Annotated in this window: 102 protein-coding genes (1 of these 102 only partly in view); 62 read left to right on the forward strand and 40 right to left on the reverse strand. The window is 72.1% G+C overall.

The annotated features are described in order from the left end of the window. Together IH45_RS0100970 and IH45_RS0100975 are read right to left on the reverse strand one after the other, a co-directional pair. The coding region (locus IH45_RS0100970) for an NAD(P)-binding domain-containing protein (protein WP_030659831.1) at window positions 1-426 on the reverse strand (426 nt) is incomplete at its 3' end. 28 nt (window positions 427-454) lie between these two features. Continuing rightward, window positions 455-1294 (reverse strand): TIM barrel protein, encoded by an 840-nt coding sequence (locus IH45_RS0100975; RefSeq protein ID WP_030659832.1) that lies wholly within the window; start codon window positions 1292-1294, stop codon window positions 455-457. 71 nt (window positions 1295-1365) lie between these two features. Here IH45_RS0100975 and IH45_RS0100980 point away from each other — a divergent pair, with 71 nt between their 5' ends. The 8 genes from IH45_RS0100980 (at window position 1366) to IH45_RS0101015 (ending at window position 8765) form a co-directional block, all read left to right on the forward strand. Then, the gene (locus IH45_RS0100980; RefSeq protein WP_078897125.1) at window positions 1366-1626 is read left to right on the forward strand and encodes a YkoF family thiamine-binding protein; all 261 of its coding nucleotides are present in this window, start codon (window positions 1366-1368) and stop codon (window positions 1624-1626) included. After that, window positions 1623-2003 (forward strand): helix-turn-helix domain-containing protein, encoded by a 381-nt coding sequence (locus tag IH45_RS0100985; RefSeq protein WP_030659835.1) that lies wholly within the window; start codon window positions 1623-1625, stop codon window positions 2001-2003. The genes IH45_RS0100980 and IH45_RS0100985 overlap by 4 nt, the downstream gene beginning before the upstream one ends. Before the next feature lie 171 nt (window positions 2004-2174). Beyond that, a complete protein-coding gene (gene uraD / locus IH45_RS0100990) occupies window positions 2175-2717 on the forward strand; it encodes a 2-oxo-4-hydroxy-4-carboxy-5-ureidoimidazoline decarboxylase (RefSeq protein WP_030659837.1) in 543 nt (180 codons plus the stop codon). Then, the gene (uraH, locus tag IH45_RS0100995) at window positions 2714-3130 is read left to right on the forward strand and encodes a hydroxyisourate hydrolase (protein WP_030659838.1); all 417 of its coding nucleotides are present in this window, start codon (window positions 2714-2716) and stop codon (window positions 3128-3130) included. The genes uraD and uraH overlap by 4 nt, the downstream gene beginning before the upstream one ends. 8 nt (window positions 3131-3138) lie before the next feature. Beyond that, complete coding sequence (pucL, locus tag IH45_RS0101000) at window positions 3139-4101, forward strand: factor-independent urate hydroxylase (RefSeq protein ID WP_032916592.1); 963 nt, start codon at window positions 3139-3141, stop codon at window positions 4099-4101. A gap of 85 nt (window positions 4102-4186) precedes the next feature. Beyond that, a complete protein-coding gene (locus tag IH45_RS0101005) occupies window positions 4187-5659 on the forward strand; it encodes a nucleobase:cation symporter-2 family protein (protein WP_234440384.1) in 1473 nt (490 codons plus the stop codon). Next, entirely contained in the window at window positions 5637-7040 is a 1404-nt protein-coding gene (locus IH45_RS0101010; protein ID WP_050514422.1) for an 8-oxoguanine deaminase, read from the forward strand. Before IH45_RS0101005 ends, IH45_RS0101010 begins: the two co-directional genes overlap by 23 nt. 309 nt (window positions 7041-7349) lie before the next feature. Then, a complete protein-coding gene (locus IH45_RS0101015; protein ID WP_030659842.1) occupies window positions 7350-8765 on the forward strand; it encodes a nucleobase:cation symporter-2 family protein in 1416 nt (471 codons plus the stop codon). Window positions 8766-8855: 90 nt separating this feature from the next. Here the strand turns inward: IH45_RS0101015 and IH45_RS0101020 are convergent, their stop codons facing one another. The 3 genes from IH45_RS0101020 to IH45_RS0101030 form a co-directional block, all read right to left on the reverse strand. After that, complete coding sequence (locus IH45_RS0101020; protein WP_030659843.1) at window positions 8856-9722, reverse strand: chitosanase; 867 nt, start codon at window positions 9720-9722, stop codon at window positions 8856-8858. Between the two features lie 100 nt (window positions 9723-9822). Then, the gene (locus IH45_RS0101025) at window positions 9823-10683 is read right to left on the reverse strand and encodes a GNAT family N-acetyltransferase (protein ID WP_032916593.1); all 861 of its coding nucleotides are present in this window, start codon (window positions 10681-10683) and stop codon (window positions 9823-9825) included. 67 nt (window positions 10684-10750) lie between these two features. After that, a complete protein-coding gene (locus tag IH45_RS0101030; protein WP_030659845.1) occupies window positions 10751-11329 on the reverse strand; it encodes a TetR/AcrR family transcriptional regulator in 579 nt (192 codons plus the stop codon). A 246-nt stretch (window positions 11330-11575) separates the two neighbouring features. Here IH45_RS0101030 and IH45_RS0101035 point away from each other — a divergent pair, with 246 nt between their 5' ends. Then, complete coding sequence (locus IH45_RS0101035; protein ID WP_030659846.1) at window positions 11576-13195, forward strand: YfcC family protein; 1620 nt, start codon at window positions 11576-11578, stop codon at window positions 13193-13195. Window positions 13196-13208: 13 nt separating this feature from the next. On the opposite strand, the gene IH45_RS0101040 is transcribed toward IH45_RS0101035, so the two are convergent. From IH45_RS0101040 to IH45_RS0101055, 4 genes are all read right to left on the reverse strand, one after another. Next, a complete protein-coding gene (locus IH45_RS0101040) occupies window positions 13209-13985 on the reverse strand; it encodes a VOC family protein (protein WP_032916594.1) in 777 nt (258 codons plus the stop codon). Window positions 13986-14117: 132 nt separating this feature from the next. Beyond that, window positions 14118-14435 carry a hypothetical protein gene (locus IH45_RS0101045; protein WP_158812834.1) on the reverse strand — a complete coding sequence of 106 codons (318 nt, stop codon included), beginning with the start codon at window positions 14433-14435 and terminating at the stop codon, window positions 14118-14120. Window positions 14436-14632: 197 nt separating this feature from the next. Further along, window positions 14633-16261 carry a malate synthase A gene (aceB, locus tag IH45_RS0101050; RefSeq protein WP_030659853.1) on the reverse strand — a complete coding sequence of 543 codons (1629 nt, stop codon included), beginning with the start codon at window positions 16259-16261 and terminating at the stop codon, window positions 14633-14635. Between the two features lie 226 nt (window positions 16262-16487). After that, window positions 16488-17150, reverse strand: a complete 663-nt coding sequence (locus IH45_RS0101055; RefSeq protein ID WP_050514423.1) for a nucleotidyltransferase family protein — start codon at window positions 17148-17150, stop codon at window positions 16488-16490. A gap of 225 nt (window positions 17151-17375) precedes the next feature. On the opposite strand from IH45_RS0101055, the gene IH45_RS0101060 reads away from it, so the two are divergent. Then, window positions 17376-17693, forward strand: a complete 318-nt coding sequence (locus tag IH45_RS0101060) for a DUF5955 family protein (RefSeq protein WP_050514424.1) — start codon at window positions 17376-17378, stop codon at window positions 17691-17693. Window positions 17694-17744: 51 nt separating this feature from the next. Here IH45_RS0101060 and IH45_RS0101065 read toward each other — a convergent pair whose 3' ends face one another. Then, window positions 17745-18548: an IclR family transcriptional regulator gene (locus tag IH45_RS0101065; RefSeq protein ID WP_030659859.1), complete on the reverse strand. Its 804-nt coding sequence runs from the start codon at window positions 18546-18548 to the stop codon at window positions 17745-17747. Between the two features lie 434 nt (window positions 18549-18982). On the opposite strand from IH45_RS0101065, the gene allB reads away from it, so the two are divergent. Beyond that, window positions 18983-20341 (forward strand): allantoinase AllB, encoded by a 1359-nt coding sequence (gene allB / locus IH45_RS0101070; protein WP_394298649.1) that lies wholly within the window; start codon window positions 18983-18985, stop codon window positions 20339-20341. A 6-nt stretch (window positions 20342-20347) separates the two neighbouring features. Here allB and IH45_RS1000000149670 read toward each other — a convergent pair whose 3' ends face one another. Next, entirely contained in the window at window positions 20348-21748 is a 1401-nt protein-coding gene (locus IH45_RS1000000149670) for an inositol monophosphatase family protein (RefSeq protein WP_234440385.1), read from the reverse strand. 110 nt (window positions 21749-21858) lie between these two features. On the opposite strand from IH45_RS1000000149670, the gene IH45_RS0101085 reads away from it, so the two are divergent. Further along, complete coding sequence (locus IH45_RS0101085; protein ID WP_030659864.1) at window positions 21859-22566, forward strand: RraA family protein; 708 nt, start codon at window positions 21859-21861, stop codon at window positions 22564-22566. Between the two features lie 53 nt (window positions 22567-22619). On the opposite strand, the gene IH45_RS0101090 is transcribed toward IH45_RS0101085, so the two are convergent. The 3 genes from IH45_RS0101090 to IH45_RS0101100 all read right to left on the reverse strand — a co-directional run bounded on the left by IH45_RS0101090 (window position 22620) and on the right by IH45_RS0101100 (window position 25899). After that, window positions 22620-23060, reverse strand: a complete 441-nt coding sequence (locus IH45_RS0101090; RefSeq protein ID WP_030659866.1) for a DUF732 domain-containing protein — start codon at window positions 23058-23060, stop codon at window positions 22620-22622. Between the two features lie 174 nt (window positions 23061-23234). Continuing rightward, window positions 23235-23930 (reverse strand): thiaminase II/PqqC family protein, encoded by a 696-nt coding sequence (locus IH45_RS0101095; RefSeq protein WP_030659868.1) that lies wholly within the window; start codon window positions 23928-23930, stop codon window positions 23235-23237. A 64-nt stretch (window positions 23931-23994) separates the two neighbouring features. After that, window positions 23995-25899 carry a beta-N-acetylhexosaminidase family protein gene (locus tag IH45_RS0101100; protein ID WP_030659869.1) on the reverse strand — a complete coding sequence of 635 codons (1905 nt, stop codon included), beginning with the start codon at window positions 25897-25899 and terminating at the stop codon, window positions 23995-23997. 632 nt (window positions 25900-26531) lie between these two features. On the opposite strand from IH45_RS0101100, the gene IH45_RS0101105 reads away from it, so the two are divergent. From IH45_RS0101105 to IH45_RS0101115, 3 genes are all read left to right on the forward strand, one after another. Then, complete coding sequence (locus IH45_RS0101105; protein ID WP_030659871.1) at window positions 26532-26948, forward strand: effector-associated constant component EACC1; 417 nt, start codon at window positions 26532-26534, stop codon at window positions 26946-26948. A 62-nt stretch (window positions 26949-27010) separates the two neighbouring features. Then, the gene (locus IH45_RS0101110; protein WP_030659873.1) at window positions 27011-29125 is read left to right on the forward strand and encodes a caspase family protein; all 2115 of its coding nucleotides are present in this window, start codon (window positions 27011-27013) and stop codon (window positions 29123-29125) included. Window positions 29126-29241: 116 nt separating this feature from the next. Then, on the forward strand, window positions 29242-29874 hold the full coding sequence (locus IH45_RS0101115; protein WP_030659875.1) for a hypothetical protein: 633 nt from the start codon (window positions 29242-29244) through the stop codon (window positions 29872-29874). 72 nt (window positions 29875-29946) lie between these two features. Here the strand turns inward: IH45_RS0101115 and IH45_RS0101120 are convergent, their stop codons facing one another. Together IH45_RS0101120 and IH45_RS0101125 are read right to left on the reverse strand one after the other, a co-directional pair. Next, window positions 29947-30126 (reverse strand): DUF6126 family protein, encoded by a 180-nt coding sequence (locus IH45_RS0101120; protein ID WP_050514425.1) that lies wholly within the window; start codon window positions 30124-30126, stop codon window positions 29947-29949. A gap of 20 nt (window positions 30127-30146) precedes the next feature. Then, window positions 30147-30776, reverse strand: a complete 630-nt coding sequence (locus tag IH45_RS0101125; protein ID WP_030659879.1) for a helix-turn-helix domain-containing protein — start codon at window positions 30774-30776, stop codon at window positions 30147-30149. Window positions 30777-30955: 179 nt separating this feature from the next. On the opposite strand from IH45_RS0101125, the gene IH45_RS0101130 reads away from it, so the two are divergent. The 4 genes from IH45_RS0101130 to IH45_RS0101145 all read left to right on the forward strand — a co-directional run bounded on the left by IH45_RS0101130 (window position 30956) and on the right by IH45_RS0101145 (window position 34769). Continuing rightward, window positions 30956-31408 carry a ribonuclease gene (locus IH45_RS0101130; RefSeq protein WP_030659881.1) on the forward strand — a complete coding sequence of 151 codons (453 nt, stop codon included), beginning with the start codon at window positions 30956-30958 and terminating at the stop codon, window positions 31406-31408. A 334-nt stretch (window positions 31409-31742) separates the two neighbouring features. Then, complete coding sequence (locus tag IH45_RS0101135; protein WP_030659883.1) at window positions 31743-32411, forward strand: bifunctional 4-hydroxy-2-oxoglutarate aldolase/2-dehydro-3-deoxy-phosphogluconate aldolase; 669 nt, start codon at window positions 31743-31745, stop codon at window positions 32409-32411. Window positions 32412-32550: 139 nt separating this feature from the next. Beyond that, on the forward strand, window positions 32551-33759 hold the full coding sequence (locus IH45_RS0101140; RefSeq protein ID WP_030659885.1) for a cytochrome P450 family protein: 1209 nt from the start codon (window positions 32551-32553) through the stop codon (window positions 33757-33759). Between the two features lie 164 nt (window positions 33760-33923). Beyond that, window positions 33924-34769: a transporter substrate-binding domain-containing protein gene (locus tag IH45_RS0101145; protein ID WP_030659887.1), complete on the forward strand. Its 846-nt coding sequence runs from the start codon at window positions 33924-33926 to the stop codon at window positions 34767-34769. Between the two features lie 40 nt (window positions 34770-34809). Here IH45_RS0101145 and IH45_RS0101150 read toward each other — a convergent pair whose 3' ends face one another. Further along, window positions 34810-35943 carry an alkene reductase gene (locus IH45_RS0101150; RefSeq protein ID WP_030659889.1) on the reverse strand — a complete coding sequence of 378 codons (1134 nt, stop codon included), beginning with the start codon at window positions 35941-35943 and terminating at the stop codon, window positions 34810-34812. Window positions 35944-36035: 92 nt separating this feature from the next. On the opposite strand from IH45_RS0101150, the gene IH45_RS0101155 reads away from it, so the two are divergent. From IH45_RS0101155 to IH45_RS1000000148465, 9 genes are all read left to right on the forward strand, one after another. Beyond that, the gene (locus IH45_RS0101155) at window positions 36036-36404 is read left to right on the forward strand and encodes a MerR family transcriptional regulator (RefSeq protein ID WP_030659891.1); all 369 of its coding nucleotides are present in this window, start codon (window positions 36036-36038) and stop codon (window positions 36402-36404) included. Window positions 36405-36487: 83 nt separating this feature from the next. Further along, window positions 36488-37261: a GntR family transcriptional regulator gene (locus IH45_RS0101160; protein ID WP_078897097.1), complete on the forward strand. Its 774-nt coding sequence runs from the start codon at window positions 36488-36490 to the stop codon at window positions 37259-37261. Between the two features lie 137 nt (window positions 37262-37398). Next, entirely contained in the window at window positions 37399-38472 is a 1074-nt protein-coding gene (locus IH45_RS0101165; RefSeq protein ID WP_394298650.1) for a sugar ABC transporter substrate-binding protein, read from the forward strand. A 124-nt stretch (window positions 38473-38596) separates the two neighbouring features. Then, window positions 38597-39610, forward strand: coding sequence for a sugar ABC transporter substrate-binding protein (locus IH45_RS0101170; RefSeq protein WP_030659897.1), 1014 nt, complete (start codon window positions 38597-38599; stop codon window positions 39608-39610). Further along, window positions 39607-40674: an ABC transporter permease gene (locus IH45_RS0101175; protein WP_030659899.1), complete on the forward strand. Its 1068-nt coding sequence runs from the start codon at window positions 39607-39609 to the stop codon at window positions 40672-40674. Before IH45_RS0101170 ends, IH45_RS0101175 begins: the two co-directional genes overlap by 4 nt. Next, window positions 40671-41630, forward strand: coding sequence for an ATP-binding cassette domain-containing protein (locus IH45_RS0101180; protein WP_234440386.1), 960 nt, complete (start codon window positions 40671-40673; stop codon window positions 41628-41630). Before IH45_RS0101175 ends, IH45_RS0101180 begins: the two co-directional genes overlap by 4 nt. A gap of 271 nt (window positions 41631-41901) precedes the next feature. Continuing rightward, the gene (locus IH45_RS0101185; RefSeq protein ID WP_030659903.1) at window positions 41902-43023 is read left to right on the forward strand and encodes an ROK family glucokinase; all 1122 of its coding nucleotides are present in this window, start codon (window positions 41902-41904) and stop codon (window positions 43021-43023) included. 20 nt (window positions 43024-43043) lie between these two features. Further along, the gene (locus tag IH45_RS0101190) at window positions 43044-43676 is read left to right on the forward strand and encodes a hypothetical protein (protein WP_234440387.1); all 633 of its coding nucleotides are present in this window, start codon (window positions 43044-43046) and stop codon (window positions 43674-43676) included. Window positions 43677-43792: 116 nt separating this feature from the next. After that, window positions 43793-44305, forward strand: coding sequence for a hypothetical protein (locus tag IH45_RS1000000148465; RefSeq protein ID WP_158812836.1), 513 nt, complete (start codon window positions 43793-43795; stop codon window positions 44303-44305). Window positions 44306-44342: 37 nt separating this feature from the next. Here IH45_RS1000000148465 and IH45_RS0101200 read toward each other — a convergent pair whose 3' ends face one another. Continuing rightward, window positions 44343-47564 carry a BTAD domain-containing putative transcriptional regulator gene (locus IH45_RS0101200; protein ID WP_030659907.1) on the reverse strand — a complete coding sequence of 1074 codons (3222 nt, stop codon included), beginning with the start codon at window positions 47562-47564 and terminating at the stop codon, window positions 44343-44345. Window positions 47565-47758: 194 nt separating this feature from the next. On the opposite strand from IH45_RS0101200, the gene IH45_RS0101205 reads away from it, so the two are divergent. From IH45_RS0101205 to IH45_RS0101235, 7 genes are all read left to right on the forward strand, one after another. Further along, window positions 47759-49279 carry an FAD-dependent oxidoreductase gene (locus IH45_RS0101205; protein WP_030659908.1) on the forward strand — a complete coding sequence of 507 codons (1521 nt, stop codon included), beginning with the start codon at window positions 47759-47761 and terminating at the stop codon, window positions 49277-49279. A 63-nt stretch (window positions 49280-49342) separates the two neighbouring features. Next, window positions 49343-50005: an SGNH/GDSL hydrolase family protein gene (locus IH45_RS0101210; RefSeq protein ID WP_030659909.1), complete on the forward strand. Its 663-nt coding sequence runs from the start codon at window positions 49343-49345 to the stop codon at window positions 50003-50005. A 367-nt stretch (window positions 50006-50372) separates the two neighbouring features. Continuing rightward, window positions 50373-50870 carry a hypothetical protein gene (locus IH45_RS0101215; protein ID WP_234440388.1) on the forward strand — a complete coding sequence of 166 codons (498 nt, stop codon included), beginning with the start codon at window positions 50373-50375 and terminating at the stop codon, window positions 50868-50870. Window positions 50871-51136: 266 nt separating this feature from the next. Beyond that, window positions 51137-52684 (forward strand): hypothetical protein, encoded by a 1548-nt coding sequence (locus IH45_RS0101220; protein ID WP_158812838.1) that lies wholly within the window; start codon window positions 51137-51139, stop codon window positions 52682-52684. Then, window positions 52681-53430 carry an ABC transporter ATP-binding protein gene (locus IH45_RS0101225; protein WP_234440389.1) on the forward strand — a complete coding sequence of 250 codons (750 nt, stop codon included), beginning with the start codon at window positions 52681-52683 and terminating at the stop codon, window positions 53428-53430. The genes IH45_RS0101220 and IH45_RS0101225 overlap by 4 nt, the downstream gene beginning before the upstream one ends. Continuing rightward, entirely contained in the window at window positions 53427-54644 is a 1218-nt protein-coding gene (locus IH45_RS0101230; protein ID WP_030659922.1) for an ABC transporter permease, read from the forward strand. The genes IH45_RS0101225 and IH45_RS0101230 overlap by 4 nt, the downstream gene beginning before the upstream one ends. A 7-nt stretch (window positions 54645-54651) precedes the next feature. Continuing rightward, window positions 54652-55734 carry a hypothetical protein gene (locus IH45_RS0101235; RefSeq protein ID WP_050514427.1) on the forward strand — a complete coding sequence of 361 codons (1083 nt, stop codon included), beginning with the start codon at window positions 54652-54654 and terminating at the stop codon, window positions 55732-55734. Window positions 55735-55741: 7 nt separating this feature from the next. Here IH45_RS0101235 and IH45_RS0101240 read toward each other — a convergent pair whose 3' ends face one another. Beyond that, on the reverse strand, window positions 55742-56647 hold the full coding sequence (locus IH45_RS0101240; RefSeq protein ID WP_030659927.1) for a LysR family transcriptional regulator: 906 nt from the start codon (window positions 56645-56647) through the stop codon (window positions 55742-55744). A gap of 72 nt (window positions 56648-56719) precedes the next feature. Here IH45_RS0101240 and IH45_RS0101245 point away from each other — a divergent pair, with 72 nt between their 5' ends. From IH45_RS0101245 to IH45_RS0101255, 3 genes are all read left to right on the forward strand, one after another. Beyond that, window positions 56720-57109: a RidA family protein gene (locus tag IH45_RS0101245; protein WP_030659929.1), complete on the forward strand. Its 390-nt coding sequence runs from the start codon at window positions 56720-56722 to the stop codon at window positions 57107-57109. 82 nt (window positions 57110-57191) lie between these two features. Further along, the gene (locus IH45_RS0101250; RefSeq protein WP_050514428.1) at window positions 57192-58106 is read left to right on the forward strand and encodes a LysR family transcriptional regulator; all 915 of its coding nucleotides are present in this window, start codon (window positions 57192-57194) and stop codon (window positions 58104-58106) included. A 210-nt stretch (window positions 58107-58316) separates the two neighbouring features. Continuing rightward, window positions 58317-59456 (forward strand): epoxide hydrolase family protein, encoded by a 1140-nt coding sequence (locus tag IH45_RS0101255; protein ID WP_030659932.1) that lies wholly within the window; start codon window positions 58317-58319, stop codon window positions 59454-59456. A gap of 36 nt (window positions 59457-59492) precedes the next feature. Here IH45_RS0101255 and IH45_RS0101260 read toward each other — a convergent pair whose 3' ends face one another. Genes IH45_RS0101260 through IH45_RS1000000149675 form a run of 4 tightly spaced genes read right to left on the reverse strand, consistent with a single transcriptional unit; the run spans window position 59493 to window position 62636 of the window. Beyond that, window positions 59493-59828, reverse strand: a complete 336-nt coding sequence (locus IH45_RS0101260) for a DUF6092 family protein (protein ID WP_030659934.1) — start codon at window positions 59826-59828, stop codon at window positions 59493-59495. Continuing rightward, window positions 59785-60375, reverse strand: a complete 591-nt coding sequence (locus tag IH45_RS0101265; RefSeq protein WP_050514429.1) for a nitroreductase family protein — start codon at window positions 60373-60375, stop codon at window positions 59785-59787. The genes IH45_RS0101260 and IH45_RS0101265 overlap by 44 nt, the downstream gene beginning before the upstream one ends. Window position 60376: 1 nt before the next feature. After that, on the reverse strand, window positions 60377-61744 hold the full coding sequence (locus IH45_RS0101270; protein WP_234440390.1) for a cytochrome P450: 1368 nt from the start codon (window positions 61742-61744) through the stop codon (window positions 60377-60379). A gap of 1 nt (window position 61745) precedes the next feature. After that, window positions 61746-62636: a tRNA-dependent cyclodipeptide synthase gene (locus IH45_RS1000000149675; protein ID WP_050514430.1), complete on the reverse strand. Its 891-nt coding sequence runs from the start codon at window positions 62634-62636 to the stop codon at window positions 61746-61748. A gap of 319 nt (window positions 62637-62955) precedes the next feature. Here IH45_RS1000000149675 and IH45_RS1000000144925 point away from each other — a divergent pair, with 319 nt between their 5' ends. Then, entirely contained in the window at window positions 62956-63630 is a 675-nt protein-coding gene (locus IH45_RS1000000144925; protein ID WP_158812841.1) for a class I SAM-dependent methyltransferase, read from the forward strand. 416 nt (window positions 63631-64046) lie between these two features. On the opposite strand, the gene IH45_RS0101285 is transcribed toward IH45_RS1000000144925, so the two are convergent. The 3 genes from IH45_RS0101285 to IH45_RS1000000146085 form a co-directional block, all read right to left on the reverse strand. Next, window positions 64047-65174, reverse strand: coding sequence for a glycosyltransferase (locus IH45_RS0101285; RefSeq protein WP_078897105.1), 1128 nt, complete (start codon window positions 65172-65174; stop codon window positions 64047-64049). 83 nt (window positions 65175-65257) lie between these two features. After that, window positions 65258-66610 carry a hypothetical protein gene (locus IH45_RS0101290; protein ID WP_030659946.1) on the reverse strand — a complete coding sequence of 451 codons (1353 nt, stop codon included), beginning with the start codon at window positions 66608-66610 and terminating at the stop codon, window positions 65258-65260. A gap of 79 nt (window positions 66611-66689) precedes the next feature. Next, window positions 66690-68999 carry an NHL repeat-containing protein gene (locus IH45_RS1000000146085; RefSeq protein WP_078897107.1) on the reverse strand — a complete coding sequence of 770 codons (2310 nt, stop codon included), beginning with the start codon at window positions 68997-68999 and terminating at the stop codon, window positions 66690-66692. Window positions 69000-69640: 641 nt separating this feature from the next. Between IH45_RS1000000146085 and IH45_RS0101300 the strand changes: the two genes are divergently transcribed. Beyond that, on the forward strand, window positions 69641-70297 hold the full coding sequence (locus IH45_RS0101300; RefSeq protein ID WP_030659950.1) for a hypothetical protein: 657 nt from the start codon (window positions 69641-69643) through the stop codon (window positions 70295-70297). Here IH45_RS0101300 and IH45_RS01000000142950 read toward each other — a convergent pair. The 3 genes from IH45_RS01000000142950 to IH45_RS0101315 are packed head-to-tail and all read right to left on the reverse strand — an operon-like array spanning window position 70240 to window position 75163. Then, a complete protein-coding gene (locus IH45_RS01000000142950) occupies window positions 70240-71676 on the reverse strand; it encodes an MFS transporter (RefSeq protein WP_030659952.1) in 1437 nt (478 codons plus the stop codon). The two genes, IH45_RS0101300 and IH45_RS01000000142950, sit on opposite strands and share 58 nt — an antisense overlap. Next, on the reverse strand, window positions 71673-73694 hold the full coding sequence (locus tag IH45_RS0101310; RefSeq protein ID WP_030659954.1) for a PEP/pyruvate-binding domain-containing protein: 2022 nt from the start codon (window positions 73692-73694) through the stop codon (window positions 71673-71675). Before IH45_RS0101310 ends, IH45_RS01000000142950 begins: the two co-directional genes overlap by 4 nt. Continuing rightward, entirely contained in the window at window positions 73691-75163 is a 1473-nt protein-coding gene (locus IH45_RS0101315; RefSeq protein WP_030659956.1) for an ATP-grasp domain-containing protein, read from the reverse strand. Before IH45_RS0101315 ends, IH45_RS0101310 begins: the two co-directional genes overlap by 4 nt. 391 nt (window positions 75164-75554) lie before the next feature. On the opposite strand from IH45_RS0101315, the gene IH45_RS0101320 reads away from it, so the two are divergent. From IH45_RS0101320 to IH45_RS0101345, 5 genes are all read left to right on the forward strand, one after another. After that, window positions 75555-76829, forward strand: a complete 1275-nt coding sequence (locus tag IH45_RS0101320) for a PAS domain S-box protein (RefSeq protein ID WP_032916617.1) — start codon at window positions 75555-75557, stop codon at window positions 76827-76829. 465 nt (window positions 76830-77294) lie between these two features. Further along, entirely contained in the window at window positions 77295-78860 is a 1566-nt protein-coding gene (locus IH45_RS0101325; RefSeq protein WP_030659959.1) for a sigma-70 family RNA polymerase sigma factor, read from the forward strand. A 499-nt stretch (window positions 78861-79359) separates the two neighbouring features. Then, window positions 79360-81726 carry a non-reducing end alpha-L-arabinofuranosidase family hydrolase gene (locus IH45_RS0101330; RefSeq protein WP_030659960.1) on the forward strand — a complete coding sequence of 789 codons (2367 nt, stop codon included), beginning with the start codon at window positions 79360-79362 and terminating at the stop codon, window positions 81724-81726. Window positions 81727-81767: 41 nt separating this feature from the next. After that, window positions 81768-84395, forward strand: a complete 2628-nt coding sequence (locus IH45_RS0101335; RefSeq protein ID WP_030659961.1) for an RICIN domain-containing protein — start codon at window positions 81768-81770, stop codon at window positions 84393-84395. Between the two features lie 350 nt (window positions 84396-84745). Then, a complete protein-coding gene (locus IH45_RS0101345) occupies window positions 84746-87247 on the forward strand; it encodes an ATP-dependent Clp protease ATP-binding subunit (protein ID WP_032916596.1) in 2502 nt (833 codons plus the stop codon). Here the strand turns inward: IH45_RS0101345 and IH45_RS0101350 are convergent. Then, window positions 87198-88169 carry a LysR family transcriptional regulator gene (locus IH45_RS0101350; protein ID WP_234440391.1) on the reverse strand — a complete coding sequence of 324 codons (972 nt, stop codon included), beginning with the start codon at window positions 88167-88169 and terminating at the stop codon, window positions 87198-87200. The genes IH45_RS0101345 and IH45_RS0101350 overlap by 50 nt on opposite strands. 136 nt (window positions 88170-88305) lie before the next feature. Between IH45_RS0101350 and IH45_RS0101355 the strand changes: the two genes are divergently transcribed. The 5 genes from IH45_RS0101355 to IH45_RS0101375 all read left to right on the forward strand — a co-directional run bounded on the left by IH45_RS0101355 (window position 88306) and on the right by IH45_RS0101375 (window position 92826). Then, window positions 88306-89139, forward strand: coding sequence for an inositol monophosphatase family protein (locus IH45_RS0101355; RefSeq protein ID WP_030659964.1), 834 nt, complete (start codon window positions 88306-88308; stop codon window positions 89137-89139). Window positions 89140-89179: 40 nt separating this feature from the next. Then, complete coding sequence (locus IH45_RS0101360) at window positions 89180-89776, forward strand: NADPH-dependent F420 reductase (protein ID WP_030659965.1); 597 nt, start codon at window positions 89180-89182, stop codon at window positions 89774-89776. Window positions 89777-89965: 189 nt separating this feature from the next. Next, complete coding sequence (gene pcaDC, locus IH45_RS0101365; protein ID WP_030659967.1) at window positions 89966-91261, forward strand: bifunctional 3-oxoadipate enol-lactonase/4-carboxymuconolactone decarboxylase PcaDC; 1296 nt, start codon at window positions 89966-89968, stop codon at window positions 91259-91261. Window positions 91262-91321: 60 nt separating this feature from the next. After that, entirely contained in the window at window positions 91322-91975 is a 654-nt protein-coding gene (locus IH45_RS0101370; RefSeq protein WP_030659969.1) for an MBL fold metallo-hydrolase, read from the forward strand. Between the two features lie 71 nt (window positions 91976-92046). After that, entirely contained in the window at window positions 92047-92826 is a 780-nt protein-coding gene (locus tag IH45_RS0101375; RefSeq protein ID WP_030659971.1) for an exodeoxyribonuclease III, read from the forward strand. 28 nt (window positions 92827-92854) lie between these two features. Here IH45_RS0101375 and IH45_RS0101380 read toward each other — a convergent pair whose 3' ends face one another. Then, entirely contained in the window at window positions 92855-94660 is a 1806-nt protein-coding gene (locus IH45_RS0101380) for an SGNH/GDSL hydrolase family protein (RefSeq protein ID WP_030659972.1), read from the reverse strand. Window positions 94661-94828: 168 nt separating this feature from the next. On the opposite strand from IH45_RS0101380, the gene IH45_RS0101385 reads away from it, so the two are divergent. Then, window positions 94829-95251: a DUF6278 family protein gene (locus tag IH45_RS0101385; RefSeq protein ID WP_030659974.1), complete on the forward strand. Its 423-nt coding sequence runs from the start codon at window positions 94829-94831 to the stop codon at window positions 95249-95251. A 43-nt stretch (window positions 95252-95294) separates the two neighbouring features. Here IH45_RS0101385 and IH45_RS0101390 read toward each other — a convergent pair whose 3' ends face one another. Further along, a complete protein-coding gene (locus IH45_RS0101390; RefSeq protein ID WP_030659975.1) occupies window positions 95295-96050 on the reverse strand; it encodes a GntR family transcriptional regulator in 756 nt (251 codons plus the stop codon). A gap of 230 nt (window positions 96051-96280) precedes the next feature. Between IH45_RS0101390 and IH45_RS0101395 the strand changes: the two genes are divergently transcribed. The 4 genes from IH45_RS0101395 to IH45_RS0101410 are packed head-to-tail and all read left to right on the forward strand — an operon-like array spanning window position 96281 to window position 99471. After that, on the forward strand, window positions 96281-97024 hold the full coding sequence (locus IH45_RS0101395) for an amino acid ABC transporter ATP-binding protein (protein ID WP_030659978.1): 744 nt from the start codon (window positions 96281-96283) through the stop codon (window positions 97022-97024). Between the two features lie 14 nt (window positions 97025-97038). Continuing rightward, a complete protein-coding gene (locus tag IH45_RS0101400; RefSeq protein ID WP_030659980.1) occupies window positions 97039-97953 on the forward strand; it encodes a glutamate ABC transporter substrate-binding protein in 915 nt (304 codons plus the stop codon). A 13-nt stretch (window positions 97954-97966) separates the two neighbouring features. Further along, window positions 97967-98611: an amino acid ABC transporter permease gene (locus IH45_RS0101405; RefSeq protein WP_030659982.1), complete on the forward strand. Its 645-nt coding sequence runs from the start codon at window positions 97967-97969 to the stop codon at window positions 98609-98611. Continuing rightward, on the forward strand, window positions 98608-99471 hold the full coding sequence (locus IH45_RS0101410) for an amino acid ABC transporter permease (protein ID WP_030659984.1): 864 nt from the start codon (window positions 98608-98610) through the stop codon (window positions 99469-99471). The genes IH45_RS0101405 and IH45_RS0101410 overlap by 4 nt, the downstream gene beginning before the upstream one ends. 17 nt (window positions 99472-99488) lie before the next feature. Here the strand turns inward: IH45_RS0101410 and IH45_RS0101415 are convergent, their stop codons facing one another. The 3 genes from IH45_RS0101415 to IH45_RS0101425 all read right to left on the reverse strand — a co-directional run bounded on the left by IH45_RS0101415 (window position 99489) and on the right by IH45_RS0101425 (window position 103108). Further along, a complete protein-coding gene (locus IH45_RS0101415) occupies window positions 99489-101114 on the reverse strand; it encodes an alpha/beta fold hydrolase (protein WP_030659986.1) in 1626 nt (541 codons plus the stop codon). A 166-nt stretch (window positions 101115-101280) separates the two neighbouring features. After that, window positions 101281-102495 (reverse strand): globin domain-containing protein, encoded by a 1215-nt coding sequence (locus tag IH45_RS0101420; protein ID WP_030659988.1) that lies wholly within the window; start codon window positions 102493-102495, stop codon window positions 101281-101283. A 166-nt stretch (window positions 102496-102661) separates the two neighbouring features. Beyond that, window positions 102662-103108, reverse strand: a complete 447-nt coding sequence (locus tag IH45_RS0101425; RefSeq protein ID WP_030659991.1) for an RrF2 family transcriptional regulator — start codon at window positions 103106-103108, stop codon at window positions 102662-102664. Between the two features lie 220 nt (window positions 103109-103328). Here IH45_RS0101425 and IH45_RS0101430 point away from each other — a divergent pair, with 220 nt between their 5' ends. Both IH45_RS0101430 and IH45_RS0101435 read left to right on the forward strand, forming a co-directional pair. Continuing rightward, on the forward strand, window positions 103329-103736 hold the full coding sequence (locus tag IH45_RS0101430; protein ID WP_030659992.1) for a hypothetical protein: 408 nt from the start codon (window positions 103329-103331) through the stop codon (window positions 103734-103736). Window positions 103737-103800: 64 nt separating this feature from the next. Continuing rightward, window positions 103801-104454 (forward strand): LysE family translocator, encoded by a 654-nt coding sequence (locus tag IH45_RS0101435; protein ID WP_030659995.1) that lies wholly within the window; start codon window positions 103801-103803, stop codon window positions 104452-104454. Between the two features lie 33 nt (window positions 104455-104487). Here the strand turns inward: IH45_RS0101435 and IH45_RS0101440 are convergent, their stop codons facing one another. Beyond that, window positions 104488-104889 (reverse strand): DnaJ family domain-containing protein, encoded by a 402-nt coding sequence (locus tag IH45_RS0101440; protein WP_030659997.1) that lies wholly within the window; start codon window positions 104887-104889, stop codon window positions 104488-104490. A gap of 210 nt (window positions 104890-105099) precedes the next feature. Here IH45_RS0101440 and IH45_RS0101445 point away from each other — a divergent pair, with 210 nt between their 5' ends. Next, window positions 105100-106644 carry a carboxylesterase/lipase family protein gene (locus tag IH45_RS0101445; RefSeq protein WP_030659999.1) on the forward strand — a complete coding sequence of 515 codons (1545 nt, stop codon included), beginning with the start codon at window positions 105100-105102 and terminating at the stop codon, window positions 106642-106644. Between the two features lie 19 nt (window positions 106645-106663). Here IH45_RS0101445 and IH45_RS0101450 read toward each other — a convergent pair whose 3' ends face one another. Further along, window positions 106664-107407 carry a hypothetical protein gene (locus IH45_RS0101450; protein ID WP_030660001.1) on the reverse strand — a complete coding sequence of 248 codons (744 nt, stop codon included), beginning with the start codon at window positions 107405-107407 and terminating at the stop codon, window positions 106664-106666. A 294-nt stretch (window positions 107408-107701) separates the two neighbouring features. Here IH45_RS0101450 and ggt point away from each other — a divergent pair, with 294 nt between their 5' ends. The 4 genes from ggt (at window position 107702) to IH45_RS01000000142955 (ending at window position 112385) form a co-directional block, all read left to right on the forward strand. Next, on the forward strand, window positions 107702-109531 hold the full coding sequence (ggt, locus tag IH45_RS0101455) for a gamma-glutamyltransferase (RefSeq protein WP_030660003.1): 1830 nt from the start codon (window positions 107702-107704) through the stop codon (window positions 109529-109531). A gap of 79 nt (window positions 109532-109610) precedes the next feature. Next, window positions 109611-110072: a MarR family winged helix-turn-helix transcriptional regulator gene (locus tag IH45_RS0101460; protein WP_030660005.1), complete on the forward strand. Its 462-nt coding sequence runs from the start codon at window positions 109611-109613 to the stop codon at window positions 110070-110072. A 73-nt stretch (window positions 110073-110145) separates the two neighbouring features. Further along, window positions 110146-111717, forward strand: coding sequence for an amidase (locus IH45_RS0101465; RefSeq protein ID WP_394298651.1), 1572 nt, complete (start codon window positions 110146-110148; stop codon window positions 111715-111717). Next, the gene (locus IH45_RS01000000142955) at window positions 111714-112385 is read left to right on the forward strand and encodes a TetR/AcrR family transcriptional regulator (protein WP_030660009.1); all 672 of its coding nucleotides are present in this window, start codon (window positions 111714-111716) and stop codon (window positions 112383-112385) included. Before IH45_RS0101465 ends, IH45_RS01000000142955 begins: the two co-directional genes overlap by 4 nt. Here IH45_RS01000000142955 and IH45_RS0101475 read toward each other — a convergent pair. The 3 genes in view from IH45_RS0101475 to IH45_RS0101485 are tightly spaced (at most 8 nt apart) and all read right to left on the reverse strand, a layout consistent with a single transcriptional unit that may run on beyond the window. Continuing rightward, on the reverse strand, window positions 112366-112917 hold the full coding sequence (locus IH45_RS0101475) for an isochorismatase family protein (protein ID WP_030660010.1): 552 nt from the start codon (window positions 112915-112917) through the stop codon (window positions 112366-112368). The two genes, IH45_RS01000000142955 and IH45_RS0101475, sit on opposite strands and share 20 nt — an antisense overlap. 8 nt (window positions 112918-112925) lie before the next feature. Beyond that, the gene (locus IH45_RS0101480) at window positions 112926-114482 is read right to left on the reverse strand and encodes an MFS transporter (protein WP_234440392.1); all 1557 of its coding nucleotides are present in this window, start codon (window positions 114480-114482) and stop codon (window positions 112926-112928) included. Next, window positions 114479-114519 carry the final stretch of a MarR family winged helix-turn-helix transcriptional regulator gene (locus tag IH45_RS0101485; RefSeq protein ID WP_030660015.1) on the reverse strand. 391 nt of this gene lie beyond the right edge of the window, so only the last 41 of its 432 coding nucleotides appear in the window; the start codon falls outside the window, past its right edge; it ends in the stop codon at window positions 114479-114481. Before IH45_RS0101485 ends, IH45_RS0101480 begins: the two co-directional genes overlap by 4 nt.

Here is a 114519-nt window from a genome sequence, read left to right on the forward strand (position 1 = left end):
GCCGCCGACCATGATGGACAGCACGGCCTCGATGGCGCCGGCCTCGCCGCCGGAGACCGGCGCGTCCAGCACCCGGATGCCCTTGTCGGCCGCGGCGGCGGCCAGGTCGATGGAGGTCTGCGGGGTGATCGAGGACATGTCGATCAGCAGCGTGCCGGGGCGGGCGTTTGCCAGGATGCCGTCGGGTCCGTAGGCGATGGCTTCGACCTGCGGGGAGGCCGGGACCATGGTGATGACGATGTCGGCGTCGGCCACCGCGGCGGCGATCGAGGCGGCCGGGGTACCGCCGGCGGCGGCCAGCCGGTCCAGCTTGTCCTGTTCGAGGGTGTGGCCGGTGACCTGGTAGCCGGCCTTGAGCAGGTTCTCGGCCATGGGCGCGCCCATGATGCCCAGCCCGATCCAGGCGATCTGCGGAAGTGTGCTCATAGCTATGGCCTTTCGTGTTGTGCTCGGGTCAGTGGGCGGCGCGGTGGGGGCGCGGCAGCCAGGTGAAGGCGTCGGTGCTGGGGCGGTCGCCGGGCTGGTACTCCAGGCCGGTCCAGCCGTCGTAGCCGTTGGTGTGCAGGCGGTCCAGGAGGGCTTCGAGGGGCAGGGTGCCGGTGCCGGGGGCGCCGCGGCCGGGGCTGTCGGCGATCTGGACGTGTCCGGTCAGGGGGGTGTAGCGGTCGATGGCCTGCTCCAGGTCCTCGCCGTTCATCGCCAGGTGGTACAGGTCCAGCAGGAAGCGGGCGTTGTCCAGGCCGGTGGCGGCGTTGACCGCCTCGACGACCTCGATGGCTTGTGGTGCGGAGACGATCGGGCAGTGCGGCGATTCGGGGGCGTTGAGCGCCTCGATCAGCAGGGTGGCGCCGATCCGGTGGGCCGCTCGCGCGGCCAGGGTGAGGTTCTCCAGGGCCAGGGCGTCCTGGGTGGCCGGGTCGATGCCGTCGACGCGGTTGCCGTACAGGGCGTTCAAAGCGGTGCAGCCCAGCGACTGCGCGAAGTCGGCCGCCACGTCGAGGTTGGCGCGGAAGCGCTCGGACTCCTCGCCCGGAATCGACAGGGCGCCGCGGTCGGGGCCGGGCAGCTGCCCGGCGTAGAAGTTCAAGCCGACCAGCTGGGTGCCCGCCGTGCGGAGGGCCGCGCGCAGGCCGTCCAGCTGCCGCTTCTCGGGTACCGGGGCGTCGGTCCACGGCCACCACAGCTCGACCGCGGTGAATCCGGCCGCGGCGGCCGCCGCCGGACGCTCCAGCAGCGGCAGCTCGGTGAACAGGATCGACAGGTTGCGGAACTGTCTTTCTGCTTGCTGGAACACTGCCCGTGGATCTCGTGACCTGTCAAGGGCCGGGACGGGGCGCGGTCCGGCGGCGATACTTTGGTGTCATGGTGCGATTGCGAGTGGAATTCACGACGGAACCGTTCGATCTGGACGAAGCGCCCGCCCACGCGGTCGTGGGGCGCGAGATCATCACGGGGGCCGGGCTGGACGCCGTCGATGTCGGGCCGTTCGGCAATACGGCCGAGGGGGAGGGGGAGAAGGTGCTGTCAGCAGTGGACGCGCTGTTGCGCAAGTCCCTGGAGGCCGGTGCCACCCGGGTCTCCCTCCAGGTCAACGTGATCGCACCGGCCGAGGGGGACGCGACGTGACCGAGCCCGCCGATCACCCGTTCGTCCGGGCGGTCAAGCCGCTGGTGGACGCCATGGGTGCGGAGATGGTCGCGCCGGATCAGGCACAGGGTGACGATGTGGTCCTGGCCTGGGAGGGGCGGGACCGGGTGGCCGTACGGCTGCCGCATCTGTCCGACTCGCTCGATCACCTGCTCGCCGAGCTCCAGCGGCGGCACGGCATGCCGCTGTCGGACCTGGACCGCCGGACCAAGCAGTCGGTGGTGCGGGTTCTGGAGGCGCGCGGCGCTTTTTCCGTACGGCACGGGGTCGAGACGGTGGCCGGCGCGCTCGGCGTCAGCCGCTTCACCATTTACAACTACCTGAACAGGAACAACGCCGCGAAGGGCGCCGACTGACCCGCAGTCGGAGCCAGTTGGGCGAACCCGCGCATGCCGCCGTCCGGGCGATCCGGACGGCGGCTTTCTTGTTGCCGAGTTTTCAACAAAGTGTTGACGTGATGTTGCCGGAGGTCTTAGCTGTTTCCAGCCAAGCAGAGCCCGCACCGCACCAGGCCACGGAGGCTACCCGTGTCTTCGAATCCGACGCCGGGCCTCGCCCGGTTCAACGCCGCAGCCGACAGTGCGGCCCGTGCCGCACTGCGCGAGGCGTGCGCCAGCCGGACGTGGGGAAGCCGGATCCTCGCCCGGCGCCCGTACGCCACCGCCGACGCCCTGTTCGCCGCCAGCGACGCCGCCATGGCCGAGCTGACCGCGGCGGACCTGGCCGAGGCGATGGCCGGGCACCCGCCCATCGGCCGGCCCACGCCGGGCGACGCGACCTCCTCGCGCGAACAGCGCGGGATGTCCGGCGCCGGTGCCGGACTCAAGGCGGAGATGCTCGAACTGAACCTGGCGTACCAGGAGAAATTCGGGCACGTCTTCCTCGTCTGCGCCACCGGACTGACCGGCGAGCAGCTGCGGGACGCCGCCCGTAACCGCCTGGACAACACGCCGGAACAAGAACGCGAGATCGTCCGTACCGAACTGGGCAAGATCAACCGCATCAGGCTGGGCCGCCTCGTCGAGGACGCGGCGGACCCGGCGGACGCGGCGGAAGGAGCACGACCATGAGCAGCGAGGCGGCCCGGTACGAGACGTCGGTGTCCACACACATCCTGGACACCAGCCTGGGCCGCCCCGCGGAGGGCATCGCCCTCACGCTCTCGGTGCGGTCCGGACACGACGCGGACTGGAGCGCCCACGGCGCCTCCAGGACCGACGCGGACGGGCGCTGCAAGGACCTGCCGGCGCTGCCGGCGGGCACCACCCACGTACGCCTGGACTTCGCGACCGAGGCGTACCTCGCCAGCAAGGCCGAAACGGCCGACCAGCAAGCCGAGGAACAGCAGGACGCCCCCCGCGCAAGGGACAGCGGAGCTTTCTTCCCGGAGGTGGCGATCACTTTTGCCGTCCAGCCGGGTGAGCACTACCACGTACCGCTGCTGCTCAACCCGTTCGGCTACTCCGTATACCGAGGGAGCTAGCACCGACCATGACCGAATCCTCCCGCCCGGCCCGCCCGGCCGCTTCCCGCCCGGTGATTCTCGGCCAGAACCAGTACGGCAAGGCGGAGAACCGCGTCGTCAGGATCACCCGGGACGGCGACACCCACCACATCAAGGACCTCAACGTCTCAGTCGCGCTCTCCGGCGACCTCGAAGAGGTCCACCTCTCCGGCTCCAACGCCCACTGCCTGCCCACCGACACCACCAAGAACACCGTGTACGCCTTCGCCAAGGAACACGGCATCGAGTCGGCGGAGCAGTTCGGCATCCACCTGGCCCGGCACTTCGTCACCAGTCAGGAGCCGATCCACCGGGCCCGGATCCGCATCGAGGAGTACGCCTGGGAGCGCATCGAGACCTCCGAGGCCCACGCGAAGTTCATCGGCGCGGACGAGGTCAGGCACTCCTTCGTCCGCAAGGGCCAGGAGACCCGGCTGACCCAGATCACCTACGACGGCGAGAAGTGGCAGGTCGTCTCCGGCCTGAAGGACCTCGTCGTGATGAACTCCACCAACTCCGAGTTCTGGGGCTACATCAAGGACAAGTACACGACGCTCAAGGAAGCCTACGACCGCATCCTGGCCACCGAGGTCTCCGGCCGCTGGCGGTTCAACTGGACCGACGACGAGCAGCGGATGCCCAACTGGGAGCGCTCCTACGCCCAGGTCCGCAAACACCTGCTGGACGCCTTCGCGGAGACCTACAGCCTCTCCCTCCAGCAGACCCTGTACCAGATGGGCTCGCGGATCATCAACAACCGCGCGGAGATCGACGAGGTGCGGTTCTCGCTGCCGAACAAGCACCACTTCCTGGTGGATCTGGAGCCGTTCGGGCTCAAGAACGACAATGAGGTCTATTACGCGGCGGACCGCCCGTACGGCCTGATAGAAGCCACTGTCCTGCGCGACGGTGTCGAAGCCGAGATCCCGACGGATCTGACCAACCTCTGACGGCTCCCGACGCAGCGCCGTGCCTCGCCGCCCCCTCTCCGTCCCGCAGCGGGGAGGGGCCCGCGAATCCTGAGGGGAACGACCCATGGCACAGCCACCGCACGTTGAGAAACACCCCGTCCCGCCGGTCCACCCGGTGGACGAGAAGCCGGCCCCCAAGCGGCTCGTCCCCGCCGCCCTCCAGCACATCGCCGCCATGTACGCCGGCGTCGTCACCCCTCCGCTCATCATCGGCCAGGCCACCGGCCTGGACACCGCGGGCCGCACCCGGCTGATCGCCGCCAGCCTGCTGATCGCCGGTCTCGCCACGCTCCTGCAGACCCTCGGCGCCGGCCGGTTCGCCGGCAACCGGCTGCCGTTCGTCAACGCCGCCTCCTCGGCCGGCATCACCCCGATGCTCGCCATCGCCGAGACCACCGCGAAAGGCCACCAACTCCCCGCCATCTACGGGGCGGTGATGGTCGCCGGTGCCTTCTGCCTGGCCGTCGGCCCGTTCTTCGGCAGACTGCTGCGCTACTTCCCGCCACTGGTCACCGGCGTCGTCATCACGCTCATCGGCGTCACCCTGATGCCCGTACCCGTCGGCTGGGCCCAGGGCGGCGACAAGGAGGCCGCCGACTTCGGCTCCATGCAGCACCTGGCGCTCGCCGCCTTCACGCTCGTGGTCATCCTGCTGATCCAGCGCTTCACCCGCGGCTTCGTCAAGCAGATCGCCCTCCTGCTGGGCCTGGTCGCGGGCACCCTCGCCGCGGTCCCGTTCGGCATGGCGAGCTTCGACGCGCTGCGCGCGGCGCCGGTCGTCGCGCTGCCCACGCCCTTCGCCTTCGGCACGCCGGAGTTCCAGCCCGCCGCCGTGCTGTCCCTGTGCATCGTCATGCTGGTCCTGATGACCGAGTCCGCCGCCGGGATGCTCGCCCTCGGCGAGATCTGCGAACGGCGTACGACCGGGCGGACCATCACCCGCGGGCTGCGCACCGACGGCATCGCCACCCTCCTCGGGCCCGTCTTCGGCGGCTTCCCCACCAGCGCCTTCGCGCAGAACGTCGGTGTCGTCTCGCTGACCCGGGTACGCAGCCGGTACGTCGTCGCCGTCGCGGGCGCCACCCTGCTGGTCCTCGGCGCCTTCCCGGTCCTCGGCGCGGTGGTCAACCTCGTACCGATGCCCGTCCTCGGCGGCGCCGGCATCGTGCTGTTCGGCTCGATCGCGGTCAGCGGCATCCGTACGCTCTCCGAGGCCGGGCTCGACGACAGCTCCAACATCATCCTGGTGGCCGTGTCGCTGGGCGCGGGCATCATCCCGCTCGCCGCCCCGGCCTTCTACGCGGACTTCCCCGCCTGGGCGCAGACCGTGCTCGGCTCCGGCATCAGCGCCGGTGCGCTCGTCGCGGTCCTGCTCAACCTGTTCTTCCACCATCTCGGCACCCGGAGCACCAAGGGGGCAGCGGTACTGTCAGCCGCCTCGCCCGGCTCCGGCACTCAAATCCCCTTAGGGCCCTGCCGTGCCCGATCCCTATCGGAAAGCAAGAGGAAGCTCCATGGCAGCATCGGCAGCCCCTGACAGCACGGTGACGCGTCGCATCGTCATCGAGAACTGCGCCGTCGCGACCGTCGACGCCGACGGCACCGAGTACGCCTCGGGCCACGTCGTCGTCGCCGGCAACCTCATCGAAGCGGTGGGCGCGGGGAAGGCCCCCGCGGGCCTGGAGAACGTCGTCCGCCGTATCGACGGCACCGGCCACCTCGTCACCCCCGGCCTGGTCAACACCCACCACCACTTCTACCAGTGGATCACCCGCGGTCTGGCCACCGACCACAACCTCTTCAACTGGCTGGTGGCCCTGTACCCGGTATGGGCCCGCATCGACGCGCCGATGCTGGCCGCGGCCACCCAGGGTTCGCTGGCCATGATGGTCAAGGGCGGCGTCACCACCGCCTCCGACCACCACTACGTCTTCCCGCAGGGCTCCGGCGACCTGGTCGGCGCCGAGCTGGCCGCTGCCCGGGAGATCGGCGCCCGGATCACCCTCGCGCGCGGGTCGATGGACCGCAGCGTCAAGGACGGCGGGCTGCCGCCGGACTTCGCCGTCGAGACCACCGAGGGCGCGCTGAAGGCCACGGAGGAGGCCATCGACACCCACCACGACGCCTCCTTCGGCGCCATGGTGCACATCGCCGTCGCCCCCTGCTCACCGTTCTCCATATCCACCGAACTCCTCCGCCAAGGCGCCGAGTTGGCCCGCCGCAAGGGCGTACGGATGCACACCCACGGCTCGGAGACGGTCGAGGAGGAGAAGTTCTGCCACGAGCTGTTCGGCATGGGCCCGACCGACTACTTCGAGTCCACCGGCTGGCTCGGCGAGGATGTGTGGATGGCGCACTGCGTCCACATGAACGACTCCGACATCGCCGCCTTCGCCCGGACGAGGACCGGCGTGGCGCACTGCCCGTCCTCCAATGCCCGGCTCGCGGCCGGCATCGCCCGCGTCCCCGACATGCTCGCCGCGGGCGTACCGGTCGGCCTCGGCGTGGACGGCACCGCCTCCAACGAGAGCGGTGAACTGCACACCGAACTGCGCAACGCGCTGCTGATCAACCGGCTCGGCGCGCACCGGGAGGCCGCCCTCGACGCCCGCAAGGCGCTGCGCCTGGGCACCTACGGCGGCGCCCAGGTGCTCGGCCGGACCGCCGAGATCGGCTCCCTGGAGGCCGGCAAGCTGGCCGACCTGGTGCTGTGGAAGCTGGACGGCCTGGCCCACTCCACCATCGCCGACCCGGTCACCGCCCTGGTCTTCGGCGCGGCGGCGCCGGTCACCCTCTCCCTGGTCGACGGCGAGCCGGTGGTCGAGGACGGCCGGCTGACCAACGCCGACGAGGACACCATCGCCCGCACCGCCCGGGCCGAGGCCCGGCGCCTGGCCCGCATCGCCGCCGAGGGCTGATCCCCGCCCGGCGGCACCCCGAGGACTCGGCCGGGGGGACGGCCCCGGCCGGGAGCTTGTGGATCCGAGCGGGGTCCACAAGCGCCGGAACCCGGGGGCACGGAGGTCGCTCCGTGCCCCCGGCCCGGTAATGCTGCGCATTATCACTCCCCCTTTACGTGACGACCTGTCACCACCCCCGTACGCGCCACGAGCGCGGATCTACGCGCCACAAGCGCGGACCGCTGCACCACCGCACCCGACGCACGCCCTCCGTGACAGCCTCGCGCCGCCGCCCCCTCGCGGCGCAGAAATCGAAGGAGGCCCGCAGTGGCCGCAACCCCAGGGCGGACGGCGCAGGGCGACCGCAAACACCCGGTCGACGCAACCCTGCCGCCCTTCAAGATGTTCACCAGCGGCCTGCAGCACGTGGCTGCCATGTACGCGGGCGTGGTGGCCCCGCCCATGATCGTCGGCCCGGCCTGCGGGCTGAGCCCCGCCGAGACCGCGTTCCTCATGGGCGCGAGCCTCTTCACCGCCGGCATCGCCACCCTGCTGCAGACCCTCGGCTTCTGGAAGATCGGCGCCAAGCTGCCGTTCGTCAACGGCGTCTCGTTCGCTGGCGTCACCCCGATGGTCGCCATCGGCAAGGCCCAGGACCCCGGCGACGCGCTGCCCGTCATCTTCGGCGCGGTGATCGTCGCCGGTGTGCTCGGCTTCCTGCTCGCGCCCTACTTCTCCAAGCTGGTGCGGTTCTTCCCGCCGGTGGTCACCGGCACCGTCATCACCCTGATCGGCGTCTCCCTGCTGCCCGTCGCCTTCAACTGGTCCCAGGGCGGCAACGCCACCGCGCACGACTACGGTTCGCTCACCAACATCGGCATGGCGGCGCTCACCTTCGTCATCGTGCTCGTCCTGCGCCGGGTGCTGCGCGGCTTCCTCCAGCAGATCTCGATCCTGCTCGGCCTGGTCGCCGGCACGCTGATCGCCATCCCCGTGGGCATCACGGACTTCGGGGCGATCACGAAGGCGGACGTCATCGGCTTCCCGACGCCGTTCCACTTCGGCGCGCCCCAGTTCGACGCGGCCGCCGTGGTGAGCATGGGCATCGTCATGCTGGTCTGCATGACCGAGTCCACCGCCGACATGCTCGCCCTCGGCAAGATCGTGGACCGGCCGGCCGACGAGCGCACCATCGAGGGCGGCCTGCGCGCCGACACCCTCGGCACCGCCCTCAGCCCGCTCTTCAACGGCTTCGCCAACAGCGCCTTCGCGCAGAACATCGGCCTGGTCGCGATGACCGGGGTGCGCAGCCGGTTCGTCGTCGCCACCGGCGGTCTGATCCTGATCGTGCTGGGCCTGTGTCCGGTCGCCGCCTCGGTGATCTCGCTGGTCCCGCTGCCGGTCCTGGGCGGCGCGGGCATCGTGCTGTTCGGGTCGGTCGCCGCCAGCGGCATCCAGACGCTGGCCACCGCCGCGATGGACAAGGGCGAGAACGCGCTGATCGTCGCGGCGTCGGTGGGCATCGGCCTGATCCCCATCGCGGCGCCGCGGTTCTACCACGACTTCCCCAAGGACATGCTGGTCGTCCTGGACTCCGGCATCAGCACCGGGTGCATCATCGCCATCGTGCTCAACCTGGCCTTCAACCACTTCGGCAGGCGGCGCGGCGAGCCGCCGCTGGAGGTGATCCCGCAGCAGCCGGAACGCGGGGCCCCGGACGCGCGGCCGGCCGGGGCGCACTGAGCCGCCCTACGGGTCCGGCCGCGCCCGTCCGGACGTGCCGGCGGCCCGTACCGCCCCGGAGATCCGGTACGGTACGGGCCGCCGCGCCGCTCAGCCGATGTGGTACGAGTCCCCGTACACCTTCCAGTCCAGCGGCGGGTCCAGGTTCAGGTTGCCCTTCTTGAGGAAGACGCGCTGCGCGGTGTCCACGCGGCTGGTGTCGCTGTGCGCCTCCTCCTGCTTCATCGCCCAGACCCGGGCGTCCAGGAAGGCGTTCAGGTACGTCTTCTCGTCGCCGCCCTGGGCCGGGGTCTTGGCCTTGGCCATGGCGCGCTTGCGGATGTTGGAGAAGCTGGTCCTGTCGCTGCCGTTCCCGTGCATGACGAGCGCGTCGTAGTACGCGAACTGGCCCAGCACACCGATCTTGTCGGCCTTGCCCTGCTTGACCGCCGGGTTGAAGTACACCCGGTCCCGCTCGTCGTTCTGCGCCTGCTGGAAGGCCGGGTCCTTGCCGGCCTTCGCCCAGTCCTTGGTGAAGCCCGGGTCCAGGCCCTCGTGCGACTTGGTGCCGTTGACCTTGCGCAGCGCGGGCAGGTACTTCGCCAGGACGTTGCCGGGCTTGCGCTTGGTGTACAGCTCGACCAGGTCCAGCATGTCGCCCGTACCGGAACAGAAGCCGATGATGCCGCCGGTGTAGCCGCGGTCGTCGTTGATGTCCTCGATGTAGCCGTACTTCTTCTTCCAGTCCAGCGTGGAGTTCTCGGCGCTGGCGACCAGCTGCATGGCGATCTCCTTCTTCGCCGGGTCGTCCAGGCCGGCCGCGGCCTTGGCCACGCGGGGGGCCGCGGCGGGCGCCGGGCCGGTACCGGCGAAGGCCGTGCCGGCGACGGCGGTCGCCGGCACGGCGACCAGCACCAGACCGAGGGTCAGGCCGGTGGCGGGCCTGCGGATGGCCTTGCCTATGGATCGGGCACGCATGGTTGTCCTCCAGGGGAGCGGGCCGGGTGGCCGTGGTGCGGTGAGGGATCCCAATCGTTAGGAACCTTTCCTATCAGACCCCGGGGAGGACCGGAACCCATCAGATCGCGCCAACCTCCGGCCGGACAGCGGCGCTTGCGGCGGGCGGCTGCCATACGTACGGCACGGTCGTGGCGGCGCTGACCAGGCCCAGCCGGTTCAGGACGGGGCGGCTGGTCTCCAGGGCGTCGACCTGTACGTAACAGAATCCGCGCGCCAGGGCGAGCGCCGCCCGGTGCGCGACCAGGGCGCGATAGACGCCCTTGCCGCGCCAGTTGGGCAGCGTCGAGCCGCCCCACAGCGAGGCGAAGTCGGTGCCCTGGTGGAAGCGCGCCCACGCCGCCGAGACCACCTCGCCCGCGAGCGACTCCGCCACGGTCACCACGCAGGCGTCACCGCCCCGGCCCGCCGTCATCTCCTCCAGGGCCGGTGCGAGCCAGCTGCGGTCGTCGGCCCAGACGGCCGCGGCCAGTTCCCCGATGCGGTCGAAGTCCGCCCGGCCGGTGACGTCGCGCAGCCGTACGCCTTCGGGAAGCGGCGGGCCCCCGGGCGGCCCCGCGATGTCCGCCGCCTCGCCGATCACGACCGTCTCGCGCTCGCCCGGCGTGAACCCGGCCGCGACCAGCCGGTCCGGCAGGTCGGCGGGCAGGTCGTGCCCGTGGTACTTCCACTCGACCGGCAGGCCGCGGGCCGCGAAGTGGTCGCGCTGGGCGGCGATGAAGGCGTCCAGCGCCTCCCCGTCGAGCCCGCCGAGGTCGCGGTAGAGGATCAGCCCGCCCTGGCGGGGGAGCGTTCGGCGCAGTACGGGCCCGACCCGCTCGGTGTCCGGGGCGCCGGGCGCGAATCCGCGGTCCCTCAGTTGTGCGTCGTACGCGGCGCGGTAGCCGGCGGCTCGTGCCGGCTCGGTGTCTGGTGTCGTCACCGGCGTCACTCCACCACAAGCCGGAGGCCCGGGCCATGGAATTCGGCCGTGGCGTGGCGCGGGGGTATCACGGCGCGGCGGGTGGCTCCGCGCTGCCGAGCAGTCCGGCGAGCAGCTCCGCGATGCCCGGGCCGGGGTCGAAGTCCTCTACGGGGAAGGTGAGTTGGTGGAACATGACACCGTCGAGGTAGTCGAGAAGAATCCCGCAGTGCCGCCGGGGCGCCGGTGAGCCGAAACGCCGCAGCCATTCCGCGCTCCATCCGGCGACGGCCTCGCGCCCCCGGGCGAGCGGCGGGCGCAGCTCGGGGCGGGCCGAGGCTTCCAGGAGCAGGGCGTAGCGGGCGGCGGTCCTGGCGCGCGCGGGGCCGGTCGCGTACCGGACGAACCGCGTCACGGCGGCGGCCAGCTCCGGTACGCCGGCGGGCGCGGCCTGCCGCGCGAACTCGTCCCAGTCGTGGCGCTCCAGCGCTTCCAGGTGGCCGGCGATGCCGTCGATCAGCGCGGCGCGGTTGCGGAAGTAGTTGGACGTGGTGCCGGACGGTACGCCCGCGGCGGCATCCACCGCCTGGTACGTCAGCCCCCGCGACCCCGCCGCGCCCAGCACCTCGATCGCCGCGTCCAGGACCTCTGCCCGCCGTCGCGCCACCCTGCGCACCTTTCGAAATCCAGATGTGTAGTGCCGGTTTACTATGAACATAGTAGCGTGCGGGCAGGGAACCGGCGCCGCGCACGGCGGCCGCCGGCGGCGGCATCCGCGGGCTCGCCGCCGCTCTCCACCTGTGTTGCGGCAAGGGCGGTCTGCGCCAGGATGTCAGCGTTTGGGTCGATATGCTGCGTCGGCACCTGAACGCGAGTCAAGTGAGCGCCCGGCGCCACGGAGAGGGGTTCCGCGGTGGACCCGAACGCCCAGCAGCCGCCCGCCCGGCAACCGGACCACGAGCCGCCGCCCGACGACGACCCCCGCCCCGTCGAACCCCCGCCGTCCGACGGGGACGCGCCCGCCGACGGCGCCCCGGCGGGCCCCCGCCGCCGGTTCACCTTCCCCAGCGCCCTGACCGTCCTGGTCGTCGTCACCCTCGCGGTCTGGGCGCTCGCCTTCGTCATCCCGTCCGGCAGTTACGACCGCAACGCGTCCGGCGCCCCGGTCCAGGGCACCTACCACCACACATCCTCCGGCCAGTCCTTCACCGACCGGCTGGGCGACCTCTTCCTCTCGCCGGTCAACGGCCTGTACGGCGTGCAGGACGCGAAGACCGGGCAGGTCGGCCCGACGATGGCGGGCGAACTGTACGGCAGCGCGGGGGTGTTCCTCTTCGTGCTGGCCATCGGCGCGTTCATCACGGTCGTCTTCGCCACCGGCGCCCTGGACCGCGGCATCGGCCGGCTGGCCCACCGCCTCCGGCACCGCGGCGGGCTGCTGATCGCCGGTGTGATGGCCGTCTTCTCGCTGCTCGGGACGGTCGAGGGGTTCGCCGAGGAGACGCTCGGCTTCTACGGGCTGGTCGTGCCCCTGATGCTCGCGCTCGGCTACGACCGGATGGTCGCCACCGCGACGATCATCCTCGGCGCCGGCATCGGCGTCCTGTGCTCCACCGTCAACCCCTTCGCCACCGGCGTCGCCTCCTCGGCCGCCGACATCTCGCTGGGCGAGGGCATCGTGCTGCGGGTGGCGATGTGGCTGGTGCTCACCGGCGTCACCATCGGCTACGTGGTCCGCTACGCGCGCCGCGTCCAGGCCGATCCGGAGCGCTCGCTCGTCGGCTTCCGGCCCGGTGACCGGGACCGCGCGTGGGCCGCCGAGGACGCGGCGGAGCCGGCGCCGCTGACCGGGCTGGACAAGACGGTGCTGGTCACCGTGGCCCTGGTCTTCGCCTTCATGATCTTCTCGGTGATCCCGTGGTCCGGGGCGCTCACCGGGGACGCCGACGCCGCTCCGTACGCCTTCGAACTGGGCTGGTCCTTCCCGCAGCTGGCCGCGCTGTTCCTCGCGGCCTCGGTCCTCGTCGGCCTCCTGGCGCGGATGGGCGAACAGCGGCTCAGCGCGACGTTCGTGCAGGGCGTCGCCGAGTTCGTCTCCCCGGCGCTGGTCATCGTGCTGGCTCGCGGGGTAACTACGATTATGAACAATGCGCGCATTACGGACACGGTTTTGCATGCGGTCGAGGGCACCGTCTCCGGCGCCCCGTCCGCCCTGTTCGGCATCATGGTCTACATCGTCAACCTGCCGCTGGCCTTCCTCATCCCGTCCACGTCCGGCCACGCCACCCTCGCCATGCCGGTCCTGGCGCCGCTGGCCGACTTCGCGCACGTCTCCCGCGCGGTGGTCGTCACGGCCTGGCAGGCGGCCAGCGGCTGGATGAACCTGTGGGTGCCCACCACCGCCGTCATCATGGGCGGGGTCTCGCTGGCCAAGGTCGGCTACGACAGGTACGTGCGCTTCGTCTGGCCCCTGCTGGCCCTCCTCGCCGTCCTGATCTGCGGCTTCGTCGGGCTGGGGGCGGCGATGACATGACCCGGGGCCGTCCTCACACGTCGTGTGCCCCGCGCAGCCGCAGCCCGGCGATCGCGGTGCGCGGCGGCTGATCGCCCGTCAGCAGCAGGGTGGTGATGCGGTCGGCCGGCCCGGCGGTGAAGTGCGCCGCGCCGCCGTCGAACGGTACGACGGTGCCGCTCGCGTCCACCGGAACACCGGTGAGCGCGCCGAGCCAGGCGGCGGCGCCGCGCGGATCGGGCGTCTCGACGAGGAAGCCCGCGAGGTCGTAGGCCCCGCGGTTGATCCGGCGGGAGGCCTCATGCTCCCGGCGGAGTGCGGGGTCGGCGCGGACGGTGATGAAGAACGGGGCCCAGGGCGGCGTGCCGTCGCCCGTCAGCATCGCTTCCTGGAAGGTCACCCGGCCTCCCTGGAAGGAGAAGTCGTGTACGTCGACGGCGTGGCCCGCCCGGCGCAGCCGCTCGGCGGTGGCGGCCGTGTCCGTGACGTGCACCGCGAAGTTCAGCGGGCCGCCGCCCGCCGCCATCAGCGCGTCGATACGGGGCTGCCACCCGGCCGTCGCCCGCCCGAACGGGGAGGGCGCGTACACCGCGCGATCGACGACGGTCAGGATCTCGACGTACCGGTCGTCCAGCCGCCAGGCGCCGTTCTGGAACCCCTCGTGCACCGGGTTGGTGTGCGCGGGCAGCCCGGCCGCCGTGTACTCCCGCACGGCCGCGGGCACGTCCGGCACGCAGTGCAGGAGGTGGTCGAAGCGCGGCGCTTCCGTCGAGCGGAGATCGGCTGTGCGTATGGGCTGTGCGGCGGTCATGGTCGGCCTCCCCGAGTCGGTCAGGTGAGCCTAACCTAACCGGCAGCGAGAGGCCCGTGCGCCGTGGCACGGACCCCTCGGTCCCGGGTGAACGCGCTCAGGCCGGACGTCCGGCCCGCGACGGATCGCCGATCAGGCGCGGATGCACGCGTAGATGACGTCGTCGTCCTTGACCCCGAGGGCCCGCAGACCGGCCAGACACCGGATGTCGGGGTTGAGCGGCGGCTCCGAGGCCGCCTTCCACTTGCAGGCGGCCTTCACCTTGGGGCCGATCTTGTAGTGGTGGGCCCTGAGGTAGGAGACGCACTGGCTCTGCGTACGCGGCTCCACCGTGCTCACCGGCCGGTGCCCGTCCGCGACGGCGGTGCCGGACATGACCGTCGGTACGGCGAATCCGGCTACGGCGACCGCCATACCCACGATCGCCCGACGGGCCTTCGCTTGCTTCATGTTCTGCCTTTCCCCGTGACTTCATGGCGCGCAGCCGCACCCGGGGGTGGTGTCAGCACCCATTGGTGGTCGTGCACATGACGACACTAGGGAACAAGTGCCCTGTGGATCAAGGGGAATCGAGACCATACCGAAAGGCCCGTACCGGCCGGGTGTCCGGCGCGTACGGGCCCTTGGGTGGTGGATGCGGCAGTCGGTCAGTCCAGCAGCTCGTAAGCCGGCAGCGTCAGGAACGCCGCGTAGTCCGTGTCCAGGGAGACCTTCAGGAGGAGGTCGTGGGCCTGCTGCCAGGCGCCGGCGGCGAAGGCGTCGTCGCCGATCTCGGCGCGGATGGCGGCCAGTTCGTTGTCGGCAATCTTGCGGACGAGGTCCGCGGTGGCCTTTTCGCCGTTCTCGAACACGACGCCCGCGTCCACCCACTGCCAGATCTGCGAGCGGGAGATCTCGGCGGTGGCCGCGTCCTCCATGAGGCCGAAGATGGCGACCGCGCCGAGGCCGCGCAGCCACGCCTCGATGTACCGCGTGCCTACCCGGACCGCGTCCACCAGGCCCTGGTAGGTGGGCCGGGCGTCGAGGGAGTCGATGGCGATGAGGTCGGCGGCCGTGACCGACACGTCCTCGCGCAGCCGGTCCTTCTGGTGCGGCCGGTCGCCGAGCACCGCGTCGAACGAGGCGCGGGCGACCGGGACCAGGTCGGGGTGGGCGACCCAGGAGCCGTCGAAGCCGTCCCCGGCCTCGCGGTCCTTGTCGGCGCGGACCTTGGCCAGCGCCGTCTCGTTGGCCTCCGGGTCACGGCGGTTGGGGATGAACGCCGCCATGCCGCCGATCGCGTGCGCGCCACGCTTGTGGCACGTACGGACGAGGAGTTCGGTGTAGGCGCGCATGAACGGCGCCGTCATGGTGACCGCGTTGCGGTCCGGCAGCACGAACTTCTCGCCGCCGTCGCGGAAGTTCTTCACGATGGAGAACAGGTAGTCCCAGCGTCCCGCGTTCAGCCCCGAGGCGTGGTCGCGCAGTTCGTAGAGGATCTCCTCCATCTCGTACGCGGCGGTGATGGTCTCGATGAGGACGGTGGCGCGGACGGTGCCCTGCGGGATACCCACGTAGTCCTGCGCGAAGACGAAGATCTCGTTCCAGAGGCGGGCCTCCAGGTGCGACTCGGTCTTCGGCAGGTAGAAGTACGGACCCTTGCCGAGGTTCAGCAGGCGCTGGGCGTTGTGGAAGAAGTACAGGCCGAAGTCGACCAGGGCGCCGGGCACCGGCGTGCCGTCGAGCCGGAGGTGGCGCTCGTCCAGGTGCCAGCCGCGCGGGCGCACCACGACCGTCGCCAGCTCCTCGGCGGGCTTCAGGGCGTAGGACTTGCCGCTGTCCGGGTCGGTGAAGTCGATCCGGCGCTCATAGGCGTCGATCAGGTTCACCTGGCCGCCGATGACATTCGCCCAGGTGGGCGCGGAGGCGTCCTCGAAGTCGGCGAGCCAGACCTTGGCGCCGGAGTTGAGCGCGTTGATGGTCATCTTGCGGTCGGTGGGACCGGTGATCTCCACCCGGCGGTCGTCGAGCGGGGCGGGCGCCGGGGCGACGCGCCAGCTGTCGTCCGCGCGGATGTGCGCGGTCTCCGGCAGGAAGTCCAGGGCGGAGGTCCGGGCGATCTCGGCGCGGCGCGCGTCGCGGCGGGCGAGCAGTTCGTCGCGGCGCGGGGTGAACCGGCGGTGGAGTTCGGCGACGAAGGCCAGCGCGGCCTCCGTGAGGATCTCGTCCTGGCGGGCGGGGGCCTTGCCGGGGTCGACGTCGACGATGTCCAGCGGGGACGGCGCTGGTGCGGACATGAGCTGTCACTCCATTCAGCGGCGGGGCCCGGGCGGCCGTCGGGGCGTGCGGGCGGCACGGGGTGCCATGGGCCGTAGCCGGCGGTCGCGGGTGCCGTTAAGGGTTCAGGGCGCTTCTGATCAGTGGAGAGTAGTTTCCTTATCGCGGAACTTCAATGGTTTGTTGACGTCGAGATTCTCTCCGTCGACAGAACCGGCGGCCGGATGGCTCCCGGTGCCACCACGGTCACCGCCCTTCGTCTTCCCGCGGCGCGTCCGGCGACGCCAGACGGAACAGGTCCCGCGGGGTGTCGATGTCGTACGGCTCGGCCACATCGGCGCATTCGACGAGCGCGAGGGCGTCCTCGTGCTCCTTCAGATACGCGCGGGCCCCGCGGTCCCCGGCCACTCCGGCCGCCACCGCCGCCCACCGCCCGGCCCCGAACAGCACCGGGTGCCCGCGCTCCCCGCCGTACGCCGCCGCCACCAGATCGGCCCCGCCCTCGTACGCGGCGATCACCCGCGCCACCGCCGCCGCGCCGATGCCCGGCTGGTCCACCAGCGAGACCAGCGCCGCGCCCGCCCCGGAATCCGCCAGAGCGGCCAGGCCGGCGCGCAGGGAGGAGCCCATGCCGTGCGCCCAGTCCGGGTTCTCGGCCGTCGCGTACGCGGTGAGGTCGGCCCGTTCCCGTACGGTCCCGGCCGCCGCGCCCAGGACGACGAGCACCGAGTCGCAGCCGCCCTCCCGCAGGACCCGGGCCGCGTGCTCGACCAGCGGCCGGCCGCGGAAATCGAGCAGGGCTTTGGGGCGGCCGCCCAGTCGCCGCCCGCCGCCCGCGGCGAGCAGCAGCCCGGCGACCGGGCGGCGGGTGAGGGCGGAGTCCGGGGTGGGGTGAGCGGTGTGTGCCATGGGCCCTGCTTACCTCATGGCCGGGTACGGAGGGGCGGCGGCGCGGGGTCGGAGGTGGCGGAGGGGAGCGGGGCAGACCGAAAACGCTATCGCACGGGGGCGCCGCGCGCGCGTAGGAATTCGGTGATCCTGATTTCGCTCTCCGTATGGCGCTCACCGCGCAGGGTGGCGTTAACTGGCCCGCATCGCGGAGCGGGGTCAACGGCCTTGGAGGGTGCCGTCGTTGTGGAGCAGAGGCAGAAGCACAGGCGAGTCGCAGGAGCCGGGGACGATCCACGGGCCGTCGCCCTGTGCGGCGCGGTGGCCCGGCTGCGCCGGGAACTGGCCCTGCTTCCGGCGGAGTTGCCCGACCGTACGGCAGCCGACGACGAACTGGCCGCGCTGCACGCCATGGTGAGCGCCGGGGACCCGGATGTGCCCCGGCTGCGCCGCTCGCTGCTGCTGATCACGGGCGCGGTCGGCTCGGTCAGCGCGCTGGCGCCCGCGCTGACGGACGTACGGGAACTGATCGGCCTGTACGGCGACCTGCCGCGCCGCTACTGAGCCCCGGCCGCACGACGGCCGGGGCAGGGGTCGGGGCCGGGGCTCCGGAGACTACGCCGGGTTCTGGTTCGCCAGGGCCACCGAGAGTTCGGCGGCGATCTCCTGGAGCACCGGGACGATCTTGTCGATGGACGCCTCGGTCACCCGGCCCGTCGGGCCCGAGATGGAGATGGCCGCCGCGGTGGGGGAGTCCGGCACCGGCACCGCGATGCAGCGGACACCGATCTCCTGCTCGTTGTCGTCCATGGCGTACCCGGCCCGGCGGACCTCTTCGAGGGCGTCCAGGAAGGTGTCCGGGTCGGTGATCGTCTTCTCGGTGGCGGCGGGCATGCCCGTACGGCCGAGGAGCGCCCGTACCTCCTCCGGCGGATGGCCCGCCAGCAGCGCCTTGCCCACGCCCGTCGAGTGCGGCAGCACCCGCCGGCCGACCTCGGTGAACATCCGTACCGCGTGCCGGGACGGCACCTGCGCCACGTACACGATCTCGTCGCCGTCGAGCAGCGCCATGTTGGCGGTCTCGCCGGTCTCCTCGACGGCGCGCGCCAGGTACGGGCGGGCCCAGGTGCCGAGCAGCCGCGAGGCGCTTTCGCCGAGCCGGATCAGCCGGGGGCCGAGAGCGTACCGGCGGTTCGGCTGCTGGCGGACGTAGCCGCAGGCGACGAGCGTGCGCATCAGCCGGTGGATGGTCGGCAGCGGCAGGCCGCTGCTGGTGGACAGCTCGCTCAGCCCGACCTCGCCGCCGGCGTCGGCCATCCGCTCCAGCAGGTCGAAGGCGCGCTCAAGGGACTGGACGCCACCGCCGGCGGCTGCGGGCCTGGCTGCGGCGGCGGAAGTGCTGGCGCTGGACGGCGGCACGACGCGTTCCTTTCGGGGCAGGTGGTGGCGGGCTCGGCGCAGGTCTTCTGTTGTACGGGGCCGTACGGGTCCGTACGGGTGCCGGGACCGACCCGGAGCAGCCTACCGGTCCCCCCGGGCCGGCACACGGTCCCTCGCACACTCGTTCCCGCCGGTCAGCGACCGCGCCCCGGCCGTACCCGGGCGCTACCCGCGATCACCGGGTACGGCCACTGGGCAGAGCTACGTTCTGCTGAGCGAAAGTCGTTATCCATTCTGTGGAATCGTCCAAGCGTTGGCCCGAGGTGCGTTTTCCCGTCAGAAAGCCGCCCGTGCGCCAGGGCCGACCGGCGCGATCCGCGCCACCGCGCCGTCGCGGAAGGGGTCTTGACGGGGTGCGGTCCCGAGTGAAGACTCCGTTCAACAGAAAGTTGAATTCCGTGGTGCGGAAGCCCATGGGAAGCGCACGAGGAGGGGACCGGGTGTCCGAGATCGATCTGGTGCTGCGCTCCACCCGCGTCGTCACCCCGCGGGGGACGCGCGCGGCGACCGTCACCGTACGGGACGGGAAGATCGCGGCGGTGCTCCCGCACGACGCCCCCGCACCGGCCGGGGCCCGGGTCGAGGACTTCGGCGACGACGTACTGCTGCCCGGCCTCGTCGACACCCACGTACACGTCAACGACCCGGGCCGCACCGAGTGGGAGGGCTTCTGGACCGCCACCCGCGCGGCGGCGTGCGGCGGCATCACCACCCTCGTCGACATGCCCCTCAACAGCCTGCCGCCGACCACCACCGAGGCGAATCTGCACACCAAGCGCGAGGTCGCGCGCGGCAAGGCGCACATCGACGTCGGCTTCTGGGGCGGCGCCGTACCCGGCAACGTCAAGGATCTGCGCCCGCTGCACGACGCCGGGGTGTTCGGCTTCAAGTGCTTCCTGTCCCCGTCCGGCGTGGACGAGTTCCCGCAGCTGGACCAGGAACAGCTGGCCGCCGCGCTCGGCGAGATCGCCGGCTTCGGCGGGCTGCTGATCGTGCACGCCGAGGACCCGGACCACCTGGCCGCCGCGCCGCAGCCGCACGGCCCGAAGTACGCCGACTTCCTCGCCTCCCGCCCCCGGGCGTCCGAGAACGACGCGATAGCGGGCCTGATCGCGCTCGCCCGGCGGCTCGGCGCGCGGGTGCACATACTCCACCTGTCCTCCTCCGACGCGCTGCCGCTGATCGCCGCCGCCCGGGCCGAGGGCGTCCGGATCACCGTCGAGACCTGCCCGCACTTCCTCACCCTGACCGCCGAGGAGATCCCGGACGGCGCCACCGAGTTCAAGTGCTGCCCGCCCATCCGCGAGGCGGCCAACCAGGACGCGCTCTGGCAGGGCCTGGCCGACGGCACGATCGACTGCGTCGTCTCCGACCACTCGCCGTCCACCGCCGACCTGAAGACCCCCGACTTCGGCGACGCCTGGGGCGGCATCTCCTCCCTCCAGCTCGGCCTGCCCGCCATCTGGACCGCGGCGCGCGAGCGCGGCCACACCCTGGAGGACGTGGCCCGCTGGATGGCCACCGCCCCGGCCGCACTCGTCGGCCTGGACCGCAAGGGCGCCATCGAGCCGGGCCGGGACGCGGACTTCGCGGTGCTCGACCCGGAGGCGGCGTTCACCGTGGACCCGGCCGGGCTCCAGCACCGCAACAAGATCACCGCGTACGCGGGCCGCACGCTGCACGGCGTCGTCCGGTCCACCTGGCTGCGCGGCCGGCGGATCAACGACGGCGGGACCCTGGCCGAGCCGTCGGGGCAGCTCCTGGACCGGTAAGAACCCTCAGGGGCGCCACCCCGTCTCCTTCGCCCACCCCTCCGCGACCTCGACCACCAGGTCCACGACGGGGTCCTTGATCTCCGCGTAGCTGCCGAAGTCGGCCGTACGGTGGGCGAGTTCGCGCTTGAAACGGGCGTACGCCGGGACCGCCTCCGGATGGGCGCGGAACCAGTCGCGGAAGAGCAGCGCCAGCCGCTCGTTGGGCGAACCGGCACACCGTACATGGAGGTTGACGTCCGGGCCGGGGCCGCCGCGCCGCGTCCACAGCCGCTTCGCCCACCGGCCCGGATCGTCGTCCCGGCCCGCCGGTACGTGATCGCCTTCGTGCCGGGAGCGGACGAAGCCCCGGGCCGCCAGCGGCGCGTCGAAGGCCTCCGCGGCCGTCGCCAGGTCCGTGACGCTCACCTGGAGGTCGAAGATCGGCTTGGCCGCCATGCCGGGTACGGACGTACTCCCGATGTGCTCGACCCGCCGGGCCTCCGGCGCGAGCGCGGAACACAGCTCCGCGGCCAGCGCGGCACCTTCGTCCGCCCAGCCCGGATGGGCGTCGACCAGGACCGCACGCGCACTGTCCTCCTGCACGGGTCCCGCCACGACCTCCAGGAACGCGTCGTGCAGGTGCCCGTTCGTGATCAGCACCGAGCCGTCGCCCTCCAGCACCGGCGCACCCGTGAGGTCGGTGATCCGGCCGCCGCCCTCGGCGACGATCACGGGCAGCGGGGCGAGGTCCTCGTACCCCATCGCGGGACCCGCGATCACCAGAGCGTCCGCCCGCCCCGCCAGCACGTCCAGCGCGCCGCCGCCGACGGGCACCAGCCACACCCGCCGGTGCAGCGCCGTCAGCAGCGACTCCGACCATCCCGCGATGTTGTGCGCCTGCGTACGGGCGCCGGTCAGCTCCGTACGCCCGTCGGCGCGCAGCCGGCCGCGGCCCGAGCGCAGCGCTTCCAGCGGGTCCGGGTCCGTGCCGAGCAGCAGCCGGCAGCCGAGGCCGCGCCCGGCCGCCACCAGCTGGCCGCTCACCGGGAGGCAGACCACCCCGATCGCGGGCCCGTGCTCGTCCTCGTACGCGAGGCCGGTGGAGAAGGTGGGCACCCGGTCGGTGAACTGCCGGGTGCCGTCGACCGGGTCGATCACCCAGCGCCGCCCGGACGTCCCGGCCCGCGGCGCGGCCTCCTCCCCGAGCACCGCGTCCGCCGGGAACGCCGCGGTCAGCTCCTTCCGTACGAACTCCTCGACGGCGAGGTCCACCGCGGTCACCCCGGTGCCGTCAAGCTTGCGTTCGGACGACTGCTGCTCGCCGTGGAACGCCTCGGCACTCATCCGGCCCGCACGTGCGGCGAGACGGACGGCGAAGGCGAACAACTCCTCGGAAACGGGCGGGGTGTCGGTGCTGTGATCCATGGCGTGAGCCTGCCACAGCCCCTGGCGCGCGGGGGCGGTGACGTTGGAAGGTATGTCCACGTTGTCCGTCCGGCACCGGGCGCCGGAACCGCCCGGGGGAGGAGTGCGGCATGGAACACGACGAGCTGCGACGGCGGTTCGCCGCGCTGACCACGGCACATCTGGCGGACGCGGGCCTGCGCGCCCGGACGCCGGTGCGCTGCGCTCCGCCGTCGCTGCGCTCCCTGGTGCCGGGCAGCCGGCTGGCCGGACGCGTGGCGCCCGCCCGGCACGTCGGCAGCGTCGATGTCTTCCTCGAAGCGCTGGAGATTGCCGCGCCGGGCGACATCCTGGTGGCGGACAACGGCGGCCGGACCGACGAGAGCTGCGTCGGCGATCTCATGGCCCTGGAGGCGCAGGCCGCCGGGCTGGGCGGCATCGTCATCTGGGGCCTGCACCGCGACACGGCCGAACTGCGGGAGATCGGCCTGCCGGTCTTCAGCCTGGGCGCGACGCCGACCGGCCCGCTGCACCTCGACACCCGTCCGGACGGCGCGCTGGACAGCGCCGCGGTGGGGGAGTGGACGGTCGGCCGCGCGGACCTGGTGCTCGGCGACGACGACGGCGTTCTCTTCGTGCCCGCCGACAGTGCCGGGGACCTCTTCTCACGCGCGGAATCGATCCGCGACACCGAACGCCGCCAGGCCGACCGCATCCGGGACGGAGTCCCGCTGCGCCGGCAGGTGGGGTTCGCCGGCTACCTCGCCGCGCGCCGGCAGGACCCCGCCCTGACATTCCGCGACCATCTGCGGGCCGTGGGCGGAGCCATTGAGGAATGACGGTTCCGGGCCCGGAACCACGGAACGTGTACGGCGGGAAAGGCCCGCCCCGGTCAATTCTTCGGACACAGGTGGGTGTGCACGGCCTGCAGAATCTTCTCCGCCTGCGCGGCGTTGAATTGCGTGGTGCCCGAGAAACGCTGCCGGGTCTGCTCCACCTGCTTGGCGTGGTCCTTCGGGAAGGAGTGGATCGTGCCGCAGGTACTTCTGCCACGGCTCACCGCACGTTCCGGCTTGCCGTTCACGATGTCCCGGGATATCGCGTCGAGCGCGGCCACGTAGCGGGCCTGCGTCGCGGCGTCCGGCTTCGGGGGAATTCCCAGCCGCGCCTCCGCGTCGGCGATCGCCTTGGACGGCTCCTGATCAGCCGACGGGGAGCCGGCCCCGGCCGGCGCGGACGGCCGGCTCGCGCTCTTGGCGCTGCCGCCGCACGCGGTCAGACCCGCGGCGGCGACGAGGGCGGCGGACAAGGCAATGGCGGTGCGGTGGTTCACGATTCTCCCCTGACCGGTGGACACGAGCGGTCATTCTGACAGGGAAAACGCCAGGTGCTAAGGGGAATTGGAAAAAATATAAAGGTCCCTGTTTTCGCGGGTGTCGCGGGGCGGCACACCGGGCGCCCATTGCGCTTGACGAACGGTCGGTCATGGTGCTCAGCGCGGAGAGGGTCATTCCGCGAGTGCCGCCCAGAACATCAGCTCGTACGCCTGGAGCAGGCGGCCGTAACGGTGCGCGAGGCGGGGCGTGACCCGCGACGTGGCGAGACCGTGCCGCACCGCGTCGCGGGCCAGACCGTCGAGTTCCGCGGCGGGCTCGGCGAAGAAGTCGAAGAAGGCGCACGCCGCGTCGGGAAAGCCGTAGCGGGTCCGCAGGGCGTGCGCGACGGTGGCGCAGTAGCCGCCCCACGCGGCGAAGTTGGCGGTCATGGCGATCACCACGTCCGCGGGCTCCGCGCCGAGCGCCAGCCGGGCCACGTACGACGGGTACGCCTGGCACCCGGCCCGCGGCTCGTGGTCCCGTACGGCGTCCGCGTCCAGCCCGCAGGCGTCCGCCAGCCCCTGCAGCGCGCCGAGCGCCAGCGACTCGCCGTCGGCCAGCGTCCCGAAGAACGCCGCCACCGGTGGATCACTCTCGGCGCGGTCCGCCAGATGGCGGAAGCTGCGCCGGTCGGCGGCGATGATCTGGTGCTGTTCGAGGGCGAGCACGGCGAACACCTCGCGCGGCGCCCCGCCCGCGGCGATCCGCGCCACGAGGGGGTTGTCCGCGGCGCCGGGCGCCAGCTCCCGCGCCGCGGCCTCCAGGAGGCCGTCCGCGGTGGGCGTTCCCGGCCGGCCCGGGGCGGACGCGTCGTTCTCACGGGTCATGTTCGTGCCTCCCCACGTGCGGGCCGGCGGGCGGACCGGCCGGGGTGCCTGCGTGCCGGTGATTCTAGGACCGGCCGCGCTTGCCGTCGTGTTCGGCGACGGCGTCCGTCACGAAGGTGTCCACCACCCCGTTCGCGACGAGGACCGGGATGCGTTTGCCGTTCATGTCGACATAGACGTACGACTTCGCCGTCGCGACCAGGGCCGGGATCCGGTCCCGCAGGCGCCGCGCCGTCGCCTCGTCGCCCTCGCGGGACGCCTGCACCATGCGCAGCGCCGTACCGGCGGCGCGGCCCCACGCGGCGGTCGCGTCCAGCCACGGCGCGCTGTCGTCCAGGAAGCCGCGGTCGGGGAGGGCGGCGCGCAGCACACCCGGCGCGTCCTGGAGGGCGCGTAGCGCGGAGGTCAGGCGTTCCGCGTCCCCGGTGTCCCAGAAATTCCGTACAGCAGCGGCCAGTTCGGGTGACTGCTGCGGGTTGAGGGCGGAGCCGTAGTGGGCGTCGGCGAAGGCACGCAGCGCGCGTTCGGTGCGCGGGGAGCCGCCGGACAGCTCCCTGAGGGCCGCGGCCCAGGAGGCGCGGGCGTCGTAGGCCCGGTCGTTCCAGGCGTAGTCCGCGACCGTGAACAACGCGATCTTCGAGGCGGCGGGCTGGATCATGGGATTGGCCGTGATGCCCGCCAGCCGGGCGGGCAGCCCCCGCTCGCGCCCGCTGAAGGGGCCGAGCAGCAGCCGGTTGGTGACGTAGTCGTTGACCGGGTAGTTGTCCCAGGTCAGAATCGGGTGCCCGAAGACCTGCCGGGCCGCGTCGGCCTGGGCGGCGGTCATCACCGGCGCGATCACCCCGACACCGGTCCACTCCACCAGCACGTCCTGGTCCAGCCGCGCCTTCAGCGCCGCCTTGTAGGGCGTCGCCCGCACGTCGTAGTACTCGGTCGGCACCATCTGGAGCGGCTGCGCGCCGTCCGCCCGGCGCGCGGCGATGAACTCGCGGTTGACCCGGTTGAGGAGATGCGCCTGCGCGGCACCGGCGGCGCCGCCGCCCGTGCCGAACCGCTCCTTGTCCGCGGCGCAGTTCCAGTCCGTGTAGCTGATGTCGTCCAGCGGCACCGCGAAGGTCCGTACGCCGATGTCCCACAGCGCCTGGAACTTGCCGGTCAGCGCCTTGAGGTCGGCGTCCGAGCTGTAGCAGACGGAGAGGCCGGGCGAGAGCGCGTAACTGAACTCCACGTGCCGGGTCCGCGCCCGGTCCACCAGCTCCTTGAGCTGTGCGAGCCGGTCCGCCGGGTAGGGCTGACGCCACTTCTCGCGCAGGTACGGGTCGTCCTTCGGCGAGTAGACGTACGTGTTCATCTTGTGCGCGCCGTAGAAGTCGAGCTGGTCCAGGCGCGCGGCGTGCGACCAGGGGGTGCCGTAGAAGCCCTCGATGACACCGCGCAGCGGGGTGGCGGGCCAGTCGCGTACGGCGGTGCCGCGGACCCGGGCGCCGGGGCGGTCGCGGTGCGGGAGGAGCTGGCGCAGCGACTGGGCGGCGTAGTACGTGCCGGTGGCGTCCGCGCCGGCCAGCGCGATCCGGCCGTCGCCGACGGCCAGCGCGTACCCCTCGGCGGGCAGCCCGGCGGTGCCGCGCGCGCCGAGGTCCGCCAGGGTCCGCGCGGCGCCCGCGCCGTCCACGTACACGGTCAGGCCCCGGCCTGCCTCCGCGGCCCGTACGACCCGGTCGGCGCCCGCCCGCAGCAGGGAGCGCTCGACGACGTCCAGGGCCGGGCCGTCGGCGTGGGGCCCGGCGACGACCGTGACGGTGGGAGTGATCGTGACCCGGCCGTCGAGGGCGCGGACGGACTGCGGTGCCGGGCTGATGACGGGCCCGGCCGGCGGTCTTTCCCGCGCGTCGGCGGAGCCGGGGAGGGTGAGCGGTACGAGGGCCAGAGCCAGGGCAAGGGCGGCCGCCGCCGTGCGCGTACGGTGCATCCTTCGGTCCTCCTCGGTACGACGAGGTGTGCGAAACCGGCGTGGTGCGTGCGTGACGAGCGACAGCAGGTTTCACCCGGTACGGGCTGAGGACAATGGGGTTTCGCGTCGGGTGGAGGGGAGTTCCGCGGGCCCGCACGTGGCTCAGGTGCTCGGATTCCTCGGGGCTGCAACCGAGTTGATCGGCCGAGGGAAGGACCGCCCCGGCCACACTTCGCACGAATTCGGTGCAGCCCGGCCGAGCTCGTGTTCCTCGCAAGGGACGGCGGACATCAGGTCGTCGGCGACGCCCAGGAAGAGCCTCAGCCGTCGGAGGTGGCAGTTGTGGCCGAGCACCGGTTGAAGCAGGTCCGGGGAAGGGGCGGCCCCGGCCGCCCGTCGTGGAAGCCGTCCGAGCCGGAGCCCGCGGCTGGCCGGCGCGGTTCCGTACTTCCCGCCGTCCGGACCGCTCGGCCCTATAGCGTGATTCCTCCCGCGAACGCAACCGCGCCGGGCTCGTGAAGCGACGGTGCTACCGTCGCTCGCCAACCGCACGCATTCTCAAGCCGTTTGACGGCCGATTGGCATGTCCCGAGCAGTGGAATGCTTCGCCCGCCCTTCCGTGCGCCAGTAAACGCACTTTCGATGGAGGAATGTTGATCATCCGCGACAATCATCAGGCATCGGGGTCCGAGGGGACCGACACCTTCACTCTGGTCTCCGTGGACGGCAGTCGGCGGCTCTCGATTCGGCTGACGGACCAGTTCTCCGACGACTTCCGCGACCATCTGGCGGCACACGGCTTCCGCTTCCCGGCGGGCGACGCCCGGTCGGTCGTGTCCGAGGTGATCGTCGCCACCGCGTCCAGCCCAGCGGCGTGGACGGCCGTGGGCGGAACGGTGGTGGCCTTTCTGCACCGCCACCGTGGAAAGGTGATCCGCTTCGAGGCCGAGGGCAAGTCGGTCTCCATCGAGGGCTGTTCCGCCCGCGAGGTGAATCGGATGGCAACCGATCTGCTGGAACTCAGTCGGAAGAGTGACATTCGGACGGAGTCGGGGCCCCGCCCCTAGGAGGTCGATAGCTTTCGGAGCCCCTATTCCATCCGATTGGAGGATCAGTGCCGCATGCTCTCGTGATCGGTATCGATCAGTACGCCAAAGAGCGGATCCCGTCGCTCCACTGTGCAGTCAATGACGCCGAGGAGGTCTCCCGGTGTCTGGAAACCGCGGGCTTCGACGTGGTGACCCTCACCAATGAGGCCGCCACCTGTGCGGGCATCCTCGACGAACTCGGATTCAACCTCAACCAGCGGGTCACGGACGAGGACGACCCGGTCCTGATCTACTGGTCCGGCCACGGCCTGGCCGATCTGAGCACGAACGCCGGCTCCGACAAGGGGTGGGCGACGTATCTGCTGCCGTTCGACGCGGACATGGACCGGCCCCTGATCTCGGCCCTGCCCGTCCAGAAGATGTGGGCCCTGCTGAACAGGCTCACGACGCGCCGACTGCTCGTCATGCTCGACACCTGTTTCAGCGGGGTGTTCGTGGAGCACGGGCGCGGCGTTGTCATCGGCGGGCGCGGCTCGGCGGGCCTGCCCGATGACTTCCTGAGGGTAGAGGGCCACGGTCGCGTAGTGATTTCCGCCTGCGGTGCGAACGAGGTGGCGCGCGAGGATGTCCGGCACGGCCACGGCAAGTTCACGCGTGCGGTCCTCGCCGTGCTGGAGCGCGGCGTGGAGACCGGCGACCGCCGCATCAGGGTCACCGAACTGACGGCCGCCATCCGGGACGAAGCGCACCGCACGACCGGTGGCGAGCAGACCCCCAGCCTCTACGTATCGGGTAAAGGCACTGAATGGAGCATCCCGCTGCCGCCCCCCGCCGCCTACCAACCGCCCCTGCCGAGCTGGGCGTTCGTGGGCACGTCGGGAGGCGTGGGAAAGACCACGCTCGCGATGCTCACGGCCGAACTGCTGGCCGAGTCGGGCAACACGGTGCTCTACCTCGACGCCGACCTCGCCCAATACGGCGGTACCAGCGCATGGTGTGAGCGGGCCAAGGCTGAGCTGGGGAGCGCCCGCACCTTCGCCGATCATGTGGCGGCGTACTCCCGGGCCGGATCAGGTACGCGCGGTCGCCGCTTCAGCGACCGGCTGATGGACGTCACCCCGGCCTATCTGAGAAGGCATGGCTGCGGCCGGATCCTCCTGCTCCCGGCCACGCGACCGAGCGACAAGACGTTTGCCTTCCACCTCGTTGCCGAGATCAAGGACCGCCGCTCCAACGCCGTCTGCCGGAAGATCCTCGACGGCGCCTTCGACCGGGGCGTCCAGCAGGGCGCGACCTGCATCGTCATCGACTGCGGGGCCCAGTTCGACCCGCTGGCCGTGAACAGTCTCAGCGCCGCCCACCACCCGTTCGTCGTCGCCGCGGCCCGCGCCGGGGCCAAGGGCAAGCGGGAGATCATTTTGAGCAACTGCGCGCAGACGATCGAGGAGTTCGACCAGACGCGGGTCGAGACGGTGGTCAACCGGGTACCGAGCCGGGATGCCCTTATCGAGAACTGGGGAGACCTCGGCTTCGGCCGGGACTTCCATCACCTCCCCTTCGACCGCAAACTGTTCCAGGACTGGGAGGAGGGTCGGCCCAACTTCGAACTCGGTTACGACGAACTGACCCACGCTTGGCACAAGATCCTGGTGGCCTCCGACCGGAACTGCTGCGACGGCCTGCACCGGGACCTGATCCCCAGTGAATGGGACAGGTTCAGCAAGTGGGCTCTGTGGCTTGTCAACAACCCCAAGTGGGCCAAGTCGGAGCACCATGCGCTCAGCCGGATGATCCGCCGGTCCTGGAGAGTCGCGGCCTTCTGGACCGCGGTGTTCGCGACCAGCCTCACCAGCATAGTTCTGCACCTGCTCGCGCAAATGCCCGCGGACGACGCCTCGTTCCTCCCGCAGTGGCTGGCGATCGCACTCGTCGTCGGCGCCATCCCGGTGCTGCTCAAGAACGCCCTCCGCCGGCTGCTCCTGCGTCGGCGACGCAAGGTGATCGGCGAGGTGAGGAAGCACAGCGTCTCGACCCACGCGCTCAAGAAGTGGTTCTCGGTCCCGCTCGACAACGGCCCCTGGTGGCAGGTCTGGAAGTCCAGCCGCCGCGAGGCCATCAAGTGGCTCCACGGGCGCGTGATCGCGGCACGGAACTCTGCGCCTCCGGTCGGCGATTCATTGAAGGTCTTCGGGTGAGGGGGCTCGGATTCACCTGCTCGTACACGTCGACCGCAGATGTGGAGGGCGACTCTCCATGCGGGCGCCGGGTCAGCCGACGCGCCGGGAAGCAACCGAAATGTCTCGGGCACTGGGTGATCGAATGGCTGATCAACTCCTTTGGAGGGACCGATCACGCCCGCCGTACCTGGGCCGTCGTCAGCGGATTCGGCTGTGTCTGCATGGCCGTCGGGACGGTGTCCGCGGTTGTCGACCGCCAACCGCGCGAGCCGGCGTTCCTGCCGGTGGTCCTGGGCCTGGAGGTGATCTACTTCAGCGGTCTCGCCCTCGCCTTCGTCCGGGAGCATCCCGTGGGCGGCCGCATCTGGTTGTTCGCCACACCGGCCGCCTGCGCGGCCCTGGTGATCTACGGCAACAGCAAGCTTCCCAGTCCTCTCACCGGCGTGCCGTCCGGTTCGTCGCCCACCGCGAGAATGATGGACATCCTGGCCGGGTTCGGGCCCATCGTGATGGCGCTCGCCATCCTGGCGTCGTGGACGATCTTCCTCCTCTACTACGCACGGCGCCACCGCCTGGCGTCCTGGGCAAGGCTCCTCGCCGAGTCGTTCATGGTGCTGATGGCGATCACGGCAGTGACGCTCGCGATCATCTCGGGCGGCGGCCAGAGCACTCTGCTGACCTCGCTCATGGTGGGGTTCGGAGCGATGACCGTGGCTCGTGGGGCGCGCCGCCTCAAGAAGCTCGCGAATGCGATCCGTGTGGGATGACGGCCCCGGAAGCTCGTCCACCGCGCTGTGCCTCGGGCCGGGCAGAGGCCACCGTCGGGCCGCGCGGCAGCCTCAGCGGTTCTTCGCGATGATGAAGATGATGCTCATGAAGGCCAGCAGGACGTGGGTGGCCACGACGTATATGAAGACGCGTACGTAGACGCCGCGCGGCGGCTTGTTCTCCACGTATCTGCGGCCGGTCGCGGTGGCGGGCGCGGCCTCGGTGGCGGGCGTGGTGGGGTCGTCGGACATGGCGGGGGTTCCTTCCTCGGTCACAGGCCGCGGCGCGGTACGGCGTCGCCGAGGCACAGCTCGGCCGCGCCGCTCTGCAGCAGCGTGTGGACGAACAGCAGCTCCGTGCCGCCGCGGGTGGCGGCGGCGATGCGGTGCGGGGTCAGCGAGTCGAAGTGGGCGGCGTCGCCGGGGTCGAGCACGTGGACCGTCTCGCCCAGCGTGAGCCGCAGCCGTCCCCTGAGGACGTACAGCCACTCCTCGCCCGGATGCACGCGTACGAGATCGCCCTGCGCGCGCTGCGGTACGTGCACCCGCAGCGCCTGCATGGCCCGCCCGGCGCCGCCCACGGTCCAGTACGTCCAGCCGCCCGCCGCGGACGGCTCGGCGCGGGCGGCCCGGATGACCGGGTCCCGCTCCGGCACGGCCTCGCCCAGCAGATCGGATACCGTTGTTCCGTACATCCGCGCCAGCGCGAGCAGCATCGGCAGCGACGGCTGGCGCTGGTTGGTCTCCAGCCGGGACAGGTGCGCGGGCGACAGCCCCACCCGCCGGGCGGCCGTCTCCAGGGTGAGGCCGGTACGGCGCCGCAGCTCGCGCAGCCGGGGCGCTACGGAGGGCAGCTCGTCGGCCGGCTCGTCCGGGGGCGGCTCGGCAGCGGTGTCGCTCATGTACCCGGTATAGCCAGGTTTCGCCTCTCGGGCAAAAGTTTTGCCTCTCAGGCAAGCGGCGGCAAGCGGACATTCCGTGGCAATCCGGCTGTTCAGCCGGGCGTCGTCCTGTGAACTCCCGGGAAACATCCGGCCCTTGTTATTGACAGGTACCTGTCTACGCGCGTCATGCTGGGTTCATGAAGATCCCCCCGCGCATCACCCGGTTCGGCGCCGTCGGCGCCCTCGCGTCGGCCCTTCTTGTCGGTGGACTGGCCGGCGGCCCCGCCGTCGCCGCCACGCCCACCACGACCGCCCCCGTGGCGCACACGGCCACCGCCGTCCGCTCCGCCGCGCACCTCGCGGCGGTCGGCAAGATCTGTTACTCGAAGCTGCCCTCGCAGGCCCACGACACCCTGAACCTGATAGCCAAGGGCGGCCCCTTCCCGTACCCGAAGGACGGCACCGTCTTCAGCAACCGGGAGGGCATCCTCCCCAAGCAGAAGAGCGGCTACTACCACGAGTACACCGTCAAGACGCCGGGCTCCCCGGACCGCGGAGCGCGGCGCATCGTGACCGGCACGAAGAAGAACGAGGACTACTACACCGCCAACCACTACAAGTCGTTCGACCTGGTCGACCGGGGCTGCTGAAACAGTCGGCCGGTCGGGGCGGCGGAGGCGGGGAGGGTTCCCGGCCTCCGCCGCTCTGCTGTCCGCCGCCGTCCCCCCCCGGCCGCCGCGGCCCCGCCGCTCGCCCGCTTCCCGGCGTACGGCGGGCGCCGGGACACACCCCCGCGAGAGGATTGTCAGTGGCCCCCGGTAGCGTTTCGGTGGAAACGACGAATGGGCGGGCAACGGTGGCAAAGGGACCAGGAGGCGGTCACCTGCGGCGCGGCGCGGCCCAGGAGACGCCGCGTGCCCGGCCGTTCCGCGGGCGCGGGGCGCGTGGTTCTGGCGTTTGAGACAAGGAAGGCGGCGAACTGCCGTGTACCGCTGGGAGATCACCCGGGCCGCTCTGGCGCAGCGTGTCTTCGCCATCGTCCGCAGCGAGACGTACGACGAGGCCAGCGCCACCGCCGACACGCTGCTGTCCGCCGGGATCACCAGCCTGGAGATATCCCTGACCACGCCGTTCGCGCTGGAGGCCGTCACCACCCTCAGCCGTGAGCTGGGCGACGACGCCGTCATCGGCGCCGGCACGGTCCTGGACGCCGTCTCGGCCCGGATGGCGGTGGACGCCGGGGCCCGTTTCCTGGTCTCCCCGAGCCTGGACGCCGAGGTCATCCGCACCGGCCACCGCTACGGCGTCCCGGTCTTCCCCGGCGTCGCCACGCCCACCGAGATGGTGCGCGCCCTGGAGCTGGGCGCCGACGCGCTCAAGCTCTTCCCCGCCTCCGCCCACCGCCCGGACTGGCTGCGCGACGTCCGCGCTGCCCTGCCGCAGGCGCCGGTGCTGCCCACCGGCGGTGTGACGGTCGACAGCGCGCCCGAGTGGATAGCCGCCGGCGCGGTGGCCGTGGGTATGGGCTCGGCCCTCTCGGAAGGCGACCGGGAGACCGTCGCCAAGCGCGCCACGGACCTGCTCGCCCGCCTCGCGGACGCCGCGCCGCAGCCGCCGGCCGACCCCGGGGCCGCCGGCCTCTACGACATCTGAGGCCGCGCCGCCCCGCGGTACCGCAGGTGAAGCACTCCCCTCGGAGGAGACAGGACCGTCCGGCTCCTCCGCGGGGCCGATGACCCCCGCCCCCGGTGTACGTACGGTGACCGAAAAGCCTACGAGGGGCGGACAGGACATGCCGGAAATCATCGACCTGGGCGCGTACGGCCCGGACTTCGTCGCCGACCCGCATCCGTACTACGCCAAGCTGCGTGCCCAGGGCCCGGTCCACCGGGTCCGCGTTCCGGAGATGCAGGCCGAGGCCCAGCACGCGTGGCTGATCGTCGGATACGACGAAGCGCGGGCCGCGCTGGCCGACAACCGTTTCGCCAAGAACTGGTCGAACGCCGCCGTCCCCGTCGTCGACCCCGAGATGGACGCCGAGTGGCAGTTGATGAACATGCTCGACGCCGACGCACCGCAGCACACCCGGCTGCGCAAGCTGGTGGCCCGGGAGTTCACCACCCGCCGCGTCGAGGCGCTGCGCCCGCGCGTCCAGCAGATCACCGATGACCTGCTGGACGCCATGCTGGCCGCCCCGGACGGCCGTGCCGACCTCGTGGAGGCGCTCGCCTTCCCGCTCCCGCTGACCGTCATCTGCGAACTCCTGGGCGTGCCCGACATGGAGCGGGACACCTTCCGCGCCTGGTCCAACGAGCTGGTCTCACCGACCGAGCAAGAGGCGACGATGACCGCCGCCCGCGAGATGACCGCCTATCTGGACGGCCTGATCGGGGCCAAACGCCGCTCGCCGGGCGAGGACCTGCTCAGCGCCCTGGTGCGGACGAGCGACGAGGGCGGCGACCAGCTCTCCCAGCAGGAACTGCTCGGTATGGCCTTCCTCCTGCTCGTGGCCGGCCACGAAACCACCGTCAACCTGATCTCCAACGGAGTACGGGCCCTGCTCCAGCACCCGGCGCAACTGGCCGCGCTGCGCGCCGACCCCGCCCTCCTGGACAACGCCGTCGAGGAGATGCTGCGCTACGACGGCCCCGTGGAGACCGCCACCTGGCGCTTCACCACCGAGCCCGTCGAGATCGGCGGCACCGAGATCCCGGCCGGTGAGACCGTCGTCGTCGGCCTGGCCGGCGCGGACCGCGACCCGGAGCGCTTCGACGCCCCCGACACCTTCGACATCACCCGCGAGACCCGCGGCCACGTCGCCTTCGGCCACGGCATCCACTTCTGCCTCGGCGCCCCACTGGCCCGCATGGAGGGCCGCATCGCGGTCCGCAGCCTCCTGGACCGCTGCCCCGACCTGGCCCTGGACACCGATCCCGAGGCGCTGACGTGGCGTACGGGCATGATGCGCGGACCCCAGCACCTGCCGGTGCGGTGGCGGTAGGCAGGTAGGACGCGGAAGCCCCGGGCATACGGGACGGGACGGCCCGCAAGCCGCCCGTCCCGTCCCGCATGCCCGGCCACGCCCTTCTCTCCCGTCCCCTGCTCTGCCACGCTGACGGCGCGTTCCGCCCACCGCTCACGCCCTCGCCGCGTACAGGAGCCGCCATGCGCCGCGCCGCCGCCCTCTCCGTCCTGACCTGCGCCCTCGCCCTCACCGCCACCGCTCCGACGACCGCCCCGGCAGCCCCGGCCACCCACCCGGACCGGCCGTCCGCCGCCGCGCACACCACGGCGCGCCCCGCCACCCTCCTCGACACCGTCCCCCGCCGCGGCGTCCTCCGCGTCTGCACCACCGGTGACTACCGCCCCTTCACCCACCGCGACCCCGCGTCCGGGGCATACAGCGGTGTGGACATCTCCATGGCCCGCGACCTCGCCGCGAGCCTGGACGCCAAACCCGAGTACGTGGCCACGACCTGGGCAAAGCTCGTGGACGACCTGGCGGCGGGGCGCTGCGACATCGCCATGGGCGGCGTGTCGGTCACCCTCCCGCGCGCCCGCAAGGCAGCCTTCGGCGAACCCACCCGTACGGACGGGAAGACCCCCATCGTCCGCTGTGCGGACCAGGACAAGTACCGGACACTGGAGCAGATCGACCGCCCCGGCACCACGGTGATCGTCAACCCCGGTGGCACCAATGAGCAGTTCGCCCGCTCCGTCCTCAAGCACGCGGCCATCAAGCGCCACCCCGACAACGCCACGGTCTTCGACGAGATCATCGCCGGCCGCGCGGACGTGATGATGACCGACGCGAGCGAGACCCGCTACCAGTCCAAGATCCACCCCGAACTGTGCGCCGTCCACCCCGACCGGCCCTTCACCTTCTCCGAGAAGGCGTACGCCGTACCGCGCGCGGACTTCGCGTTCCGGCAGTACGTCGACCAGTGGGTCCACCTGGCGAAGCACGACGGCACGTACAAGAAGTACGAGGAGGCGTGGATGGGGAAGTGAGGGGGAGGAGCATGCGAGTCACCGGCCGGGCGGTGGGCCGTCAGCGGGCGGCTCGGCTCGGGAGGTAGTCGCTGTAGCCCTCCGCGCCGTGCGTGTAGAGGAGCGCGGGGTCGTGGGCGGCGAGCGGGGTGCCGGTGGCGAAGCGGTGGGGGAGATCGGGGTTGGCGAGGAAGGCGCGCCCGTACGAGACCAGGTCGGCGTGGCCGGAGTCCAGGACTGCCTGGCCCGCCGCCCGGGTCGTCGCGGTCCCGTTCTCACCCACATTGGCGATGAGGGTTCCGGGCCAATGGGGCCGCAGGTCGGCCAGCGCCGGGTAGGCCGGGGTGCTCTCGGTCAGGTGGAGGTAGGCCAGGCCCAGGTGAGCGAGGTCGTCCAGGAGGGCGCGGTAGACCGGCGCGGGGTCCGCCTCCGCCATGCCGAACTGCGGGTTTCCGGGGGACAGCCGCAGCGCGGTGCGGTGGGCGCCGACTGCGTCGGCCACCGCCCGTACGACCTCCGCCGGGAAGCGGATGCGGCCGGTGATGTCGCCGCCGTACGCGTCCTGGCGGAGGTTGGTGTTGTCGGCGAGGAACTGGTGGAGCAGGTAGCTGTTGGCCCCGTGGATCTCGACGCCGTCGAACCCGGCGCGGATCGCGTTGCGGGCGCCGTCGGCGAAATCCCGTATCGCCGTACGGATGTCGTCGTGTGTCATGACCAGGGGGACCACGGGGTCCTGCTTCCCGGCCGGGGTGTGCTGGGCCTGGGGTACGGGCACCGCGGACGGCCCGGCCGGGTGACCGCCGTCGATGCGGGCCAGCGGGTGGCCGATGCGGCCGGCGTGCATGAGCTGGGCGAAGACGCGTCCGCCCGCGGCGTGCACGGCGTCGGTGACCCGGCGCCAGCCGGTGATCTGACGGGCGGTCGCCAGGCCGGGGACGCGCCAGCCGCTCTGGCCGCGGAAGGAGGGCCAGATGCCCTCGGTGACGATGAGGCCCGCCGAGGCGCGCTGCGCGTAGTAGTCGGCGACGACGGGGAGCGGCACGCTGTCCTCGCCGGCGCGGAAGCGGGTCATCGGGGCCATCACAACACGGTTGGGCGTGCTCAGGGCGGCGGAGGCGTACGGGTCGAGGAGGGACGGCGGGGCGTCGGCGGACAGTGCGGAAGGGGCCTGCGGGGCGAACGTGGTGTGCGTCATGGCAGGACGGTAGAAGGTGACATTAATGTCAGATTCAAGCTCGACAGCCGGACCCGGCGGTGGCCGGGGCCGAGGGAGACGGGGAGGAACCGGTGCGGATCGGGGAGCTGGCACGGCGTACGGGAGTCAGCGAGCGGTCGCTGCGCTACTACGAGAAGCAGGGGCTGCTGGCGGCGGAGCGGACGGCCGGCGGCCACCGTGAGTTCCCCGAAGCCTGCGTGGACCGTGTGATCCGCATCCAGGAGCTGTTCGCGGCCGGGCTGTGCAGCGCGAAGATCGCGCAACTGCTGCCCTGCATGCGGGAGTACGGCGGTTCGGCGACCGCCTCCGCCGCGCTGGTCGATGACCTGGCGGTGGAACGGAGCCGTATCGACGCGATGATCGGTGATCTGCTGCGTTCGCGGGAGGTGCTGGACGAGGTGATCGCGGAGGCGCGCACGGACACGCCTTCCACCCCCTGACCCCGACCACCCCCGACGTGATTGTCCGGACAATGTGACCTCTGGACTTCCCGTCATCTGCCGGGCCGGATACGCTCCCAGCCGTGGGGAAACGCGAAACAGACTCCAAGGGCGCCGAGAGCCCCGTCCGGTTCAGCGTGGACCGGAGCAGTCCGGTGCCGCTGTACTTCCAGCTGTCCCAGCAGCTGGAGACGGCCATCGAGACCGGCAAGCTGGCCCCGGGCAGCCTGCTCGGCAACGAGATCGAGCTGGCCGGACGCCTCGGGCTGTCCCGGCCGACCGTCCGCCAGGCCATCCAGTCGCTGGTCGACAAGGGGCTGCTGGTACGCCGCCGCGGTATCGGTACGCAGGTCGTGCACAGTCAGGTCAAGCGCCCGCTGGAGCTGAGCAGCCTCTACGACGATCTGGAGGCCGCCGGGCAGAAGCCCGCCACCCGCGTGCTCCTGAACACCACCACCGAGGCCACCGCCGAGATCGCCGCCGCGCTCGGGATCGCGGAGGGCGCCGAGGTGGCGCTCGTCGAGCGGCTGCGCTTCACGCACGGTGAGCCCGTCGCCCACCTGCGCAACCACCTCCCCGCCGGGCTGATCGACCTCAGCACCGAGCGGCTGGAGGAGACCGGCCTGTACCGCCTGATGCGGGCGGCCGGGATCACGCTGCACAGCGCCCGCCAGGCCGTCGGCGCGCGCGCCGCCACCGTCGAGGAGGGCGAGCGGCTCGGCGAGCCGGAGGGCGCCCCGCTGCTGACGATGCAGCGTACGACCTTCGACGACACCGGCCGCGCGGTCGAGTTCGGCTCGCATGTCTACCGGGCCTCGCGGTACGCCTTCGAGTTCCAGCTGCTCGTACGGCCCTGAGCCGGCCGCCCCGCCGGACCGACCGCCCGGGTAAGAATGTTCTGACAAACCATTGACGGGGCTCGGCGCACGCCGCTAGAACTCCTCCAGCCGCCATCGGGCGGCGCGGGAGAGAGGGCGGTTCCATGAGGAGTACCGTGCGCAAGCCCCGTACCATCACCGGACCCCGTACCACCACCGGGCCCCGTACCACCATCGAGCCCCGGGCTGTCCGGACCCGCAGAACCGGACCCCCGGCAGCGCTGGTGGCCGTCGCCGCCCTCGCCCTTGCCGCCGGGTGCAGCGGCTCCGGCGGCAAGGGCGCCGAGGACAAGCCGAGCGGCGGAACCGGCGGCCGGCCGGTCGACACGCCCCGTATGACGATCGGCATGGTCAGCCACGCCGGTGAGGGCGACACCTTCTGGGACATCGTGCGGAACGGCGCGGAACAGGCCGCCCGCAAGGACAACGTGAAGTTCCTGTACGCCAACGACAAGGAGGGCGGCAAGCAGGCCGAGCTGGTGCAGTCCTACCTCGACCAGAAGGTCGACGGGCTGATCGTCACGCTCGCCAAGCCGCAGGCGCTGGCGGCCGTGGTCCGCAAAGCCGTCGCGCAGGGAGTCCCGGTGATCACGATCAACTCCGGCGGGCAGTTCTCGGCCGCGTACGGCGCCCTCACCCACATCGGCCAGGACGAGAAGGTGGCGGGCCGCGCCGTCGGCGAGGAGCTGAACAGGCGGGGCCGGAAGAAGGCGCTGTGCGTCGTCCACGAGCAGGGCAACGTCTCCCTGGAGGACCGCTGCGCCGGGGTGCGCGCGACCTTCTCCGGCCGGGTGGAGAACCTGAACGTGGACGGCACCAACGCGCCCGCCTCCCAGTCCTCCGTACAGGCCAGGCTCCAGTCGGACCGGGAGGCCGACGCCGTCGTCACGCTCGGCGCGCCGATGGCCGCGATCGCCGTCAAGGCCCGCGACGAGGCCGGCAGCAAGGCCCGGATCGGCACCTTCGACCTGAACCCGTCCGTGGTCGGGCTCCTGAAGAGGAAGGACATCGACTTCGCCGTGGACCAGCAGCCCTACCTCCAGGGCTACGAGGCGGTGGACCTGCTGTGGCTGCACCGGGCCAACGGCAACGTCCTCGGCGGGGGCCAACCGGTGCTGACCGGCCCGGCCGTCGTCACCGGCAAGGACGTACCGAAGCTGGAGGAGTACACCGGGCGCGGGACCCGATGACCCCATACGGAACAGGGGTAACGGATACTTGGGCGGCCGGGACCGATCATTTTCGGCCCAAACCCGGCACAGCGCCCCCGGCGCACAGTGACAGAAACGACAGCAACGAGAAGGGCACGACCTCGTGGCAAGGGTTCGGACAGGGGTACGCGCGGTGACCGCGGTGCTGGCAGCGGTGCTCGCCGCATCCCTGGCGGGGTGCAGCAGCACCGGCGGCAAGCGCGCCGAGGAAGCGCGCGCCGCCCAGACCGCCGGCGGCAAGGCGGCCGTCAACACCCCCAGGTGGACCTTCGCCATGGTCACCCACTCGGGCGACGGCGACACCTTCTGGGACATCGTGCAGAACGGCGCCCGGCAGGCCGCCGACAAGGACAACATCAAGTTCGTCTACGGGCACGACAAGGAGGCCCAGCGGCAGAGCCAGCTCGTCCAGTCCTACATCGACCAGAAGGTGGACGGGCTGATCGTCACCCTCGCCAAGCCGGACGCCATGAAGGACGTGGTCGCCCGGGCCGAGAAGGCGGGCATCCCGGTGATCACCGTGAACTCCGGCGCCGAGGTCTCCAGGGCGTTCGGCGCCCTGACCCACGTCGGCCAGGACGAGACCATGGCCGGCGAGGCGGTCGGCGAGGAGCTGAACAAGCGGGGCCGCAAGAAGGCGCTGTGCGTCCTGCACGAACAGGGCAACGTCGGCCACGAGCAGCGCTGCGACGGCACGAAGAAGACCTTCAAGGGCGAGCTGCAGAAGCTGTACGTGGAGGGCACCAACATGCCCGACGTGCAGTCCACCATCGAGGCCAAGCTCCAGTCGGACCGGGACATCGACTCCGTCGTCACCCTGGGCGCGCCGTTCGCGCCGACCGCCGTCAAGGCCAGGGAGCAGGCCGGCAGTGACGCCGAGATCGACACCTTCGACCTGAACGCGAAGGTCGCCGACGGCCTCAAGGACGGCTCCCTCGGCTTCGCCGTCGACCAGCAGCCGTACCTCCAGGGCTACCAGGCCGTCGACCTGCTGTGGCTCTACAAGTACAACGCCGACGTGCTCGGCGGCGGCAAGCCGGTCTTCACCGGACCGCAGGTGATCACCAAGAAGGACGCCGCGGCGCTGCAGGAGTACACGAAGCGGGGGACCCGATGAGCACCGCGGACACGACCGTGAAAAGCACCGGGCCCAAAAACGGCGGACCGGACGAGCGGCTGGTGCACCGGTCGCCGGCGCGCCGCCTGATGAGCCGCCCCGAGCTGGGCGCGGTGGTCGGCGCCGCGGCGGTCTTCCTCTTCTTCTCCTTCGCCGCCGACACCTTCCTGCGCGCGTCCAGCCTCTCGACCGTGCTGTACGCGTCGTCCACCATCGGGATCATGGCGGTGCCGGTGGCGCTGCTGATGATCGGCGGCGAGTTCGACCTGTCGGCCGGTGTCATGGTCGTCAGCTCGGCGCTCGTCTCGTCCATGTTCAGCTACCAGATGACGGCGAACGTCTGGGTGGGCGTCGGGGTGTCCCTGCTGGTCACCCTGGCCATCGGGGTCTTCAACGGGTTCCTGCTGACCCGTACGAAGCTGCCCAGCTTCATCATCACGCTCGGTACGTTCTTCATGCTGACCGGCCTCAACCTCGGCTTCACCAAGCTGATCGGCGGCACCGTCTCCACGAAGTCCATCGCCGACATGGAGGGCTTCGACTCGGCCCGCACGCTCTTCGCGTCCCATCTGAGCGTCGGCGGCGTGGACATCCAGGTCACGATCCTGTGGTGGATCGGCCTGGTCGCGCTGGCCACCTGGATCCTGCTGCGCACCCGCGCCGGCAACTGGATCTTCGCGGTGGGCGGCGGCTCGGACGCCGCGCGGGCGGTCGGCGTCCCGGTCACCAAGACCAAGATCGGCCTGTACATGGGCGTGGCGCTGGCGGCCTGGATCTCCGGGCAGCACCTGCTGTTCTCGTACGACGCGATCCAGTCCGGCGACGGCGTCGGCAACGAGTTCCTCTACATCATCGCGGCCGCGGTCGGCGGCTGCCTGATGACCGGCGGCTACGGCTCGGCGATCGGCGCCGCCGTCGGCGCCTTCATCTTCGGCATGGCCAGCAAGGGCATCGTGTACGCCCAGTGGAACCCGGACTGGTACAAGTTCTTCCTCGGGGCGATGCTGCTGCTGGCCACGCTCCTGAACGCATGGGTCCGCAAGCGGGCGGAGGCGACGAAATGAGCACCCCGGAGAGCGCGCCGGACAGCACCCCGGACGAGCCGGAGGACGCGGTGGCCGGGGCGGACGCCGTGGAGACGACGGACGCAGTGGACACGACGGACGCCGTGGACGTGGCGGAAGCGGAGGCCGAGGAGGGCGGGAAGGGCGCCCCGCCCCTCGTGGAGCTGACGGACGTCAGCAAGTTCTACGGCAACATCAAGGCCCTGGAAGGCGTCTCGCTGGAGGTGCACGCGGGGGAGATCACCTGCGTGCTCGGCGACAACGGCGCGGGCAAGTCCACCCTCATCAAGATCATCGCGGGGCTGCACCGGCACGACGAGGGCCGCTTCGCGATCGAGGGCGAACCGGCCCGGCTGTCCTCCCCGCGCGAGGCGCTGGACCGCGGCATCGCCACCGTCTACCAGGACCTGGCGGTCGTCCCCCTGATGCCGGTCTGGCGCAATTTCTTCCTCGGCTCCGAGCCCACCAAGGGCGCCGGCCCCTTCAAGCGGCTCGACGTCCGGCTGATGCGCGAGACGACCCGCGCCGAGCTGCTGCGCATGGGCATCGACCTGCGCGACGTGGACCAGCCCATCGGCACCCTCTCCGGCGGCGAGCGGCAGTGCGTGGCCATCGCCCGCGCCGTGTACTTCGGCGCGAAGGTGCTGGTCCTGGACGAGCCGACGGCGGCGCTCGGCGTCAAGCAGTCCGGCGTCGTGCTGAAGTACGTCGCGGCCGCCCGGGACGCCGGACTCGGCGTGGTGTTGATCACCCACAACCCGCACCACGCCTACCTGGTCGGCGACCGCTTCGTCCTCCTCAAGCGCGGCGCGATGGCCGGCCGCCACACCAAGCGGGAGATCGCCCTGGAGGAGCTGACGCGCCAGATGGCGGGCGGCAGCGAGCTGGAGCAGCTCAGCCACGAACTGGCGCGGGCGCCCGAGCCCGGCCACCTCGGCGGCCACCCCACGCACTGAGCGGGCCGGTGGCGCGGGTTCCGGGGGCCCGCGCCGCCATGCGCGCCGTGGCGCGGGTAGGGCACAATCGCAGCGGACCGTGCACGTCACCGCCGCCGGCACGGCACCACGCGCGCCGGGGCACGCCCCGGCGCGACCGGACACGTACGAGACCGAACGAGCACCACCGGACCACACACGCCCGAGGCCCCGGCCTCCCGACACCCGCAGGGACGAGACGACTCTTGCGAGCACGCAGCCGCCGCCACCGCAACGGCGAAGAGGTGGGTCGATGAGCACGTACCGGGACCGGGTGCACCGAGGATCCGCCAGAGCGACCGTGCTGCGCACGGTGGGTACCCGCGAGCGGCGCTCCCACCTGAGCGCGCCCCGCGTGCCGACCGTCGGCATCGACATCGGCGGGACGAAGGTGATGGCCGGGGTCGTCGACGCGGACGGCACGATCCTGGAGAAGGTCCGTACCGAGACGCCCGACAAGTCCAAGAGCCCCAAGGTCGTCGAGGACGTCATCACCGAGCTGGTGCTGGACCTCTCCGACCGGCACGACGTGCACGCGGTGGGCATCGGCGCGGCCGGCTGGGTCGACGCCGAGCGCAGCACCGTCCTGTTCGCACCCCACCTGAACTGGCGCAACGAGCCGCTGCGGGACCGCCTCGCGGGCCGTCTGGCGGTCCCCGTCATGGTCGACAACGACGCCAACACGGCCGCCTGGGCCGAGTGGCGCTTCGGCGCCGGGCGCGGCGAGGACCACCTCGTCATGATCACGCTCGGTACCGGCATCGGCGGCGCGATCCTGGAGGACGGTGCGGTCAAGCGCGGCAAGTACGGCGTGGCCGGCGAATTCGGCCATATGCAGGTGGTGCCCGCCGGGCACCGCTGCCCGTGCGGCAACCGCGGCTGCTGGGAGCAGTACAGCTCCGGCAACGCGCTGGTACGCGAGGCCCGCGAGCTGGCCGCCGCGGACTCCCCGGTCGCGTACAACATCATCGACCGGGTCGGCGGCCGTGTCCCCGACATCACCGGGCCGCTGATCACCGAGCTGGCCCGGGAGGGCGACGCCATGTGCGTCGAGCTGCTCCAGGACATCGGCCAGTGGCTGGGCGTCGGCATCGCCAATCTGGCCGCTGCGCTGGATCCTTCCTGCTTCGTGATCGGCGGCGGCGTCAGCGCCGCCGACGACCTCCTGATCGGCCCCGCCCGGGACGCCTTCCGGCGCACCCTGACCGGCCGCGGCTACCGCCCCGAGGCCCGGATCGCCAAGGCCCAGCTGGGCCCCGAGGCCGGCATGGTCGGTGCCGCCGACCTGGCGCGCCTGGTGGCCCGCCGCTTCCGGCGCGCCAACCGCCGCCGCGTGGAACGCTATGAGCGGTACGAACGATCGGGCCGGCGATGACGGAGCTGGACACCCCACCCATGACCGACGCACACGATCCGGCGGGGCAGGAGCCGGGGCAGACCGCGCGCGAGGCGCCGGAGCGGCCGGAGCCGCCGGCCGGGCCCCCGTCCGGCGCGTCCGCGGCGCCCCGGCCCAGCCGGCGCCGCCGCTGGCTCACCGCGCTGGTGATCTTCCTGCTGATCGCCGTCCCGGCGGGCTACATCGTCATCTCCGCCGAGCAGAGCCGGGACAGCGGCCAGAGCAAGGAGGAGGAGGCCGCGGCCACCGGCCTCTACAACGACTTCCCCTCCAAGGTGCAGCAGCGCATCTACAACGTCCCGGTCCCCGCCGGCTCCACACCGGTCTACTACTACGAGTCCAACGCCTGGCACCGCAGCTCTCTCTACGTCCAGTTCCGCACCAACAACTGGGGCCTGGACCACTACCTGAAGTGGGCCGGCACCAGCCGCAAGGCCCTCAAGGACGGCGAGATCACCATCACCGGCGCGCAGGCGGCCAAGGTCGGCTGGGACCTGGCGAGCGGCGGCCAGTGGGCCGGCACGTCCATCAAGGCCGAGGACCCGGGCCCGAGCCAGCACATCGTGGTGAACTTCGACGAGCCGAAGCACCCGGTCGTCTATGTCGTGTCGATGGTCGCTTTCAAGCGCTGAGGTTCTTACGGGCAGCGACGGCGACACGCTCTCCCGCAACCCGGCTCGGCCACCTGCGGCGCACGGCGGGCCGATAGCCGTCGATCAAGGGAAATATCGCCCATTAAGCTGCTCCCATGCTTGATCGTATACGTGCGCGCCCCGCCGGACCGGGTCTCGCCCTGTCGACCGCTGCCGTCCTGCTCGCCACGCTCTGCTCCTGCGGCAGCGGCTCGGCGGTCCGGGCGGGAGCGTCGCCCGGACCGTCTGCCACCTCGGCGTCGCCCACGACGGCAGCCCGGTCGAGCCCGTCCGAAAAGCCCGTGACCCCGGAAGGCGCGGTGACCCCGACCGCCCGCAGTGCTGCCAAGGCACGGCCGGCGGCTCCCCGGCCGTCCACAACGGAGCATGCCGACTCTCCCGGCCGCCATGACGGCAGCAACTACGATCACCTCTCCGCCGAGGGCCGGAAGGCGCACGACACGGAGAACTGCGCCAAGATTCCCGGCAAGAAGAAGGGCAGCTGCAACGAGCTGCACCGCAAGTGCCGCGCGAGTGGTGCCACGGCGGTTTCCTCACAGGGCGAGCGCCTCACCTGCCGGACCTCTCCGCGGGACGGCCGCCTCCGCTGGCTGACCGCCGGCGAGTGACGCGCCGCTGCCGCATCCGCCGTGCGGACGGCGGGTCTCATCGCAGCAGTGCCGGATCGGTACGGGCCACAGCTGCCGGCGCGTCCATGCGCCGGCCGGTCCCGTACGCCTCGGCGAAGGGCTCCGCGCCGAGTGCGGCACGGCCGCGGCGGGTGAGTGCGCGGACCGTCGGCTCGGTGGGGTCGTGGGCGCCCCGCAGGCGGGCCGCTGCGCCGAGCAGTACGGCCGTGTCGTGGAAGCGTCCGTGCAGTGCGGCGAGGCCGGCCGTGGTCAGCGCCACCGTTGCCACGATCGGCAGGTCGTGGCTGGCGACCGCCGCCGCGTACGCGCGCCGCAGCGCCTCTTCGGCGCCGGGCCTGTCGGCGAGCGCGAGGCAGAGCTCGCCCCGCACCACGCCGACCAGCGCCTGCCCGTGGTCGCCGCTGAACGGGAGCTGTCCGGACAGTCCGTTCGCGGCCGATTCGACCAGCTCGCGGGCTTGGTCGAGGTCACCGGTCCGTACCCGCAGGCCGGCTTCCCGCGCGTCGAAGAGGACCGCCATCCCGGGCGAGGCCGAGCGCAGCGCGCGCTCCCGGGTCGCGGCGATCATCTCGTACGCCTGCGCGGTCTCACCGAGCCGCACCCGCAGATCGATCAGGCGCAGGTCGAGGTAGATCTCGTCGCTGAGGCTGAGCGAGCTGAACGCGCGGGCCAGCCGCTTGGCCTCGTTCAGGTCGGCCAGCGCGCCGTCGAGATCGCCGTCGTACTGCCGTAGCAGTGCGCGCAGCGGCAGCGCCCTGGCCAGGCCCCAGCGGTCGCCCGCCCGGGCGAAGCAGTCCAGGGCGGCGGTCACGTCGCGGCGGACCGGGTCGAGTCGGCCTTCGTTCTCCGCGTGGCGGGCCCGGAACATGCGGGCCAGCCCGGCCAGCCATACGTCCGGCCCGTCGACCAGCCGCTGGATGATCGACGGCGACGCCTCGGTCGCCCCCAGGGAGGCCAGATTGACCAGGGTCAGCGCGCCGCCGAAGCCCGGCAGCTCCGGCTGCCCCAGCAGCCGGCCGGCGAGCGCCCGCAGTGCCTCGCGCCGCTTTTTGACCGTGTCGTCGGCCTGCGCGAGCGTGTTGAGCAGGCGCAGCCCTTCGGCGATGTCGCGGGCCACGCCGGGCTGCCCGGGCGGCAGCGCGACTGCTTCGCCGAGCCAGTAGGCCGCGTCGGCGTGCCGGCCGAGCATCTGCCAGTACCAGGTCAGGTTCACCGCGAGCCCGATCGCGCCGGTGGCGTCGCCGGTGTCGCAGAGGTGGCGCAGGGCGCCGAGCAGGTTGTCGTACTCGGCGTGCAGCACACGGAGTGCGGCGAGCTGGTCGGGGCCGCGGAGCAATGGGTCGCAGCGGGCGGCCAGTTCGGCGAAGTAGCGGGCGGCCCGGTCCCGTACGGCGGTCAGTGTGCCGTGTCCGGCCAGCTTCTCCAGGCCGTACTCGCGGACCGTCTCCAGCATCCGGTACCGGCCGGTGTCCGGCGCGAGTTGGAGCAGAGACCGGTCGACCAGGCCCGCCAGCAGCTCCCGGACCGCACCGGCGGGCACCGCGGTGCCCGCGCAGACCGCGGCGGCGGAGGCCGGTGTGACGCCGCCGGGCAGGACCGAGACCCGCTCCGCGACCGTACGCGCGTCCGCGTCGAGCAGGTCCCAGCTCCATGCGATGACCGCCCGCAGCGTGCGGTGCCGCGGGAAGGCGGTCCGGCTTCCGGTGGTGAGCAGGCGGAACCGGTCGGACAGCCCGGCGGCCAGGTCGGTCAGGGACAGTGTGCGCAGGCGGGCCGCGGCCAGTTCGAGCGCGAGCGGCATGCCGTCGAGGCCGCGGACGACGCGCAGCACCTCGCCGAGGTTGTGCTCGCCGACCGCGAAGCCGGGCCGTACGGCCGCCGCGCGCTCGGTGAACAGGCGTACCGACGCGGTACGGCGGGCCTCTTCCACGTCCGCGTCCGGCTCGGGCAGGGTGAGCGGGCCGAGCGGGACCAGCGCCTCGCCGTCGATGGCAAGCGGCTCCCGGCTGGTGGCCAGCACGCGCAGCCCCGCGCAGCGGGCCAGCAGCGCGGCGATCAGGTGCGCCACGGCGTCGATCAGGTGCTCGCAGTTGTCCACCACGAGCAGGCTCTCCCGGCCGCCCAGCTGCTCTGCCAGCACGTCCAGTTCTTCGACCGGGTCACCGCGCAGCGTGGCCGAGGCGTCGAACAGTGCCGAGCGGCGCAGCCCGATCGCGGCGAGGAGCGCCGCGCCGACCTTGGCCGGCTCGGTGGCCGAGGCGAGGTCGATCATCCGGACGCCGTCGCGGTACGCGGGACGGTGGCGCCGGGCGGCCTCGACGGCGAGGCGCGTCTTGCCCGCGCCGCCGGGGCCGAGGACGGTGACCAGGCGCCCGGCGGCGAGCAGCGCGTCGATCCGGGCGAGACCGTCGTCGCGGCCGATGAAACTGGTCAGCGGCGCGGGCAGGTTGCCCGGCCCGGCCTGCACGGAGTCGGCGGGGCCGGGGTGTTCGGCGCGCAGCAGGCGCAGGTGGCGTTCGCGCAGGGCGGCGCCCGGGCCGGTGCCGAGGACGTCGGCCAGGTTTTCGCGGACCCGCTCGTACCGGGCGAGGGCCTCGGCCTGGCGGCCCTGGGCGGCGAGCGCGTCCATGAGCAGCGCGGCGGCGCGCTCGTGGACGGGGTGTTCGGCGAGCAGCGCGGACAGCCGGGCGGCGGCCGCGTCGGAACGGCCGAGCGCCAGCTCGGTGTCGGCGAGGTCGGCGACGGCCTCGATCGAGGCATGGGCCAGCCGGGTCGCGGCGGCGGGCGCTGCGGAGGCGACGGCCGCGGGCTCGGTGCCGGGGCGGTCGCCCCACAGCGCCACGGCCTCGCCGAGCACGGCCGCCGCGGCCCGGGTGTCGCCCGCGCGCAGGCGCTCACGGCCGGCCGCGGCGAGCTGTTCGAACCGCAGCGCGTCCACGTCTGCCGCGTCCACGGCCAGCCGGTAGCCGCCCGTGAGCTGCGCGACGACGTCGGCCGGGCCGAGGGTCCGGCGCAGCCGTGAGACGAGGGCCTGCAGGGCGTGGGCGGGGTCGGCCGGCGGGGCCTCGGCCCAGATCGCGTCGATCAGGCCGCTGCGCTCGGCCGCGTGCCCGCCGGCGAGGGCCAGCCGTACGACCAGAGCCCGCAACCGCGCGCCCGGTACGGGCAGGACGGTGTCACCACGGAACACCTGAAAGGCGCCGAGCAGCGTGATACGAAGCCGCGCACCCCCGTCCATTCCCCGATCTTCGCACGCGCGCGCGACGTACGGCCATCCGTCCTTGTCGTCACGCCACCCGCGAGACGCCCGCGGTGTGCTCCACATGTCAGCGGTGTACGGCCCCGTGTGAGCGCCGTGTGCGCCCCGTGTGAGCGGCCCGCGTCAGTCTTCGTACGCCCGGAAGAACGGGCCTGGAAAAGGGAGTTGTTCTCGTGCATGACGTAGTGATCGTGGGCGCCGGCCCGGTTGGTCTCTTCCTCGCCTGTGAGCTCGGCCTCGCGGGCTGCTCCGTCCTCGTGCTCGAACGGGAGCCGGAGCCCGGCTCCCCGTGGCGGGCGGAACCGCTCGGGCTGCGGGGCCTGTTCGCCACGTCGGTCGAGGCGTTCCACCGCCGCGGCATGCTGGACCAGCTGCTGGCGGCGTCGGGGGTGCACGGCGATTCCGGCACGACCCCCGACGCCGACGAGCCGTCACCCCCGCGCTCGGTCGGCCACTTCGCCGGCATGGTGCTCGACCCGGCCAAGGTCGACGTCGCCGCACTGCCGTTCCGGCTGCCCGGCCCGGCCCCCGAGATGGTGATGACAAGCCTCGAAACGGTCGAGGCGGTGCTGTCCGGGCGAGCGGCGAAGCTCGGCGTGGAGATCAGGCGCGGCGCCGCCGTGTCGGCCGTCGCACAGGACGGCGGGAGCGTGCGCCTGCGGGCCGGCGAGCACGAGTACGCGGCGCGCTGGGCCGTCGGCTGCGACGGCGGGCGCAGCACGGTGCGCGGGCTCGCGGGCTTCGACTTCGTCGGCACCGAGCCGCAGTTCACCGGCTACGTCATGCTCGCCACCCTGGCCGATCCCGGGAAGCTGAGCCCGGGGATCCACCTGACGCCGACGGGCATGTACATCCGCATGCGCGAAGGCGGGCACATCGGCATGATGGACTTCGACGGCGGCGCGTTCGACCGCTCGCGGCAGCCGACGCGCGACCATCTCCAGACGGTGCTGCGCCGCGTGTCCGGCACCGATGTGACGCTGAGCGACGTCCGTCTCGCTTCGAGTTTCACCGACCGCGCGAAGCAGGCGACGACGTACCGGCGGGGACGCGTCCTGCTCGCGGGCGACGCCGCGCACATCCACTCGCCCGTGGGCGGGCAGGGACTCAACACCGGCATCGGCGACGCCGTGAACCTGGGCTGGAAGCTCGCGGCGACCGTGCACGGGCACGCCCCGGACGGGCTGCTCGACACCTACACCCGCGAGCGTCACCCGGTCGGCGCCTCGGTCCTCGACTGGACCCGCGCCCAGGCGGCGGCCATGCGCCCGGACCCGCACGGCCGGGCGGTCCAGGCATTGCTGCGCGACCTGCTCGCGACCCGGGACGGAACGACCTATGTGTTCTCGAAGACATCGGGAGCGTCGGGCCGCTACGAACTCGGCGACGACCACCCGCTGGTCGGCCGCAACGCCCCGGACTTCCGCCTGGAGGACGGGACTTGCCTCGGCGACCTGATGCGGGACGGACAGGGCGTCGCGCTCGATTTCAGCACCGGCCGACGCCTGTACGGCCCGGCGGCGGGCTGGGCGAGCCGGCTGCGGTATGCCGCCGGACCGGCGAGGAACGACCTCGGACTGGGCGCCGTGCTGGTCCGGCCCGACGGGATCGTCGCCTGGGCGGGCGAACGCGCCCCTGACCGCGCGGCATTCGGACGGGCCGCCCACCAGTGGTTCGGCAGCCCGGAAGGCTAGCCCGGCCACCCACCCCCTTGCTTTTCCACCACCATTTCCGCGACCAGGTTCCAAGGAGCACACATGACGATCACCCTCCGCCCGGGAAGCACCGTGATGTTCACCGGCGACTCGATCACCGACTGCCGACGGCGGGAAAGCGAGGACGGACTGGGATCCGGATACCCGCTCAGCATCGCGGGCCAGTGGGGGCTGCGGCACCCGGACCGGCCCGTGACCTGGATGAACACCGGGATCGGCGGCCACAAGGTGAGGGACCTGGAGGCCCGGTGGCAGACGGACGTGCTCGACGCGCGCCCGGATGTGGTGTCGATCCTCGTCGGCGTCAACGACATGGGCTGGCACACGCTCGACCCGGACGGCCACGAGATCCCCGTGGCGGACTTCGCGGCAGGTTACGACCGGCTGCTCGCGCCGCTGGCCGCGGCGGGCACGGAGCTGATTCTCATCGAGCCGTTCCTCCTGCCGGTCAGCGGCAGCGTCCAGGCCGGTGACACGCTCGTCGACGAGAAGATCCGCGAGGAGTGGCGGGCCGACCTGGACCCGAAGATCCAGGCCGTGCGCGGCCTCGCCCGTGCGTACGGCGCGCGGCTGCTCGCCGCCGACGGCATGTTCGCCCAGCTCGCCGCGACGGCCGGGCCGGAACACTGGTCCGCGGACGGCGTACATCCGACGCCGGCGGGGCACGCCGCGCTCGCGGAGGCATGGCTGCGGCTGGTCGAGTGACCGGGCCGGTTCCTTCAAGTAGCGCGCGTAAATGGCGGGCTGCCGGGCAATCAGGAATTCGTCGGCGCAAGGCGGAGGCCGCCCCGTGATGAATCACCGCTACGGCTTTTTCTCGATCCCGGCGAAATAGTGGATCACTGTGTCGGGCGAAAAGGATCATTGCCAGGGCTCGTCCGTGCATTTCCCCGAAGTCGGCTCTCCGCTCCCGCGTGATCCAGAGCACATTCAACGGCGCCCCGGCGGGTTGCATTGTGAATGGGGCGTCGTGTTGACTTCGGGGCGACTGCCGCGTCCGGAATATGGGGGGCGGCATCTGTGCGGTCTCTTGTCTCGGAGCCGCGTGGTATCTCACGGGGAAGTAGAGTAAATGAATAAGGGTATACGTACGCGCCTGCTGTCGGGTACCGCCGCCGCCTTCGCGGCCACGGCGCTGGTGCTCACCACGTCGCCGGCGCACGCCACCTCCGCCTCGACCTCGGTCGGCATTCCGGGCGGCAACAAGATCTCGGTCAACGCCTGGCACTGCGGTTTCTACACGAAGGCCTGTGACTGGAAGGCGTCCACGAAGATGTCGGGGAAGAGCCCCCGCAAGGCCAAGTGGATCCAGAACCGCGCCGAGCTGCAGGCGCACGGCGTCAGCGTCTCCATCAAGATCTCCAAGAACCCCGAGGCCACGCTCACGATGAAGAGCAAGTCCCTGGGTGAGGTGCGCTGGAAGAACACCAACGCCAACATCTCGGACACCAGCGGCCAGATGCGCCCCGGCGGCATGACCACCTATGTGTCCACCAAGAGCTGCGGCTCGGCGAAGATCACCAATTCGATCAACGTCAGCGAGAAGTGCGCCTACGCGGGCGCCGCCTGACCGCTTTCCGCTTCGGCGGACCGGCGCGCTGCGTGGAGTGAGTAAAGGTGTCACACCGTCAGGGCCCGGCGGTGTGGCACTTTTTCCGTGAGCTGGAGATGAGACGCGCGAGGGCGTTCGTGAAATTCCGTACGGCACCACATGCCGGAAAGTCGGTGTCCCGGTTCTTCGGGGCCGCCGTGTGCGTCGCCCTCATGGCGTCGTGCGCATCCACACCGAAGGAGTCCGCGGCCCCGGAACCCGCGGCCACGCAGCAATTCGATCTCTTGGTCAGCAAAGAGAACGGCTACTACTACCATCCGTTCCTGCGCCAGGCCCCGGCGGGCCCACAGGCGCAGTCCTATGCACTGCGGACGCTTTCCGAACTCGGCCACGAGCCCAGATCGAGCATGGCCTCGGACGAGGCCGAGTCATTCCGCCGCGGAGCGCTGGAAACATCCTCGCTCTGGGGCCGTGACTGGATGATTCCGCTGCGCCGGGCCGGTGCCGACGAAGTGCTCGGTGACGGTGACGCCGAGGCCGTGAACAAGGCGCGGGCCAAGGGCGGTTGGTACGTCGACTCCGCCCTCGGCGACGAGGGCGACGCCGCGCGCCTGGGCTCCACCTGGGCGGCCCTCGAAGTGCTCGACGCGCTCGGCCGGCTGACCGCCCTCCCGCCCGGGGACCGGGCGGCCACCCTGGCCTGGCTGCACTCGCTGGCCGGCCGGCCCCGCGCCGTCGACCAGAGCAGTGCGCTGGCCCGCTGCCTCCAGCTGCTGAAGGAACCCGTCCCCGACGCGCTCACACGGATCGCCGCGCCGCGCACCGACGACTTCGCGAAGCTGACCCCCGACGACCGAGCGGCCCGGCTCGCCGACACCTACAGCCATGTGGTGATCCAGGAGGCCGCCGGGAAGCGGCCCGCGATCGACCGCACGGTGTGGGAGCCGGTGCTCGGGGACGGCGCCGCGACGCTTCCGTACGAGCAGCTCTACAAGCTGGTCCACATCCTGAAGGCGGCGGGCTCGCCGAAGAATATCTTCGCGCCGGTGATCAAGCGGCTGGACGACGACCGGCTCGACGACGGGACGGTGCGCGACCCCGGCGCCTACATCGGCAACCCGGACGCCTCCCTGTTCGTACAACGGCTGCGGGCCCTGGCCGGCTGGTCACGGGAGGACGCCGGCCTGCGTACGGCGCTGGAGCGCGAGGAGAAGTCCCCGGACGCGAGCCAGGAGAGCGCCGAGCGGCTGAACCGCGCCGCCTTGCGCAAGGTCACCGCGGGAGGCGATGCCGGCGCGCAGGCGCGGCAGCTGTGCGCCGATCCGCGGGTGCTGCCGGACACCGTCACCGAGCAGAACGCCACCCAGTGGCAGCGCACCGCTCTGAACTGCGCCGATGCCGGCGCCCCGGTCGCCGTCCCCAAGATCGGCACCTGGAGTCCGGACACCCCGGACCGGGTCGTGGCGGCGGCCACGGTCGCCGTGGGCCTCGCCGACAGCGGCCGGCGCGGCAGCGTCCCGTCCTGGATCACCGCCGACGCCCTGAAGCAGTGGGCGCGGAATCCGGGCCGGTTCCCCTCCGTGTACGGCTACGTGCTGGTCGCCCGCGCCTACGTCCTGCTCGGCGGCGAACCGGACGCGGCACTGCGCGACGCGCTCAAGCGCGGGATCACGCCGTACAAGGGCTGCCCCGGGCTGCCCGACCTGTACCAGGTCGGCGGCGGCGACCCGGCCTGCGACCTGAAGACCACCTGGGGCGTGTGGACGCTGGACCGACAACTGGACGGCGCCATGGGATGGCTGCCGGCCACGAAACCGAGGAACGACACGTGAGCGAGAGTTCGGTGCGCCCGCTGCTGCGGGCCGACGGCGTGGGCAAGTCCTACACCCTGCGCGGCAGGAGGGTCGACGTCCTGCGCGATGTCAGCCTCTCCGTGCGCGGCGGCGAGGTCACCGCCCTGGTCGGGCACTCGGGTTCCGGCAAGACCACCCTCCTGCACATCCTCGGGCTGCTGGCCCCGCCGGACAGCGGCCGGGTGTGCATCGAGGGCGCCGGCGGTACGGGGCCGGCCGACACGTCGGGCCTCCCGGACGGGGCGCTGGCTGACCTGCGCCGTAGACGTCTGGGCTTCGTGTTCCAGTCGTACAACCTGCTGCCGCAGCACTCGGCGCTGCGCAACGTTGCCCTGCCCTTCCTCGGCAGCCGCGGCGCGGGCGAGGCACGTGCCCGGGATCTCCTGGCCCGGGTCGGTCTCGCGGAGCGCGCCGACCACCTGCCCGGCGAACTGTCGGGCGGCGAACAGCAGCGGGTCGCCCTGGCCCGGGCGCTGGTCAACGACCCGCCCGTCGTCCTGGCCGACGAGCCGACCGGCAACCTCGACACGGACAGCGAGGACGTCCTCCTCAAGCTGTTCCGGGAGCTGGCGGACGAAGGCCGGGCGGTGCTCCTGGTGACGCACAACCCGACGGTGTCGGAGTCCGCGGACGTGGTGCACCGCATGGAGAAGGGCACGCTCACGGCCACGGACACACGCGACGTCCGGAGCGGGCCGACGACCGGGACGGGGAGCACGGAATGAGCATCTTCAGTCTGGCGCTGGCCAACGTCCGCGCCCTGCGCCGCAGGCTGTTCGGCCTGGTGGCGCTCGTCTCGGTCGCCGCCGCCGTCTGCCTCGGCGCGCTCGGCATCGCCGACCGGGCGCAGAGCGCCACGGACACCGGCGTCGAGGAGAGCAGCGCCAACCGCAGCATCACCGTCGACCGGCCCGACCAGCGCCCCGACGCCCCCCAGCTGACGGAGAACGCCGCCGCGCGCCTCGCGAAGCTGCCGCACGTCGCCTCCGTGCAGCACCGGGTACAGGTGTCGTTCGGCGTCATGACCAAGGCGGGCGACACCGTACTGCTGTACGCGACGACCCACCGGCCGGCGATGTCCCCGCCGGTCACCAAGTCCGTACGCGAGAACCTCTTCCCCCTGCGCCCGGGCGAGATCGTGGCACCGGCCCTGTCCCAGGGCGTGGACCTGGGCAAACTGGTGGGCCAGGACATCGACATCGAGACCACCCGCTTCGTACGGCAGGGCGAGGGCACCGGCGTCAGCGGCCACGCCCGCCTCGTCGGCGTGTACGACCCGGGCTGGCAGCTGGACAATCCGGACGCCGCGTACGCCGCCGACGCCACCGTGATCAAGTGGGCGGCCGAGCGCGGCGGACAGCCGGAGCAGAGCTTCCTGCGCACCACCGGCTACGACCAGCTGACCGTGGTCGCGCGGACGGCGGCGGACGTACCGGCCGTGACCCGCGCCGTACAGCAGCTCGGCTACCCGGCCGTCACCCTCCAGCAGCGGCTCGACGCCCTGCCCGCGGTACTGGAGATGATCCGGACGGTGGGCCGGGTGCTGCTCGGGGTGCTCGGGGTGCTCGCGTTCGTCGGCGCCGTCACCGTCACCGGCGCGCTGTCCCGGCAGCGGGCCCAGGAGATCGGCATCCTCAAGGCGGTCGGTTTCCGGACCAGGTCCGTGCTGACGATGCTGGTCACGGAGATGGCGCTGGCCGGAGCGGTGGCCGCGCTGATCGGCACCGTGCTCGGCGCGGCGCTCGGCAGCGGTGCCGCCGCGCTGCTGCGGCGCAGCGCCGACCTGGCGCCGTACATCGAGGGCCGGGTGCTGCTGCCGCCCGCCGGCACCCTGCTGCTGCTCTTCGGCCTGACGGTGCTGGTGGTGGCGGCGGGCGCACTGGCCCCCGCGCGCCGGGCCGCGAGGATGTCCCCCACAGATGCAATGAAGGACTGGTGAACAGGCCATGCCCCACCTCACGACACGCAAGCACGGCCGCAGGCCGGTCTCCCCGGTCCGTACGGCCCTCCTCCTGGCCGCACTGGGCTCGACGGCCGCACTGACGACGGCCTGTTCCGCCGGCCCCGCCGGGGTGGAACTGGGTGACGACTGGGAAGGCTCCAAGACCTTCGCGCTCGCCGAGGTCGACGGCCTGGTGACGGTCGTGGGCATCAACCCGGACAGGCCCGGCGCGCAGAGCCTGGCCGCCGTACCCCAGCAGGCCGACGACGATGACGCGGTCAGCCCCCACATCGCTCAGCTGGCCGACGGCCGCTGGGTGGTGACCGTGCCCCGCAAGGACGACAAGCCCGACCGGCGGTACGTGGTCAACCGCAAGGACCACACCCTGGACGGCATGGCGGGGGACGAGCGGCTGCGCCGCATCCTGCCCGGCAAGACGCTGGTCGGCGAGGTCGCCGGACTGCCCGACACCAAGGCCGCGGACGGTGCCCCCGCCTCCAGTGTGCTGGTGCGCGACCCGGCCGACTGGTCCACCAAGCGCGAGCTGAAGGTCCCCGGGACGATCGGCTTCGCCGCTTCCGACCCGTCCTCGGACACGGTCTGCCTCGGCAGCGGCTCGGACACCCGCCCCCGGATCTCCGTCGCGAACCTGTCCGACGGCAAGGTCACCCCCGTAGCCGTTCCGGACGGCCTGGACGTCAAGGCCCTCGCCTGCCGGGCCGGGCACCCGGTGATCGCCGGCTCGGACCCGTCCGGCAAGTCCGGCCGGGTGAAGGTCTCGGTCACCGCCGGAGCGGACGCCACGACGGTCTCCGTGAACGGCGGCCGGGTCGACGCGGTGCGGGCCACCGGCTCGTCGATCGTCGTCGCGGCGGCCAAGGGGAAGGACACCGAACTGGTGGAGGTCGACGCCACCAGCGGCAAGGAACTCCACCGCGCCCGCGTCAAGGACCTCGCCGCGTCCTTGAACATCACCCCCACCTCGGCAGGCTGGCTCGTCTACACCGAGAACACGGTGACCCGCGTCAACCTCACCACGGGCGAGACCAAGCAGTTCGACCTGCCGGGGACGCTGCAGGGCTCCTGACACGGGCTCAGAAACCGTCCGGCTGACCTTGGCTGATGGTCGCCAGCAGCTGGGCCACCAGCGGGTTCTCGTCGTTCTTGCGCCAGGCGACAGCGACGCGCGTACGGGCGGTGCCGGGTTCGATGGTGCGGAAGGCGACGCCTTCGAGCCGGATGCGCCGGATGCTCGCGGGTGCCAGGGAGACGCCGAGCCCGGTCTTCACCAGGGCGCACACGGTCTGCCACTCCACCGCGTGCTGGGCCACCCGCGGCGTGAAACCGGCGTCCGCGCACAGGCCGGCGATCTGGTCGTACAGCTGCGGACCGACCGCCCGGGGCAGCAGCACGAAGGGCAGGTCCGCCAAGTGCGCCACCTCCACGGCGGGTTGGGCGGCCAGCGGGTGGGCGGCGGGCAGCACGGCCACGAAGGGCTCGCGGAGCACCGTCCGGAAGCCGAGTTCCGCCTCGGGGTACGGCTCGCGCACCAGGCCGATGTCGATGGTCCTGTCGTGCAGGGCGGCGATCTGCGGCGCGGTCGTCATCTCCTGGATGTCGAGGTGCACGTCCGGGAACCGCTGCCGGAAGGTACGCAGCAGACCGGGCAGGACGGTCAGGGCCACGGAGGCGGCGAAGCCGATCCGCAGGCGTCCGGCCCGGCCGCTGCCGATGGCACGGGCCGCGGCCAGCCCGGATGCGAGGTCGGTGAGGACGCGCCGCGCGGCGGGCAGCAGCTCGTGGCCGGCCGGGGTGAGCACGACGCCTCCCGGCCGGCGGCTGAACAGCGCGTAACCGACCTTGTCCTCCAGCCGGCGGATCTGCTGGCTCAGCGGCGGCTGGGCGATGCCCAGGCGGGCGGCGGCGTGACCGAAGTGGAGTTCCTCGGCGAGTACGACGAAGGCGTGCAGCTGAGGGAGGGGAAGCTCGGGCCGTTCCATACGCCCAGAGATATCAGATGATAGCTACAGCTGTATTAGACGTATCGGTACTGGTCACTTAGCGTTCGGCACATGACAGAGCGACGTGCGATCCTCAGCGGCTCGACCTTTGAGGAGCAGATCGGCTATGCCCGCGCGGTGGTGGACGGCGACTGGGTGCATGTGTCCGGGACGACCGGGTTCGACTACACCGCCATGACGATCTCCGACGACGTCGTGGAGCAGGCCGAGCAGTGCCTGCGCAACATCGGGGCCGCACTGGCCGAGGCGCAGTGCACCTTCGCCGACGTGGTGCGGGTGCGCTACCTGCTGCCGGAGCGCGCGGACTTCGAGCCCTGCTGGCCGGTCCTGCGCCGCTGTTTCGGTGACGTCCGGCCGGCCGCCACGATGCTCGTGTGCGGTCTCGCCGACCCCCGGATGAAGATCGAAATAGAGGTGTACGCGCGGCGAAGCGCCGCATGACGGCGCTCGGGGCGGGACGGGGCGGTCCTCGGCCGGCCTCGCCGCCCCTGACATCGGACCGAGAAGAAGAGACGCCGCGCACATGCTGGAGACACGGGAAATAGAAGCGTTCCTCAGCGTCGCCGAAGAACTGCACTTCGGGCGGGCCGCGGAGCGGTTGCGCCTGTCGACTTCGCGGGTCAGCCACCTCATACGGGCGGTGGAGCGCCGGGTGGGCACCCAGCTGTTCGTGCGCAGCAGTCGTTCCGTCACGCTGAACCCGCACGGCGCGCAGCTCTACGCGGGCCTGCGCGCTGCCTACATCCAGATCGAGCGCGTCCTGGACGACGTGCGGCGCGCGGGTGCGCTCGGCGGCGGAGTGCTGCGCGTCGGCTTCTCCACCACCGTGCCCGAGAAGCTGCGGACCGGACTGGTCGGGGCCTTCGAGCGCAGCCACCCGGAGTGCCGGGTCGTCGCGTCGGGGCTGCCGACCACGGACCTGTTCCGCTGGCTCGGCAAGGAGTGGCCCGTCGACGTCTTCGTGACCTGGATGCCCCCGGCCTCGGCGCCCGCCGAGCTCCCGTTGCGCATCGGTCCGGTGATCCACCGCGAACCGCGGGCCGTCATGCTCGGCTCCGGGCACCCGCTGGCCGGGCACGACACCGTCGACATCGAGGAACTGGCCGCGGGCGGGCATCCGGTGATCTATCCGCAGTTGCCGGCGTGGTTCGGCGAGCACTGGGCACCGGCGACCACGCCCGCGGGACGGACCGTGCACCTGCGACGGCTGCCCGCCGGGTACGTCGAGGACGTGCTGCGCATCGTCGCCGAGGGCGAGTGCGCGCATCTGACGTTCACCTCGCTGCTGGAGGCGTACGGCCGCCCGGGCGTTGCCCTGGTCCCGCTGACCGGACTGCCGCCGGTTGCGGTGCGGGCGGTGTGGGTGGCCGGGCCGCAGGAGCAGCTGGCATCGGCGTTCGCCGAGTGCGCGGCGGCGTTCACCGCCGATGCCGGGTGACCCGGCGCTTCCGCCCGAGGGGCCCGGCTGTGTCGCCCGGCCGCGCCGGCCTCCCGGCTGTGCACGGGCTCTTCGCCACACCAGGCATCCCGACCGCCCCACACGTCCCGACCGCCCCGCGCGGCGGCGTCCGCATCCTTGCGTCTGGCATCACGACCGTGTTGCACTTCGCCGTTGATGCAGGTCACAGGCCACGACAGGCTGTGTCGCATGACAGAGATCAAGCGATTCCAGATCGACATCCCGCAAGCCGACCTCGACGACCTGCGCGACCGGCTCGCCCGCACGCGCTGGACCGAAGAACTGCCCTCGGACCCCGACGCCGCCCCGACGGGCCCGGTGCAGCCCGGCTGGGAGCGCGGCGTGCCCCTGTCGTACGTCAAGGACCTGGTCGAGCGCTGGCGCACCACGTACGACTGGCGTGAGCACGAGGCCCGGCTCAACGCGTACCCGCAGTTCACCACCACCATCGAAGACCAGACCATCCACTTCGTGCACGTGCGCTCGCCGCACCAGGACGCCACCCCGCTGATCCTCACCCACGGCTGGCCGAACACCTTCGTCGAGTACACCGGCCTCATCGAGGGCCTCACCAACCCGGCGGACCCGGCCGACGCCTTCCACGTCGTCATCCCCGACCTCCCCGGCTTCGGCTTCTCCGGCCCCACGCGCCGGCCCGGCTGGAACCGGCACCGGATCGCCGCCGCCTGGGCGGAGCTGATGCGCCGGCTCGGTTACCAGCGCTACGGGGTGCACGGCAACGACGCCGGCGCGTACGTCGCCCCCGAGCAGGGACGGCAGAACCCGGAGAACGTCATCGGCGTACACGTCAACCAGCTCTTCTCCTTCCCGAACGGCACCCCGGGCGAGTTCGACGGCCTGGAGGAGCAGGAGCTGGCGGCACTGCGGTTCCTCCAGGACTTCAACAGCGAGATGTCGGCCTTCGCCGACCTGCAGGCCACCAAGCCGCAGAACCTCGCGCACGCGCTCGCCGACTCGCCCGCCGGCCAGCTCGCCTGGATCGGCCAGCTGCTGGGCACGGCCGTGGACCCGGACACCGTACTGACCATCGCCACGATCTACTGGCTGACGAACACCGCCGCCTCCTCGGCCCGTCTGTACTACGAGGACCGGCACACCGAGCACCCCACGGAGCCGACGACCGCCCCGACGGGGCTGGCGAGCTTCGCGTACGACTTCCGCCCGACCCGTAAGTTCGCGGAGCGCGACCACGGCAACATCGTGTCGTGGAACGAGTTCGACCGCGGCAGCCACTGGGCCGCCCACGACGCCCCGGACCTCCTGGTGGGCGACCTGCGCCAGTTCTTCCGAGGACTGCGCAAGGGCTGAGCCGCCCCGCGGACGGGCAGCGGTGGACGGAACGCCTCACAGGAGGCGGGAAGCGCCCGCCCGGCGGGCCATGACCACGTCCAGGACCTGATCGCAGGTGGTCCGGAGCAGGGAGGGGAGGTCGACGTCGGCCATGGAGCCGCACATCGCGTTCTCCAACTGCTCGCGGACCCGCGTCAGGGCCGGGTCCGGGGTGCCGTGCGTGTCGAGCAGTTCCAGGGCGCGGCGGGCGCCGTCGGCGCAGCGGGCCGGGCCGTAGGCCGGGGGCTCGTCCAGCAGGCCGTGGCCGCTGCTCAGGAGGAAGGCGGCCAGCAGGACGATGTCATCGTCAAGGTCCGGCTGACGCGGCGGTGGGGGAGGTCCAGACGTCATGGTGGATCACCTCGTCGCGGTCGCGTCGGGCGGAGGGGCGTACCGGGGCGGCCGGGTGGCCGACCGGTACGAGCAGGACGGGTTCGAGGTGGTGCGGCAGGGCGAGCAGGCGGTGCACGGCGGTGCGCGAGAAGCTGCTGACGGGGCAACCGCCCAGGCCCGACGCGTGCGCGGCCAGGAGCAGGTTCTGCACGGCCATGGCCACGCACAGCAGCCCGGTGTCCTGGGAGCCGCTGTCCTCGCGTACGGCGCGGTCGCGGTCGAAACAGGCCGCCACCACCAGCGGCGGCAGGCCGATCATGCCCGGTGCGAAGGCCCGCAGACAGCGCACGGCGTACGGGTCCCGGACGGCCACGAACGCCCACGCCTGCTTGTTGGCGGCGGTGGGCGCCGTCGGCATCACGTCCAGCAGCTCTGCCAGCAGCGCGTCGGCCACCGGCTCGTCGGTGTAGCGGCGCACCACCGCCCGGGAGCGCAACAGGCGCAAGAACGCCGCTGCCGTCGTCGCGGAACCGGTCGCCTCCGGGGCGGTCTCCTGGCTGAGCATGTCACCACAGCACCGGCAGGCGTTCGGGCGTGCGCTTGATCCAGCCGGAGCGCCAGTCGACTTCCTCGGCGGGGATGGCGAGGCGCAGTGCGGGCAGGCGCCGGAGCAGGACGGTGAGCGCGGTGGCCGCGTGGGCGCGGGCCAGTGCGGTGGCCGGGCAGTAGTGCCGTCCGCTGCCGAACGCCAGGTGCGGGTTGGGGGTCCGTGTCAGGTCCAGCCTGTCCGGCGCGTGGAAGACGGCCGGGTCGTGGTTGGCGCCTTCGACCAGGACGAGGACGAGGTCGCCCGCGGCGATGGGCGTACCGGCCAACTCCGTGTCCTGGCTGGCGATGCGCGGCAGTGCGTCACCGATGGACAGGTTGTACCGCAGCAGTTCCTCCACCGCCGGGCCGATGGCCTCGGGGTGCTCACCCAGCCACCGTCGTCGGTCGTCGTCGCGCAGCAGCAGCATGACCGCCGACGTGAGGAAGGCGGACGTGCTGACCGCCCCCGCCTCGAAGAGGCTGTGCAGCGTCATCGTCAGGTGCTCGTCGGTGCCCGGGCCCTCCGTGCCGTCGCTTCCGGCGCGGACCCGCGCCAGCGCGCCGAGCAGGCCGGGCGCATCGGTGGCACCGGGCGCCCGCAGACACTCCGACATGTAGGACATCCCCTTGTCCCAGTTGGCAAGGGCTCCCTCGAACGGGCCGGGCGCGGTCATGATGCTGATGTCCAGGCCGCTCATCAGCCGACGCCAGTCGGTGTCGGGCAGTCCCAGGACGGTGCACATCACGTACGCGGTGTACGGGTCGGTGAACCGGTCCTTGAGGTCGATCGGCGGGCCCTCGGCCAGCACTTCGCCGATCAGCGCGTCGGCCCGCCGGCGAAAGTGCTCGGTGGCCCGCTTGATCTCGCGGGGTGACAGGGCCCGCATCACGGCGTCCCGCATCCCCTCGTCCTTGATGCGCGCCAGGTTCTTGCGGATCTGGATGGGGAAGGTGGCCGCGTATTGCTGGCGCGCGCCGGGGGCGGCGGTGGCGGACAGGCTGAAGTTCTCGTCGTCCAGGACGCGGGTGGCCAGGTCGTAGGTGGACACCAGCCATGCCGGGTCGCCGGCCAGCGTGCGCACCCGGGCGACCGGGCGGTGTTCGCGCAGCCAGGCGCACTCGGCGGGGACGATGTCACCGCGCCGGGAGAGCGGGAAGGCCACATCCACATCCGCGGGTTGACCGGCGTGCCCGGCGTATCCGGCGTGCTCGCCGGGGAGGGGGAAGCTCTCCGCGGCCGGGCAGGCCGCCTTGTGCCCGTCCACCCGAGGAGCCCGGCCCGCTTCCTCGGCAATCGGGACGGTTGCGGGCGCCGGGGCCCCGGCCGACGTTGGCTGTCCGTTCACATCAGACTCCGTTCTCCGAGGAGATGTTCCGGCACATATCCGGCTGAGGGACGTGGCCGTCTTCGCGTACGAGACGGTTCTTAACGGACCTGAGGGTTCGGCCGGGCGCGGAATTCCCCGTGCCTTTCGGAGGGCCGGAGTGGGGCGGCCGGTGCGGAGCCTCATCCGGTGTCACCGCCAGGAACGCCTGGTTGTCCGCGGCCCGCAGGCCGTTGTCCCGCATGCACAAGGGACCGAGAATGGGGGTGAACAGGTGGTAGCAGGAGACCGATGAGGGAACGCCGAGAATGCTCGGGGTGTCCACGAAGAAGGGCAGTTCGCCGCCGAGGTACTGCAGACCGGCCTGGAAACGCCGGTGTTCCGCCGCGTCCCCAGGGCCGTTGCCCGAGGTACCGAAATCGATATCGTCCGCCCCTTGCGGGCGGCCCAGCAGATGGAGGCGGATCATGTCATGGCAGGCGTTCGCGAATTCCGGGTCCTCACGCAGGGCCCTGTCGATATCGGACCGCAGGCTCTGGTAAGCCGGATTTCCCTGGAAATCCGACAGCAGGTGGGAGCCGGGCCGTGGCCCGTCGGGCGATGCCGCGTCGACGGCCTTGCGGATCCTGCGGCGCACGTCGGTGACGCGTCTGCGAGCACGCCGTCCGACGTTCTCGGGGGCCGCGCCCTCGGCGGTCAGCACGGTATCTATGTGAAGGTCCGCGCAGATGATGTCGACGGCCCGGAAATGCCCCTGGGCCCAGTGCACCAGAGCGGTGAGTCGTTCGGCGCTGAAGTAGCTGTTGTTCGTGCTCACCCCGATCAGCGCGTGATCGCCACGCTGCCGGATGCGGTCGCACCGGTCGGTGAAAGGCCGTGTGCGAAAGGTGACGGCAGACCGCGACGCGCCCATGCCGAACCTCCTGATCTCCCCGGATGACATACGGAATACGCCCGGCGAAGTCGCCGCAGCCGATTCCCACGGTCGGCCGCGGCTCTGCCTTTCGCAACCAGAGCGCGTTACGTCCTACGGGTGCCCGGGGGCGGGCGACGTCGACCTCGCCCCCTGCGCGATCCACTCATTCGGCCCACAAGAATGTTTCGGAACAGGGCCTTGCGCCCAATGAATGCCCCGGCGCGCGCTCGCGCCAAAACCTCGGCAAGGCGCCGCGTACCGGATCGGCGAACGGGAAAGCCATGCACATGCACCGCACTCGAAAGGCGGCTTTTTGATGGCCGCCGAGGAAATGACACCATACGGCCGGGAAGCCGCGGAGGTGGCCGATCAGGTCGCCGCGCAGTACGCCGAGGAAGCCCCGCGGCACCAGCAGTCCCAGATCGCTGCCGTCGAGCGGCTGCTGCCGCGGCTGCCGCGCGCAGCCCGGGTCCTGGACGCGGGCTGCGGTACCGGCAGACCGACCTGTGCGCAGTTGTCCGCGGCCGGGCTGGACGTCACGGGGATCGACGTGTCGGAAGCGATGCTGACCGCGGCACGCGCCAATGTGCCCGGGGCCCGCTTCCTGCAAGTGGACCTGCTCAGCGAGCAGGCCGCCGACCTGGGCACGTTCGACACCGTGGTCAGCTTCTTCTGCCTGATGAACCTCCCCGAGCCGGTGTTCGTCTCGGCGCTGGCCCGGTTCGCCTCCCTCACCCGGCCCGGCGGAACGGTTCTCGTCGGCGTCCCGGAACGCCCCGGCGGCGCCCCCGTCAAGGGCCTCTCCGGCACGTACCACCCGCCCCGGTGCACCCGCCAGGACCTGCTCCACCGCGCCGGACAAGCCGGCTTGAGGGTCGAGGAACTCGATGCCCGGCCGGGCACCGGCATCATGGGCGCCCCCGAGACACACCTCTACCTGCACGCCCACCCGGCCACGCGCTCCGCCCGCTCCGCGGGAGTGCGCCGGTAGGGTGCCGGAACCCGGCGAGTTGAGCGGAAGTGTGTGTCCAGGAGGCTCGGCCGACCTCACCACCCGTCCCCGACCGCCCGGCGCCTCCTCAGGGCACCGCGACCCAGGCCGTATCACCCTGCGGCAGTCGCCGTCCGTGGACGTCCCGTCGGGGTGGCTGTACAGCGGTCAACGCCTGAACCACCTGGCGCCGGGGCGGCAGAAGCTTGCAGAGGGACGCTCCCGCCATGACGAGCGTTGTCGCCGCGACCACGGTGGCCAGTGCCTGGAAGCCGGACCCGGGCCGCGCGAGACCCTTCACCGAGAGCGCCGACGCCCCGCCGACACCGAGCGCTCCGGCTGGTGGCAGTGCTCCGTACACGCGATCTGCCCCCCGATGACGGTGCCGGACGATGAACGGTGAGCCGTGACGGGGCTCAGGTGGCGCGCCAGTGCTCCTCCCTGCGGCGGGCCATGTCCCACAGGGAGCGGATGTAGACGGCGTGCTGGAACATGTCGTAGGCCAGCTCGACGGCCAGCGTGCCGGCCAGCACCTGGGACTTCCAGCCGGCCCCGCGCGCGGTGACCGCTTTTTCCACGACGAAGACGAGGCCGACGGCGATCCAGAAAGGGGTGAACTCCGGCTTCCCCCGGGCCAGCATCCATCCGGTGAAGACGAGGTAGAGGGCGAGGAAGAGGACGGACAGGCCCATGAAGCCCTGGCGGAGGAAGTACGGGGCGGTGACCCTCGTCCAGCCGTAGTCGCGCAGGTTCTCCAGGGCGCCGCGCTGCCAGCGCAGCCGCTGGTGCCAGAGCTTGGGCAGGCTGATCATGACCTCGGTGACGACACCGCAGCCGGGCGGGGAAACGGTGCGGTAGCCCAGCGTCTTGACGGCTTTGGTGATCTCGTCGTCCTCGGTGAGGGAGGCGAGGGAGTAGTAGGAGGCGCCGCCGCCGATGAGACCGTCGAGGCGGGCTCGCCGCACTTCGCGCAGGGTCGCGACGCGAAAGAGGGTGGCGGTGCCGGTGAGCACGTCGGCCCGGGATTCCCGCCGGGCTATTTCGCGGGCGTAGCGGTGGAATTCGATGCGCTGGAGCGCTCCGAGCAGACCGCCGCCCTTCTCGCCGTAGAAGATGCCGCCGACGGCTCCGACGGTGGTGTCCATGGCGGCGAGGGCGCTGGCGAGGAAGGACGGCTGGAGCATGGTGTCGGCGTCCTGGACGAGGACCATGTCGGTGTCGTCGAGGGCGGTCAGGAACCGGCCGAGGGCCTGGTTGAGGGCGCCGGCCTTCTTGTGCCGGTTGTCGCGCGACTCGATGACGGTGGCCCCGTTGGCCCGGGCGGTCGCCGCGGTCGCGTCGGTGCAGTTGTCGGCCACGACGACGATGCGGTGCGGCGGACGTTCCTGGCGGTGCAGCGCCGCGATCGCGGCGGCGATGCGTTCGGCCTCGTTGTGGGCGGGGAGCAGCGCGAGGATGTGCGGGGCCGCGGCCCGGGGGACCGCGGCCGTCCTGTCGTGGCGGGCGCGGGGAGCCGGGCGTCGTCCGGGGCGGGGCCATCGCATGCGGGTGCTCCTGGAGCGGTGTGGTCCGGGTACGTGGGAGGAGCGGGGCGCCGCGCCGGGTGCGGGGCGCCCCGTTGCCCGGGTCAGCTGCCGGGGCTGATCTCGATGGTGTCCTGCGCGGTGGCGAAGACCGGCTCGCCCAGCTGGATGCCGACCTGCGCGCGTCCGGCCGGGGCCGTGGCCTCGACCTCCACCGCCGGGTAGACCGAGACCCAGGCGTCCTTGCCCGGCCCGCTGGGCACCAGGTCCAGCGGTACGGCCGGGCAGGTGAGGGTGCGGTGGTCGGCCGACAGCGCACCCGTGGCGACGATCTCGTGGTGCTCGTCCTCCCAGCGGGTGAACGCCACCCGGTCCTCGGTGAACCGCAGCCCCTCGGGGGCGGTGAAGACCGCCTTGACGGTGCCGATGGTGTGCCGGCCGGTGTTGCGGACGACGAAGGGCGGGTAGATCCAGCGGTCCTGGCCCGCGGTCGCCGTCAGCGTCCGCGTCTTGACGGTGGCCCGCAGGCCGGTGTCGACGCTGCGCGGCGCCGTGTACCGGTAGTAGACGCTGCCGAGCTGGAAGGCGTCCTCCGGCTTGGCCTCGTCCCAACGCAGGGTGCTGGGGGAGCCGTCGGGATTGACGGACTGCGGCCAGACCAGGAAGCGGTAGTAGCCCGGCTTGTCGCCGAGCTGCCGCAGGTCGATCGCGGGCAGCGCGGTCTTGCGGCCGGTACCGCTGTCCTTGTGCCCTTCGGCCTTCTGCAGCTGGGGAGTCGGGGTGTAGTGCGAGGGCGTGCCGTCCTCGTGGACGAGCTGGTAGTAGACGTGGTCACTGTTGTTGCTGGACACGCCCTGCTCGCCCTGGCGCAGATTGACCAGATCGATGATGAACTTGTCCGCGGGGATACGGCCGTTGTCCGACACGTAGCCGAATCCGGCCTGGCTGTTGGGCGTCCCGCCCCAGTTGTTGTCGTACGGGAGCCGGACGAAGGGACGGCCGACCTTCTCGGGGTCGCTCTGCTGCCAGGCGCCCGCGAGCACCTCGATCTCCGGGTCGGCCGTACGGACGTCCCCGTTGTCGAGGGTGACGTCGACACGGATCCGGTACGTGCGGCTGTAGGCGGGGCGGGGGTCGGCGTCGACGTTGAGGTCGCCGCGCAGGGTGAAGGTGATCAGGTCGGCGTCGTCGAGGAAGGTGAGGTCGATGACCTCGTACTCCTGGTCGATGCCGCTCCGCCCGCGCTTGACCTCGGCGGCGGGGATGTCCGCCTGCCCGTTGCCCGTGTACGAGTACCTGATCTCCTTGATCTTCACCCCCATCGGGACGCGGATGCGGCCGTCGTAGCGGAACTCGCTGTCCCAGACGGCGAAGCGGTTCGCATGGCCCAGGGTTCGGATGCCGGTGCCTTCGGGGTCGTGCGGCGTGGGGCCCTGGGGTGTGGCGGGAGTGCTCATGCGTGATGTCTCTGCTTCCTGCCGGGAGGGATGGGCGATACGGACCGGGGCACCCGCGGCGGGTGCCCCGGCGCTTGTGCTACGGGGTCTCGATGACGATCGACGCCTGGCCCGCGGCGAAGGGCGGGTTGCCGACCTGGAGGGTCACACCGACCGTGCCGGGAGTCGCGAAGGAGTCGGCCTCCATCGCCGGATAGATCAGGACCCACTTGCCCGGATCGATGTCCAGCCGCGCCTGGCGGCAGACGAGTTGGCGCCCGTCGGCCGACCGCTGGCCGATGTTGACGACTTCCTGGCCGCTGACCTCGTGCCACAGCGCCACCCGGTCCTCGGCGAACCGCATGCCCTGCGGAGCGGTCAGCACGATCTGCTCGGCGCCGATGGCGCGTCGGCTGGTGTTGGTGACCTGCAGAACCGCCGGGTACACCCACTGGTCGCCCGGCCGTACGCGTGCTTTCTGCGACTGCGTCTGGGCCACCTGGGCGGTGAGGTCCGACTGGACGCCGGTGATCGTGCCGGATATCTGTATCGGGGCGAGGCGCCCGATGCTCGCGGAACCGTTGTCGTAACGGCCGGGCAAGGCGTTCGTCCGGGCCTGCACCGGGATGGTGTAGATGAGCGAGCCCGTGTCGCTGGTGGTGGTGTTGAGGTGCGGGTTCGCTGTGATGACCAGGGTCTGCCCGGAGTCCTCCACGCCGTGGTCGAGGGGGCCGGTGATGATGCCGTGGATGGTGTCGTGGTAGGCGTAGGCGGGCTGACCGCTGAAGGTGAAGCCGTCCGGCGCGGTGAAGCGCTGGACGATGTCCCCCGGGTTGACCGGCTGGCCGGTGCCGGAGATGTACTTCACGGTGAAAACGGTCCGTTGCCCCGGCGCGGCGGTGGGGATCGTGTCCTGGATGACGGTGAGGGCGGTCTCGTCGGCGACCGGCGCGGGGACGACGACCGTCACGGGCAGGCGCTCGGCGTTGTCCTTGAGGTTGATGTCGCCGCTGTACTGGATCTCCAGCGTGGAGTGGTAGATGCCCGGAGGCGTGGCATCGGGTGCGCTGACGCGGAAGACGCCGTCCAGGGAGCCCTGGTGGGGCGACAGCTGCTGACCGGTGAAGGTGCGGGTGAGCCGCCGGTCGCCGGTGGCCGGCACGCCCGCCAGGCCGTCGGCGAGGTTCAGTACGACGGTGACGAAGCGCCCGTCGACCGGGTTGGGACCTCGGTTCTTGATCCGGACGCCGAGGTCGAACACCTGGCCGCGCTGGGCCGCGTACGGGGAGACGCTCTCGCCGTACAGGTCCGCGGCGGGCGGCAGCGGCGGGGTCATGTCGGCGACGGCCGTCACGCCGCGGACCCGGTGGTTGCCGTAATCGCCGATGTACAGATTGCCCGCGGCGTCCAGCGCCACTCCGACCGGGTTGTAGAGCCGGGTGGCGGCGGCCGGTCCGCCGTCGTCGATGTAGCCGGCGATCCCGTTGCCCGCGACCGTGGTGATGGTGCCGCTGGCGGACACCCTGCGTACGCGGTGGTTGCCGCTGTCGCCGATGTACAGATTCCCCGCGGCGTCCAGCGCCAAGCCGTGGGCATGGGAGATGCTGGTGGCGGTGGCGGGCCCACCGTCGGAGATGTATCCGGGGGTGCCGTTGCCCGCGACGGTGGTGATGATGCCGACAGGGGTCACCTTGCGGACCCGGTGGTTGAGGAAATCGGCGATGTACAGGTTCCCCTCGGAATCCACGGTCAGCCCGGACGGGTGGTAGAGCTTGGTGGAGGTGGCCGGTCCGCCGTCGGAGACGTACCCGGCCTGGCCGTTGCCGGCGATCGTGGTGATGGTCCCGGTCGGGGTCACCTTGCGGACCCGGTGGTTGGACCACTCACTGAAGTACAGGTTTTCCTCACGGTCCACGGCGATGCCGTGCGGATAGTTGATCTTGGTGGCGATGGCCGGTCCGCCGTCGGAGACATACCCCCCTTCGCCGGTGCCGGCGACCGTGGTGATGGTGCCGGCGGGGGTGACCTTGCGGACCCGGTGATTGGCGCCGTCGGCGATGTAGACGTTGCCGGCGTCGTCGACGTCCACGTCGATGGGTTCGTTGAGCTTGGTGGCGATGGCGGGTCCGCCGTCGGAGACATACCCCGCCTGACCGTTGCCCGCGATGGTCGTGATGATCCCGTCGGGAGTCACCTTGCGGACCCGGTGGTTGTAGCGGTCGGCGATGTAGAGGTTGCCCTGCTTGTCGACGGCGAGGCCCAGAGGGAGGTGGAGCTTGGTCAGCGGTGCGGGCCCGCCGTCGGAGAGATATCCGGCGGCACCGGTGCCCGCGACCGTGGCGATGACGCCGTCGGACAGGCCTACGGGTTGTGGTCCGGTTCCGGTGCGCGTGCTCGATTCGCCTGCCATCAGAGCTTCTCCCGTCTGCGGGCACGGCACATCGGCGCGGGCCTGCCGCGCTGATGAGGGTGGGTGGGATGGGCCGGGGCACGCCGGAGCTTAGTCACCGCGCTCCGGTGGCCATCCACGCTTCTTCCGGACAATCCGCCCGAGGCGGGAACGGCCTCCTTGCGCCGTGGCAGCACATGCCAACCGGATCTCTGACCTCCGGCGGAGGCCCGGCCTCGCCTTCCTGTGACCGCCTGCGGATGCCGCAGGCCCGGACCGGCGGATGGTGGCCGTCGTCGCATCCACCGGGCGAAGACCCCACTCCGGCACACCAGAACCTGCCAAGAGCAACCGAACGCCGACCGGTGGGCGCCCTGCTCGCTGGCGGGAATCCGAGGCCGTCGGCTGTGCGGGCACGCCCGGTGAGGGCCCTTCGGCGCGATTCCTTGCTGACACGGAACCCCCGGCCACGGCCGACGTGCTCGGTGGCGTCCCGGCGAGTGGCGTGTGCTGTTCAGGGGTATGGCGGGAAGCAGCGATGACGGGGGAGCGGGTCTCTTCCGGGGGTGCGAGGGGCCGTAGGGGTGCTTCGTGCGTCCGTTTGTCACGCACCTGACGGGGGCGCGTCTGTGTGGCGCGTCGAAGAGAGAGGCGCGAACGCCATGCAGAGAACCTCCTTCCGTGGCTTCTTCCGTAGCGGTTTCCGTACCGGTCTCGTGTTGCCGGCCGCCGCGTTGGCGTCGGTCATGCTGGGTACCGCGGCGAGTGCGGCCGTGCCGGCGGACGTGTCGCACGGCGTTCCGGCCGGGGCGCGGACACCTTCGGCGCGCGGCTGTGCCATCGTCTACTTCGATCTGGGCGAGACTCTGGTGCACACGGCCGCGGACTCCGGCATCAGCTACCTGCCGGGTGCGGCCGCGTACCTGCGCACGTTGCGGGAGCGGCACATCGAGGTCGGGCTGATCACCAACGTGCCGTCCTCGTGGGGCAAAACGGATGCCGAGCGCGCTGCCGCCCTGAAGAAGGAGGTCGACGGCGCATGGAAGGGGCCCGTCCCGTTCGCCTGGGAGGACTTCGGCGACCGGATTCTCACTCCGCGTACCGAGGCGGAGCGTAAGCCGGCGCCCGCCCTCTGGAAGCGCGCCAAGGCCGCGGCGCACGGCTGTCGCCTCGTCTACGAGGGGGAGACCGCCAAGGAGACGTACGTGGCGGCTTCGCTCGGTTACGTGGCCTATCGGGTCGGACGGCCCTTCCTTCCCGCCTACCTCCCGGTCCGAGTGGTCGAGTGTCTGGCGTACGGCTCCCGCCGGGGGGCCTGAACAGTTGCGTGTGCGCCTGCGCCCGTACGTACGCCCGGCTCCTCTGCCGCCTCGGAATCCGGCCGCTCCGCCGCTTCCAGGGCCGCAGCCTCGACCGTCATCCCACCTGCACCGCCCCGCGACCGCATGCTCCGCAGGACCAGTTGGAAGGCGCCGAGCAGCACCGCCGTCGCCAGGGCGCTGTGCCAGAGCAGGGCGTCCAGATGGCCTGCGGAGAGGTAGGCGCCCACGGCGACGGCCGCCAGCGCGCACACCGCGCGGTCCACGATCGACTCGACCGACAGGAGGGTGGCCCGCGGGGCGCCGGCAGGTACGGCGTCGTTGACCAGTTTGCGCTGGATCGGGTACGCGAAGCCGGCCGCGGCGGCGAACACGCAGAGGAGAGCGACGACCGCCCAGGGCCCGCCGAGGGTGATGCCCGCCAGAGTGCCCGCGAGGACGAGGCTGAGGACGGAGACCCAGGCCACCGGTGTCAGGCGGCGGCCCAGCCACTGGGGGCGGGCCGAGCCCACGGCCTCCGCCACCGTCATGGCGGCGAGTACCCCGCCGTGCGCGGACTCGCCGATGCCGTGGTCGAGCAGGATCGGCTGGAAGAGGTTGACCTGGCAGATCCTGGACAGGGTGAACACGGCCACGCCCTGCACCATGACCAGCGCCAGCCACGGCGAGGAGACGACGCAGCGCAGCGCGGCCTTCGCGTCGCCGAGTGAGGTGCCGCGCCCGCCCCTCGGCGCCCGGCCCGGCGCGGCCGTACCGCGAGCCCGGGAGGGCGCTGCTGTCCGGGGCAGCGCGATGACGCATACCAGGGAACCCGCCGCGCTCAGGGCGCTCAGGAGGTACGGGGCCGGGTGGACGAGGACCATCAGCGGCCCGACCAGGGGCCAGCACAGGATCTTCGCGGCGAGTCCCAGGGCCCGGGCGGTCCCCTCCGCCTTGAGGTAGTGCTCCTCGCACCGCTCGGCGCGCAGCCCGTCGTACAGGTAGGCGCTGGCCGCACCCGAGGTGAGGGAGCGGCCGGCGGCGATGGCGAGGAAGTGGACGAGGAAACCGGAGTACGAGGAACTGACCACCGGGGCGAGATTTGCGGCCGTCATCACGACGGCGCCGGCCCGCAGGCAGTTGCGGGTACCGATGCGGTCGGCGATCAGCCCGGTCGGGATCTCGAAGAGGCAGAAGGCCACGTAGTAGATGCTCTGGATACCGAAGATCTGCCCGTCGGAGAGGCCGGCGTCCTTCTGGTAGGCGTAGAACACCGGCATCCACCACAGCAGGTTGAACAGCAGCTGGAAGCCGTAGTTGAGGCGGATGATACGGCGGGCGGTGCCGGTCAGGGGCGTGGCCGCGGGCCGCGCCGCGGAGCGCGGGAGGCGGGGGCTCACAGCGCGTAGGGGCGGATCTGGACCAGGCGGAAGTCGCCCTGGTCGGTCAGCAGCCACTCGATGTCCAGGGGGTCGTCCACCTCGGGGGCGCTGAAGTGGGACTGCAGCAGACGGCCGGTCAGGGACAGGTCGGCGAGCCGGGCCCGCGTGGCGGCGGGCAGCCCCTCGTTCCAGGAACCGAGGGCGACGGTGCGTCCGCCGCCCTCGACGGTGTTGTAGAGGTACTGCTGCGGCAGCACCTCGCCCTCGACGACCTGTTCGGGCGAGCCCGGCGAACAGTTGAGGTAGACGTTGCGGAAGTCACCGCGCCGGGTGGGGTCGCAGGTTACCAGGACGCCGCCGAGCGCGGCGGGGACGTACTCCTGGATGATCACGCCCATGTAGGTGTCGTCCAGGGATATGCCCACCTGGTGGCGCAGCCGCACACTGCGCGGCGAGAGCAGGGAGGCCCACACCTGCCGTACGGCATCGAGGAGTTCGCCGGTGCCGTGGACGGTGGTGACGGAGTCGTAGACCCCGGCCGCGGAGAAGCCCGGCAGGTCCTCGGCGTTGGAGGAGGAGCGCACCACGAGACGGCCGCCCGCGGCGAGCGGGGCGGGGAAGGCCCGGGTGATCTCCCCGGTGACGGAGTCGGGCATCGCGGTGTGCCGGATCAGGTGCTGGAGCTGGAGGCAGAGCGGGTCGAGGACGTTCGTGGCGTCGAGTTCGAGCGCCATCTTCAGCTTGCCGATGCCCTGCTGGAGCGCGGGGGAGGAGGTGAGGAAACGGTGCAGGAGGGAGAACGGCAGGGCCACACCCTCGGGGGCCGCGACGGTGCCGGCCACGAAGGAGGACGCGGCCGCCCGGAGTTCGGCGGCGGAGGGCGCGTCCAGGCCGAGCCGGGCCGCGAGGTGCCCGTACAGGTCCTTACGGGGCGGGCGGGGGCGGCCGTAGAACGTGGTGAGGTCGGCCGTGCGGCTGTCGAGCACGTGGTGCAGCTCCCCGAGGTTGGCCGCCTTGGTGCCGTAGCGGTCCCGGTCGGCGCTGCGCAGCCGGTGCAGGGAGAGTACGGGCGCGTCCTCCAGGAGCGGCGGTTCCAGGCGGATGCGCTGCTGGTGCCAGGCCGGGGCGCGCAGTTCGGGGGCCTGCTCCAGCCGCTCCAGGGTGATCTCGTCCTCGCGGACCCGGTAGCGGACCCAGGCCCCGTCCAGCCCGTCCTTCTCGACGAGCTGGTCCAGGTCGCGGACGACCGCGTTGGGGATGCCCCATCCGGAGGCGAGGACGTTGGTGTGGGACAGCGGGGTGATGGGCGCGGTGTTGATGAACCCGGCCACCCGCTGCACACCGTCCGGCAGGCAGGGCATGGCGACGATGTCCGACCAGCCGAGCCCGCCGGCCGCCGCCTCGTACTCCGCCACGGTCTCGAAGCAGCGCAGCCGGCCGGTGGCTTCCCCGGTGTTGAGCGGCATGCGGACCCTGGAGCCGAAGAGCTGGTGGCCGAGGATGCGCGGCACCCGCTGCTCACTGACCGAGGCCAGCGCCTCCTCCTGGCCGTGGTTGGCGGGCTTGAGCAGGAGCGGCAACCTTCCGTCCACACGCTCCCGGACGAAGAGATAGAAGAATTCCAGCAGCTCCCCGTGCATGGTGTCGGCCTCGGTCGTCTCCAGTACGAGGAAGGTGCGCTCGCGGTCCTCCCGGCCCTCCCGGTCCTCGTCGGTGTGCAGGGACAGCACCCCGAGCAGGAAGCGGCGCTCGGGGTCCATGTAGACGGACGCGTTGAACTCGTCCAGCCGGGCGTCGAGTTCGGCGAGGTCCATGCCGAGGACGCGGGTGGCGATGTAGTTCACGTGGAAGGGGTGCGCGGCCGTGTCGAGCAGGTGCCAGGTGGCCTCGGCGCGGTCGACGACGACCTTGAGGTACGGGTGGCCTGCCAGGACTCCGGACAGCGTACGGAACAGCGGCAGCGAGAGGTTCTCGCCGACGACCGTGCGGTCGGTCGCGGGGTCCGCGACGCCGACGGGGAGCTGGGTGGTGGTCATACGGCGACTCCCTCGGACGGTACGGCCGGCCGGACACGCGGGCGGGCAGGGGACGGTGGCGGTGCGGCTTCGGAACGGGGCCGGGCGGCCGGGGCGCCGGACCGCGGCGCGGCGGGCACGGCGGGCGGCAGCACGTGGGGCAGCGCGTCCACCAGAGCCGTGAAGTCCCGCAGCACGGTGCGCGCGTCGGTGGCGGAGAGCAGGCACAGGGCCGCCATCGTGTTGGCACCGCCGGCGGGGTCGTAGACCGGCACGGTGCTGCCGTCGGGCAGGGAACTCTCCGGTACGACCGAGAGCGTGCTGCCCTCGCTCAGCGCGACGGCCTCCCGCACCACGGGGAAGTCCCACAGCCTGCGGTCCCGCCAGGCCGCGCCGTGGCCGTCCACCGCGAGGACGACGAGGGAACCCGCGGCGCCCCGTGCCTGCTCCGGGCCGAGGACCCGCTCGGGCCAGTCGACCGGACGGCCCAGCAGGTGGTCCACGAGCATGCCGACGACGTCGAGCCCGAACACCTCCTCGATCTGCGGGACGGTCATCGCGCCGCCGAACCGGGCGGCCGTCTCGATCAGCCACATCCGCCCGTCGGCGCCGAGCTTGATCTCGGTGTGGGTGCCGCAGTCGCGCAGGCCGAGGGCGTCCACGGCCTCCCGGGCGAGGGCCACGACGCGATCCTGGAGGTCGGCCGGAAGCAGCGCGGGGGTGATGCCGGCGCGCTCGGTGAACGGCTGCACCGTCGGCATCCGGCCGCTGACGCAGACCGGCCGGAAGACGCCGCCGGTCACCACGCCCTCGACGCTGACGTAGTCGCCCCAGCCGGGCTCGTCGAACCAGCCCGCGGTGTCGCCGGTCACGATCTCCTCGACCACGAAGTGCCCGGCCGCCTCGGCCACATGGAGCTCGGCGAAGCCCAGCCGGGCGGACTGGTCCATGGTCTCGCGCGAGCGCCGCCAGGCGGTGTCGGCCTCCTGCGGGGAGCCGATGATCTGGTGGGCGGTGGAACCGGCGCTCCAGGCCGCCTTCAGCAGCAGGGGAGCAGTCAGGGTGGCGACGGCCTCGTGCAGGTCCGCCTGCGTGGCGACGGGACGGAACGCGGGCTGCGGCAGGCCGTGCCGGTGCCAGGTGTGCCGCATCATCCGCTTGTCGCGGGCGAGCGCGGCGGCGTCTCCCGCCCCGGCGAGACCGAGCGCCTCACACGCCTCGGCGACGGCCACGACCGCGTACTCGGAGAAGGTGAGGACCGCGTCCGCGCCGACGGCTCCGGCCCGCGAGACGATCAACGAGACCAGGTCGGACCGCTCCGCGTCGGTGGGCGTCACGACCGAGGCGCACAGGCGCTCCGCGGACGCGGCGACCGACGGCGGAAGCGCGCTGAGCGCCAGCAGGTGCACGTCCGCTCGCGCGGCTGCCCGGGACAGGACATGGCCGAGCGGCGGACCGCCCTTGGCGTGCACCAACAGCACCGTGCTCACGGAAATTCGTCTCCTATCGCTTGTCACTTGTCTGTTCGCCCGTCCGTCCGGGGCGCCGGGCCGTGGCCCGGCCCCGCTGCCCGTCAACCGTGACCGGGCACCATGACGCAACCCGCGTAGAACACGGCGGGTAACCGTCGCTACACACAAGGGAATCAGAAGGCGGGTGCCGGAAGTGCCGCCGGAGGCGGGCGCCAATCAGGCAAATGCCAAAGTCGTGGACATCGTTGGAGTGCGGACGAAGGTTGTGGATCACCTATGGCAAGCTGCCCCGGCGACGCGCTCACGTACCGCAGTCGGCCGATAACCGAGCATGGCCGGACTCCGCACGGGATAGGCATCGCCCTGTCACTTCCCGCCGCCCGGCGGGAACATGGACGGAAAGGCCGTCGTGGACGATTCCGGTCTCAGAGCACTGCTGGAGCACCTCCCCGTGTCCTGGTGGGAGGCCGACGAGCAGGGGCGCGTCAAGGAACGGGGCGGCGGGGCCTTCGCCGACCTGCCCACCGCGCAACGCTTCCTGGACCGCGCGCGCCAAGAGCTGCCTGCTCAGGGAGACGCCCTCCAAGGGGGCCACTCCCTCGTCCAGTTCGACGGCCGGACCTTCACCGTGAGATGGCCCCAGGACGGAAGCCGGGGCTGGACGCGCGGGCTCGCGATGGAGGCCGGCGCGCAGCCCGCGGGCGGCCGGCCGTACGCCGCGTTCGCGGACTTCGCCGACTTCGCGCCGGCCGCGGCCTTCCTCCGCGACCCCGACGGCCGCTACTTATGGGCCAATCACGCCTACGCGCATCTCTACGGCACCACACCGGAGCGGGTCGTCGGCAGCCGTATCGAGGACTTCGACACCCCCGCCGACGCCGACCGGTTCCGGGCCCTGGACCAGGAGATCCTCCGCCGCGGCAAGCCGGTCCGCCACCACCTGCGCTACCACCGTTCGGACGGCAGCACCGGGCAGGCGGCCGGCCACCGCTTCCCGGTCCAGGAGAACGGCCGGACCTGTGTGGCCGGGATCTATGTCGACATCACCGACCACGTCCGCGCGACGAGCCAGCGCCGGGAGGCCGAGGAGAATCTGCGCGCACTGCGGGATTACAGCGGTCTGCCCTGTGCGCTGCTCTCGGTCGGCGGCCGTATCGAACAGGCGGGCACGGCCGCTGCCGAACTGTTCCGGACACGCCTGTCCGACCTCGTCGGCCGCCGTGCGCACACCCTGCTCGCCGCCACGCCCGACCTGCGCCCCCTGCGCCGCGCCTGGGAGGGGCTGATCACCCGTCGCATCAGGCGGGCGGAGACCTCCGCCGTACTCCTGGACACCGAGGGGCGCCAGCGCCGCGCCCAGCTCCACCTGTCCACGGTGAGCGGGCCCGTCGGCCGTGTCGCGCACGTGTGGGCCGTCGTCACCGACCAGAGCATCGCCCACGAGGCCCACCCGCCGCTCACCGCCGCGCAGATCCGCATACTGTCCCTCCTCGCCGGCGGCCGCACCAACGGCGAGATCGCCACCTCGCTGAAGCTCTCCCGGCAGGCGGTCGACTACCACCTCAGCCGGCTCCGGGACCTGCTGGGCGCCGAGACCAGGCCCGCCCTCGTCGCCCGTGCCTACGTCCTGGGCATCCTCGCTCCCCGCGCCTGGCCGCCGCGCCCGGCCACCGGGAGGCTGTGATGCCGGCGGCCCTCGGTGGTCAGCCGGGTACCCGGACGAGCGAGGCGGTGACGACGCGTGCGGTGCGGACGATAGCCGCACGCTGAAATGGCGGTCTCGATGCTCATTCGACGCTCGTCCTGATGGGGCATCACCTGGCTGATAGCGCAGTTCGCGCCAGCTGGTAGGCGTGCGCTGTTGAGGGCTGGGTTTCCCGCAACCCGCCGGGTCCCGGCGCCGCCGATTGCAGCGACAAGCGCGCTGCTTCCGTACTTCGGTGAGCCGGACATCTGGCATAGCAGGTGCTCAACAGGTGGGGACGTGCGCTCGCACGGTCCGTCCACGAGTTGGCCGCCTGCTACCCGAACGCACCCGCGGGCCGGCTCGTCCGCCGAAGGCGCAGGCTTTGGCCGTAACTGTTTGCCGACGCTAAGGTATGCCGCCGTACTCGGCGGATCGCTCCCTTGACGAAGGTGGGATGGGCTCATGGACGCGGGCCATGTGGAGCTGGTTGTCGCGGCGCAGGCCGGTGACGGCCGGGCGCGCGAGAAGCTGATCGCCGCGTACCTGCCGTTGCTCTACAACATCGTCGGGCGGGCGTTGAGCGGACATGCCGACGTCGACGACGTCGTCCAGGAAACGCTGCTGCGCGTGGTACGCGACCTGCCCGACCTGCGTGCTCCGGAAAGTTTCCGCTCCTGGCTGGTGTCGATCGCGCTCCGCCAGGTCAATACCCACTGGCACCGGCAACGCACTCTCGCCGACCGGACCACGGTCATCGACGAGGCACTCCGGACACCACATGCCGGCGCCGCGCTCGAAGACATGACGATCCTGCGTCTGCACATGTCGGACGAGCGCCGTCAGGTGGTCGAAGCCGCCCGGTGGCTCGACCCGGACCACCGGGTGCTGCTGTCGCTGTGGTGGCAGGAATGCGCCGGTTTGCTGAGCCGTCAGGACATCGCCGACGCGATGGGGCTCAGCGCCGCCCACGCCGGAGTACGTTTGCAGCGCATGCGCGAGCAACTGGAACTGAGCCGGACGATCGTCGCCGCGCTGGGGGCGGACCCGCGCTGTCCGCAGCTGAACGAGACCGTCGTCGGCTGGGACGGTCTCCGTACATCGGTGTGGCGCAAGCGGATCGCACGGCACACCCGCGACTGCCCGGTCTGCACGACGACCGAACGGGTTCCGGCCGAACTGCTGCTTCTCAACATCGCGCCGCTGGCCGTCCCGGCCGCACTCCTCGCCGCGCTGGCCGCCAAGGGCCTGCTGTCGGGTACGGCTGCCGCGGGCGCCGCCGGGCTGGCCGCGGCACACGTCAGTGTCGGCACGGCGACGGGGGGAAGCAGTCTGCACGGCTCGCTGCTCGGCAAACTGCACGTGGTGACCGCTCATCCGGTGGTGAGCCTCGCCACCGGCGCGGTGCTCGTCGCCGGGGCCGCCACTTATGCGGCCTGGCCCGAACCGGCGCCCCGGACGCCCGCCGTCATCGCCGCTCCCGAGGTCGGCACCCCCACGCCGCTCCCGACGCGCGCCCCCACGCCGACCCCGTCGCGTACCACCACCTCGCCCAAACCGTCCCCGGCGAGTCCGTCCGCCGTCGCAGGAACGGTTCCGCTGGGCGCCCAGTCGCTGGAGTCCGTGGACCAGCCCGGCCTGTTCGTCACGTATGCCGGCGACTTCGCGACGCTCGGCGGGCGAGTCCCCGCGCCCGGCGGCGCACAGGCACCGCAACGGATCGCCTTCACGGTCGTCGGGGGACTGGCCGACACACGGTGCGTCACGCTCCGCGCCGCGGACGGCCGGTATCTTCGCCATCAGTACCTGCGGCTACGGCTGAGCACCAATGACGGCAGCCAACTGTTCCGTGAAGACGCCACCTTCTGTCCGCGCCCCGGGGCGGTCGCCGGGTCGGTGACCCTGCACGCGCACAACTATCCCGGATCGGTCCTCCGCCACCGCGACGGTGGCATCTGGCTCGATGGCTCCGACGGCACTCGGGCCTTCGCCGGCCAGGCTTCCTTCATCTCGCGCGGGGCCCGGGCCTGAGAACCGCCTTACGAGAATCCTGGGCCGGGTCGCTCAGTGACAGCCGGCGATTCCCCAGCACGAGCCCACACCACGCCCCCACCCCGCAGTGAGCCGAGCGCTGCGCCGAATCCAGGTTCGGTCCGCATTTCATTGACGGCTGCCCAGCCGTAACAGCTCTGAATTCCTCCCCACGGGGACGACCGGACCACAGCGCTCGGCATAACACTTTTTGCCTGCGAGATGCATCACCGAGCAATCCTCCGGGCGACGCGACTTTTCTGTTACGGGACCGGGAGTTCGAAAGCCTCCACTTCAGGGGTGACCTTCCCGCCGCTCGCCATGACGTGCTGGCGTGGCAGGTCTCCCACATCCCGTTGACGTATCCCCTGAAGAAAGCGGCTCCCATGACGCGACACACCCACGAACCCCGGGTGACCGGTGGGCAGGAACGGACCCACGTCCTGCACCGCACCCGCCCCGTGGCAGATCAGGTGACCCGCGCCCCCCGAGGAGAATCGTGAAGGGCCTGCACCGGCTCCGCAGGAGCCGCCGGACAGTGACGGTAGGACTGTCGACCGCGGCGGTGATCGCCGGAGTCGTGACGCTTCTCCCCAGCTCCGCCGGAGCCGCCGCCTTGAGTACGCAGGCGGCCCCCTCGGGCAGGTACTTCGGCACGGCCGTGGCTGCCGGGAGGCTCGGCGACCCGACGTACTCCACGATTCTCGACCGGGAGTTCAACATGATCACCCCGGAGAACGAGATGAAGTGGGACGCCACCGAACCCTCCCGCGGCACCTTCACCTTCGGCCCGGCCGACCGGATCGTCGGCCACGCCACCGCGCACCGGCAGCGGGTACGTGGCCACGCCCTGGTCTGGTACAAACAGCTGCCCGGCTGGGTGAAGTCCATCACCGACGTCAACACCCTGCGCAGCGCGATGAAGAACCACATCACCACCGAGATGAACCACTTCAAGGGCAAGATCTACGCCTGGGACGTGGTCAACGAAGCCTTCGCCGACGGCTCCTCCCAGCACCGCAGTTCGAAGTTCCAGGACCTGCTGGGCGACGGGCACATCGAGGAAGCGTTCCGCACCGCCCGTGCGGCCGACTCCTCGGTCAAGCTCTGCTACAACGACTACAACATCGAGAACTGGTCGGACGCCAAGACCCAGGGCGTCTACCGCATGGTCAAGGACTTCAAGTCCCGCGGCGTGCCCATCGACTGCGTCGGGTTCCAGAGCCACTTCCAGGCGGGCGGCCCGCCGGCGAGCTTCAGGACCACCTTGGCCGCCTTCGCCGCCCTGGGCGTCGACGTCCAGATCACCGAACTGGACATCGCCCAGGCACCACCCGTCCACTACGCGAACACGGTCAAAGCCTGCCTGGCCGTGGCCCGGTGTACCGGCATCACGGTGTGGGGCATCCGTGACAGCGACTCCTGGCGCCGCGACGAGCGCCCCCTGCTGTTCGACGACAACGGCAGGCCGAAGCCCGCGTACACCGCCGTCATGAACGCTCTCCATTCCGGCTCCGGTACGCCCCCGGCCAAGCCGGACGGCGGTACCGGGGAGATCAAGGGCGTGGCCTCCGGCCGCTGTATCGACATCCCCGACTCCGGCACCGCCAACGGCACCCCGGCGCAACTGTGGGACTGCAGCGGACGGGCCAACCAGCGCTGGACCTACACCGCCGCGAAGCAGCTGAAGGTCTACGACAACAAGTGTCTGGACGCCAAGAACAAGGGCACCACCAACGGCACCTCGTTGGTCGTCCGGGACTGCAACGGCGGCGCCAACCAGCAGTGGAACATCAACACCAACGGCACGATCACCGGCGTGCAGTCCGGGCTGTGCCTCGACGCCGTCGGCGCGGCCACCGCGAACGGCACCAAGATCCAGTTGTACGCCTGCGCGTCCGTCGACAACCAGAAGTGGAGCGCCCCGTCCGGGACGACGGCGGGCAGCGGCGCGTGCGCGCTTCCCTCGACGTACAGGTGGAAGTCGACGGGTGCCCTCGCACAGCCCTCGAACGGGTGGGTCGCGGTGAAGGATTTCACCAGCGTGGTGCACAACGGCAAGCACCTGGTCTACGCGTCGAGCGCGTCCGGGAACTCGTACGGCTCGATGGCCTTCCGCCCCTTCACGAACTGGTCGGACATGGCGTCGGCCGGCCAGACCGGCATGCGAGAGGGCGCGGTGGCGCCCACCCTGTTCTACTTCGCCCCCAAGAGGATCTGGGTGCTGGCGTCCCAGTGGGGTGCGTGGCCCTTCAGCTACCGCACGTCGAGCGACCCCACCGACCCGAACGGCTGGTCCGCGCCCCGTCCGCTGTTCACCGGCAGCATCCCCCGCACCGATTCCCCCACCGGCCCGATCGACCAGACCCTGATCGCCGACGGCCGGAACATGTATCTGTTCTTCGCCGGTGACAACGGCAAGATCTACCGGGCGAGCATGCCGATCGGGAACTTCCCGGGCAACTTCGGCTCCTCGTACACGACGGTCATGAGCGACGCGCCGGACAAGCTGTTCGAGGCGCCGCAGGTCTACAAGGTCCAGGGCCAAAACCAGTACCTCATGCTCATCGAGGCGAAGGGCGCGAACAAGACGCGCTACTTCCGCTCGTTCACGGCCTCCAGCCTGAGCGGTACGTGGACCCCGCAGGCCACCGGCGAGAACAACCCCTTCGCGGGCAAGGCCAACAGCGGTGCCACCTGGACCAACGACATCAGCCACGGTGACCTGGTCCGCAACAACCCCGACCAGACCATGACCATCGACCCCTGCAACCTGCAGTTCCTCTACCAGGGCAAGTCCCCCACAGCGGGCGGCGACTACGACCGACTCCCGTACCGGCCGGGTGTCCTCACCCTGCAGCGCTGACCCGCCCGATCAACGGTGATATGCAAGGAGAACACCTCCCCATGAAGAACCACACGGACGGACGGCGCCGCGGGCGTCACCGCCGTCGCAGAGCCGCGACCGGCCTGCTGCTCGGCGTGCCGGCCGCCGTCGTGCCGTACCTCCTGTTCACCCAAGAGGACTCCCTGGCCGCGACGATCGACGCCGGTGCCTACTACAAGCTTGTCTCCGTGCGCAGCGGCAAGGTGCTGGACGTCAACGCCTTCTCCACCGCCGACGGCACCCGCATCCAGCAGTGGACCGACCAGAACACCGCCAACCAGCAGTGGAAACTGAGGCCCACCGGCGACGGCTTCTACGAGCTCGTGAACCGCAACAGCGGCAAGGTGCTGGGCATAGCGGGCGGCTCGACCTCCCGGTCGGCTGCCGCCGAGCAGCAGACCGACAGCTCCTCCGCCTCCCAGGAATGGCGGATCGATGACGTGAGCGGCTCCGGCGCCGTCACCTTCACCTCCCGCAAGAGCGGCCAGGTGCTGGACGTCTCCGGAGGCGCCACGGCCCAGGGCGCGGCGGTCGTCCAGTATCCCGGCAGGGGCAGCACCAACCAGCAGTGGAAGCTGGTGAAGGTGACCGGCAGCCAGGCGGCCGCGGCCGGACCGTACAAGTGGAGGAACGCCCAGGTGGTCGGCGGTGGTTACGTCACCGGGCTGGTGTTCAACCCACGGGAGAAGGATCTGCTGTACGCGCGCACCGACATGGGCGGCGCCTACCGCTGGGACACCGCGGCCGAGCAGTGGATCCCGCTCACGGACTGGCTCGGCGAGAAGGACTGGAACCTGCTGGGCATCGACGCGCTGGCCACCGACCCCGTCGACCCCGACCGGCTCTACCTCGCGACGGGCACCTACACCAACAACTGGGCCGGCAACGGCGCGATCCTGCGCTCCACGGACCGGGGCCGCACCTTCCAGCGCACCGATCTGCCGTTCAAGCTGGGCGGCAACGAGGACGGCCGCGGGGCGGGCGAACGGCTCGCGATCGACCCCTCGGACCACCGCACCCTGCTGCTGGGCACCCGTAAGAACGGCCTGTGGCGCAGCACCGACCACGGGGTGACATGGCGGCAGGTCTCTTCGTTCCCGGTCAAGGACGGGGCGGGCAGCGGCGCGGGCATCTCCTTCGTGACGTACGGGCCGGCCGGCAGCAACACGGTCTACGTCGGCGTCGCGGACAGGTCGGCCTCCCTCTACCGCTCCACCGACGGCGGCAGCACCTGGAAGGCCGTCCCCGGGCACCCCACCGGCCAGCTGCCCCAGCACGGCGTGCTCTCCGGTGACGGTTCGCTGTACCTGACGTACACCGACAACCTCGGGCCCAACGGCGTGACGGCGGGCTCGGTGTGGAAGTACACCCCGGCGGGCGGAGCGTGGAAGAACATTTCTCCGTCCCAGGGCGGCTACGGCTTCTCCGGCCTGGCCGTCGATCCGCGCAAGCCGTCCACGGTGATGGTCACGACCCTCGGCCGCTGGTGGCCCGAGGACGAGATCTACCGCAGCACCGACGGCGGCACGACATGGAAGGCGCTGGCCGGGAAATCGGTACGGAACGCCTCCGCCGCTCCGTACATCGGCACCCACACCGGGCACTGGATGACCGCCCTGGCCATCGACCCCTCCGACTCCGGGCACGTGCTGTACGGCACCGGCAACGGCATCTGGCGCAGCAAGGACGCCGACGCCACCGACAGCGGCGGCACCAGCCACTGGACCGTGGGCGCGCGCGGCCTGGAGGAGACCGCGCTGATGGACGCGATCGCCCCGCCCGGCGGTGCGACCGTCATCACCGCCATGGGCGACCAGGGCGGCTTCCGCCACGACGACCTGACCAAGGTGCCCGCCGGGCGGATGAACAACCCGATGATGAGCAACAGCACCGACATCGACTTCGCCCAGGCCAACCCCTCGGTGATGGTCCGTGTCGGCCGTGGCGGCGCGCAGGACGGCGCCTATTCCACCGACGGCGGCAACAGCTGGACCGGCTTCCGGTCGGAGCCGGTGGCCGGTGCCGACAGTGGCCAGGTCGCGCTCGCGGCGGACGGTTCGAGCATCGTATGGACCGAGGCCGGCCAGGTCCCGTACCGCTCGACCGACAAGGGGGCGAGCTGGTCGAAGGTCGGTGGCCTGGGCGCCGGCGCCGCGGTCGTCGCCGACCGCTCCTCGGCCGGCACGTTCTACTCGCTGGCCGGCGGCACGCTCCACGCCAGCACCGACGGCGGAGCGACCTTCACCGCCCGGGCCACCGGCCTTCCCGCCGGCGGCCGGCTCAAGGCCGTACCCGGCGTTGCGGGAGACCTGTGGATCGTCGGCGGTGACCAGGGGCTGCTGCACTCCACCGACGGCGGCCGCACCTTCGCCAGGCTCACCACGGTGAAGTCCGCCGCCGCCCTCGGCTTCGGCAAGGCCGCACCGGGCGCCTCCTACCAGGCCCTGTACATGATCGGCACCGTCAACGACGTCGGTGGGGTCTTCCGCTCCACCGACAAGGGCGCCACCTGGCTCCGCGTCAACGACGACGCCCACCAGTGGGGCGGTATCGGCAGCGTCGGCGTCATCACCGGTGATCCCGACACCTTCGGCCGCGTCTACATCGGCACCAACGGACGCGGCCTCCAGTACGGCGACCCGTCCTGACCCCGACGCCAGAGCGGATGCGCGTACGGCGCGTGAGCTGACGCGCTGACCGCAATGGACAGCCGCCCCTCCCGACCGATGCGACAGCTCGGTTGGAGGGGCGGCTTTCTGCTGTGGAGGGGGACCGATGGCGGTGGGCTCCAAGGCCCTGCCCGGCGGCACCGGAGGGGGCGAGGTCACCCGAGTGGACGAACGGGAGGGCGGCTGACGTGCGGGTACACCGGTCGGCTTCCAAGGTGGGGTAAGGCCCGTACACCGGCGGCCCCTGATGCCGCCGAGCAGCGTGTGTTCCTTGTCCGCGGGGCCTTTCCCATCGGCAACGAACGCGGGCCGGTTGCCCGCCGGATCGGATGACGGCTGTGACGACTTCGCCCTTCGGGTCCGGTGACCCGTTCTCGGACCTGTTCAACCGCTTCTTCGGCACCAGCCCTGCGGCCTCACCGCCGGCGGTCCAGCGGGTGCCCATCGGGCGCCTGCTCAGCGACGCCGCGCAGGAGCTTCTGGCGACGGCCGGCGGGCGTGCCGCCGAGGACGGGGCCGATCTGGACACCGTGCACCTTCTGTGGGCCGCCGCCCAGGCCGACCCGGGCCGCCGTCTGCTGGCTCAGGCAGGTGCCGATCCCGACGCGCTGGTGGCGCAGGTGGAGGAGTCGCTGCCCGCCGGTGACGGGGTGGAGGAACCGCGGCTGACCCCGGCGGCGAAGCGGGTCCTGCTCAGGGCCCACGCCAAGTCCCAGGAGGCGGGTGCGTCCTACATCGGGCCTGAGCACATCCTGGCCGCGGTCGTGGAGGACCCCTCGTCCGGTGCGGCCGGGTTGCTGGGTCCGGAGGGTGCCGGAGCCGGCCGCGACCGCGGGGGCCCGGGCGGGGCCGGCGGCGGTTCGGCGGGGAGCGGGTCCAGTGCGACGCCCACGCTGGACGAGTACGGCCGCGACCTTACGGAAGAGGCCCGCGCGGGACGGTTGGATCCGGTGGTGGGGCGGGCCCAGGAGATCGAGCAGACGGTGGAGATCCTCTCCCGGCGTTCGAAGAACAACCCGGTGCTGCTGGGGGACCCGGGGGTCGGCAAGACCGCCATCGTGGAGGGCCTCGCGCAGCGCGTGGTGTCCGGCGATGTGCCCAAGACCCTGCGGGACCGGCGGGTGGTCGCCTTGGACCTGCCGGGACTGGTGGCCGGTTCGAAGTACCGCGGAGAGTTCGAGGAGCGCCTGAAGAAGGTCATCGACGAGGTCACCGAGGCGCAGGAGAGCATCATCGTGTTCATCGACGAGATCCACACGGTCGTCGGCGCCGGTGGCGGCGGCGAGGGGGCCATGGACGCGGGGAACATCCTCAAACCCGCCCTGGCCCGCGGCGATCTCAGTCTGGTCGGCGCCACGACGCTGGAGGAGTACCGCAAGAACATCGAGAAGGACGCCGCGCTCGAACGCCGTTTCCAGCCCGTGATCGTGCCGGAGCCCACGGTCGACGAGACCGTGGAGATTCTTCAGGGCCTGCGCGACGCCTATGAGGCCCATCACGGCGTGCGTTTCACCGACGCGGCGCTGGAGAGCGCGGCGGTCCTCTCCGACCGCTACATCACCGACCGGTTCCTGCCCGACAAGGCCATCGACCTGCTGGACCAGGCCGGGGCCCGGGTGGCGCTGCGCGGCGGCGGTGACAGCCCCGAGGCGGACGAGGCCCAGGACGAACTGACCCGGCTGAACCGGGAGAAGGACGAGGCCGTCCACAACGAGGACTACGACCGGGCCGCCGGGCTCAAGAGACAGATCGACGAGACGCAGGAGAGGCTTTCGGGCCTGGACGGTGAGCAGGCACCCGTGGCAGAGGTCACCGAGGAGGACATCGCCGAAGTCGTCTCCCGGCGCACCGGCATTCCGGTCGCCCAGCTGACGGCCACCGAGCGCGAACGCCTGATCCGGCTGGAGGAGACCCTGCACGCGAGGGTGGTCGGCCAGGACGAGGCGGTCACCGCGGTGGCGCAGGCCGTGCGGCGGGGCCGCGCGGGGATGGGCGACCCCGACCGGCCCACCGGCAGCTTCCTCTTCCTCGGGCCCACCGGCGTCGGCAAGACCGAACTCGCCAAGGCCATCGCCGAGATCCTCTTCGGCCAGGAGGACCGGCTGATCCGCTTCGACATGAGCGAGTTCCAGGAGCGCCACACCGTCTCCCGCCTCGTCGGCTCGCCTCCCGGGTACGTGGGCTACGACGAAGCCGGGCAGCTCACCGAGGCGGTCCGGCGCAAGCCGTACAGCGTGCTGCTGTTCGACGAGGTGGAGAAGGCGCACCCGGACGTCTTCAACCTGCTGCTCCAGGTCCTCGACGACGGCCGGCTGACCGACGCGCAGGGCCGTACGGTCGACTTCCGCCACACGGTCGTCATCATGACCAGCAACCTCGCCTCGCAGCTCATCCTGAACCACCACGGCGCCGTGGACGAGATCCGCGACGACCTGATGGCCGAGCTGCGCAGCCATTTCCGCCCCGAATTCCTCAACCGCATCGACGAGGTGGTCGTCTTCCACGCGCTCACCCGGGAAAACCTCGTGCGGATCGTCGAACTGCTGCTGGAGCGCAGTCGCCGCAGGCTGCACGCCCAGCAGGTCGGTCTCCAGGTGACCGAGCGCGCCAAGGAATGGCTCGCGGAGCAGGGCTATCAGCCGGAGTTCGGTGCCAGGCCGTTGCGCCGCACCATTCAGACGGAGCTCGACAACCGGCTGTCCAACATGCTGCTGGACGGCCAGGTGGGCCCCGGCGACACCGTTACCTGCGACGTGCAAGACGGCCGGCTGGAGTGCAAGGTCACACCCGGCAGCCGGGAGGAGAGCGACGAGCCGGCCACAACGGGCTGATCACGGCCGGTCCGTGCCGGCCGTTACGGCAGGGCGCCAACGCGCTCCGCGCCAGGTCGCGTAGCCAGACGTGTGCGGGGTCGGTGTCGTAGCGCTGATGCCATGACAGGTACACCGCGGCCGACGGCAGTTCGAACGGCAGCGGGAGCAGGGTCAGACCGAGGGCCGTGGCCGTTGCGCGCGTCGTCGATTCGGGGGCTGTGACGAGGAGATCGGAGTCGCGCACGAACTCGAAGGCGGTGCCTTCGGTGGGCGCGGACGCCACTACCCGGCGGGTGAGGCCGAGCCGCGCGAGAGCGTCGTCGAGGGCATTGCCGAGTCTTCCGCGCCGCGAGACGGTGATGTGCTCGGCCCCGGCGTACTGCGCGGCGGTGACGGCCTTGACCCGGGTGAGCGGGTGGCCCTGCCGCACGACGATGACGTGCTGGGTCTCGGCCACCCGGTCGGCGCGAATGTCGGGTGCGGTCGGGCGGTCGGCGTTCGCCTCCAGGTCGACCTCGCCGCGACGCAGCTCGGGGGTGTCGACGCTCGATTCCGCGAGGAAACGCAAACGCACGCCCGGCGCCTGCTCGCGTACGGCCGCGAGAAGCGCGGGGCCACCGAGCGCGACGAGTGAATCGTGCCAGCGGAGGGTGAAGGTGCGCTCCATCGTCGTGAGGTCGAGTTCGCGGCTCGGTGCCAGCACGCCTTGGACCTGCTGCAGCAGCTCGTGCACCTGTTCCCGGACGGCGATCGCGTACGGCGTCGGAGTCATCGTGCGCCCGGTACGCACCAGGATCTGATCCCCTGTCGTGCGCCGGATCCGGCCGAGGCTTCGGCTCATCGCGGGGGCGGTGACGTGCAGGCGCTCAGCGGCGCCGGCCACGCTGCCTTCCTCCAGCAGCGCATCGAGCGCGGCGAGCAGGTTCAGATCCAATTGCATGGGAGTCATGCTAGCCGTGCTTTACATGCACTTGTGGTTAGCGGTCGCCCCTCCTACCTTCGAGGTGCGGGCGCGAAAGGAACACAGTCCTCGCCCAATCCGCCTCATCACCCCCTTCTCAACCGGGAGCACCGCCATGCCCGAATCGATGCAGAGCACCCCAAGCGCTGCAACCGCCGGTTCCGCGTCCGACGCCGACCTGCTCGCGCAGACCGCGATCGCCGTGCGCGCGGCGGCTTCGGTGCTACGGGAGCGGTTCGGCGACGTGGTCCGCCACCGGACCCGCGAAGAGCTGATGCGCGCGCTCGCCGCCAACGACGACGCGGCCCTCGACGTCCTGCGCCCCCGCCTCACCCTCCTGCGCCCGGACGCCCGCTTCGTGGAGGACGAGCTGGCGGGCGGTGCCATGCCCCCCGGCGAATGGTGGGTTCTGGATCCGGCCGAAGGCAACGTCAACCACCTGCACGCCCTGCCGGAGTGGGCGGTGACCGCCACGCTCGTACGCGACAACCAGCCGGTACTCACCGCGGTTCACCTGCCGTTGACCGGTGAGACCTACACTGCCCTCGCCGGCGCCGGCGCGCAGCTCGACGGCCGCCCGCTGCGCGTCTCCCGGACCACGGACCTCGGCTTGAGCCTCGTGGCCACGAGCCAGGCCAGGCCGGACGAGGACGAGAAGGTCGTGCGGCGCATCGGCTCCTCGATCACCGCGATGCTCTTCGACGCGCTCGTGGTGCGGACCTCCGTGCCCGCCACCCTGCATCTGCTGAACGTGGCCGCCGGCCGGATCGACGCCTTCTGGCAGTTCGCCGGGGCCCGCGCCGACCTGCTTCCCGGAGCGCTGCTCGTCGCCGAGGCCGGCGGACGGATATCCGACGTTGAGGGCCGCCCCTGGACCCCGCGGAGCGAGAGCTTCCTGGCCGCCGCACCCGGCGTGCACACCGAAGCCGTCACCACGCTCTCCCGTTGACTCCCACGAGCATCACAAACACCGGAAGGACCACATCGGCATGACCATGATCGCCGTTCTCGGAAACGGCCGCGTCGGCGGCAGCCTCGCCCGGACCCTCACCGGGGCCGGGCACGAGGTGACCGTGGCGGACCGCTCACCCGGCTCTGCCGCCGACGCCGCCCGCACGGCGCAGATCGTCATCAACGCCACCCCGGGCGCCGGATCGCTGGAGCGGCTCGTCGCACTGCGCGAGGAACTGCGGGGCAAGATTCTCGTGGACGTCTCCAACGCCACCGTCGACGGACCGGACGGCCTGCCCGCCGACCTGCTCTACCCCGGCTCAAGCCTCGCGGAGCACCTCCAAGAAGCCCTCCCCGACACGCGCGTCGTCAAGACGCTCAACACGATGCTCTACACGGTGATGACCGCGCCCGCCGCGCTGACCCGGACACCGACCGCCTTTCTCTCGGGCGAGGACCCGGAGGCCAAGCAGGTTGTACGCGGGCTTCTCGCCGACCTCGGCTGGCAGCAGGAGTGGATCACGGACCTCGGCGGGATCGAGACCGCGCGGGCCGCCGAGGCCGCCGTCCTGTTCGTACCGCACGTGATCCGATCCGGCGGATTCGCGCCCTTCGCCATCTCGATCGCCCGCTGAAAGCCCGAGCCAACACCTGCGCACGCCTCAGCCGGGATCGGTCCCGGCACGGCCGTCGCCGGCAAGCCCCGCCGCCAACCCGTCCGTCGCCTCGAACGCCATGCGGCCCGAATGGGCTTGCACCCGGTCGAACAGCCACCGCCAGGCCCCCGCTACGGGCCCCGTCAAGACATGTGGGAGCGTGAGCGGGTGAGTGAGACGACGGTGAAGACCCTGCAATTCCGCTCTGACGGGCCGGAAGATGCTCCTTGTCTGGTTTTGGGGGCGGCGCTCGGGACGACCTGGCACATGTGGGACCGCCAAATACCCGATCTGATCCGCCACTGGCGTGTCATCCGGTTCGACTTGCCCGGGCACGGCGGGTCGCCCGCGTATCCGGCCTCCTCCGTCGCCGAGCTGGCCGACCGGCTCGTGGCCACGCTCGATGTGCTGGGGGTGGAGCGGTTCGGGTATGCGGGGTGTTCGATCGGTGGGGCTGTCGGTGCGCAGCTGGCGCTCACCCGGCCGCAGCGGGTCACCTCGCTCGCGCTGGTCTCCTCCTCGCCGCGGTACGGGACCGCGGACGCCTGGCGGCAGCGGGGTGTGGTGATCCGTACGAACGGACTGGACCCGATCGCCCGCACCGCGCCCGAGCGGTGGTTCACCCAGGGCTTCGCGGGGGCCCAGCCCGCCATCGTCGAGTGGGCCGTGCAGATGGTGCGCACCACCGATCCGGGCTGCTACATCGCGGCCTGTGAGGCGATGGCCGCCTTCGACGTCCGTTCCTCGCTCCAGCGGATCGGGGTGCCCACCCTCGTCGTGGTGGGGTCGGAGGACCAGGTCACGCCGACCACCGACGCCCGCACCCTGGTGGCGGGCATACCGGACGCGAGTCTGGCGCTGGTTCCGGGGACGTCCCACCTGGCGCCGGTCGAGCAGCCCGCCGCCGTCACCGAGCTGCTCATCCGGCACTTCACGGCCGCCTGGCACGACAAGCCGGGCGCCACCGGGCAGACGGCGATCGGCGCGGCCGTGCCCAAGCCGGTGCTCGCGGCCGCGCCGCCGCCCCCGCTCATGGCGCCCCCGGCGATCGAGTCCGGCCTCAGCCAGCCGGAGGCGGTCCGCGGCGGCGCGTACGAGCAGGGGATGAAGGTCCGCCGTGAGGTGCTCGGCGACGCGCACGTGGACCGGGTGGAGGAGGCGACGGACGACTTCACCGGGGACTTCCAGGAGTTCATCACCCGTTACGGGTGGGGGGAGGTGTGGACCCGGCCGGGGCTGGACCGGCGCACCCGCAGCATCATCACGCTCACCGCGCTGGTCGCCCGCGGCCATCAGGACGAGCTGGCGCCGCACACCCGCGCCGCGCTGCGCAACGGGCTGACGCCCACGGAGATCAAGGAAGTGCTGCTGCACACGGCTGTCTACTGCGGTGTCCCCGCCGCGAACGCGGCTTTCGCCGTGGCGCAGCGCGTCATACGGGAGGAGACCACCCCGGAGGGGTGACGGCCGGCGCCCGCCGCCCGGTCGGGCCGTCCGAGGGCCCCGCGCGGCAAGATGGGAAGCATGGAACTCACGAAGAAGACCCACGCCTGCGTCCGGCTGGAGAAGGACGGGCAGGTGCTCGTCATCGATCCCGGTGTCTTCAGCGAGCGGGACGCGGCGGTCGGCGCCGACGCCGTCCTGGTCACCCACGAGCACCCGGACCACTTCGACGAGGAGCGGCTGCGCGCGGGCATGGAGGCCAATCCCGGCGCCGAGATCTGGACCCTGGGCAGCGTCGCCGAGCAGATCTCCGCGGCCTTCCCCGGGCGGGTGCACACGGTCGGTGAGGGGGACGCGTTCACCGCGGCCGGCTTCGATGTGGAGGTGCACGGGCAGCTGCACGCCGTCATCCACCCGGACATTCCGCGGGTCACCAATGTCGGCTATCTGATCACCACCGAGGACGACGGCGCGACCGTCTTCCACCCGGGGGACGCGCTCACCGTCCCTCAGGGCCGTACCGTCGACACGCTGCTGCTGCCGGTGCACGCGCCCTGGAACAAGGTCGCCGAGGTCATCGACTACGTCCGCGAGATCCGGCCGCGCCGCGCCATCGACGTGCACGACAGCCTGCTCCAGGAGCATGCCCGCCCGGTCTACGACGGCATGATCGACAAGCTGGGCGGTACCGATCACGGCCGCCTCGCACCCGGCGAGCGCACCGGGCTGAACTGAGACCCGGTGTCCGGCCCCGGCCGGGCCGGGCGTCGGCCCGACTGTCACACCCCCGCTGTAGGTTTACGGGCATGCGCATCGCGACCTGGAACGTCAATTCGATCACCGCCCGCCTCCCGAGGCTGCTGGCCTGGCTGGAGAACACCGGCACGGACGTGCTGTGCGTCCAGGAGACCAAGTGCTCGGCCGAGCAGTTCCCGTACGACCAGCTGCGCGAGCTGGGCTACGAGGCCGCCGTGAACGCCACCGGCCGGTGGAACGGCGTCGCGCTGCTGTCCAAGGTGGGCCTGGAGGACGTGACCCCGGGGCTGGCCGGCGGCCCGGATTACGAAGGGGTGCAGGAGCCCCGCGCGGTCTCCGCGACCTGCGGGCCGGTCCGCGTCTGGTCCGTCTACGTGCCCAACGGCCGCGAGATCGACCACGCCCACTTCGCGTACAAGCTCCAGTGGTTCGAGGCGCTGAAGGCGGCCGTCGCCGAGGACGCGGCGGGCCCCCGGCCCTTCGCGATCCTCGGCGACTTCAATGTGGCGCCGACCGATGACGACGTGTGGGACACCTCCGTCTTCGAGGGCATGACGCATGTGACGCCCGCCGAGCGCGCCGCCCTGACCGCGCTGCGCGAGGCCGGCCTGTCGGACGTGGTGCCGCGCCCCCTGAAGTACGACAAGCCGTTCACCTACTGGGACTACCGCCAGCTCTGCTTCCCGAAGAACAAGGGCATGCGCATCGACCTGGTCTACGGGAACGAGCCGTTCGCCAAGGCCGTCTCGGACGCCTACGTGGACCGCGAGGAGCGCAAGGGCAAGGGCGCCTCGGACCACGCTCCGGTGGTGGTGGATCTGGACGTCTGAGCCGAGCCGGGCGCTCCGGCCGCCCGTTTCAGGGGGCGGCGACCAGCGCGCGCAGGTCCACCGACTCCCCGAGCGCCCGCAGGCCCGCGTCGCCGGGGTGCAGATGGTCGCCGCTGTCGTACGCGGGCAGCAGCCGCTGCGGGTGCCGCGGATCGCGGAGTACGGCGTCGAAGTCCAGTACGGCGTCGAAGCCCGCGCCGCGCCCCCGGATGGCGGCGTTCAGGGCATTGCGCCGCGCGTCGACCTCCGCCGAGCAGTCCGCGAAGCCCTCGCACGGTGTGATGGTCGCGGCCACCGCCCGCAGCCCGCGCTCGTGCGCGCGCCGGGCGATGGCCCGCAGCCCTGCCACGACCTCGTGCACCGGCGTTCCGGCCCGTATGTCGTTGGTGCCCTCGAAGACCACGACCGTACGGGCCGAGGGCTGGGCCAGCACGTCCCGCTCCAGCCGGTGCAGGGCGCTGACCCCGCCGGTGACGGGGCTGACGCCGTCCCCCGGATAGCGGTCGGTGAGCACCCGGTTCGCGTCGATGCCGCTGTTGGCCACGCCGTACCGCGGCAGGCCGTGCTGGGCCTGGAGGCGGCCGGCCAGCACGTCCGGCCAGCGCCGGTTGGTGCCCGGCGTGGAGAGTGAACCGTCGGTGATGGAGTCGCCGAGCGTCACGACCGTGCCCGGTCCGCCGGCGACCTCCACCCCGGTCAGGAACGGCCAGCCGGTCAGCGTGCCCGGGTACGCCGCGCCGCTGACGTCACCCGTACGGTCGCCGCTGCCGGGTGTGCTGACGTACGAGGCCTGCTGGGCCCCCGCGTGCACCGGCGCCGCCGTCACCGTGCCCGGCAGATGGAGGCTGACCAGCAGGTCGCGGCCCGCGGGCACGGCGAAGGGCACGGGGTCGCTGTACGCCTGGGAGCCGGCCGGGATCTGTACGCTCCGCCGCCCGCCGAACGTCAGCGGTACCGGCTTGCGGGCGGCTCCCGCGCCCCCGTCCGCGCCCCGCACGGCCACGCTCGCCGCCCCGAAGCGCACCGGCGCCGCCGCGAAGGTGTTCGCCAGCCTGATCCGGGCCCGCGGCCCGCCCGCGCCGGTGTGCACGACCAGCCGCAGCGTCTGGTCGCGCCAGGGCCCGCGCTGGGCGTACCCGCCCGTGGCCGTCGCCCAACCGGTCGTCCAGCCTGCGCCGTTGTCACGTACCGCCGCGGCGAACACATGCAGGTCGGCGCGCGGCCCGGGGTCCGCGGGCAGCACGACCGCGGCCACCTCGCGCCCGCGCACCACCGGCACACTCACCGCGTACAGCCGCGCCCGTTCCGCCCGTTGGCCGCCCGGCGTGTTGATGTGCGGCAGCGCCACCGCCGCGGTGGCCGGCGGACCCGTACGCCAGTCGGGCGCGGTCAGCCGGTACGTGCTGCGCGACCCGTCCCGGTAGCGGATCGTGCCGGACCCGGTCACCGTGCCGCCCGTCGCGGCCACCAGCAGCGAGAGGGCGTCCCCGCGCCCGCACAGTCGGACCGTCTGGCCGTCGGCCCGTACGTTGTCCGGGCGGCCCGCGGCGGTACGCGGCCACCGCAGCCGGGCCGCGTCGAGGGTCAGCACCCGCCCCGGGGCCCAGCCCGCCGCGGCGAGGTCCCGCGCGGACAGCGAGTTGCCGGCCCCGTCGAAGTCCGCCGACGCCGGATCGGACGGTTCGCTGACCGCCCTGTTGTCGAAGAGTCTCTCCAACGGCGCCGGGGCCGCGGCCCGTTGGAGTGTGTCCGCGGCTTGGGCCGCAGCGGCCGTGGGGACGAGAGTGAGGCAGAGAGCCGGGGCGAGGAGCGTGCCCCATAGGCGTACGCGCATACGGTTTCCCTTTCGCTGGGACCGAGGTCGAGCACGAGGCCGAACGCAGAGCGAGCACCAAGTCGAGCACGGACACCGGCCGGAACCGGTGACCGGGCGCGGGGATCCGGCCACCGGCCTGCCGCGCGCCTGTGGCCACCACCCCGGCCCGGGTGGGACGCTACGCCCATGAACATGTCTTTCCTGGACAAGTGGCGCAAGCGGCCGGAAGCGAGCCCCGCTGTCGAAGGCGATCCCGAAGGCGCGGCCCAGCTCCTGGCGGAGTGCGAGCTGCTGCGTGCCCAGGCCCAGACCGAAGGCGTGGAACTGGACGACTCGGTGCACTCGTTGGAGGCGCTGGACCAGCTGCGCCCCGCCTGGCGCGACGACCCCGAGGTGGTGACCTGGCTCGGCAACGACGCGGGCTTCTACCTGGGCACGGTACTGGTACGGACGGTGCCCGGCGCCAGCTGGAAGGTGTGGCCGGGCGGCGAGCCGGTGGTCCGGCTGGCGTCCGGCCGGGAGGTGGACGTGGTGACCGCGGGCCGGGACTGGGCGGCCAACGGCGCGCCCGAACTCTGCCAGCTCTACGCGGAGGCCGCCGAGAACTGAGCAGGCGGGCCCGCCCGGACCGCGCGCACCGGTCCCGCCCCGGCTACACGAACCCGATGTCGTAGGCGAGCCGCCACCGGTCGGCCCGTACGACGATGTCCGAGGTCTCCACGGCCCGCCCGTCCGCGTCGAAGTGGGTGCGCTCCACGACCGTGACGCACTGCCCGGGGGAGCAGCCCAGCGCCTCCGCCTCGGCGCTGGAAGCGGGCCGGGAGCCCACCCGCTCCTCGGCGCGCACCACCCGGATGCCGATGGCCGCCATGCGCCCCCGTACGCCCCGCCGGGCATAGGGACCGCACTCCGGGAAGACCACGTCCGTGCCCTCGGTGATGGCGAGCGGCTCCCAGCTCGTGGCGAGTTGCACCGGCTGCCGGTTGGCGAGGTATTCGTACACCGACCGGATGACGCCGGTGCCCGGCACGATGCACAGCCGCCGCGCCACCCGGTCGGAGGCCGGGGCCGTCGTCGAGGACGCCTCCCAGGTCAGCGGCGCGCCGTCGGGCGAGCCCTCCAGCGCGATCCGGGCGGCGAAGGGGGAGTCCACGGCGCCCGTGGAGCGCAGCAGGGTGCCTATGGGGGCCCGGTCGGTCACGAAGACCCCGCGCCCGAACTGGCCTTCCGCGTAGCCGGCGGCCTTCAGGACGCGGACGGCCCGGTCCACGGTCTGGTCGCTGGCCTCGTACGCACGCTTCAGCTCGGAGCGGGACGGGATGCGCGCCCCGACGGGGAGCGTGCCCTCGTCGATCTGGCGGCGCAGGTCGTCGGCGATGCGCTGGAAGACAGGCCGGTTGTCACGCATGCCCCACAGGCTAGGTACGCAGGCAGGCTCTGTGTACCTAGGGAGGCGCGGTGCGGCAGTCGGCCACCCGGCCGCCCCGCCCGGCCGTCCCGTACCCCCGCACGCGTGGGCATTTTCTCCGGTAATCGGGGATTGTCGTGGCATCTGTGCGTGTCAGCGGAGAAGGCCCGGTTTCGTGCGGGTAGGTTGCGGGGTCCTGGCTGGACGGATGGAAGTGAGCAGGGCTGCACATGGCCGGTGATGCGCTGATCGAGCTGCGCGGGGTCAACAAGCACTACGGGAAACTGCATGTCCTCCAGGACATCGACCTCACCGTCGGCCGCGGCGAGGTGGTGGTCGTCATCGGGCCCTCCGGCTCCGGCAAGTCCACCCTGTGCCGCACCATCAACCGCCTCGAACCGATCGAGTCCGGCACCATCACTCTGGACGGCCACCCGCTCCCCGAGGAGGGGCGGGAACTGGCCCGGCTGCGCGCCGAAGTCGGCATGGTCTTCCAGTCCTTCAACCTCTTCGCGCACAAGAGCGTGCTGGCCAACGTGATGCTCGCGCCGGTCAAGGTCCGCAAGCGCGGGAAGGAGGAGGCCGAGCAGCGGGCCCGCCAACTCCTGGAGCGGGTGGGGCTGGCCGCGCACGCCGACAAGTACCCGGCGCAGCTGTCCGGTGGCCAGCAGCAGCGGGTGGCCATCGCCCGCGCGCTCGCCATGGAGCCGCAGGCGCTGCTCTTCGACGAGCCGACCTCCGCCCTCGACCCGGAGATGATCAACGAGGTGCTGGAGGTCATGCAGCAGCTCGCGCAGGAGGGCATGACGATGGTCGTCGTCACCCATGAGATGGGTTTCGCGCGCTCGGCCGCCAACCGCGTCGTCTTCATGGCGGACGGCCGGATCGTCGAGGACCGCACGCCGGAGGAGTTCTTCACCGCGCCCGAGAGCGACCGCGCCAAGGACTTCCTCTCCAAGATCCTCAAGCACTGACCGGGGGCGCCGCCATGCACCAGACCCGAACCGCCCTCGCGGCGCTCGCGCTGACCGCCGTCGCGCTGCTGGCCGCCGCCTGCGGCAAGTCCGGAAGCCCGCCCGTGAAGGGGCCCAAGGGCAGTCAGCTGCCCCGCTACACGACGGCCACGGGCTATCAGCTGTCCGACTCCGCGACCTGGCGCAAGGCCCGGAGCCGCGGCCGCCTGGTCGTCGGCGCCAAGGAGGACCAGCCGTACATGGGCGAGCGCGACCCGGCCTCCGGCACGTACACCGGCTTCGACGTCGAGATCGCCAAGATGCTGTCCGCCTCCCTCGGCTTCGACCCGAAGACGGTCCAGTTCAAGACCATCGCCTCCGCCAACCGCGAGACCGCCCTGCAGAACGGCCAGATCGACTACTACGTCGGCACCTACACCATCAACGCCAAGCGCAAGCAGCAGGTGGGCTTCGCCGGGCCGTACTACATGGCGGGGCAGGGCCTGCTCGTGCGCAAGGACCAGCAGGGCATCGACGGGCCGCAGGACCTGGCGGGGAAGAAGGTCTGCTCGGCGGCCGGGTCCACGCCGTACCAGCGCATCCAGTCCGACTATCCCAAGGCCGACCTGGTCGCCTACGACACGTACTCGGTGTGCGTCGACAACCTGCTCACCTACCAGGTCGACGCCGTCACCACCGACGACGCGATCCTCATGGGCTACGCCGCCAAGGTGCCCGACGAGCTGAAGCTGGCCGGCCGGCCGTTCTCCCAGGAGCCGTACGGCGTCGGCGTGCCGCACGGGGACACCGCGCTGCGGTTCGCGCTGGACGACGCCCTCGCGTCGCACGAGAAGAACGGCGACTGGAAGAAGGCGTACGACGCGACGCTGGGCCTGTCCGGCGTCCCCGCTCCGAAGCCGCCCGCCATCGACCGCTACCCGGCGAGCTGAGGACGGACCGCCCATGAACGTGCTCCTGGACAACTTCTCCCGCTACGGGGAGGGCCTGCTCGGCACCGTCGAACTGACCGTTTTCGCCTCGCTGCTCGCGCTCGTCGTGGGCGTGGTGATGGCGGCGTTCCGGGTCGCGCCGGTCGGCTCGCTGCGGGTGTTCGGCACCGTGTGGGTGATGGTGCTGCGCAACACCCCGCTGACGCTGCTGTTCTTCGCGGTGCTGCTCGGGCTGCCGCGCTTCGGCGTCGTGCTGCCCTTCAAGGTCTTCGCCGTGCTGGCGCTGGGCTGCTACACCTCGGCCTTCATCTGCGAGGCGGTGCGCTCCGGCATCAACACCGTCCCGGTGGGGCAGGGCGAGGCGGCCCGCAGCCTGGGCATGACCTTCTCGCAGACGCTGGGCGACGTGGTGCTGCCGCAGGCGTTCCGTACCGTCATCCCGCCCGTCGGCTCCACGCTCATCGCGCTCGCCAAGAACTCCGCGATCGCCGGCTCCTTCAGCGTCGTCGAACTCCTCGGCACCTACAAGACGCTCAACGAGCTGGGCTACAGCATCGTCTGGACCTTCGTCTGGATCGCCGTCGGCTATCTGATCGTGACCCTGACCATCAGCGCGCTGTTCAACGTGCTGGAAAAGCGCTGGGGGGTTCCCCGATGACCACCACCGCCCTCTACGACGTCCCCGGACCGCAGACCCGGCGCCGCCACCGGCTCTACGGAGTGGTGGCGACCGTGGTGATCCTGGCGATCCTCGCGTGGGCCGGGTACGCGCTCGTCGACACCGGCCAGTTCAGCGCGCGCAAGTGGACGCCGTTCGCGTACCAGGGCATTCAGGAGCTGCTGCTCGAAGGGCTGGGCAACACGCTCAAGGCGTTCGCGATCGCGGCTGTGCTCTCCCTGGTCCTGGGAGCGGTGCTCGCCGCGGGACGGCTCTCGGACCATGCGCCGGTCCGCTGGGTGAGCACGCTGCTGGTGGAGTTCTTCCGTGCGATGCCCGTGCTGGTGATGATCTTCTTCATCTACGTGGCGCTCAAGGCCGAGCCGCTGTACGCGCTGGTCGCGGGGCTGACGCTGTACAACGGATCGGTGCTGGCCGAGGTGTTCCGGGCCGGCGTCCACTCGGTCGACCGCGGGCAGCGGGAGGCCGCGTACGCGCTGGGCATGCGCAAGACGCAGGTCATGACGCACGTGCTGGTGCCGCAGGCGGTCCGCGCCATGCTGCCCACGATCATCAGCCAGCTCGTGGTCGCCCTGAAGGACACCTCGCTCGGCTTCCTCATCACCTACGAGGAGTTCCTGCACGCCGGCAAGCTGATCGCCTCCAACCTCGACTACGACCTGCCGTTCATCCCGGTCGTCCTGATCATCTCCCCCGTCTACATCGGCATGTGCATGCTGCTGTCGTGGTGCGCGTACCGGGTCGCCGAACGGCAGCGCAAGAGCCTGAAGACGGAAGCGGTGGACGTGAACGCGCCGGAGCCGGGGACCCTGCTGCCGGGGGCGCAGCAGCAGCGCTGACGCCCCCGGCCGCCGTCTCAGTCGCGCACCGGGACCGACACCCACGAGGGGTCGTCCGCGGGCGAGGAGAACGTGAGCTTCGCGCCGGACGGGTTGTGTTCGATGTAGAGCGGGTCCACGGAGTCCACGACCACCGCCAGCCGGTGGCCCGCCGGGACGTCGTACGCCGTCGAGAACAGCTCCAGGTCCACGCCGAACGGCTTGCCCGGCGTCTTCCCGTGGAAGGTGAACGGCGCGTGCGAGACCAGCTTGCCGAGGCCGAGCGGTCCCACGTCGTACAGGTAGGCGATGCCGGTGCCGCTCTCGGCGGTGCTGGTGACGGTGGTGTGCAGCTTCGCCGTACCGCGCACGTGCTGGGCGGAGGTGTACCGCTCGGACTGCCACACGGCCGCGGCCGAGCGCGGCAGCAGCGGGATCGAGGCCATCGGCGGCAGCTTGAGGAACTGGTCCAGGAGGCTGGACAGGAAGACGGTGCCGCCGTTGGCGCCGGAGTCCCGGTTGGTGCCGATCCGCTGAGTGCCGTTCAGCGCGATCCTGCGGTGGCCGGAGGGCACGTCCTTCCAGCTCTTGTAGCCCTCGTAGGCGCCGGTGGAGCGGGACTTCAGCTGTACGGGCGCCTCCCGGTCCACGCCGTTGTCCGCGCCCTTCAGGTAGTGGTCGAACCAGCGCTTCGTGTGGTCCCAGGTGTCGTTGGGCAGCCCGAGCAGGCCCAGGCCCTCGGCGGTGGCGTGGTCACCGGGCCGGAACTCCAGCCGCTTGGGCCCCTTGAGCTTTTCGTAGAAGTCGGCGTACTGGTTGGGTGGGAAGAGCGAGTCGCCCCAGGCGTTGCCCAGCATGATGGCCGCGCCGTTGGCGTTGATCCGGTCGAGGTAGGTCACCGGGGAGCGCTTCGCGCCCCACTTGATCATGTCGCCCTCCTTGGCCAGGTTCGAGCCGAGGAAGTCCTTCAGGATGCCCTGGAGTTCCGGGCTGGGGCGCCCGGTCAGCGCGCCCAGGCCGCCCAGCAGCCCGGCCGCCTGGGCGTGCTGGGTGCGCCCGCTGTAGATCGAGTCGATCAGGTCGGCCCAGCCGCTGAGCGCCGCGACCGCCTTGACCCGCTGGTCGAAGGCGGCGGTCAGCAGGCTGATCCCGGCCCCGTACGACACCCCGCCCATGCCCACCTTGCCCGGGTCGGCCGGGGTGTGGGCCAGCGCCCAGTCGATGACCTTGGAGGCGTCGGCGATGTCCGGGGGGCCGGCCGTCTCGATCTGCCCGCCGGACTGCCAGAAGCCGCGGGAGTTGTAGCCGACCACCACGTACCCGGCGTCGGCGAGCTTCTTGGCCTGCACGACGTATTCGATCTGCGGCATGCCCCAGCTGGTGGGCAGCACGATCAGCGGGTAGCGGCGGCCGGGCGCGGCGTCGCCGGGCGTGAAGACGTTGGCCTTCAGGGTGATGCCGCCGTCGCCCTGGATGTCGACGAACTTCACGTCGGGGAACCGCGCCGCGAGGTCCTGTTGCGCCGTGGCGCTGTTGCGCGCGCCGGGCGTGGGGGAGTGCGCGGCGGAGCTTGCGGCCGGGGCGCCCGCGAGGGTGGAGGTGGCGAGCACGGCCGCGGAGACGGTACCGACGGCGGTGCGCAGCGTGGTGCGTGAGGACGACATCTACTGCTCCAGGTGCTTCAGGAGGGGGGCTGAAGTGACTGGAGAGTAAGGTGCCGTTCTTACCGGTGGTAACCCGTCGGTAGGTTACGGATGAGTAACGCGGGGCCTCCCGTACGCGGGAGGCCCCGGCGGTGCGCCCGGCCGGCGGGCCGGGCGCACGTCGTGCTCAGAGGCCCAGGTCCGGCCCGAACACCTCGTAGTGGATGTCCGCCGCAGGCACGCCCGCCTCCAGGAGCTGGGCGCGGGCGGCCTTCATGAAGGGCACCGGGCCGCAGAGGTAGGCGATGGCGCCGGCCGGGACGTCCACCCGGCTCAGGTCGATCAGGCCCTCGTGGACGGTGAGCGCGTCGCTGCCACTGTCGCCGTCCGCGCCGGCCTCCGGCTGCTCGTACCAGACCTCCGCCGTGGCGTTGTCCAGCTTCCCGGTCAGCTGCCGCAGTTCGGCGCGGAAGGCGTGGGTGTACGGGGAGCGGTCGGCGTGCACCGAGACGACGCGGCGGGCGGAGCCGTCGGCGGCGAGCCGCGACAGCATGCCGATCATGGGCGTGCAGCCGATGCCCGCCGAGGCGAACAGCAGCGGGCGGTCGCCCTCGTCCAGCACCACGTCACCGAACGGCGCGCTCAGGCGCAGGACCTCGCCGCCCTGCACGTGGTCGTGCAGGTGGTTGGAGACCTCGCCGGCGGGCGAGCCGGCCGCGTCGCCGGTGACCCGCTTCACGGAGAACTGCAGACCGGCGTCCGGCTGGCCCGACAGGCTGTACTGGCGGATCTGGTGGGCGCCGTCGGGCAGCTCGACCTGTACGGAGACGTACTGGCCGGGCCGGGACGCCGGGAGCGGGCCCCCGTCCACCGGCTGTACGACGAAGGTGGCCACATCGTCGGTCTCCTGGAACCGGCCGGTCACGCGGTACTCGCGCCACACGTCCCCGCCCGGCGTGCCCGCCGCCTCGTACAGGCGCTGCTCGATGGCGATGAGGGCGTTCGCCATCAGCCAGTACACCTCGTCCCAGGCCGTCGCGACCTCCTCGGTGACCGCGTCCCCGAGCACCTCGACGATGGCCTCGAACAGGTGCTTGTGCACGATCGGGTACTGGTCGGCGCGGATCCCGAGCGAGGCGTGCTTGTGCGCGATGCGCTCCAGCATCGCGTCGGGGCGCTCGTCCGGGTGCTCCACCAGGTACGTCGCGAAGGTGGCGATGGAGCCCGCGAGCGCCTGGCGCTGGCTGCCGTTGGCCTGGTTGCCGCGGTTGAAAAGGTCGCGCAGCAGCTCGGGGTGGGCGGCGAACATCTTGTCGTAGAAGAGCGGGGTGATCTCGCCGATGGCCGACCCGACGGCGGGGAGGGTGGCGCGTACGGTCTCGGCGGACTTGGTCGACAGCATCGGTGCTCCGGTTCGTGTTCTTGAGATGTGCTGATCTCGGGTTGTGCTGATCTTCGGTTGTGCCGGCGGAAGGCCGGGCGGGCAGGACGCCGCGGTGAAAAGTGGCATCTCAGATTCGCATTTCACTGCGAGCGTACGAGCGGGGGTGGGGGCGCGATAGGGCCGTTCAGCCCTCCGGCCGGGGCGTCAGGCTGAGCAGCAGCGGGCCGGTCGGGGTGGCCACCAGGTCCTCGATGGACAGCGGGTCGAGCGCGGCGAAGAACGCCTCCTGCGCGGCGCGCAGCGCACCGCGCAGCCGGCAGGCCGCGCGCAGCGGACAGGGCGGGTCGTCCTCGCAGCCCACCACGTCACCGACCCCCTCCAGCTCGCGGACCAGGCGCCCGAGGGAGCCGGTACGGCCCGCGGCGGTCAGCGACAGCCCGCCGTTGCGGCCCCGCCGGGCCTCCACGACGCCGAGGTGCTGCAGTCTGCTCACCACCTTGGCGGCGTGCGTGTACGGCACCTGGACCGCACCGGCCACCTCGCGGGTGGTCGGCGGGTCCTCCCGGTCGCCGAGGACCGCGAGCCGCATGGCGATGCGGAGCGCGATGTCGGTGCTCTTCGTCAGGCGCACCTGTCCACCGTACTGAATTGGAGTATGCGATGCCAATTTGGGTGGGACGGGCGAGGACGGGCGTACCGGACATGGCGGACGGGGTGCGAGGGAGGCCGCCGCGGGCCTGTTCCCGCACTCCGGGCAGCAGTACGTTCGGCCCGGAAGGCATCCACGGGCCACGCGCCGGCCGCCGGATGCGGCGCGGCGCCGACCCGGCTCACCGCGCCCGGAGGCCGTCATGCTCCCGAACAGCACACTCCTCGACAGCATCGCCGCCAAGACCCGCCTCGGCACCGACGTCCTGGCCCCCGCCGCCGACGCCCTCGCCGACTGCGAGCGGGCCGTCCTCGTCTGCGCGACCGGCATGCTCGCGTCCGACGACGTGGACCGCATGCGCGAGGCGGTCCGCGCCGACCTGGACTGCCACGACGTGGCCGGCGCGGCGCTGCGGCTGCTCATGCGGGAAGGCGGCGCGGAGCCCCGGCTGCTGGGCGCACAGCTCGACGCGTGCGTGATCGCCTGCGAACGCAGCAACGAACTGTGCCGGACGCACGCCGGCCGGCACGAACATTGCCGCCTGTGCACCCAGGCCACGACCCGCGCCATCGACGCCTGCCACACCGTACGCCGGGCACTGCACCCGTAACCGCCCCACGCCGTTCGGCCCACGGCCCGCGCGGTCGCGCGCGTCACGGGGTACGCGTGGACCCATGGTGACCGATGTCGAATGGACCGCGTTCTTCCCGGCGGCCGTACTCCTGGCCGCCACGCCCGGGGCCAACCAACTGCTGGCGCTGCGCAACGGCTTGCGGCACGGCCCGCGGGCGGCCGTCGGCGCCTCGCTGGGCCGGTTCGGCGCGTTCGCGCTGATGGTGGCGGCGGTGGCGGCCGGACTCGGGGCGCTGCTGACCGCTTCCGAGGCGGCGTTCACCGTCGTCAAGTGGGGCGGAGTGGCGTACCTGTCCTGGCTGGGGGTGCGGACGGTGGCCACGGCGGGCCGGCCGGCGGACGACGAGGGGCGGGCCGACAGCGCGGCTCCGCAGGGCGGCCAACCCTCCGTACCGGCGCGCCGCTTGGCCCGGCAGGAATTCGTCGTGGCCGCGGCCAACCCGAAGGCGCTCATCCTCTTCACCGTCTTCCTGCCGCAGTTCCTCCCCTGCGGCGCCGCACACGTCGTCCTCCCGCTGTGTGCCCTGGGCGCGGCCTACATCGCCGTGGAATTCTGCTGCGCCTGCGGATACGCCGCGCTGGGCGGACGGCTGAAGGCCCTGGGCATCACCCGGCGAGTACGGCGGTGGCTGGACGCGGCGACGGGCGTCGCGATGCTGGGGCTGGCGGGGTGGCTGGCTACCGAGGAGCGGTGAGGGCGCTTCGGGACTGCACGCGGCTCCGTCCTGCTACCTGCCGTGCCGTTCCCGCCAGTCCGCGACGACGGCCTCCACATCGAACGGCTCCACCTTCAGCGGCGGCCCCGGCGGCGGCTTCCGGACCGCTTCCTCGATCTTCGTGTTGATCTCGCCGATGATGCGCCGGACCGCACGCTCCGACGGCGCCTGTGCCGCGGCTTCCAGGGCGTCCTCGGCCTCCTTGCGCAGGGCGAGGGTCGGCGGGAGGAAGCTCAGGTTCTCCCGGCTCATCTTCTCCTTGACCCACCACATGTCGTCGTACGGCTTGTCGAGGCCGGTCAGGGGCTTGCCGAAGCCGGGCAGGGCGGTGAAGTCGCCGCGTTCCGCGGCCTCGCGGATCTGCCGGTCGGTCCAGGTCTCGAAGTCGACACCGGGGGGCTTGCGTTCGGTCATCACGTGCTCCCTGGGGCGTGGGGTCGGCCGGTCGCCCGGGCCCCGGCACGCCGGAGCCGTTGGTACAGGAGTACCACACCGGGGTGTCACGGGCGCGGGCGAGCCGGAGCGGGCGGGGGCTTCGTTGCGGGGAGGTGTACGGATACGGCGGGCCGTCGCGTAGAACGGGTGCTGCTGCACGGGGGCCGGACCGGACGAAGGGGCTGAACGATGGCCGCAGGACGCGCGTGGTGGCGGACCGTGGAGACCGAGCGTGGGCGGGTGTGCGGCGAACCGGCGCCGGTACCGGTGGCGGAGGAGGGCGCGGACGCGCCGCCGGTGGCCGCCTTCCGCGGCATCCCGTACGCGGCCTCGCCGTCCGGCGCGCTGCGCCTCGCGCCGCCGCGCCCGCACGAGGGCTGGACCGGCGTACGTGACGCGGCGCGCCCGGGGCCGGCCGTACCGCAGGGGCGGTCCCGCCTGGAGTGCGTGATGGGGCGCAGGGCCGTCGACTGGGACGAGGACGGCTGTCTGACGCTGAATGTTTGGAGCCCGGCCGGGGCGGCCGGTGCCGGGCGGCCCGTGCTGGTGTGGTTCCACGGCGGCGGCTTCACCAGCGGCTCCGGCGGCTGGGACTGGTACGACGGGGCCCGGCTCGCCGCCCTCGGTGGTCTGGTCGTGGTCACCGCCAACTACCGCCTGGGGCCGCTCGGTTACCTGTACCTGCCCGAGGCCGGTGTCGGCAACCTCGGCCTCCAGGACCAGGCCGCGGTGCTGCGCTGGGTGCGCGACAACATCGCGGCCTTCGGCGGCGAGCCCGATCGTGTCACCGTGGGCGGGCAGTCGGCGGGCGCGTATGCGGCGCTGGCCCTCGCGGTGGCACCGGAGACCCGTGGGATGGTGCACCGCGTCATTGCGCAGAGCGGGCCCTGGGGTCTGCCGCCCCAGGAGCCGGACGCGGCGGCCCAGTCCGCGGCCGTCTTCCTGGACCTGCTCGGGCTGCCGGGGAAGGCGGTGGGCGGCGGCCGGGAGGCGGAAGTGCTGCGGGAGTTGCGCGCGCTGCCCGCGGAGCGGCTGCTCGCCGCGTACGCCCGGCTGTCGGCGGACCGCGCGCGGCCGGGCCGGGTCGCGCCGCCCATGTACCCGGTGCTCGGCGGCGCGCTGCTGCCCACGGCGCCCCGGCAGGCGGTGGCCTACGGCGCCCTGGGCGACGCCGGACTGCTGATCGGTACGGTACGGGACGAGATGACCGCGTTCGTCGCCTTCGACGAGCGGGCCCGCGCGTACACCCGGGACGACGTCCTGCGGATCATGCGCGAGGACGCCCGCGACGCCTTCCGCGACGGCTACCACGACACGGCGGCCTGCGCCTACGACGACCTGGCGCGCCTGCGCCCGGACGCCTCGCCCGCCGGGCTCCTCACCGAGGCGGCCACCGGCTGGCTGTTCCGGGACGGCGTGACCCGGATCGCCGAGCAGCGCGCCGCCCAGGGCACGCCCGCGTACGTCTACCGCTTCGACCGCAGTCCGGACGGCGACGACGGCACGCTGGGCGCCACCCACTGCGCGGAGCTGCCCTTCCTCTTCGGGACGTTCGGCGCCTTTTCCGGCAGTCCGATGCTCGGCCGGCCGGGAACGGACGCCCGCCGCCTGGCGCGGGCCTTCGGCGGCGCCTTCGCGGCCTTCGCCGCCACCGGCACGCCCAACGGGGCGGGGCTCGCGGACTGGCGGCCGTATTGCGGCGGGCCCGCGCCCGAGGTCATGTACTTCGGTTGACGGTTCCCGGACGTGCCTCTTACACGCCCGCGCGGTGCCCCTTAGGCTCCGGCGGCGCCAGCGCGGCCTTGGTCACGTCCGCGACCAGCTCCACCACGTCGGGCCCGTACGCCTGCGAGTTGACGACCTTCAGCAGCAGGCAGAACTGCCCGTCGGCGCCGTACTTGCGGGCCAGCCGCGCCCGGTTGCGCACCAGGTGCCGCACCGCGGCGCGGTGGGTGACCGGGCGCTGGCCGGCCGCCAGGAACACCGGCCGACCGCTCTCGACGGCGGTCAGCCGGGCCAGCAGGACGTGCTCCGCCGCGCCGGGTTCCAGCCGGTACGTCGAACCGCCGACGGCGAACGTCCCGCGCCCGATGCCGTGCTCGTCGCCGGGGTGGACGGCGACCCCCGGCAGCAGGTTGGCCAGGTGGGCCGCCAGGCGCCGGTGCGCGGTCGGGTCGCCGACACAGAACTCCGTACGGGCGCCGAAGCCCTGCAGCCCGGTGTCGTGCGGCGCCACCTCCGCGTGCGCCCCGCAGTTCTCCACCACCGCGGCCAGCCCGAGCAGTGCCAGCGCGTCGTGCCGCGGGATGCTCCAGTGCGCCGAGGTGCTGTCCCGGTGGGTGACCAGCACGCACTCCGATCCGTCGGGCAGTCCGAAGAAGCTCTGCTCGCGGGTCAGCTTGCGGCGCGCCACGGCGGTCTGCGCGGCCCAGCCGCCCGCCGTGCCCACGACGAGGGCGGCCACCGCCACGGTCAGAAGGAGCAGGGAGTCGTCCATGGCGGGGGAGCGTAGCGGCTGTCCGGGAGTGTGTTCGAACGCGGGGCGGGCGGCTGGGCGGCCTTGCCCGCATCCGTACGGGCATGGGAGCGGCACCCGCTATGCGGTGCCGTGCCCCCTTGTGCGCCGCGTGCCGTACGCCCGTGCACGCCCCGTGCGCACCGCGCGCCACACCCCCGTACGCGTCCCGTGCACGCCCCTTTCGCGCCCCGCCCTCGCGCCCCCTGTCGCCCCCGTGATCACGCAGGTAGGCTCCGGCCTCTGCCGCCCGCTCAGGCCAGGAGGGAACGCCGTATGACACCCGTCCGCCGACTTTCCGTACTGGGGGTGGTGGCCGCCCTCGCCGGTTCGCTGACCACCCTCCCGGCCACCGCCCAGTCCCCGGCCGCCGCCCCGCCGACCCCGGCCGGGGCGCCCGCGAAGGCCCCGCCGAAGACGCCGGTCGCGGTCGGCTACGGCGGGGCGGTCTCCAGCGTCGATGCCGATGCCTCCGCTGCCGGCATCGAGGTGCTGCGCAAGGGCGGCAACGCCGTGGACGCGGCCGTCGCGACCGCGGCGGCCCTCGGCGTCACCGAGCCCTACTCGGCCGGTGTCGGGGGCGGCGGCTACTTCGTCTCGTACGACGCCAAGTCCCGCACCGTCCGTACCCTCGACGGCCGCGAGACCGCGCCGCGCAGCGCCGGCAGCGACCTGTTCCTGGAGAACGGCAAGCCGGTCCCGTTCGACGAGGCGGTCACCAGCGGCCTGTCCGTCGGCACCCCCGGCACGCCCGCGACCTGGGACACCGCGCTGGACCGGTGGGGCACCCGCTCGCTGCGCGACGTTCTGAAGCCCGCGGAGAAGCTGGCCCGTGACGGCTTCACGGTCGATGCGACCTTCCGCTCGCAGACCGCCGCCAACGAGGCCCGCTTCCGCGACTTCCCCGCCACCGCCCGCCTGTTCCTGCCCGGCGGCAAGCTCCCGGTCGTCGGCTCCACCTTCAAGAACCCCGACCTCGCCCGTACGTACAAGGAGTTGCGCGACCAAGGCGTCGACGCCCTGTACCACGGGCGGCTCGGCAAGGACGTCGTACGGACCGTACGGAAGCCGCCGGTGCGCCCCGGCGCCGACCGCAAGGTGCGGCCCGGCGACCTGACGCTCCGCGATCTGCGCACGTACGAGGTGCGCGGCCAGGCGCCGACCCGGTCCCGGTACCGGGGGCTGGACGTGTACGGCATGGCGCCGTCCTCGTCCGGCGGCACCAGCATCGCCGAGGCGCTCAACATCCTGGAACACAGCGACCTGTCGAAGCTGAGCGAGAAGGACTACCTGCACCGCTACATCGAGGCGAGCCGCATCGCCTTCGCCGACCGGGGACGCTGGGTGGGCGACCCGGAGTTCGAGGACGTGCCGACCCGGGGCCTGACCTCGCAGCGGTTCGCCGACTCCCGGGCCTGCCTGATCAAGGACGACGCGGTGCTCACCAGCCCGCTGGCGCCCGGCGACCCGCGCCACCCGGAGCCCTGCGAGACCGGTGGCCGGGCCACGCCGACCACGTACGAGGGCGAGAACACCACCCATCTGACCGTGGCCGACAAGTGGGGCAACGTCGTCGCCTACACCCTGACCATCGAGCAGACCGGCGGCAGCGGCATCGTCGTACCCGGCCGCGGCTTCCTGCTCAACAACGAGCTGACGGACTTCTCCTTCGCCCCGGCGAACCCGGCCGTGCACGACCCGAACCTGCCGGGCCCCGGCAAGCGCCCGCGGTCCTCGATGTCCCCGACGATCGTGCTGCGGGACGGCCGTCCCGTGGTGGCGCTCGGCTCGCCCGGCGGCGCGACGATCATCACCACCGTGCTGCAGAGCCTGCTGAACCACCTGGACCGCGGGATGCCGCTGGTCGACGCCATCGCGGCGCCCCGCGCCAGCCAGCGCAACGCGGCCGCCACCGAGCTGGAACCCGGCCTGTGGGACAGCCCGGTCCGTGCGCAACTGGAGGTGATCGGCCACCGGTTCACCCGCAACCCGGAGATCGGCGCCGCGACCGGCGTCCAGCGCCTGCCCGGCGGGCGCTGGCTGGCGGCGGCCGAGAAGGTGCGGCGCGGCGGGGGGTCGGCGATGGTCGTACGGCCGCAGGACTGACCGCGGCGCAGGAGGCGGCCGGGCCGGGGCGGGGCGGAACATCGCCGCCCCAAGTAAAAGTTTCGATAGGTTTTTCGGTGTGCACGACGAACCGAACCCCGCCCCGGCCCGCGACCTGGACGTGGGCGCCTTCGCCACCGCGATCGAGACCTTCCACCGCTTCTACGCCCGGCTCCCCGTCCCCGAGAAGCTCTCGTCCACGGCGCTGTCCGTGCTCGACACCCTCACCTGTCACGACGGCCCGCTGCGGCTGACCGATCTGACCAGGTCCGAACAGGTCAGCCAGCCCGGCATCACCCAGCTCGTCGCCCGGCTGGAGCGCGACGGCCTGGTGGCCCGCCGCCCCGACCCGAGTGACGGGCGCGCCGTCCTGGTCCGTATCACCGAGGCCGGACGGCGCGCCGGCCGCTCCCGCCACGAGGCCCGCACCCGCCACTTGACGCCCCTGGTGGACCGGCTGTCCGGCGAGCAGCGCCAGGCGCTCGCGGATGCGCTGCCGGCCCTGACCCGCCTCGCGGAACTCGGCCGCGAGCACCGTTGAAGCCGCCGCCCGGCCCGGTTACCGTCGAAGTCGTTCGTTCGAACGAACAGTCCGGCAAGGGGGTTTCGTGGGCCTGCGGGACAACGACAACAGGAGCGGCGACAACGGCACCGCCCTCCGGAGCGGCGCCGCCCGGGAGTACGAAGGACTCGCCGAGCAGGCGGCGGCGCTGGCCGCCGGACGGGTCGCGTCGGTGGAGCTGGTGCGGCGCTCGCTGGAGCGCATCGACGCCACGCAGGGCACGGTCAACGCCTTCCGGCGGGTCCGCGCCGAGGCCGCGCTCGCCGAGGCAGCGGCGGCCGACCGGCGCCTGGCGGCGGGGGAGCGGCTGCCGCTGCTCGGCGTGCCGGTCGCCGTCAAGGACGACACCGACGTGGCGGGTGAGCCCACCGCCTTCGGCTGCGCGGGCGAGTTCCCGCCCAAGGCGGCGGACTCCGAGGCCGTACGGCGGCTGCGCGCGGCCGGCGCGGTCATCGTCGGCAAGACCAACTCGTGCGAACTGGGGCAGTGGCCGTTCACCGAGGGCCCCGCGTTCGGCGACACCCGCAACCCCTGGAACCCGGGCCACACACCGGGCGGTTCGTCGGGCGGCTCGGCCGCCGCGGTCGCCGCCGGACTCGTACCGGCCGCCCTCGGCACGGACGGCGCGGGCTCGGTCCGCATTCCCGCCGCCTGGACCCACCTCGTCGGCATCAAGCCGCAGCGCGGCCGCATATCGACCTGGCCCGACCCGGAGGCCTTCCAGGGCATCACGGTGCTGGGCCCGCTGGCCCGTACGGTCCGGGACGCGGCGCTGCTGCTCGACGCCGCCGCCGGCAGCCATGAGGGCGACCTGCACCGGCCGCGCCCCGTCGCGGCCCGCGCGGCGGCGGACCGCGATCCGGGGCGGCTGCGCATCGCGCTCTCCTGGAAGCCGGCCTTCACCGGTACGCCCAAACCGCTCCATCCGGAGGTACGGTCCGCCGTCACCGCTCTCGCCCGGACGCTCGCGGGCCTCGGCCACCAGGTCGAGGAGGCCGAGCCGGACTACGGGCTGATCGGCCTCGCGTTCGTGCCGCGGGCGACGACGGGCGTACGGGAATGGGCGGCGCGGGCGCCCGACCGCGCGCTGCTGGACCGCCGTACGCGCGACGCGGCCCGGCTGGGACGCCTGCTCGGCGGCCCCGTGCTGCGCCGGGCGCGGGCGGCGGAGCGGCGCCAGCACCGGCGGGTGGACGCGCTGTTCGGTTCGTACGACGTGCTGCTGACGCCGACCACGGCCGCGCCGCCGCCGCGCATCGGCACACTCGCGAAGATGAACGGCTGGCAGACGGACCGGGCGATGATCGCCGCGTGCCCGTACGCCTGGCCGTGGAACGTCCTCGGCTGGCCCGGCATCAGCGTGCCCGCCGGCCGCACCGCGGGCGGCCTCCCCCTGGGCGCCCAGCTCCTCGGCCCGTCCCACTCGGAACCGCTGCTGATATCGCTGGCGGCGCAGTTGGAGGAGGAGCTGCGGTGGTACGAGCGGTGGCCCGGACCGGGGCCGGTGGCCGGTCCGCCGAGGGCGGCGGGGCCGGGGGAGCGCACGGCGGTCCGGGAGCGGGCGGAGCTGTATCCGGTCAGGGTGGACGACCTCGGCGGCCCGGCGGACGCGGTGGGCCGATGACGGCGGCGGAGCCCGGGCCCGACCGGCCCGGCGACACCCGGCGCTGCATCATCGGCGCCGTGCTGCGCATCATCGGGCGGGACGGTGTCGCCGCCGTCACCAACCGGCGCATCGCGAAGGAGGCCGGTGTGTCGCTGGGCTCGGTGACGTACCACTTCGCGACACAGCACGACCTGCTGCGGGAGAGCCTGCTGCGGTTCGTCGACGAGGAGACCCGGCGGTTCACCGCGCTGGCCGACGACAGCCGGCTCGACCGGATCGGTCTGGCGGAGGCCGCGGCGCTGGTCGGCCAGGTCGCGGGCGGCACGGAGTTCGACAGCGAGCACATCGCGCCGTTCGAACTGTACGTCCAGGCCGGGCGCGACGAGCGGCTGCGGACCGCGGCGGCCGAGTGCTTCGCCGCGTACGACCGTCTGGCGGCCCGCATCCTGACGGCGCTGGGCGTCGCGGACGCCGAGCGGCTGGCCGGCACCGTGGTCGCCCTGGTCGCGGGGCAGCAGCTGCGGCGCCTGGCCACCGGCTCGTCCGCCGCGGACCTGGTCGACGCGCTGCTGCTCCTGGCGAAAGGCGCGGCCCCGTCGGGTACGTCCGCTCCGCCCCGTACGCCCGCCCCGTCGGGTACGTCCGTCCCGCCGCCTCCGGGGCCGGTCAGCCCAGCAGGCCGATGACCGCCTCCGTGGAACCGGTCTCGCCCAGCCGGGGGAAGATCTTCTCCAGACTGCGGCGGTGCGCCTCCTCGTCCATGTCGGTCACCGCGTCCGTCGCCACGGTGACGTGATAGCCGTGTTCGTGGGCGGCGCGCGCGGTGGACTCCACGCCGATGCTCGTCGCGATGCCCGCCAGGACGATCTGCGTGACGCCCCGGCGGCGCAGCTCCGCGTCGAGGCCGGTGCCGTGGAAGGCGCCCCAGGTCCGCTTGGTGACGGTGATGTCCGCGGGCTGCCGGCCGAGTTCCGGCACCAGCTCGGCCCAGTCGGCCGGCGGCGTGCCCCCGGGCCGCCCGGCCTCCGTACGGCCCGGCGCGCCGCCCGCGACGTTGACGAGCACCACGGGCAGGTCCCGCGCGCGGAAGGCTGCGGCGAGCCGCGCGGAACGCTCGACGATCTCGGCGGAGGGGTGGACGGTCGGCAGCGCGGTGATGCCCTTCTGAAGGTCGATCAGGACGAGGGCGGTGGTGGGGTCGAGGGCGGTGAGGGGCATGGGAGCTCCTAGTGACGGGTGTGGGTGGGGGGAGTGCTCTCGGTGGGGTGTGCGGTCGCCCGGACCTGCGCGGGCACCGGCGCCCGGGGCCGCAGCGTGCGGTCCGCGGCCGTCAGGACGAGCAGCAGCACGCCGAGGCCGAGTCCGACGACGGCGATCCCGTGCAGGCCCGCGTCCGTGGCCCGCTGCCCGTACAGGAGGCCGATGAGGCTCGATGCGGTGATCGCGCCGAGATACTGCGCGGTGCGCTGGAATCCGGCCGCCGCGCCGATGCCGTCGGCCGGTGCCTGTGCGTAGAGCGCGGCCTGGTTGCCCGTGGCGGCGAGGCCCTGGGGGATGCCGAAGAGGACTCCGGCCAGTAGCAGGGCAGCCAGTGGAGTACCGCCGCTCAGCAGCAGGCAGACGCCGCTGCCGACGGCGAGGCACGCGGCGGCCGCGGTGAGCGGGGCCCGGATGCCCTTCGTACGGGCGCCGGCGAGCGAACAGACGGCGGCGGCCCCGGACATCGGCAGCATGATCAGTCCGGCGTGGAAGGCGCTGTAGCCGTGCCCCTCCTCCAGCCACTGGCTGTACCCGTACAGCACGCAGTAGATGACGAGGTATGCCAGCCCGTGCCGGAGGTAGGTCAGGAGCAGCGCGCCGTTGCGGGCGAGCATCCGCAGATCCAGGAAGGGTTCGGGGTGGCGCAGCTGCCACCACGTCAGTACGGCGGCGAGCGCGGCGGCCGGTGCCAGCAGCAGCCACCGGGGGTGCGCGAGGTCCAGCAGGAAGAACATCGCGACGGTGAGGGTGGCCGCGAACAGCGCGATGCCGAGCGGGTCGAGGGAGCCCGTGCGGTCCGCTGCACGGGCCGTCGTACGAGCTGTCCCGTGGGCCGTCGTACGAGCCGTCCCGCGGTCCGCCGTACGGTCCGGACCGGCGCGGCCGTCCGCGGGCAGCCAGGCCAGGGCGCAGGCGAGGGCGACGAGGGCGAGGGGGACGTTCACCGCGAAGACCGCGCGCCAGCCCGTGGTCGCCGCCAGCAGCCCGCCGAGCGCCGGGCCCACGGCGGCGCTGCCCAGGGCGGCGAGGGACAGCCGGCCCAGGACGGCGCGCGGTGTGCCGCGGCCCACCCGTTCCGCCTCGGTACGCAGGATCGCCATCGCGGCCGGGTACGCCGCCGAGGTGCCGACGCCCAGGACGACGCGGGAGACGATCAGCAGCGTGAAGGCGGGCGCGAGCGTGCCGAGCAGACCGGCGGCGAGCACCGTCACCAGTCCCGCGACGAAGACCCGGCGCGGACCGAGCCGGTCGGCCAGCCGGCCCATGGCGGGCTGGGCGACCGCGCTGGCCAGGTACATGGCGGAGATGAGCCAGGCGGTGTCGGCGGCGCCGACGTGGAAGTCCCGGGCGATGGCCACCAACGAGGTGGCGATCATCGTCGAGTTGACCGGGTTGAGCACCGAGCCGAGCAGCAACGGCGTCATCAGCCGCGCCCCGAACCCCCGCTCACCGTCCCCGGGCGCCGCCGCGCGCACGGCTCCGGGGGAGTTCCGCCCGTCCGCCGCCGCTCCCTCGGCCCTCATTCCCGTATCAGCCGCTTCAGCAGCCCGGTGGCCTCGG

This window comes from Streptomyces rimosus subsp. rimosus (genome assembly GCF_000720725.1).
Classification (GTDB): domain Bacteria; phylum Actinomycetota; class Actinomycetes; order Streptomycetales; family Streptomycetaceae; genus Streptomyces; species Streptomyces rimosus_A.

Bases quoted from the DNA above. Each gene is read 5' to 3' on its own strand.
- IH45_RS0101375 (WP_030659971.1), top strand. From the start codon at position 92,047: ATGCGCATCGCGACCTGGAACGTCAATTCGATCACCGCCCGCCTCCCG.
- uraH (WP_030659838.1), top strand. From the start codon at position 2,714: ATGAGCAGCGAGGCGGCCCGGTACGAGACGTCGGTGTCCACACACATC.
- IH45_RS0101120 (WP_050514425.1), bottom strand. From the start codon at position 30,126: ATGTCCGACGACCCCACCACGCCCGCCACCGAGGCCGCGCCCGCCACC.
- IH45_RS0101445 (WP_030659999.1), top strand. From the start codon at position 105,100: ATGGCCGCAGGACGCGCGTGGTGGCGGACCGTGGAGACCGAGCGTGGG.
- IH45_RS0101475 (WP_030660010.1), bottom strand. From the start codon at position 112,917: ATGCCCCTCACCGCCCTCGACCCCACCACCGCCCTCGTCCTGATCGAC.
- IH45_RS0101175 (WP_030659899.1), top strand. From the start codon at position 39,607: ATGAGCACCGCGGACACGACCGTGAAAAGCACCGGGCCCAAAAACGGC.
- IH45_RS0101400 (WP_030659980.1), top strand. From the start codon at position 97,039: ATGCACCAGACCCGAACCGCCCTCGCGGCGCTCGCGCTGACCGCCGTC.
- IH45_RS0101180 (WP_234440386.1), top strand. From the start codon at position 40,671: ATGAGCACCCCGGAGAGCGCGCCGGACAGCACCCCGGACGAGCCGGAG.
- IH45_RS01000000142955 (WP_030660009.1), top strand. From the start codon at position 111,714: ATGACGGCGGCGGAGCCCGGGCCCGACCGGCCCGGCGACACCCGGCGC.
- IH45_RS0101185 (WP_030659903.1), top strand. From the start codon at position 41,902: ATGAGCACGTACCGGGACCGGGTGCACCGAGGATCCGCCAGAGCGACC.
- IH45_RS0101325 (WP_030659959.1), top strand. From the start codon at position 77,295: ATGGACGCGGGCCATGTGGAGCTGGTTGTCGCGGCGCAGGCCGGTGAC.
- IH45_RS0101290 (WP_030659946.1), bottom strand. From the start codon at position 66,610: ATGAGCACTCCCGCCACACCCCAGGGCCCCACGCCGCACGACCCCGAA.
- IH45_RS0101240 (WP_030659927.1), bottom strand. From the start codon at position 56,647: ATGGAACGGCCCGAGCTTCCCCTCCCTCAGCTGCACGCCTTCGTCGTA.
- IH45_RS0101045 (WP_158812834.1), bottom strand. From the start codon at position 14,435: ATGAAGCAAGCGAAGGCCCGTCGGGCGATCGTGGGTATGGCGGTCGCC.
- IH45_RS0101265 (WP_050514429.1), bottom strand. From the start codon at position 60,375: ATGCTCAGCCAGGAGACCGCCCCGGAGGCGACCGGTTCCGCGACGACG.
- IH45_RS0101215 (WP_234440388.1), top strand. From the start codon at position 50,373: ATGAATAAGGGTATACGTACGCGCCTGCTGTCGGGTACCGCCGCCGCC.
- IH45_RS0101145 (WP_030659887.1), top strand. From the start codon at position 33,924: ATGCGCCGCGCCGCCGCCCTCTCCGTCCTGACCTGCGCCCTCGCCCTC.
- IH45_RS0101255 (WP_030659932.1), top strand. From the start codon at position 58,317: ATGACAGAGATCAAGCGATTCCAGATCGACATCCCGCAAGCCGACCTC.
- IH45_RS0101130 (WP_030659881.1), top strand. From the start codon at position 30,956: ATGAAGATCCCCCCGCGCATCACCCGGTTCGGCGCCGTCGGCGCCCTC.
- IH45_RS0101440 (WP_030659997.1), bottom strand. From the start codon at position 104,889: ATGACCGAACGCAAGCCCCCCGGTGTCGACTTCGAGACCTGGACCGAC.
- IH45_RS0101355 (WP_030659964.1), top strand. From the start codon at position 88,306: ATGCCCGAATCGATGCAGAGCACCCCAAGCGCTGCAACCGCCGGTTCC.
- IH45_RS0101105 (WP_030659871.1), top strand. From the start codon at position 26,532: ATGTTGATCATCCGCGACAATCATCAGGCATCGGGGTCCGAGGGGACC.
- IH45_RS0101095 (WP_030659868.1), bottom strand. From the start codon at position 23,930: ATGACCCGTGAGAACGACGCGTCCGCCCCGGGCCGGCCGGGAACGCCC.
- IH45_RS0101235 (WP_050514427.1), top strand. From the start codon at position 54,652: ATGCCCCACCTCACGACACGCAAGCACGGCCGCAGGCCGGTCTCCCCG.
- IH45_RS0101245 (WP_030659929.1), top strand. From the start codon at position 56,720: ATGACAGAGCGACGTGCGATCCTCAGCGGCTCGACCTTTGAGGAGCAG.
- aceB (WP_030659853.1), bottom strand. From the start codon at position 16,261: ATGTCCGCACCAGCGCCGTCCCCGCTGGACATCGTCGACGTCGACCCC.
- IH45_RS0101450 (WP_030660001.1), bottom strand. From the start codon at position 107,407: ATGGACGACTCCCTGCTCCTTCTGACCGTGGCGGTGGCCGCCCTCGTC.
- IH45_RS0101385 (WP_030659974.1), top strand. From the start codon at position 94,829: ATGAACATGTCTTTCCTGGACAAGTGGCGCAAGCGGCCGGAAGCGAGC.
- IH45_RS1000000149670 (WP_234440385.1), bottom strand. From the start codon at position 21,748: ATGGATCACAGCACCGACACCCCGCCCGTTTCCGAGGAGTTGTTCGCC.
- IH45_RS0101335 (WP_030659961.1), top strand. From the start codon at position 81,768: ATGAAGAACCACACGGACGGACGGCGCCGCGGGCGTCACCGCCGTCGC.
- IH45_RS0101350 (WP_234440391.1), bottom strand. From the start codon at position 88,169: ATGCAATTGGATCTGAACCTGCTCGCCGCGCTCGATGCGCTGCTGGAG.
- IH45_RS0101055 (WP_050514423.1), bottom strand. From the start codon at position 17,150: ATGGCACACACCGCTCACCCCACCCCGGACTCCGCCCTCACCCGCCGC.
- IH45_RS0101005 (WP_234440384.1), top strand. From the start codon at position 4,187: ATGGCACAGCCACCGCACGTTGAGAAACACCCCGTCCCGCCGGTCCAC.
- IH45_RS0101380 (WP_030659972.1), bottom strand. From the start codon at position 94,660: ATGCGCGTACGCCTATGGGGCACGCTCCTCGCCCCGGCTCTCTGCCTC.
- ggt (WP_030660003.1), top strand. From the start codon at position 107,702: ATGACACCCGTCCGCCGACTTTCCGTACTGGGGGTGGTGGCCGCCCTC.
- IH45_RS0101250 (WP_050514428.1), top strand. From the start codon at position 57,192: ATGCTGGAGACACGGGAAATAGAAGCGTTCCTCAGCGTCGCCGAAGAA.
- IH45_RS0101360 (WP_030659965.1), top strand. From the start codon at position 89,180: ATGACCATGATCGCCGTTCTCGGAAACGGCCGCGTCGGCGGCAGCCTC.
- IH45_RS0101040 (WP_032916594.1), bottom strand. From the start codon at position 13,985: ATGACCGCCGCACAGCCCATACGCACAGCCGATCTCCGCTCGACGGAA.
- IH45_RS0101420 (WP_030659988.1), bottom strand. From the start codon at position 102,495: ATGCTGTCGACCAAGTCCGCCGAGACCGTACGCGCCACCCTCCCCGCC.
- IH45_RS0101200 (WP_030659907.1), bottom strand. From the start codon at position 47,564: ATGGACGGGGGTGCGCGGCTTCGTATCACGCTGCTCGGCGCCTTTCAG.
- IH45_RS0101435 (WP_030659995.1), top strand. From the start codon at position 103,801: ATGGTGACCGATGTCGAATGGACCGCGTTCTTCCCGGCGGCCGTACTC.
- IH45_RS0101150 (WP_030659889.1), bottom strand. From the start codon at position 35,943: ATGACGCACACCACGTTCGCCCCGCAGGCCCCTTCCGCACTGTCCGCC.
- IH45_RS0101410 (WP_030659984.1), top strand. From the start codon at position 98,608: ATGACCACCACCGCCCTCTACGACGTCCCCGGACCGCAGACCCGGCGC.
- IH45_RS0101230 (WP_030659922.1), top strand. From the start codon at position 53,427: ATGAGCATCTTCAGTCTGGCGCTGGCCAACGTCCGCGCCCTGCGCCGC.
- IH45_RS0101390 (WP_030659975.1), bottom strand. From the start codon at position 96,050: ATGCGTGACAACCGGCCTGTCTTCCAGCGCATCGCCGACGACCTGCGC.
- IH45_RS0101140 (WP_030659885.1), top strand. From the start codon at position 32,551: ATGCCGGAAATCATCGACCTGGGCGCGTACGGCCCGGACTTCGTCGCC.
- IH45_RS0101125 (WP_030659879.1), bottom strand. From the start codon at position 30,776: ATGAGCGACACCGCTGCCGAGCCGCCCCCGGACGAGCCGGCCGACGAG.
- pucL (WP_032916592.1), top strand. From the start codon at position 3,139: ATGACCGAATCCTCCCGCCCGGCCCGCCCGGCCGCTTCCCGCCCGGTG.
- IH45_RS0101430 (WP_030659992.1), top strand. From the start codon at position 103,329: ATGCTCCCGAACAGCACACTCCTCGACAGCATCGCCGCCAAGACCCGC.
- IH45_RS1000000148465 (WP_158812836.1), top strand. From the start codon at position 43,793: ATGCTTGATCGTATACGTGCGCGCCCCGCCGGACCGGGTCTCGCCCTG.
- IH45_RS1000000146085 (WP_078897107.1), bottom strand. From the start codon at position 68,999: ATGGCAGGCGAATCGAGCACGCGCACCGGAACCGGACCACAACCCGTA.
- IH45_RS0101190 (WP_234440387.1), top strand. From the start codon at position 43,044: ATGACCGACGCACACGATCCGGCGGGGCAGGAGCCGGGGCAGACCGCG.
- IH45_RS0101310 (WP_030659954.1), bottom strand. From the start codon at position 73,694: ATGACCACCACCCAGCTCCCCGTCGGCGTCGCGGACCCCGCGACCGAC.
- IH45_RS0101300 (WP_030659950.1), top strand. From the start codon at position 69,641: ATGCAGAGAACCTCCTTCCGTGGCTTCTTCCGTAGCGGTTTCCGTACC.
- allB (WP_394298649.1), top strand. From the start codon at position 18,983: ATGGGAAGCGCACGAGGAGGGGACCGGGTGTCCGAGATCGATCTGGTG.
- IH45_RS0101085 (WP_030659864.1), top strand. From the start codon at position 21,859: ATGGAACACGACGAGCTGCGACGGCGGTTCGCCGCGCTGACCACGGCA.
- IH45_RS0101285 (WP_078897105.1), bottom strand. From the start codon at position 65,174: ATGCGATGGCCCCGCCCCGGACGACGCCCGGCTCCCCGCGCCCGCCAC.
- IH45_RS0101370 (WP_030659969.1), top strand. From the start codon at position 91,322: ATGGAACTCACGAAGAAGACCCACGCCTGCGTCCGGCTGGAGAAGGAC.
- IH45_RS0101020 (WP_030659843.1), bottom strand. From the start codon at position 9,722: ATGCGTGCCCGATCCATAGGCAAGGCCATCCGCAGGCCCGCCACCGGC.
- IH45_RS1000000149675 (WP_050514430.1), bottom strand. From the start codon at position 62,636: ATGGGCGCGTCGCGGTCTGCCGTCACCTTTCGCACACGGCCTTTCACC.
- IH45_RS0101480 (WP_234440392.1), bottom strand. From the start codon at position 114,482: ATGAGGGCCGAGGGAGCGGCGGCGGACGGGCGGAACTCCCCCGGAGCC.
- IH45_RS0101405 (WP_030659982.1), top strand. From the start codon at position 97,967: ATGAACGTGCTCCTGGACAACTTCTCCCGCTACGGGGAGGGCCTGCTC.
- IH45_RS0101415 (WP_030659986.1), bottom strand. From the start codon at position 101,114: ATGTCGTCCTCACGCACCACGCTGCGCACCGCCGTCGGTACCGTCTCC.
- IH45_RS0101260 (WP_030659934.1), bottom strand. From the start codon at position 59,828: ATGACGTCTGGACCTCCCCCACCGCCGCGTCAGCCGGACCTTGACGAT.
- IH45_RS0101210 (WP_030659909.1), top strand. From the start codon at position 49,343: ATGACGATCACCCTCCGCCCGGGAAGCACCGTGATGTTCACCGGCGAC.
- IH45_RS0101345 (WP_032916596.1), top strand. From the start codon at position 84,746: ATGACGGCTGTGACGACTTCGCCCTTCGGGTCCGGTGACCCGTTCTCG.
- IH45_RS0101010 (WP_050514422.1), top strand. From the start codon at position 5,637: ATGGCAGCATCGGCAGCCCCTGACAGCACGGTGACGCGTCGCATCGTC.
- IH45_RS0101100 (WP_030659869.1), bottom strand. From the start codon at position 25,899: ATGCACCGTACGCGCACGGCGGCGGCCGCCCTTGCCCTGGCTCTGGCC.
- IH45_RS1000000144925 (WP_158812841.1), top strand. From the start codon at position 62,956: ATGGCCGCCGAGGAAATGACACCATACGGCCGGGAAGCCGCGGAGGTG.
- IH45_RS0101395 (WP_030659978.1), top strand. From the start codon at position 96,281: ATGGCCGGTGATGCGCTGATCGAGCTGCGCGGGGTCAACAAGCACTAC.